This window comes from Ruegeria sp. YKSE079 (assembly GCF_059612845.1).
On record NZ_JBXWRJ010000008.1, the window covers coordinates 54,468 to 165,474 of the forward strand.

Sequence of the window (111,007 nt, forward strand, 5' to 3'; positions counted from 1 at the left end):
CGGTTGATGATCACCACCGCCATTTCGGCGGCGGCCAGACCCAGGTGACCATCGACCTGCCACCGGGGAACCACACCCTGCAACTGGTGCTTGGTGACCACTCTCACGTCCCCCACGCAACCCCGATCATGTCCGAGGTCATCACCATCACGGTCGAATAACCGGTAGAATCGCCAGCTTTCCTTGACGCAGGGAATGCCCGGTTCCAAACAACGTATCCGGGCTTTGCCCTGACCTCTCCGGCGCATGGATAAGTGAGGTTCCGCTGTGCCGGGCGGAGCAGTTGTTGAAATTGTCAATCTCGATGTCCGCTTTTTTCAAGTCGTCAACTCATAGGCCCATGACAGTACCAGCTATATGCACCAAAGAGACTAACCACCTTCAAGCATGTTGTGTCGTAGGTAATCGTCTCGATTCTGTCGGGTTTCGTCATGTAACTCCCCAGTCACCAGCCGATAGAACAGCCCCTTCAGTGTGGCATTCAGGGGCCAAATATCACCTATGCTGAAGAACGGTATTGGTTCCGCGCCGTACTTGCTATCAGTGTGAAAGTTGCGCACTCGGTCAGAGTAGTAATCCTCAAAGAATTTTCGCTGGGTGTACGGCACACCATAAATCTCATCCATGTACGCTTGGGCATCATACGAACTAGGGTTTTTGGCCCCCAAGGTTTTCAGTTGCCGCAATATCCTGCTGTAAGCCGCGTCCAATGCAATCGTGCGCGGCGGCAGAGCGTGGAAAATCCGAAACGGGAACGTCGGTCTGCATGAGCCGCAGCAAACTGCGGACAAAGCCCTGCGTTTGGCGAAGGGGTAAGCCGAACACGACGCGCAGGGTCAGGCAGGTCTCAATTGCCAGATCAGAGTAGTGTCGCTGACCACCACGTTTCCCTGACCTTGGCGCGCACCACCCGGATACCGCATCCTCGCTGAACCAGACCGTATCATCACCACGCTGGCGAAGCGCCTCGTTGTACTCAGGCCAATTCGTGACCCGGTACTTGGCCTTCTCAAATTTATCCCGCCGCGACACATTGAATTTGAAAGGCATCCCGCCATCCCGTCGTTAAACCAAGAAACTGGCTACGCTGATGAAACGATCCGTGCAACACAGTCGTTCGCAAGGAAATGCCCGGCCATGTTGCCGATCGCCCGCAGGCCGCGATCTGGCGCGAGGCGATTAACCTGGTCGTCTCGGGCGTTGCCTCGGTCGAGGATGTGGACAAGGCGGTCTGGGCCGGGCCGGGACTAAGATGGGCGGCGATGGGGCCGACCATGCTGTTCAACCTTGGCGCCGGCGAGGGCGGCCTCAGATCGTTCTGCGACCATTTCGCGGACACGTTCAGCGGTTGGTGGGATGATCTGGGCCAGATCTATCTGACGCAGGACGTAGCCCGGCAATTGACCGAAGGTGTCGAAGCCGAAGCCCGGGGCATGACGCCTGCCGAGCTGTCACAACAGCGGGATGCGTTGATCGTCGCCATGCAAAAGGCCATCGCGGGGTTGCGCTGAAAAACCGGCGGCGCTTGCCTGATCGTCACGCAAAGCTCCCCTGACAGAACCAGCCCGGAGACATGGCTCCGCCGTGGCCATAGAACAGCCACAGCCGGTCGCCCTGTTCGGTCACCACCACCCAATAGTCGCGCACGCCGCTACGCCAATCGGGGTCGTCCAGCCACCATTCCGGCGCGATGCGCTCGGGGCCGGTGGCCTGAGCCAGTTGCCAGTCCCGCCCGCGCCAACGAAACCGGTCGGGTATGGTGGGGCCGTCCGGGGCCGTCACCGGTTCGGGGCGCCACATCAGCAGGGGGCGCGGGCGCGGGGGGGAGGGCCAGTCGCGCGCGGGTTCGGACCAGGCCGCAGCAAGGATCTGGGCGGATTTCTCGGGGATGTGGGACGAGGCAGGGTGGCGGCGGGTGATCGTCTCCAGCCCCACCCGCGCGCCCAGCTTGGCCGTAAGGTCATCGACGGCGGTGTTGCCCGCCAGCCGGTCGCGCACGGCGCGGTTGGCCTCGGCATGGCCGGTGACGGTGCGGGCATGGACCGGTTCGGTCTGGACCGCCTCTAGCCGCAGCATGTCGATGCCATACCCCGCGTCGATCCGATCGACCTTCATCTCGAGCAGGGGGCGGATACGGTGCGGGTCGAAACCGGGCCGCGCCAGCCCGATCTCGACGATTTCGGCGGCCTGATCGGTGCGGTGCGCCTCGAGCCGCAGACCACGCAGGCCGCGCCCCTTTTCCTCGAGCCGGGTGCAGAGCACAGGCAGCATCCGGTCGATGGCGGCCATGACATCCTCGTGCAGCCCGATCGGATTGGGCAGGGTCATCCGCACCGCGAAATGATGCGCCGGACGGGCCGGCGAGACCGGTTCGGGCGCGCTGCCCATGGCCTGATCCAGCCGCAACACCAGCCCCCGCCCGAACCGCCGCGCAAGGCTGGCGCGGGGCTGGCCCAGCAGATCGCCGATCCGGCGCAGGCCCAGACGGTTCAGTTGGGCGACGGTCTGATCCTCCAGCCTGAGCGCAGCCACCGGCAACGGGCTGAGCGCACCATAACTTTGCCCCGGCGGCGCGATCCGGGCACCGCCGCTTGACGCCGACACCTGCGGCGCGGCGCCACCGCGGGTCCAGTGCCGCCGTTTTCCGGCGCGGGCGCGGGTGGCGCGGGCCTCCTGGCTGATGGCGTCGCCGTTGCGGTTCGACGCGACCTGCTGCCCCGCATACCGCGCCAGGGCCCAGGCCGCGCCCAGCGTGTCGGCGATACCCGTTTGTACACCCAGACCCATATCGGCGCAGTCGGTTTCGATGACGTCCAGCAGCGCCTGTTCACCTCCGAACAGTTGCGCGCAGCCCGACAGGTCGATGACCAGCCCGTCGGGCGGTTCTTCGGCCACCCAGGGGCTGAACTTTCCCACCCAGCGCCGGAGCGCGGCCAGAAACGCGGCCTCGGCGGGCGCATTGCGGGGGCGGGTGATCAGGGCCGCGCACATGGCATGGGCGTCACGCACCGGCTGTCCCACATGCAGACCGGCGGCCTGCCCTTCGGCATTGAGCGAGGTGATGACCTGCATGTTCGCCTGTTCGGCCACCACGGCCAAGGGGCCGGATTGCAGACCGCGCGCGGCCCGCACCAGCCGTTCCGCCCCAAGGCGGGGGAACCAAAGCGAAAGTATTCGGCGTCTGGACATCCGGGCAACAACAAATGTTCTTTGTTTGTTCTTATTCGGGAATCATCCACCGAGTCGAGAGGGGCCTAGCCGCAGGTCAGCCGCTGAATGATACCGCTGTCATCCACAAAAACATTCAACCGGTCGATGCGGTAATCCTGCGTGGCGATGCTGTCGGGCTCCAGCACCCGCGCCTTGTCCGGCAGGCTGGCCTGAATGCCGGATACCGGTTGCCCTACGGCGCCGGCAAAAGCTTCCCCGTCGCAAAAGGTCAAATCGACCGGGGCCGGTTCTGGTGCAGGGTCGGGGTCACCCGTATCCACGGGCTCGGTTCCTCCGCACGCGGCCAGCAGAGGTAAAACCATGAGAAATCGGTACATTGGCGCTCCTTCACGCGGTGATGTCGGTTCTGTGTGATCTTATTGCAAACCGGCCTGCGATGAAACGAGTGTTGAAGAATCCCTGTAATTGACGCAGGGTCGTGCGAAATTAACAGGGAGAAATTGCATCATGCGTACCCGTGCCGCTGTTGCCCTTCAGGCGGGCAAACCCTTGGAAGTGATGGACGTGAACCTCGAAGGACCCAAAGCGGGCGAGGTACTGGTCGAAATCAAGGCCACCGGCATCTGCCACACCGACGAGTTCACCCTGTCGGGCGCTGACCCCGAAGGCCTGTTCCCGGCCATTCTGGGCCACGAAGGCGCGGGCGTGGTGGTCGAGGTCGGCCCAGGCGTGACCAGCCTGAAGCCGGGCGATCACGTGATCCCGCTTTACACGCCGGAATGTCGCGAGTGCGAATACTGCCTGCATCCCAAAACCAACCTGTGTCAGGCGATCCGGACGACCCAGGGTCAGGGCCTGATGCCCGACGGCACCTCGCGCTTTTCGACGCTGGATGGCGATCCGATCCTGCATTACATGGGCTGCTCGACCTTCTCGAACCACACGGTGCTGCCTGAAATCGCGCTGGCCAAGGTGCGCGAGGACGCGCCGTTCGACAAGATCTGCTATATCGGCTGCGGCGTGACCACCGGCATCGGCGCGGTAATCAACACGGCCAAGGTGGAAATCGGCAGCCGCGCCATCGTGTTCGGTCTGGGCGGGATCGGCCTGAATGTCATTCAGGGCCTGCGTCTGGCCGGAGCAGACCAGATCGTCGGCGTCGACCTGAACCCCGCCAAGGTGGAAATGGCCACCAAATTCGGCATGACCGACTTTGTGAACCCGTCCGAGGTTGAAGGTGATCTGGTGCCCTATCTGGTCAACCTGACCAAGGGCGGTGCGGATTATACGTTCGACGCCACAGGCAACGTTGGTGTGATGCGCGCGGCGCTCGAGTCTGCGCACAAGGGCTGGGGTGAATCGATCATCATCGGCGTGGCGCCTGCGGGGGCCGAAATCTCGACCCGCCCGTTCCAGCTGGTCACCGGTCGTTCGTGGCGCGGCACCGCGTTCGGCGGCGCGCGAGGCCGCACCGACGTGCCCAAGATCGTCGACTGGTACATGGAAGGCAAGATCGAGATCGACCCGATGATTACCCACACCATGGGTCTGGACGACATCAACAAGGGCTTTGATCTGATGCATGCCGGCGAAAGCATCCGGAGTGTCGTGATTTATTGATCCCGCTTCGGGCGGGTGGTGAGGCGGGCGGAAACTTTCGCCCGCCTCTATTAATGGGAAAAATCACTCTTAACTCTAAACCATTGGTTGATCTGGGGAATTGAAGTGATTGAAAAACGAAGTGACCGACTGGCTGTACTGATAGACGCCGACAACATCGCCGCTAAACACGCGCAAGCCATCTTTGACGAGGTCGCTTCCCTCGGCGAAGCCAGCATCCGACGGATTTATGGCGATTTCTCCAACGGATCGCCACAGGGTTGGGACAAGGAAACGCTGGCGCAGCATGCCATCGTTCCACACCAGCAGTTCGCCAATACGACTGGCAAGAATTCCAGCGACATCGCGCTCGTCATCGATGCGATGGACATATTGCACTCTGCCCGATTTGACGGTTTTGTGCTGATCTCTTCCGACAGCGATTTCACTCGCTTGGCGAGCCGCATCCGGGAACAAGGTCTGAGTGTCATCGGAATAGGAATGAGGAAGACGCCCGCAGCATTTGTCGCGGCATGCAAACGCTTCATCTATATCGAGAACCTGGAGCCAAATGTCGCGCCCGAGGCCGCAAACGATAAATCTTTGGCGCAGAAACCGGACTTGAACAAAGCTTATCAACTTATACGAAATGTCGTGCTCAACACGAAGGAGCCGGATGGTTGGGCAAGTCTGAGCTATGTCGGCAGCGAGCTGGGCAAGCGCTATCCCGATTTCGACGCGCGCACCTTTGGTTTCAAAAGATTAAGCGACCTAGTACGCGCAATCGGTCGTTTCCAGGAAACTGGGGACAACGGTGGTTTCAAAATCAAGACGCGCGATGACTGACGCTCTTTGTCCAAGCGCACGCCTCAAGACAGCGTAATCGACAAGATCCCCAGCGCGATCAGGCTGGCCCAGCCGATGCGGTGCAGAAAGCGGGGCTCTTTCAGGATTAAGGCGGCAAGGATCACCGAAACCGGAATCGACGCCTGCCGTACCGCGCTGACCGACGCGGCCTCAGCCCCAAGCTGAAAGGCGGTCAGGATGAACAGGTAGGACAGATAGGACGCGATCCCGGCAAAAATGATACGCCCCGGCGCCAGCGTCCAGCCGCGCACGACCCCCAGAAACGGGGCCGACAGGCGGCGATCTTCCCACGCCCTGATACCGGCAAGCAGTGGCGTCACCAGAACATAGGTATGAAACAGGAAAGGCGCCGGGTCGGCCTGTCGCATTGCATTGGCATCGCTCAACGAATAGGCCGCAGAACCCAACATCGCCATGACCGCCAGCGCGAACGCCTTGTGATCGTGCAGCAAACCGCCCGGCGATTTCTGGATCATCAGGCTGCCCAGCAGAACCAGCGCGATCCCCAGCAGGGTAAGCCACGAGTATTGCTGATCCAGCGCCAGCCAGCTGAAAGCGACAATGGCGATCGGCGAGGACCGGATGATCGGGTAATAGACCGACAGGTTTCCACGCCGCAGGGCCGACAGGGTGCCGTAATAATACAATGTCAGCCCAAGGGCCGAAATCACCACAAAGGGCCAGGTTTCGCGCGGCAGACTCAGGTCTTGCCCGGTTGCAAGCGTATGTACCGCCGCCAGGATCACCCACGTCGACGACACCCCGACATAGCACGACACCGGATGCGCCGCCCCCTTCAGTGTCAGGTCCCGCAGCGGGTGAGTCACCGCCGAGATCAGGACAAGGGCAATCCAGTACAGCTCCATACCTCAGGTCTGGTGCAGGGGGTTGCGCTGCAGGAAAGTGTTGAAATGCACCGTCAACTGGTCATCCCCGATCTGCACCACACCATAGGCCGGAGGCTCGTCACAGAATGCACCGTCGACGCTGGCCGCGTTCAGCGGGATCTGGTGGTTGAGGCTGGGCAAGCTGGTGAATGGGATACCACGCCAGTTCACATAGGTCATGCGATGCACATGGCCAAAAAACACGTGCCGGATGTTGCGCCCGTGCTTAAGGGTTTCGGCAAACGCGTCGGCCTCGACCAGCCGGATTTCGTCCACAAAAGGGATGCCAATGTCGAAGGGCGGGTGATGCAGGAACAGATAGGTGGGTTTGTTCCCCGCTTGGGCAAGTTGCGCCTTCAGCCAGTCCAGACGGTCGGGGCAAAGCTGCCCTTCATGCACGCCCTGCCCGTTCTTGGTGGAGTCGAGGAACAGGAAAACACCCTGGTCTGTCTCGTGCCGGTGCTGGACAAAACCGTTGGCGTCCTTGGGATGGTCGGGGAAAACCGATTGGAACACAGCCCGATCGTCATGATTGCCGATCAGCAGAAAGCAGGGCAGCGGGAAAGCAGCCAAACGCACCTTGAGCGCCTCATAGGCCTCGGCCTCGGCAAATTCGGCCAGGTCGCCCGAAATCACGCAAAAGGCAGCATCGGCGTGCCACTGTTCGATGTCGTTTAGACAGGCGTCCAGCCGTTCGGAAGGCACACCGCCGTTCAACGGGCCGTCCCCGCGAACAAGATGGATGTCCGTGATATGAATGAACTTCATCCGCATATTTCCCTATGATCTGCATACTGGACATTGACGATATCCAACTGTCGCACAAGGCTTGACAACCAGTTCGGTGACCTTCTCGCCTGAACGCGACATGTTTCACGGGTTCGGTTTGGCTTTGACGACCGGCGTCATGTCCGGCGCGACCGAGAGAACACCTGAGGTATCTGGTTCTCGATGATAGAATGGCCGCTCAGACCATTACCTTTTACAGTGAGAATGCTGGAAGCGGAGGTCGAAATCGCGGCGAAGATGCATACGATCTTTCCAAGCCTCCACGGATCAAAAGCTAAACAGGCGGGATTGACCAACTGGTAATGCAGATCAATTGAGGATGGCGACGTATTTCAAGACGCTTTTTTCGCCCCATACCGAGCCATGAAGGTATCGACAGCCTGCAGGGCTACCTCGTCGATCTCTTCCTGCGAAAAACGGCTCTGGATGCCAAAGGCCGCGCGCATCCAAAGCCGGGTTTTGCACAGTTCCGAAAACTGCTCGGCGGCGATCTGGACGTCGTCGATCACCAGTTCTCCCTTGGCGACGGCCTTTTCCAGATATTCGGTCATCTGGCGTTGGCCGTTCTCGGGACCGGCCGCATAGAAAGCCTGTCCAAGCTCGGGGAAACGATCCCGTTCGGCCATGCAGATGCGGAACACCTTCTGCGCGAAATCCGACACCAGAAACCCGGTCAACTGCGTGGCCGCGATAGTCAGGACCTCGCGTGCTGGCTTGGATTCGTCGATCATCGACAGAATGCGTTCGGACATCAGGCGGCACTCGGTCTGCGCCACCTCCATGAACAAAAGCCGCTTGTCGGGGAAATAGCTGTAAAGCGTCGCCTTGGAAACGCCCGCCACGCGCGCAATGTCATCTACGCTGGCGCCTTCGAACCCGTCTGCCATGAAAACCTCGCGCGCGCCTTGCAGGACCTGATCGAATTTTCGACCGGTGCGAAGGATTGCGGCGCTCTGAGTCATGGTGTCTCCTGCGATATTCGGTCTATCAAATGTATAAACCGTTCAGTTCAGTTTCAACGATTCGCCGAAGCAGTTGCATGATCTAGCGCAATTACTATCTTAGAACCGTTCTAATAATGAGGCAGGCAATGCGATTTCTTACTCAGCGCAAACACTTCCGCGACCTGTCCGAGCAAGAGGTCATCGCGCTGGCCATTTCGTCGGAAGAGGACGATGCGCGCATCTATCGATCCTATGCCGAGATGCTGCGCGGCGACTATCCGGCGACCGCCAAGATATTCGACGGGATGGCGGCGGAGGAAGACCAGCACCGTGCCCGCCTGATCGCCTTGCATGAGTCGCGGTTCGGCCCGGTAATCCCGCTGATCCGGCGTGAACACGTGGCGGGATATTATGCGCGCCGCCCCGTCTGGCTGGTAGAGAATTTGGGTATCGACCGTATCCGGACCGAGGCCGAAGCGATGGAGCGTGACGCCGAGCGGTTCTATCTGGCTGCGGCAAAACGCACGTCGGATGCCGCAACCCGCAAGCTGCTGGGCGATCTGGCGGCGGCAGAGGCCGGGCACCAGGCCACCGCGTCGGAACTGGAGCAAACGCATCTGGATGACGAAATCCGCGCAACCGAGGATGCAACTGCGCACCGGCAATTCGTTCTGACCTGGGTGCAGCCGGGTTTGGCCGGGTTGATGGACGGGTCTGTGTCGACGCTGGCCCCCATCTTTGCCACCGCGTTTGCCACGCAGGATACGTGGACCACGTTTCTGGTCGGCGTCGCTGCCTCGGTCGGGGCGGGTATTTCGATGGGCTTTACCGAAGCAGCCTCGGACGATGGGGAATTGTCGGGGCGCGGGTCTCCGGTGAAACGCGGCCTTGCCTCGGGCGTCATGACCACGTTGGGCGGATTAGGTCACGCTCTGCCCTATCTGATTCCCGAATTCTGGACCGCGACAACCATCGCTGTGATTATCGTGTTCTTTGAGCTGTGGGCAATTGCGTGGATTCAGAACAGGTATATGGAAACGCCTTTCTTCCGTGCGGCGTTCCAGGTGGTTCTGGGTGGTGCACTGGTTCTGGCCGCCGGTATCCTGATCGGCAGCGGGTGACGCACGGACTTGTTAATCGGTAAAATCATGTTACCAATTCCACCATGGTCGAGATATTCCTGCGCACATTGCCATTCTTTGCGATCATCGGCCTGGGATACTGGGCCGGGCGCAGCCGTTTCTTTACCGAAGACGCCACGGCCTATCTGACCAAGTTCGTGTTCTATTTCGCCCTGTCGGCGATGCTGTTCCGGTTCTCGGCCACCCTGCCCTTTGCCGAGATTTTCGATGGCCGGCTGATAATTGGCTATCTGATCGGCACCGCCGGCGTTTATGCGCTGGCGACGCTGGTGGCCTATCTGCGCGGGCTTGATGTGCCGACAGCGGCGGTCGAGGCGCAATGCGCCGCCATCGGCAACGTGGGTTTTCTGGGGCTTCCAATGATGGCCCTGTTGTTCACCGAAGCCGCGATCGGGCCGATGATGCTGGTCCTGACAGTCGATCTGGTGGTGTTTTCGTCGCTCATCGTCATCCTGATCAACGGCGGGCGGGACGGGAAACTGACACTGGGTACCCTGCGGCTGATCGGGGTCGGCCTGCTTAAAAACCCGATGATCGTGTCGATCAGCATCGGCCTTCTTTGGTCTGCCATCCGGCTGCCGGTTCCGGCGCCGCTGGAAAACTTCCTGACCATTCTGGGTGGCGCGGCGACGCCCGGCGCGCTGTTCGCCATCGGCGCGTCACTTGCCAGCAAGTCGGCCGAGCGGGTTCAGATCGCGGGCTGGCTCAGTTTCTGTAAACTGGCCGTCCATCCCGCATTGGTCGCGGTTGCGCTGTTGTGGCTGATCCCGGTCGATCCATTCGCCGCCACCGTCGCCATCGCCGCCGCCGCGCTGCCGGTGGCGGGCAATGTCTATATGCTGGCGGCGCATTATGGTGTCGCGCCGCATCGGGCCTCAGCCGCCATCCTGATCTCGACGGTGCTGTCGATCCTGACGGTCCCGGCGGTAATCGCCTGGATCACCTGAGGTCAAAAACGGATCACATAATCCTTGCGGGTGGTTTCGATCACCTCCCACGTACCGCTGAAACCCGGGCGCAGGATGAAGCTGTCGCCGGCTTGCAGCGGGTATTCTGTTCCGTCATCGCCAGTGATGATCGAGCGGCCCTCCAGAATGCGGCAATACTCCCATTCGTCATAGGATATCCGCCATTTGCCGGGCGTTGACTGCCAGATGCCACAGTACAGGCCATCGATTTCTTCCGCGTTCCATGTGGTGAAAACGGGATCGCCAAAGATCACCTTTTCGGGAGCCGGACGTTCGGTTTCCGGTTCCACAGCATCGGTCGTCAGTTTCAGAAAAGTGCTCATGTTCGCGGCCCCTTGCGGTCAACTTGAATTGTTTCACCGTTTTTTTGGCGCATGTCCAGCGCGGCAGCGCTTGCCATGTGGGACAGTTTACCCGGGTTTCTGCCGCAAAAAACGGCAATCCTGCCGCGCACCCGCTGGACCCTACGGCCATCAAAGGGTAGCGATAGGCCAACTGAATAAGGAGCCCGATTATGGAAACCGTTTCCGAGAACAAGGCCTTTGGCGGCGTGCAGGGTGTGTACCGGCATGCAAGCGCCGCGACCAGTTGCGACATGACCTTTGGCTTGTTTCTGCCCGCCGAAGCCAAGGATGGGCCAGTTCCGGTTCTGTGGTATCTGTCGGGCCTGACCTGCACTCACGAAAACGCCATGACAAAGGCGGGCGCGCAAAGCTGGGCCGCCGAACAGGGGATCGCGTTGGTGTTTCCCGACACCTCGCCACGCGGCGAAGGCGTGGCCGATCATGAAGACTACGATCTGGGCCAGGGGGCAGGTTTTTATGTCAACGCCACGCAAAAGCCCTGGGCGCCGCACTTCAATATGTGGAACTATGTGGCCGAGGAACTGCCCGCGCTGCTGACCGAGCATTTCGCCATCGACGGCGATCGGCAGGCAATCACCGGGCATTCGATGGGCGGGCATGGCGCTCTGACCCTGGCGATGAACCTGCCCGGGCGGTTTCGCTCGGTCTCGGCTTTTGCGCCAATCTCGAACCCGACGGGCAGCAACTGGGGCCGCAAGCAACTGAGCGCCTATCTGGGGGATGATGAGGCCGCGTGGGCGAAACACGACTCTAGCCTGTTGATGAAGGAAAAGGGCTTTGACGGGCCGATCCTGATCGACACCGGCACCAGCGACCAGTTCATTGACCTGCTGCGCCCCGAGGCGCTGGCCCATGCCATCGCCGAACGCCGCCAGCAGGCCACCAATCGGTTGCAACCCGGATACGACCATTCCTATTTCTTCGTGTCGACCTTCATGGAAGATCACATCTCGTTTCACGCCGAAGCGCTGTATGAGGAGTGAGCCATGAGCAAGTTCGACTATGATCTGATCATCATCGGCTCTGGCCCCTCGGGGAAATCCGCCGCTATTCAGGCGGGCAAGCTGAAGCGCAAGGTTCTGGTCATCGACCGCAAGGACCGACTGGGCGGGGTATCAGTGCACACCGGAACCATTCCGTCCAAGACCCTGCGCGAAACGGTGCTGAATCTGTCGGGCTGGCGCGAGCGCAGCTTTTACGGGCTGGCCTATCGCGTCAAGGATCAGATCAGCGCCGACGATCTGAAGGGACGTCTGCACAAGACGCTCGATTATCAGGTCGACGTGCTGGAACACCAGTTCAACCGGAACCACGTGGAAACGCTGAACGGACTGGCGAAATTCATCGGCCCGCACGAGATCGAGGTGACTGCGGACACTGGCGAGACGGCCCGGTTGACCGCCGCCAAGTTCCTGATCGCGACCGGAACCAAAACCTATCGGCCCGACTATGTTCCGTTCAACGGCAAGACCGTCGTGGACGGCGATGAATTTCTTGAAATGGATGAGATCCCCCGCTCGCTGGTTGTCATCGGCGCGGGTGTGATCGGGGTGGAATATGCCACCATGTTCTCGGCATTGGATGTCCGGGTGACGCTGATCGAACCGCGCGAGACCTTCCTGGATTTCATCGACCGAACCCTCATTCAGGAGTTCACCCACCAGATCCGCGAAAACGGTGTCGATCTGCGGCTGGGCTCGGCGGTTGAAAAGATCGAGGATGCGGGCACCCATGTCGAGGTCAGTTTGGCCAACGGCCGCCACGTGCGCGCGGAAATGCTGCTGTTTGCCGCCGGGCGCATGGGTGCGACCTCGGCCCTGAACCTCAAGGCTGTGGGGCTGGAAACCGACCACCGCAACCGGTTGGATGTGGACCGCAAGACCTATCAGACCGCCGTGCCGCATATCTATGCCACTGGCGATGTGATCGGGCACCCCTCGCTGGCCTCGACCTCGCTGCAGCAGGGGCGCGTTGCCGCCTGCCACGCGCTGGAGACACCGACCCTGCCAGAAAGCCCCTGGTACCCTTACGGCATTTACTCGGTCCCCGAGATGTCGACCTGCGGCATGTCCGAAGAGGAATTGCAGGAACGCGGTATCCCCTATGAAGTGGGCGTTGCACGGTTCCGAGAAACCTCGCGCGGGCATATCATGGGATTGGAACACGGCATGCTGAAAATGCTGTTTTCGCTCAAGACCCGGCGGGTGCTGGGGGTGCAGATCGTGGGCGAAGGCGCAACCGAGTTGATCCACATCGCTCAAGCGGTGCTGAACCTGAAAGGGACGGTGGATTACTTCGTGCAGAACACCTTTAACTATCCGACACTGGCCGAGGCTTATAAGATCGCCGGTCTCGACGCTTTCAACCGCATGCCAATCCCGGACGAGTTCAAGGTGCGCAAGAAGCCGGTCGCGGTCAAAACCGAAACCGAGGAGGCGGAGAAAAAGGCCAAAAAGGCGTGACGCTTTACGTCGATGCCGACGCCTGCCCTGTCAAGGCCGAGGCCGAGCGGGTCGCGACGCGGCATCGGTTGCCTATGATGCTGGTATCGAATGGCGGGCTGCGCCCATCGCCAAACCCGCTGGTGCAGGTTGTGATCGTGGCCGAAGGCGCGGACGAGGCGGACAAGTGGATCGCCGAGCGCTGCGGCAAGGGGGATGTGGTGGTAACCTCTGACATTCCGTTGGCGGCAAAATGCGTCGAGACGGGGGCGCGGGTTCTGCGCCCCAATGGCGAGGCGTTCACAGCCGCCAATATCGGCCAGCAACTGGCGATGCGCGACCTGATGGCCGATCTGCGCGCCGCCAACCCACTTGGGGCTGGCGGCGGCGGCAAGGCGTTTTCCAAGGCCGACCGGTCTCGGTTTCTGGACGCGCTGGAACGGGAAATCAGGACAGCGCAGCGGAGCTAGGCAACCATTCCACAGACTTAATGTTCGGGGTCATTTGGTGGCACGTCCAACCCGGCCTTTTCCAACCCGCCCATCAGGCGCTCGATAAAGTCACCCGGCATTCCGCGCGCGCGGTAGGGTGCCCGGGGGTCATCCAGGAACTCGGTGTGTTGATCTGTCAGGACAGCCGCCGTCTCTCTGGCTTTTTCGTCTTCTCCGTTCATTGCATAAATGGCCGTCAACGTGGTCAGGCTCATCGGCCCACTTGGCGTTCCCATGCTCAAAAGATGATTGCGAGCCGCTTCGCAATCACCTTGGGCATAGGCATGCAGCACCCAAGCGTTGTCATATCCGGGATGGAGCTTGGGGTTGAGTTCGCGCGCGCGTGAAATCCAATCTTTGCCTGTCTCCCACTCTCCGGAATAGGCCAGAAAGATCCCGAGATCGGCCAAAATCCAGGAATCATTGGGGTTCAGTTCGATGGCCCTGTTTGCATGGTTCATGAAGACGGCTTTGTCATCACCGACCATCTGACTCAAAATCGCCAACGCGTAATAGGCATCGGGGTTGTCGCGGTCTACTTCCAGCGCCCGGTTGGCTGCATCGCGTGCCAGCTGTGCCCAATTCGGAGCGGTATCAAGGGACCGTTTCTTGGATTCCAGATGATTGACAGCCAGTCGCGACCACCCCAAGGAGAACCCGGGCTCTTCTTCGACGGTTCGCAACAAACAGTCACGCGCCTTACGGTGCGCCTCCAGGCTGAATGTCTGGTAGAACCAGAAAGCCAGCAGATAGCATTCATACGCTTTAAGGTTTTCCGGCGCCTTGTCGCGGATCGCCTGCTGGACGCTGGCCTGAAACAGCGGCGCGTCGCTTGAACCGACCTGCGCCGCAACCTTGCTGGCAATCTCGATCTGTATGTCCAGCAGGTCCTGCACACTCAAATCCCGGTCAAACGGACCGGGCGCAGGCAACTGACGACATGTCTTTGCATCTGTAAAAGTTGTGGTGATCCTCAGGTGATCCTTCGACCGGCGAACCGTGCCTCCCAGGATATAGTCGGCACCCAGCTCATCCCGGATCACGTCGCAGCTTGGGTCGTCGCGATATGCGCTGCTCGCTTCTGGCGCAATCACGAACAGGTTCGATGATTTGGACAGCATCGCATTCAGGTCGCGGGTCAGCCCCTGGCCAAAGAAAGCTTCCTCAGGCGCGCCTCCGACATCTTCAAAGGGAAGGATCGCAATCCTGGCGCCGGTGGGCAAACCGGGATTGTCTTCGTCGTCGCGCCCGAACAAGAACACCAACCCAAGCGCTGCGGCGGCCGCTGCGCCCGCAGCGATCCCCAAGCCTTTCCGCGCCCTGCTGAATTTCGCTTTCCTGGCTGCCTCAGGTGGCCACGTCCAGACCTCAACAGGCTGGGAAATCTTCTTCTGCACATGACTGCCAAAATTGCCAAATGTGACATCCACCTTGCCTGCAATCTGCTCTGCGACCGGCTTCGAGATGCAGATGCCACCGGACGGGGCCATAGTTTCGAGCCGGGCGGCAATGTTTACCCCGTCGCCCAAAAGGTTGTCGCCATCCGCCATGGCGTCACCAAGGTGAATGCCCATGCGAAGGCACATTCGCTTTTCTTCGATCAAAGTGTCGTTCCGGTTACCGATTGCGGCCTGTACCCCCACGGCGCAACGAACCGCTTCGACCGGGCTGGCGAATTCGGCAATGACACTGTCGCCAGCGCTTCCGAATATGCGGCCACCATGTCTGGTTACCTGTTCGCCAACAAGGCGCTGGACGGATTTCAAGGCGCTGACCGTACCTTCCTCGTCGCCTCCCATAAGGCGCGAGTATCCAACAACATCCGCGGCCAAGATGGCTGCCAGCCGGCGTTCCAGTCAATCCCCCCTGAAATGAAGCTTGTACTGAAACTACTCCCCCTCAAAACTTGACTGACATAGACGGCAAAGCCGTTGGCAGTTGGCGCTTGCACATCCACTTGCGAATTGGTTCATTCGCCCTGCCCCGTTTCAGACAACCCGACAGGATGAACCCGATGCCCGTAAACGCCGTCATCTTCGACATTGGCAACGTCCTGATCGAGTGGCAGCCCGAGCGATACTATGACCGTGTGATCGGCGAAGACCGGCGCAAGGCGATGTTTGCCGAAGTCGATCTGCATGGCATGAACGATCTGGTCGATCAGGGGCATCATTTTACCGAAACGATCTATGGCTGGGCCGAGAAATACCCCGGCTGGCGCGACGAAATCCGCATGTGGCATGACAAGTGGATTGAACTGGCCGCGCCGGAAATCCCGCATTCGGTCCGGCTGCAACGGGCGCTGCGGGCCAAGGGCGTACCGGTGTTCGCGTTGACCAATTTCGGAGTGCAGAATTTCGACTATTCCTGCACGGTTTATCCTTTTCTCAACGAGTTCGACCGGCACTATGTCTCGGGCCGGATGCAAAGAGTGAAACCGCATGCGCCGATCTATGAAATGGTCGAACGGGACTGCGGTTTGCCGCCCGAAACCCTGCTGTTCGCAGACGACCGCATCGACAATATCGAAACCGCCCGCGCCCGCGGCTGGCAGACGCACCATTTCACCGGCCCGCAGCGATGGGCCGAGCGTCTGGTGGCCGAGGGGCTATTGACCGAAAGCGAGGCCACATGACCATCACACAGATCCCTTTTGCCGAAGGCGAGGCCAATCTCGACTGGTTGGAACTGACCGAAGCCTTGGCCGCCGGCCACAGACTGCCAAAGGCAGAGATTGGCGATACGCTGCTTTATCGTGATCCCGACACCCTATTGTCGCGGGCAGCCTGGATTGACGGGCTGGGCATGGCGGTAAAGACCGCGAACATCTTTCCCCGCAACCCCGACCGTGGGGAGCCGCTGATCAACGGTGCCGTCAATGTCTATAGCGACCATGACGGCTCCCTGTCGGCGCTGGTCGATTTTCATCTGGTCACCAAGTGGAAGACCGCTGGCGACAGCCTGTTGGGGGCGCTGCGTCTGGCCAATCCGGACAGCCGTGAAATCCTGATCGTCGGCGTCGGCGTCGTGGGGCAATCCCTGTGCGAAGCCTTTGGCGCCGCCTATCCAAGGGCCCGGCTGCGGCTGTGGAACCGGACCTTGTCCAAGGCCGAGGAACTGGCGGCATCGCTGGGCGGCGTCGATGTGGCCGCGGATCTGGCCGAAGCGGTGAACCGGGCCGATATCGTGATTTCGGCCACGATGTCCTCGGACCCGGTGATCCAGGGAGAATGGCTGCGCCCCGGGCAGCATCTGAACCTGATCGGCGCCTATCGACCCGACATGCGCGAGGCCGATGACGAGGCTTTGCGACGGTCGCGCATCTTCGTGGACAGCTTTGACACCACGATCGAACATATCGGTGAGATCAGGACACCGCTGGCCGAAGGGGTCATCACGCGTTCGGACCTGTTGGCCGATTTCTATGATCTGGGTGCCTTTTCCTATGAACCGGGCGCAATCTCACTTTTCAAGAACGGCGGCGGCGCGCATCTGGATCTGATGACCAGCAAATACATTCTGGACAAGTGGCCGGGGTGATCAGGCCAACTGCGCCTCGCCGGTCCGGTTTTCGCGGATCGGCAGGTGCACGATGGCGCTGAAGGCGCCGACCCCCACGCCGACCCACCAGACCATGGTGTAGTCGCCATAAAGGTCGTACATCCGCCCACCCAGCCAGACGCCCAGGAACCCGCCAAGCTGGTGGCTGAAGAAGACGATCCCGTAAAGCGTGCCCATATAGCGCAGTCCGTAAAGATGCGCGACCAGCCCCGAGGTCAGCGGCACGGTAGCAAGCCAGAGCGATCCCATAACCACCGAAAAGACGATGACCGATGTCGGGGTGATCGGCAACAGGATGAAGGCTGCGGCCGCGATGGTGCGCCCGGTGTAGATGCCTGCCAACACATATTTTTTGGTGAAATGCTTGCCCGCCCACCCGGCCGCCAGGGTCCCGGCGATATTGGCGAGGCCAACCAGCGAAATGGCGACTGCGCCGAGCGCGGATGTCGTCGTGATCCCCATCGAATGCAGTACGCCGCCCGGTTGGATCGGGCCGCACATCTCGGTCACGAAAGCGGGGAAATGCGCAGTGATGAACGAAAGCTGATAGCCGCAACTGAAGAACCCCAGAAAGATCATCGCATAGGACGGGTCGCGCAGCGCCTTCATCAGGATGTGGCCCATGCTTTCTTCCAGTTCCTGCCTGCCGACCGGGGTCGGCGCACGCATGAAGGGCAGCGTCAGGACAAGCGCCAGGATAAGCGCGGCAAAGATCACAAAGACCTGCTGCCACTGAAAATGACCCAGCAGGAATTCGGCAAAGGGCGCGCCCACCACCTGCCCGGCGCTACCCGCCGCGGTGACGACGGCCAGGGACATCGACCGGTTTGCGTCCGACGACGCCCGCCCGACCACGGCCAGAACCACGCCGAACCCGGTTCCTGCGATGCCGAAACCCACAAGCCAGGCGTAAAGCTGCATCTCGATCGGCGTCACGGACCAGGCCGTCAGGACCATCCCGGCAACATAGGTCAGCGCGCCCATCACGATGGCGCGGCGATCCCCGATCTTCTCGGCAATGGCGCCAAAGATCGGCTGCCCGATGCCCCAGGCGAGGTTCTGGATCGCGATTGCCATGGAAAAGTCGGCGCGCAGCCAGCCGAACTCTGCCGCGATGGGAATCTGGAACACACCGAAAGAGGCACGCACGGCAAAGCTCACCATGATGATGATGCAGCCGACGATCAGGACAGGTGTCAAAAAGCGGGTAGAACGATCCATCAAGAAGTCCCGGTTGGTTGTTCCGGCGACGTTAGCGGGAAAACATGCGGGGTCAATTCAGGATATTTGGCCATGGGGATAAGGGAAATTGATATGACGCAAGGTTTTCCCCGCTTTCCAAGGCGGCAGACGGAAGGTATGCCTCAGGAATGTTTGACGTGATTTCGCTATATTCCGACCGCGTGACCGAAGGCATTTTGCACGCGGACGACGCGCAGGAGGCGGTGCTGCCTGAATTCGAACGCATCCGTTCGGAGCTGGCAAAACCGGTCAAGCGCGGACTGTTTCGCAAACCGCCCCCCCCGCCCAAGGGCTTGTACCTGTGGGGCGGCGTCGGGCGCGGCAAGTCGATGCTGATGGACATGTTTGTCGAAACGTTGGGCGACATCCCGTCGCGGCGGGTGCATTTCCACGCTTTCATGCAGGAAATTCACGCAAAGATGCATGAGGCACGACAACGCGGAGTCGAGGACACGCTGGCGCCGGTGGCGGCCGAGGTGGTGAAATCGGTCAAGGTTCTGGCCTTTGACGAAATGCAGATCACCGACATCACCGACGCGATGATCGTGGGACGCCTGTTCGAGTTCCTGTTCGACGCCGGCGTTGTGGTGGTCACCACCTCGAACCGGGTGCCGGACGATCTGTACAAGGACGGTTTGAACCGGCAATTGTTTCTGCCCTTCATCAAACTGATCAAGGAGCAGCTGGTGGTGTGGGAGATGGTCTCGCCCACCGATTACCGGCAAAATCGGCTGGAGGGAGCGCCTGTCTATTTCACGCCCATCGGCCCCGAGGCGCGGGAAAAAATCCGCGCGGTCTGGCGCGATTTGTCGGGAGGGCCCGCAGAACCACTGGTGCTGCACGTCAAGGGGCGCGAGGTTGTTCTGCCCGCCTTTCGCAACAGCGTGGCGCGGGCGTCGTTCTATGACCTGTGCGGACGGATGCTTGGGCCGGGCGATTACCTGGCGATTGCCGAGGCGGTAAAAGTTCTGGTGCTCGAAGATATCCCTCGCCTGTCGCGCAACAACTTCAACGAGGCGAAACGCTTCGTGACCCTGATCGACGCCTTGTACGAGGCCAAGGTGCGGCTGATCTGTTCGGCGGCGGCGCAACCCGAGATGCTGTATGTCGAGGGCGAAGGCACCTTTGAATTCGAACGCACCGCCTCGCGTCTGCGCGAAATGCAGGCAGAGGGCTGGGGGGCATAAGGGGGCGCGGCCCCCGCCGCCTTTGGCGGCTCCCCCGGAATATTGTCAAAAAGATGAAGCGGTTTAGCCGTTTTCACGCAGGATGTTGCCCGCCAGATAGAGAGAACCGCAAATCAGCACCCGGGCCCGGGAATCTTTGGCTATGATCGCGTTCAGGGCCTCACTCACGCTGACTGCGGTCGCGGCCGCCAGATTGACCGACCCAGCCGCCGCAGCAGTATCTTCAGCACTGAGCGTGTTGGCTTCGCCGGGGATTGAGACGGCTATGAGGCTTTGCGCCTGACCGGCGAGCGGGTGCAGATAGCCGGTAACATCCTTGGTGTTGAGCATGCCGCAAATCAGGTGTGTCGGGCGCGCAGGCAGTTTTGACAGCAGGTCCGCCAGCGCAACACCGGCGGCGGCGTTGTGACCACCGTCGAGCCAAAGCTCGGCTTCGGGCGCGGCCTCGACCAAAGGGCCGGTTTTCAGGCGCTGCATGCGGGCGGGCCAAAAGGCATTTGTCACTGCGGCCTCATAGGCCGCATCGCCCATGTCCAGATGGCGCAGCACGGCAAGCGCCGCGCCGGCGTTCTGAACCTGATGTGCGCCCATCAGGTTCGGCAGCGGCAGGTCGCGCAGGCCGGTTTCATCCTGATAAACCATTCGCCCGTTTTCTTCGTGCACATGCCAGTGCTGGCCATAGGCGATCAGCGGCGCGCCGAGCCGGGCGGCGGTAGCTTCGATCACCTCCATCGCCTCGTCTGGTTGTGGTCCCACGATGCAGGGCACGCCGCGCTTGATGATCCCGGCCTTTTCCGCTGCAATCTTGGCCAGCGTGTTGCCCAGATATTGTTCGTGATCGATCGAGATCGGGGTAATCACGGAAACTGCCGGTTGGTCGATGACATTGGTTGCATCAAGCCGCCCGCCAAGGCCGACCTCGAGCAGCGTGAAATCCGCCCGCGCGCGGGCAAAGGCCAGCAGGGCCGCACAGGTGGTGATTTCGAAATAGGTAATGTTCTCGCCGCCATTGGCGGTATAGCATTCATCCAGAACCGCCGTCAGGTCGGGTTCGGAAATCAGCTCACCAGCAACGCGGATGCGTTCATGAAACCGCGCCAGATGCGGCGAGGTATAGGCATGCACGCTGCGCCCAACAGCTTCCAGCCCGGCGCGGATCATCGCCTGGGTCGATCCCTTGCCGTTGGTTCCGGCGATGTGGATCACCGGCGGCAGCTTGTCTTGCGGATTGTCCAGCGCCGACAACAGCCGCCAGACACGATCCAGCGTCAAATCGATGATCTTGGGATGCAGCGCCATCATCCGGTCCAGGATGAGGTCGGATGTGGGCGCGTTCATTTCTCGGTTTCAGCCTCGGCTGGGGCCGCCTCGGCCTTGGGTTCCTGGACATCCGGCGAGGGCAGATCACCGGCAATCGCGGGCGGCAGATTCAGCAGCATGCGGGTGATGGTGATCAGCTCGTCCCGCATCTCGGTGCGCTTGGTCACCCGATCCAGCATGCCGTGATCCAGCAGGTATTCCGCGCGCTGGAACCCTTCGGGCAGTTTCTCGCGGATGGTCTGTTCGATGACGCGCGGCCCGGCAAAGCAGATCAGCGCGTTGGGTTCCGAAATATGCACATCCCCCAGCATCGCGTAAGAGGCGGTGACGCCACCGGTAGTGGGGTGGGTCAGGACCACGATATAGGGCAGGCCCGCCTCTTTCAGCATCTGCACCGCGACGGTGGTGCGCGGCATCTGCATCAGGCTCAGGATACCTTCCTGCATCCGGGCGCCGCCAGCGGCCGAGAACAGGATCAGCGGGCGCTTGAGTTTCACCGCCTCTTGCGCGGCGGCGATGATGGCGTTGCCCACGAACATGCCCATCGAGCCGCCCATGAAGCTGAAATCCTGTGCGGCGGCGATGATCGGCGTGCGCCCGATCTCGCCGGCGGCGACCAGCATCGCCTCTTTCTCGCCGGTTTTCTTCTGCGCCGCCTTCATGCGGTCGGGGTATTTCTTCTGATCGCGGAAATGCAGCGGATCTGCGGTGGGCGCAGGCACGGCAACCTCGGTAAAGATGCCGCCATCGAACAACGCCCTGAACCGGTCGCGCGGGGTGATCGCCATGTGGTGATCGCAATGGGTACAGACGTTCTGATTATCCGCCAACTCGCGGTGGAACAGCATCGTTCCGCACTCGTCGCATTTCTGCCAGAGATTCTCGGGCACTTCGCGACGCGAGAAAATCGAGTTGATCCGCGGACGGACGTAGTTTGTGATCCAGTTCATGACAGAACCCTGATTGTACTGCGTTCAGGTCACATAAGACCCTGCGTCAGGAAATGCAATCAACGCCTGATGGCAATTCGGGCCGCCAGCCAGGCCGTCAGCATCATTGCGAAATCGACATAAAGCCAGTCACGCAGAAACTCGGTATCCGACATCTCGTAGGGAATCAGGAACAGGGCCAGACCGTCCAGACTGCCCGGCAACGCGACGAAGAGAAGCGCAATCACGTTGTTGAACAGGTGCAGCGCGATTGCCGGTCCCAAGGTGCCGGCCCGCGCCGTCAGGTCGGCCATCAACAGCCCGAACACACCGGACCACAACGCGATCAGAACCGCGTTATCCCCCGCCTGCGCGGGCAGGTAGTGCCCCATCGCAAACAGGACCGACGGCACGACCATCCAGATCAGCGGCGACCGAAAGCGCGCTGCCAGGCTTTGCTGGATGTAGCCGCGGAACAGGATCTCTTCGGCCCCGGTCTGGATCAGGACGGCCAAAAGGGAAAGCGGCAACAAGATCAGCCATTGCGCGAATGGCAGGTTCGGCTCCAGCGGTGTGCCCATGTCATAGGGCGGCAGCACCAGAATGACACCGCCCAGAATCACAAGCACGCGCAGCGCTTGGCGGAATTGGTGGACGGTTTGCCGAAATGGGCCAATGACCGAACCAAGCGAACGGTGTTGCATTTGCCGCACGGCCAGCACGACCCCCAGTATGACGAACCCGAAACTCGCCAGAAGCGTGATCATCGGCCCCGGTGCGGTTCCGGCCAGAAAATCCAGCACCCATTTCTCGGACATTGAGATGCTGACAAGGGCGAACAACGCCGCGTTCAGGGAAAACACTACAACCGCCACCAGCGTCAGGCCCACCAGCACCCGCCAGATCTCGGACCGGGGACGAACCGGCAAGACAAGCTGGTCATGGGCCGAATAGGCCGGACAACCGCCTTCACCGCCCATTTATGGCGTCCATATCTGCGGCAGGAGCGTTGGTGGCGCCGGATTCGGATCCTCCGAACTTCTCGACACGCAACCGGTCGGCCACATTGACAAGGTGCCCGGCCACCGTTTCCAGCAATTGCACCGCCACCGACGAGTCATTTTCTACCACCGCGCGGAACTCCTCGGCTCCGATTCTCAGAAAGCTGCTTTTTTCCTGCGCGATCAGGTCGAATTGACGGGGCAATCCGGTGATGATCGACAGATCGCCGATCAGGCGGCCCGGTTCTACCGTCGAAATCGTGCGGGTCTGACCCTCGTCGTCCTTCCAGCTCAGCAGCGCGCGCCCCTCCAGGCACAGATAGGCAGCATCGGCGGATTGCCCGCTCGAAAAGATCACTTGCCCCGCAGCCGCGTCATACCATTGCGCGGAAAACGCCAGCAGCCGCTGGTTGCGTGCATCGATCTTGGCGAACAGCTCGGTCGAGGCGATGATGTTCAGCTTTCGGCTGAGATCGGCCGCCGCACCTTCGCCCAGTTCAAGCTGCGAGCGTGAAACCCCATCGATGCGACCATCCTGGATTTCGATGAACAGGTCATAAGCCTCGGGATGGGCAAAATGGTCTTCCATGAAGATCATGATCGAATCGGGCAGCAATTCACGCAATTTCTGCCGAGTGCGCAGTCGGCTTTCGGAATCGTGGCTGGCCAGAGCCTTGTCGAGGATCAGGATGTCGGGCCGCTTGATCCCCGCGCGAGAGAATGCCGCGCGTTCCTGGAACACGGTCGGCAGATTGGTGCCCCCCAGACCAGAGGGCAGATCATAGATGATGGCGGCCACGCGGCGGCGCAGCCCGGCCTCGTTCAGGACCTCGGCCACCACATCCTCGATCTCGTCCAGACGAGCGCCGGCCATGATGGACACGCGGCCGTACAGCGCGTTTTCCATGACGGTGAGGCGCGGCACATACTGGTCTGGCGAGACCGGAACAAACAGCCCCTCCATCGCGTTTCGCAGTTTTTCCGCCTGAGTCCGGCGGATCGAGAGGATCTTTTCCTTGTACTTTTCCGGAAAGCTGGGGCCGATCTGTTCGGCCGTCAGCAAGAACGGGACGGTCAACAGCAGGGCGCGCTCGGACTCATCCAGTGCGCGATCCCCACGCGCTGCCCGCCGCCCGGCGATGTCGAGCAGACGGTGATACATTTCGGGTTCCATGCCCAATCGCCGGAACAGCGGGTGATCGGTGTCGTCACGTCCGAACGTCTGCTTGAGGGCCTCGATGACGCCCAGCGCGATATCCCGCGCCTCCTCGGCCAAACCCTGCCCGCTCAGCATTTCGATAAAGCGTTCGTCGCCCGCCAGAAGTTCGGGCGCAATGTTTCGGGTGGGGGCCGCAAAAAGCAGGTTGCCACCCAACGGAACGGCGGGGTTGAACCGCTCGGGATGGAAGCGATGCACCAGATCGGAAAGGCCGCTGGTGGCGATGCGCTCTGCGATCTTCGGGCGCAGATCGACCAACGCCTGCGCCAACTCCGGATGCAAGTCCGGATCCAGGCGCGATCGCAGGGTGCGGCGGAACATGAACTCGTCAATCCCCATCGCCTCGACCAACTGAAACCACCAGTCACGGATCTGCTCGCCATCCTCCAACCCGGCGAGGCCCGGATCGGTCCAGTCCATATCCAGCGGATCGGTGCTGTTTCCAGCGCGTTGCGCCTCGGTCTGGGCTCGGCTGAGTGCACTCGATCCGTCATCCCCCTGATGATGCGGAGATGTCCGCAGCGGCATCAGAAGGTTGTCGCCCAATGTTCCATCAAACAGGTAGGGGCGGGAATGGGCATAACCGACACGGGCCGCAATCACGGCCTGATGCAGATCGTTGAGCTTGTGGCGGGCGACAACAACCTCGCCATGCGAGGGCAGAACCTCGCGGGTCAGAAGATGCGCGATCGCCTGCCGTTCGGAGGCCCGTGACGACTGGATTGCCACACGTGCGCCGGGCGGAATGGTCAGGTTGATGTCTTCGAGGATGATGTTGCCATCCTGATCTTGGACCGTTACCTCCCGCAGTTCGACCGCGCCGCGCAAATGCTGGATTTCCTTTGGGCGACCTTCGAACAAGTGTTCGGGGATCATGTCGCGGGGGGCAAACCGTTCGGTCACGATCTGCCAGCGCAGTGACATGTCCTGCACCTGATTGTAATAGAACAAAAGGTCTTTCCACGGCCCCGACAGATCCTTGTAGGCCGCCAGCGCCGCCACCAGCGCCCCCACGGTGATCTGGCCCTTGATCGCAAGATATCCGCCGACCGAATAGAACAGAAACGGCGTCATCTGCGAGATCAGGTTGTTGAGGAACTTCATGAAGAACTTCTTCTGATAGATCCTGAACCTGATTTCGAACAATCGCCCCAGCCGGTCGGTAAACTGCGCCATCCGGTATCGCCAACCGCCATTGGCGCGCAGGTCGCTGATGCCGGCAGCGCTTTCACCAATTTCGGAACTCAGTCGCCGGACTTCCTGAATCCGGTCCTTGTTAAGCAGGTTGATCTGGCGCTGCAGCATCGGGATCAGCCAGGCCTGCAACGGGATCAACGCCACCGAGGCCAGACCGAACCACACGCTTTGCATGAACAGGAACGTGACGATGGTCAGCATCTGCCCGGCCTGGAACACCGGCTGGGCAACCGCATCGCCCATCAGCCCGCCCATCGGTTCGGCCTCGGATGTGATCATCGACACCAGTTCGCCCTGACTTGTCGTCGCGAAATAGGCCTTGGGAAACCGCATCATCCGCCCGATGAGCGTATATCGCAGACGCCGCAGCATACGTTCGGACAACACACCTTTCATGGTGTTGATGCGCATCTTCATCAGGCCGCTGACCAGAACGGTGGCCAGGAACGCAAAGCACAGAACCAAAAGATACTGCACCTGGGTCAGCGTCACGCCCCAAAGCTCGATCGTGGCGCGGGTCGACCCGATGGCGTCATTGATGATCCGCTTGGGCAATTCCAGCGAGGCATAGAGGAACGGAAAGGACATAACGGTCAGCGCCAGCAGAACAAGCTGCTGCCGTTTGGAATACTTCCAGATGAACGCGAACAAACTGGGTTCCATACCCCGGTCCCTCTGCTGGCTGGAGCAATCCGCGGCGCGCCGCGAAAAACCCACTGCTACCGGGACATTGACGGTAAGCACTGCCCCACTCGATTACAAGAACACGCACGCTTCCCGGAACGGTTCACGCAAGGTTTCAAATTGACGAAATAGCACCCGCCATGCCCGGATCAGAGTACAGAATTTCATTTACCGGTAAATTTTCCGCGCATTGTCTTTATCTTGCCAATGTTCTTTCGCTAAAGAGGAGCCAATCATCCACTCAACGGACAGGCGATGGACAGGTTGCTGGACCGAATTTTGCACAAACAGGCGATGAAACGCTGGCAGGCCGCTGCCAACGGGTCCAAGAGCGCCGATCTGACTGAATTGCGCAGCCAGCGCAACCGCGCCCGAGCCCTGCGCCGCAACCTTGACGAGCTTATCCAGGTCGCGGACGGACGCCTGGCGCGTCCGCGCCTGGGCAGCAATCACTTTCCCCGACCGCACGGCACAGAATGGGCCTGGCGACCCAATCTGTGGCGCGGCCCGATACGCAAACCGGGACTATCCTCGGCGGCAAAACGCGAACAGATCGGTGACGATGTCGCCCTGTTCCACGACTGCCCGCTTTCCGAAATCACCCTTCGCCAGTTGCGCAACACGAATGAAGAGGATTTCGCGCCGTTTGGTGTCTGTCTGGAGGTGTTTGAGTTTCAGGGGTCGTTTCTGGCATTGGCCATCGATCTGCCGCCCGAAGCCATGCAAGGGCTGACGCGCGCTCACATGATCCGCATGGATATGATTGTCGAAGCAGAACGTCCGGTCGGGATAATTGCTCGGCTCAACGTTCAACATGGGCCGAATACCGGGCAGGTGTCTCAAGAGCTGACCACCGAGACGCGCGCAGCAAGCGCCGAATTCGATCTGGCCTATTCCGATATGAACGAAAAACGGGTTGAAAAGATCTGGCTGGACCTGATCATTCAGAATCCGGAATGGAACCAGATCGTTCTGCGCGACCTGACACTGTGCCGCCATCACCGCGCCGATCTGTAGTCGAGGACTGACATGAGCCAGTTGACCCTGACGAAACTACGCCTGGAAAACGGGATCTGGGATGGCCTTGTGACCGGCGCTACCGAACCGCCGCGTCTGGATGTCCGGCATCTTGACCAGCCCGTCGATGGGGTGTCCGTGACACAGGACGGGTCCGGATGGGCGGTTCGAATACCGGTCCCGGCGGCGGCCGTGACCGAAGGCGTGAATTGCATCCTCATCTTTGACACCGAGACCGGCGCCAAACTGGGCGATATCACCCTGATTGCCGGAGAACCGGCAGCAGATGACCTGCGCGCCGAGATCGAGTTGCTAAGGGCGGAACTCGATACGCTCAAACGCGCATTTCGCCGCCATTGCACAGAGGCGTAATCCGTCTTTCGGCAAGTTTGAAACCGCAGGGGCTCGAGGACAATCGAGCCAAAATGCTGGAACACGTGTAAATTCGCAATTCGGAGCAGATTATACGTGCATCCAAATATTCCCCAGAAAATCAAATTTTATGATATAATGTCTGAGTTTTTTCAGCTCAGGCTTAATTATGATCAGCTTAAAGAAGATATTTATTGTCTGGCTCTTCGGAATTCTGCTCTCGGTTTCCCTGCAACCGAGACATGCGTTTGCGCAGGTGCCGCCACACAATCCCGGTGAGATTTGTTTCACGGCCTATTTCTGGTGCTGGGCTGATTATCCCGGCCCGCCAGGAGCTTATTGCGAGTGTTGGTATAACGGCGCCTGGTATCCGGGTTATCTGGGGTGAAATGTCATGGCGAACCAGGATACCCAAAGACCATATGAATCCTCGGAACGTACTGCCGTCCGCGAATTTCTCAGGGATGCAAGGCGGGTTGAAAATTACGCCACCTGCTGCGGATACCTGAATGACGACAAGTTCCTGCTGGCGCTCGAAGCCGCGCACAGGGCCGAAAAAGAAGGTGGGCTGGAAATCGACTCCGAAGCCTACCGGACGCTGCGGTCGGAATTCAACAACGTGATCCGCAGCATCTATCCCGTCACCCTGCTGGACCTGCGGGAATGGAACCCGTTTCAAAGCCGCCAAAGCGCCCGGGATATCCCTTTGCCCTCGCGCATCCTGCATGGAACAAAGAAATGGTTCACCAATCTGACTATCGCGGTGGGCGCATTGGTGCTTTTTGTTCTTACCGGGTTTTACACGGTCTGGGCGCAACGCACCGAATTGCTGATCAGCGAGATTCAGGCCATTGAAAAACAGGATCTGGTGGAACTGGAACGCACCTATCTGGCCTGGCTGATCGGACGTTTGGAGAACAATGGCAGCCATGACAGCCAATGGAATTCAAGCTGGAGCGAGGGGTCGTCTTATTTCGACAAGATCCTCGCCTTCGAGGAAAAGGTCGAAAAGCTGCGGCTGGATGTTCAAAGGGCGGAACAGGAAACCTACCCTCTGCAAAAGACACTCGGCCGGGTCGCTGACTATACCTGTTTTGAACAGGGCGCGGTTTCACCCGGTCCAAGCAACGCGTCTCCGCGTCCGCAAAGAGCGTATCGCGCGCAGTGGCTCAAGATCTTTTGCCCTCAAACCAATACCGCGACGCCATATTTTCAAGGCGGCACGTCGGCACCCGTACAGGTCTCCGCCAACGGAGAAATCGCACCACAGGCCATTCTGGACTACTTCGCGGTCATGAGAGAGACTTTCAGAAGCGTCTCGAACACGGTCGACCTTGGTCAACGCAGCGCGTCCGTATCCCGATCCGCAAAGGCGGTGCAGGCCGAACCTGCCTCGTTCTATGCCGGGTCCGGCATCGATTTCACCGCACCTCTCCGACCGGATCAGTGCGAGGACGAGGTGAAAAAGATACTGGCCAGTATTTCGGGTATGCTGGCAACGCAGGGCGCCGAGTCAAGACGCGTTGCAAGTTCGCTGCAAAATCCCGAGATCCTGTTCGATATCACGTTGCGCACCAAGCTGATCCAGTTCATCCGCTGCGCCCGCAAGCAGGAACCCCTTTCACCGTTCCATTGGCTGGGCTCGGGCAAATCGTTCAAGATCGACAACACGTATCAATTGCAACGGGAATACCGCGTGGTGTCCAAATGGTGGCTGCCGTCGCTATACGGCGCGTTGGGGGCCATGGTTTACACGCTGGGGTTCATGCTCAGCCGCACCAATCCCGATCCCAAGTTCTTCCGCTCGGTCGTGCGCTTGATGATGGGATCGCTTGCCGGTGTTGCCGTGGTCAATTTCTTCACCCCCGAGGTGGCCAACATGATCTATGTGCCGTTCAAATCGATCGGGCTTTTGGCGCTGGCATTCCTTGCCGGGTTTTCGATCGAAGTGGTTCTGGCGCTATTGCGCAGCATCATCAACCGTTGGAGCGAGCGGGTGTCGACCGTTGGCAGCGGGGCGCATTGATCGCAGCAAAAAGGGCCGCTCGATGGCGACCCTTGTCAAGAATAGCCTTTTTATCAGTTCTCGGCACCAAAGGCGGACAGCCCTTTCAGAATGTCTATTGCATAAGCCAATTGATAATCCTGCTCGCGCAGTTCGGCGGTTGCCTCCGCCTTTGCACGATCTTCCTCGATCTGGCGGACTTCGTCCTCGGACAGGCTGTCATTGTTCAGACGTCCGCGCAGGTCAGCCTCGGAGCGGGTGCGCGGTTTCTTGTCTTCCTCTGCCTCTTCCGCAGGCTGGCGGCGTGGCTGTTCGACAACAATATCCGGGCTGACGCCCAGCGCCTGAATCGAGCGACCCGACGGCGTGTAATACCGCGCCGTGGTCAGGCGCATCGCGCCATCGCCACGCAACGGCATCACCGTCTGGACCGAACCCTTGCCAAAGCTCTTGGTGCCCACGACAATCGCCCGACGGTGGTCCTGCAAGGCACCGGCCACGATTTCCGAGGCCGAGGCCGAACCGCCATTGATCAGCACCACGACCGGCTTGCCCAGCGCCAGATCGCCGGCGGTCGCGTTGAACCGCTCGCCATCTTCTGGGTTACGGCCACGGGTCGATACGATCTCGCCTTCTTCCAGGAACGCGTCCGACACCTTGATCGCTTGCGTCAGCAACCCGCCGGGGTTGTTGCGCAGATCCAGCACGACGCCGTTGATCTTGTCGATGCCGCCCGCTTCCTCGATCTGCTTGTCCAGCCCTTCCTTGAGATTCGGATAAGTCTGATCGTTGAAGGTCGTCACCCGCAGCACCACGCTGGTGCCTTCGGTGCGGGCGCGCACGGCGGTCAGCTTGATCGTGTCACGGATGATCGTGACATCGAACGGCTCGGCCTCGCCTTCGCGAACGATGGTGATCACGATTTCGGACCCGACCGGCCCGCGCATCAGGTCAACTGCCTTGTCCAGGGTCAGGCCCAGAACGCTTTCACCGTCGACATGGGTGATGAAATCGCCCGCCTCGACCCCGGCCTCGTCCGCCGGGGTTCCGTCGATCGGCGAGACAACTTTGACAAAGCCCTCTTCCTGGGTGACTTCGATACCCAGACCGCCGAATTCGCCGCGCGTCTGCACCCGCATCTGTTCCGCGTCATCGGGCGACAGATAGCTGGAATGCGGATCCAGCGATGTCAGCATGCCGTCAATGGCCGCTTCGATCAGTTCATTCGCCTCGACCTCTTCCACGTACTGGGCGCGGATGCGTTCGAAAATGTCGCCGAACAGATCAAGTTGCTCGTAAACTGTTGCGTTGTTCTTTGCTTCCTGCGCCAGCAGAGGACCCGCGATCTGCGTTGTCGCGATCACGCCCGCTATAGTTCCGGCCAGACCGGCCATCACGAATTTTTTCATACTCGTCTATCCATCCTTGTCCGTTCGGAACCACGCCTCGGGGTTCACCGGGCTGTTGCCTTCTCTCACCTCTATATAGAGCGTTTCTGGGCGGTCAGTTCCAGTGCCATCACCGCTTGTTGACAAAATAGCGCCGATTTCCGGTGTAGTGCCCGCCATCAATCCGACCGGGCTGCCCGCCGGAACCACCTGACCGGGGGCGCCAAAGACCTCCTGCAACCCGGAGAAAACGAACAGTAAATCCGGCTGTGGCTCAAGAATGACCACGTTTCCCAAGTCCAGCAATGGACCGCGATACCGGATCGTCGCCGCAGTCGGAGAAACCACCAACGCACGTGGCCGTGTTGCAACGATCATACCGTTGCGGGTGATTCCGGCGGCGTCCGCCTCTCCGGCACGTCGCAACACGACACCCTGCACCGGCAATTCCAATTCGCCCTTTTGCGTTGAAATATCGGCGTCGGTCGCCGCGATCTCGCCCGCTGCGATTTCGGACAGGCCGCTGGCAAACCCTTCCAGCGTTTCTGTCGAGGAAATCAGGATCGCAGCCCTGACAGGGTCTTCGGTAAACCGGCGCGGCAGATCGGTTCGGTCCGCCACCGCCTTGCTGAGTTCGGCGCGCGCCTTTTGGACACCGGCCAATCCATCCGCAAGAGTATCCGCTGCATTCTGCTGTAGCTGGCGCAGGGTCTGCACCTCGGTCAGATCCTGTCGCAAGTCTTCTGCTCGCGCATTCAGGGCAGGTGCCACCTCGGCCATCATCATGCCCGACCGGGCCGCACCCAAAGGCCCAACCGGATGCAGCATCAGAACCGGCGGCGGTGTGGTTTCAATGGTTTGCAGCACACCCAGAAGATCCGATATTTCGTCTTCTCGCGACCGCAATTCAGCCGCCAATTGCGCCTCGCGGGTCGCTGCCTTGCGCAGACCGTCGCGCATCGCCGCCAAACCTGCCTCAAACGCCTGAATGGTCGTTGTCAGTGCCCGCACGCGGTCGCGCGCGCTTTCGGCCTCATCAAGAGAGATTGTGGCCTGCTCCAGCATCGCAGCCGCCGTGCGCGCCGCGCTGGCGGCATCGCTTTGGGCATTGGCCGCACCGGACCATATCAAAGCAGCCAAAAGAGCCGCATGGAATTTCATTTCAGCAGGCTCTCGCCCGTCATTTCGGGCGGTTTGGGCAACCCCATCAGGTCAAGGATCGTCGGCGCCAGGTCAGACAAACGCCCTTCGCGCAGGGTTGCCCCGGCTGGCCCACCAACCAAGGCGACCGGGACCGGGTTCAGAGTATGCGCCGTGTGCGGCCCGCCGGTAACCGGATCGGTCATGGTTTCGCAATTGCCGTGATCAGCGGTCACGATCATCGCGCCCCCCGCCTTTTCCAGTGCGGTCACAACCCTGGCCAGACCCTGGTCCACTGCCTCGCAGGCCTTGATCGCGGCTTGCAGATCGCCGGTGTGCCCGACCATGTCCGGGTTGGCATAGTTGGTGACGATCAGGTCATACCCCGCTTCGATCGCCTCGACGAACTTCTCTGTCACCTCGGGCGCGCTCATCTCTGGTTGCAGGTCATATGTCGCGACCTTGGGCGATTGGGGCATATGGCGATCTTCGCCCGCCTCAGGCTCCTCCTTGCCGCCATTGAGGAAGAACGTCACATGCGGGTATTTCTCGGTTTCGGCAAGACGAAACTGACGCAAGCCCTGCTTGGCCACCCATTCCCCCAGCGTGTTGACGATATCGCGTTTTGGGAAAACCGTGGTCATATAGGCGTTGTGACGGTCGGAGTATTCGACCATGCCCAGCAGCGCCGCCAACTTGGGGCGCGGGCCGGTTTCAAACTCGGCAAAGCCCGGCTCGCCAATGGCGCGCAGGATTTCGCGCGCCCTGTCGGCCCTGAAATTAAGGCAGAAAACGGCGTCTCCGTCCTTGATTCCATGGTATCCGGAAAGGACCGTGGGGGCGATGAATTCGTCTGTTTCCGATTGGTTATAGGCGTGATCGATTGCGGAATGGGCGGTGCTGACCGGGCGGCCTTTGCCGTTGACGATGGCCTCGTACGCCTCGGCCACGCGCTCCCAGCGGTTGTCGCGGTCCATGGCGAAATAACGGCCACAGACGGTAACGATGCCAGCCCCCTCGGGCAGGCGCTCTTCCAGCTCGGCGATATAGCCGAAGGCGGATTTCGGGGCCACGTCGCGTCCGTCGGTGATCGCGTGAAGCGCCACCGGAACACCAGCCCGCGTGATCGCCTGCGCGGCAGCGACAATGTGGTTCACATGGCCATGCACCCCGCCGTCCGAGACCAGTCCCATCAAATGCGCAACGCCGCCAGAAGTCTTTGTTTTCGCAATGAAATCACGCAACGTTGCGGTCTCGAAAAACGATCCGTCCTCGATAGCCAGATCAATCTGGCCGAGATCCATCGCCACCACCCGCCCGGCGCCGATATTGGTGTGGCCGACCTCGGAATTGCCCATCTGTCCGGTGGGCAATCCCACATCCGGGCCGTGGGTGATCAGCCGCGCGTGCGGGCCTTGCGACATGATGGCGTCGAAGGTGGGGGTATGCGCCAGAACCGGAGCGTTCGAACGCGCGTCGTCAGACAGACCCCAGCCGTCGAGAATGCACAGGACAACAGGCTTGGGCACGGGCATGGCGGGTCTCCGGAAACTGCTCTTGGCGGTCTTCTATCGTGTGCCCGCCCAAGGGTGAACCTGCTTTTTTGTAGCAGTTTGTACCGTGATTTCAGGGGCCATTGTCCGAAATGTACAATCCACGCGCCTCAGGATTGTTCGTGTCTGGCAAAAGCCTCGGCAAATTCTGGATGCCAGCGCGACAGCGCGGGCCGGTTTTCCAGGATATCCCCCAAGGCCCAGGCGACCCGTTTCCTGTCGCGTTCCGGGGTGACGTCATTGTCGGGGCAGAGGATATAGAAATCCCCCGCCGACATGCGGGCGATCAGGTGATCCACGGTCTGTTCCGAGGTCCAGGCCGCGGCCGGTTTTTCCGGCATGTGGCGGGCGATCATGCCGGTATAGGTGAAACCGGGCACAAAGAGATGCGCCGAGATCGGGGCTTTGGCCTGTCGCAGGTCATGGGCCAGCATCTCGGTCAGAACCTTCACCCCCGCCTTGGAGACATTGTAGGCCGGGTTGCCGGGTGGCGTGGTGATCCCCTGTTTGGAGCCGGTGTTGATCACCACGGCGGGTCGCTCGGCGGCCACCATGCGGGGCAGGAAAGACTGCACGCCGTTGATCACACCGAACAGGTTGACCTCAAGCATCTGCCGCCACGCTTCGGGGTTGGTCCAGCTGGTGCTGGGGCGGGCAATGCCGGCGTTGTTCATCAGCACCGCAACCTCGCCCGCGGCAAAGGCGGCATCGGCCAGCGCCGCGACGGATGTTGCATCGCTGACATCGGTGGGTACGGCCATCACGGTGACGCCGTCGCGGGCCAGCTTGGTGATCCGGGCGGTGGCGGCGTCCAGCGCCTCGCCGGGCAGATCGGCCAGGACCACCCCCAGCCCTGCCTGGGCAAAGCGTTCCGCCGCCGCCAGACCGACACCACTGGCACCGCCGGTCACGACGGCCAGACCGCCCCGTTCGATCGCTTGAGTATACATGTCACGTCCTCCGATTGTCTGGGTCTATCCCCGCATGTTCTGTTTCATGGTGCCGATAAAGGTTTCGTCATCCTGCGCCTTGCGCGCATCCAGCAGCGCCTCGGCATCGGCACCGGCGCGATAGCGCAGGCGGTCGCTGCCGTCGGTCACCGCGTTCCAGATCACCCCGGCCACAACCTCGGGTTCGGAAGGCGACGTCGCATAAAATCCCATCGCGGCCTGCATGCCAGAGATGGTCGGCAAATATTCAGGCATGGTTTCATCCATCACGAATTCGAAAGACCGCCCCCCGAAATCGGTTTTGATCATACCGGGTTCAACGATCTTTACCTTAACGCCAAATGCTTCAAGCTCGTAATGAAGCGCCTCGGACAGGCCCTCTACCGCGAATTTGGTGCCGTGATACAAAGTGCCAAGCGGAAAGGTCATCTGCCCACCGATGGAAGAGATGTTGACGATGGTGCCGGATTTTTCGGTGCGGAAGTGGGGCAGCATTTCCTTGGTTACGGCAATCAGACCGATCACGTTGGTGTCGAACTGCCGCTGGACCTGCGCCATCGAAAACGCCTCGAGCGGGCCATAGGCGCCGTAACCCGCGTTGTTCAACAGCGCGTCGATCCTGCCGAATTTCGCAATCCCCTGTTCAACGGCAGATGCGATCGTGTCGGGTTTGGTGACGTCCAGCGCCGCAACCAGAGCATTCTCAGCCGCTTCGAATTCGCCACCGTCGCCGGGATTGCGCATGGTGGCGATCACGTTCCAACCCTGTGACAGGAAAAGCCGGGCCGTGGCCTTGCCGATGCCCGAAGATGCGCCGGTGATGAGTATGGTCTGTGGCATTGGGACCTCTTTCTGTTGGATGTGATCCATACCTATCAACCGGATCGGGATCGGCCTTGCCCGATCCTCCGAATGATCTGCCTGATCCTCCGAAGCTTTGGGATTTAGTGTTCATTGCCCACGCCATCCGGTCTATGTTTCAAACGCAGGAGGGCTGTTCCGATGATACCCAAAGATCTGGTCAGCGAGGTTTTCAGCTATGTCAGGGCGCGGGATGCGTTGGGATCCGGGTGCGAGACGGGCGTCAAGGGGCTGTACGCCATTGGCAACCTGGAAAAGACCGCCTGTTCGGCGGCGTTTTATGATCCCATCATGTGTCTGGTACTGCAGGGTGCGAAAGAGGCGCATATGGGCGGGCGGGTCGTGCGCTATGGTGCGGGCGACACACTGATCGTCAGCCACGCGGTGCCGGTGGACGCGGCGGTCATTCAGGCCAGCCCCAATGCCCCCTATACCGCGCTTGCCCTGCGGCTGGATCTGGCGCTGGCGCGCAGCCTGTATGACGAGATCGGCGGAGTGGCTGAACCCGAGGGCCACCTGCATTCTCTGGATGCGGCGGCCAGCGATGCGGCCCTGATCGACGCGGTGGCGCGGTTGTTCCGGCTGTCGTGCGACCCGGTGGAGGCCCGCGCGCTTGGCCCTTTGGTGCTGAAGGAGATCCATTTCCGGCTGCTGCGCGCGCGTCACGGCGGCATGTTGCGCCAGCTGCTGCGGCACGAAAGCCCGGCCAGCCGGATTTCCAGAGCCATCGCGCTGATCCGCAGTGATTTCCGCCAGCCGATCCCGGTTGCCGATCTGGCCGCTGAATCGGGGATGAGCGCCTCGGCCTTTCATGAACATTTCAAGGCGGTGACCTCGACAACACCGTTGCAGTACCAGAAAGAGCTGCGCCTGCTGGAGGCGCGACGGCTGTTGATGTCGGGGGGCCATTCGGTTGCATCGACGGCGTTCGAGGTAGGGTATGAAAGCCCCACCCAGTTCAGCCGGGAGTATTCCCGCAAATTCGGTCTGCCGCCGAGCGTCGAAAAATCTGCATCGGCCCTGTTGGCGGGATAGCTCAGGTGCCGCGCTGCGGTGACATCCGGCGCATCATCCAAAAGACATAGGCCGACAGGATCGCCGCCATGAAACACCAGATCGAGGTGAAGGCGTAGGAGGCGAACAGAAAACCGATCGCGACAGAGGCCGCGATCAGCCAGCCGAAGATGCGAAGCTGCCGGTGGCCGGAGCCGATCAGGGGCACGACGATGATGATCGCATAGACGACCCGAACCGCAACCTTGAGCATCTCGGTGGGAAACATGTGAGGGTTTTCGTAGCGGATGGAATGATGCACCAGCACGATTTCAAGCCGTTCCGGATGATAAAGAACCGGCAGGAACAGCAACATCCCCAGAATGAACCCGGCCACGGCGATCCACGAGAACAGCTTTCTCCGCGCCGGGCCCGGTTCGATCAGCGCCGAGGAAAGCGGCACCCAGAACGGCCAGAACCAGTAGGCGAAGAACAGAAAGACCATCTCGGGCCGCAGGGGCAAGGGCGTGGCGCCGTCAAGCGAAAGCCACAGGAACCCTTCGGCCAGCTGCTGGATGCCGAAGAACAGCGGCAAGGTGGCCAGCGCGAGGTAACGCCGCCCGGCCCGGCGCGCGGCGGCGGTGGTGAAATAGCTGCACGATATCAGGGCGGCGCCAGCGACAAAGCTGGCCTGGGCGGAAAAACACATGGTGCGGGAAACTTACTATGTTCGCGCCGATGCGCCACCGGGTGGCATGTGTTTTTGCCGGGCCGTTACTTTTCCGCACGCGCGGCTATGGCCCTGACGACATGGCGCAGGGCCTTGGCCGCGCCCTTGCGGTCGCCCGACCGCCATTTGCCGTCAACGATATCCAGCGCCGCATCAAGCCGCGCCGCTGCCTGCGGGTCCTTTTGCGATCTGGCCGCGACCAACTGCCCGGCACGCGCCCTGAGCCGGGTCCAGCGCGTATCGGCCAGAGGTTCGGATGCGGCGCTTGTCTGGGGCGCTGCAGGCCGGTCCTGCAGCACGACCTTGAGCTTCAGCCCCTGGTCGTGCAGGAACCGCTTGATCCGGCGGGCCAGCCGAGGCGGCGGGCGGTTGTCGCAGCTGAGCGTCATCACCCGACCCCGCGTCGACGCCGTGCCGAAAGCCACTTTCGGGGTCTCGCCCAGTTGCCGTGCCATCCGCCCCATGACATCCGGCGCGCGGTCGCGATGCATGACCAGAACGCTGGCTTCCACCGAGTTGCCCAGGCAAAAGCCATAGCTGACCGGCCTTTGCCGCGACAGCGACACCATGGTTTTGAGGTCTTCGGCATCGGGGGGCGTCGCGCTCATCCCCACCCTCGCGCCCTGATCAGCCGGTGCAGGCCGACCACGGCAACGATCCCCACACCCGAGAACACCAGCAGCGTCGTCCAGTCGAGTTGTCGCATATGCGCGCCCAGCCAGGTCGACAACAGCGTGATCGGTATGATGCCAACGGCGGTTGTCCAGACGAATGTCCAGAGCGGCACGCGGGTCAGACCGGCGGCATAGTTGATCAGGTTGAACGCGACCACCGGCAGGAATCTCAGGACCAGCAGCGTGAAGGCGCCCTGTGTAAGGGTCCAGTCATCCAGCCGCCGCGCCTGCGACTGGCTGAGCCAGCCCCGCACGACATCGCGGCCCAGCCAGCGGGCAAGGCCAAAGGCCACCAGCGCCCCCGGCATGGCGCCGCACCAGATCAGCGCCGCTCCGGTCAGCGTACCGAATATCGCCCCGGCGCAGATGGCCAGGATTTCAGCCGGGAACGGCACGAAACTGTGCAGGATCATCAGCCCGATCACCATCGCGGGCGCCCACATCCCATAGCCGCGCAGATAGGCCGCCATCTGTCCGGGCGTGGCGAAATACTCGCCATAGGCATAGGCCGCCCATGTTCCGGCCACAAGAACGGCCAGCACCCCGGCACAGAGGATCAGGCGGGCGGTTGTGGTCATGGTTGGTCGGGTCCTCGGCCAGTTCGAGATCCAGTATAAGGGACCGCACCGGGAATATCCTATTGATTTCCCTTCGTCCTCGCGAAGGTATGAACGCGGTTTTTGGGCGGCAGGCGCCTTGTGGCGCAACCCGGCAAAGACGCAAGGCCGCGCATATGCTTCTTTCTGGTTGCAAATACCCCAGGGGGTTTGAGGGACAGCGTCCCTCAACGAAAATCCAATAGAGCGCCAAAGGCGCACTATTCGATTGCCCGCACCCATGCCCCGCGCTGGCGGAGTTGCGTCGAGCTGACATGTAGCATCGGCACATCGGCAAAACACCACGCGGGCGCCTCGGAGCGCCCCAGCAGATGGCGGGCCTGCCCGTCGATCCGATGTCGCCCGAACGCGCGTGCCGCCGGCGACATCCGCGCTGCAATGCGATCCCCCGGGCGCGCGACGACACCCACGGGCACGGTTTCCATGATCGACCGCCAGTTGCGCCATTTATGCAGTTGCGCCAGATTGTCGGCCCCCATCAGCCAGACAAACCGCACCCCCGGATAAAGCACCCTGAGCGCCGCCAACGTGTCCGCTGTTGCCCGCGTGCCGATTCTGGCCTCGATATCGGTGATTTCGACGCGCGGATGGCGCATCAGCGCACGCGCCGCCGCCATGCGCTGGTCTAGCGGCGCGGGACCACGTTCCTTGAGCAGGTTTCCCGGCGACACCAGCCACCACACGCGGTCCAGCCCGAACGCCTTCATCGCCTCGCGGGTGATGTGGACATGGCCCTGGTGCGGCGGGTCGAACGAACCGCCCAGCAGGCCGACCACCTGTCCGGGGCGCGCAAAGGGTATGGAGTGCCTCATCATTCTTCGCTGTTGTTCAGAACTGGCGACGCTTGTCAATCGACTGGACTGACGTCGTCGCCCAGCCGGATCAGCCCCGACCGCAGCACTTCGGCACACCAGCCGCCATGCCCGCGCACCGCCGAATAGCCTCCCTTGCCCAGCGCCTCTTCCATCCGGCTGCACGGCGCGCAGATCACGCCGAGGCGCAGAACCGCCTCACCCACCCGCACCTCACGCCCCTTGAGGGCGGACAGGTTTATTCCGGAAACGACAAGGTTGCGCCGCAGGATATCCGGCGCCACTGACCCTTTTCCAAGATACGCCCCAATCGGCGCCAGATGCTCGGCCTGGATCAGCGTCACCGCCCGCTTGCCCGCCCGCGCGCGGTCACCCTGCAACCCTTCCGGGCCGACCTGAACCGCCTCCAGGGCGCGCATCGGGGCGCGCCGCTCGGGCCGCACGCCGATCCAGCGCACCCGTCCGGGCTGTGCCCAACCCGCGATCAGTTCGGCCAATTCAGGCATTACCGCTCTCCTCCCACCGGAATAAAGCTCAGGTCCGGCAGGCGGTCCAGCGGATAGCTGCTGTGCAACCGCCAGATCGTGTCCTGATCCTGCTCCAGCGGCCGCAGCGTGCCGCCGGGAAAGGCCCGGGTCCGCAGCGCCAGCGCGATATCCGACATCACACCCGGATTGTCGCGGAAATAGGAATGCCCATTGCCGCCCGCACCTTCGACCCGGATGAAGTGGATCAGCCCCACCTTTTGCAGCGCCGCAAGCTCGCCCGGCGCGAAATCCGACGCATCCAGTCGACCGAACCGTGCCTCCTGCGTCAGCACCGAGGCATAGGCCAGCGCCTTGTCCCTGGGGTTGATATAGACGTTGACCTGCTCGAAGGCCTCGGAAAACCGCTCGCTGATCAGCCGCTGGCGCACCGTGCCCACATCCAGATCGGGCGCGGCCAAAATCAGGGTTCCGGTCTTCATGGTCAGCTTGGGCTTGTTGCCCCGTCCCCGCTCGCGGATGACCAGTTCGCGCAACGCCGACGTCACCACGTCCGTGCCCCGCGAATGCGCCACGATATCGATCTGGTCGACCTCGGGCACCGAGGCCAGCAGATCCAGCAATTCCTTGAAATGATAGACTGAAAACTCGCTCGATTCGCGGTCTTTGAAATACTTGAACAGGCCCGGGTTTCCGGCAGGCCAGGAAAATGCCAGCGGGATCGACTGCCGCCCGGAATAGTGCCAGATATTGGTCAGCGTCGTCAGCGCGTCGTCGAATTCGTTGTTGAACCCGTGCACGTAGATCAGGATGTTGCCCGTCCCGCTTTGCCGTGTCTGTTCGGCGATGGCGGTGCGGAACTGATCGGCATAAAGCTCATAGGTCCGCCTGGCGCCCGCCTCGGTCTGCAACCGCCCGTCGCGTCGTTCCGATACCAGCGGCGTCTTGGAAAAGCGGATGTGGTCGGCAAATGACGCCACATTCAGCCGGGCCGGGCGCTGCGTGCTGCCCGCCTGGGTCTGCGCCAGCAGCGCGTTCCAGCTGTCGACGCCGCTGAAGGCGACCGTCGCCGTGCCGTATGACATCGAATCCGAACGCTCTGACAGATACACTACCTCGCCATTCTCTTTCAGATCCTGCGACCGGTCGGTGGCATACAGAACCTGCGGCGTCACGCTGCGATAGACGGGCGGAACCCTGTCGGCCTGATAATTGCGACCCTCGGCATAGACATTGGGAACCTTCGCCAACCGATCCGTGCGCGAGGTGCATCCCGCGAGGACCAGACAGGCAAGGCCAAACAGCCCAAGCAATCCGGCAGTTGAACGATTCCGCATGATCCGATGCCTCCTTTGCCCCGAAAGCACTGCAGAAGGCCGAAAAAATCAAATCAAACCTGCGGCATGTCTTCTTCATTTCTAGACGATTGCCCCTCCTCACGCCTTCCGCTATCACACCGCCCAACCCGAATTCCCCTTTCCAGAGGACACGACATGGCCGCCTATCAATATGTCTACCACATGCAGGGTGTCTCCAAGACCTACCCCGGTGGCAAGAAGTGCTTCGAAAACATCCACCTGAGCTTTCTGCCCGGCGTGAAAATCGGCGTTGTCGGCGTCAACGGCGCGGGTAAATCGACGCTGATGAAGATCATGGCCGGTCTCGACACCGACTTCACCGGTGAGGCATGGGCCGCCGAAGGCGCCAAGGTTGGCTATCTTCCGCAGGAGCCGCAGCTGGATGAATCGCTGACCGTGCGCGAAAACGTCATGCTGGGCGTAGCTGAAAAGAAGGCGATCCTCGACCGCTACAACGAACTGGCCATGAACTACTCGGATGAAACCGCCGACGAGATGGCCAAGCTGCAGGACGAAATCGACAGCCAGAATCTGTGGGATCTCGACAGCCAGATCGACGTGTCGATGGAGGCGCTGCGCTGCCCGCCGGACGATGCCAACATCGCCAACCTTTCGGGCGGTGAGAAACGCCGCGTGGCGCTGTGCAAGCTGCTGCTGGAAGCGCCCGACATGCTGCTGCTGGACGAACCAACCAACCACCTGGACGCCGAAACCATCGCCTGGCTGCAACAGCACCTGATCGACTACAAGGGCACCATCCTGATCGTCACCCACGACCGGTATTTCCTGGATGACATCACCGGCTGGATTCTGGAACTCGACCGCGGCCGCGGCATTCCTTACGAGGGCAACTATTCGGCTTGGCTGGAACAAAAGGCCAAGCGGCTGGAACAGGAAGCCCGCGAGGACAAGTCCAAGCAGAAGACCCTGCAGCGCGAGCTGGAGTGGATGCGTCAGGGGCAAAAGGCCCGTCAGGCCAAATCCAAGGCCCGGATCAACGCCTATAACGAGCTGGCCGAACAGTCCGAACGCGAAAAGCTGACCCGCGCCCAGATCGTCATCCCCAACGGCCCCCGCCTTGGCGGCAAGGTGATCGAGGTCAACGGGCTTGCCAAGCACATGGGCGACAAGCAGCTGATCGAAAAGCTGGACTTTGCCCTGCCCCCCGGCGGCATCGTCGGTGTGATCGGCCCCAACGGCGCGGGTAAGTCGACGCTGTTCAAGATGCTCACCGGGCAGGAAAAACCCGACGCCGGCACCATCGAATACGGCGACACGGTGCAGCTGTCCTATGTCGACCAGTCCCGCGACGACCTGAAAGACAACGACACCGTGTGGGAGGCGATCACCGGCGGGGCCGAGATCATCCAGCTGGGCGACGCGCAGGTCAATTCCCGCGCCTATTGCTCGTCCTTCAACTTCAAGGGCGGCGACCAGCAGAAAAAGGTCTCGCTGCTGTCAGGGGGTGAGCGCAACCGCGTCCACATGGCCCGCCTGCTGAAAGAGGGCGGTAACGTCCTGCTGCTGGACGAACCAACGAACGACCTCGACGTCGAAACCCTGCGCGCGCTGGAAGACGCATTGGTCGATTTCGCCGGCTGCGCCGTGGTGATCTCGCACGACCGCTTCTTCCTCGACCGCATCTGCACCCACATCCTGGCCTTCGAGGGCGACGCCCATGTGGAATGGTTCGAGGGCAACTTCGAGGACTACGAAGAGGACAAAAAGCGTCGCCTGGGACCGGACGCGCTGGAGCCCAAGCGGTTGAAGCATAAAAAGTTTGTGCGGTGAGAATTCTTGACGCACAACCCATGGTGGTTTAGGCATTGGGCTAAAGATTGAGTGAGTTCAATGCCTAGTTTCCAACGAATAGAATTTGACAAACCCCAATACAACTATTTTCAGCTAGCTTATTTTGGAAAGCATGCCGATAGGAATCGCGTCGATATGTACGATGCGAGCGCTTCATTCTACGGTTTCTCCCGAACCATTTCGATTCTTGGGCACTATTACTCGACTGGGAAAATCAACGCCCACGCACCCAAGAGCGAAGTTAGAGTTTTTCTAGAAACCTCGGAAGATGGTTCGTTTAAGCAAACCGTTATGGCTGCGGCGGTGGGAGCTGTTGTATCCACCCCGCTGGCGATCTTTATTACCAGAGCAATAGATTCATGGATTCCGTCTCCTGATTCACAGACACAGCAGATAATAGATTTGTTGAGAGAACAAAATGAAATATTGAAGCAGCAAAACTCACTCAGCGCTTCTCCAGACCAAGTTAATAAAAAAATGGAACTGGACACCAAAAATGCAGACGAGTTCATTGAAGCGAACAAGGACCAAATGGATGTTGTAAGGAGCATCACCGCAAATTCTTTTAAGGATATTTTCCGCCCAGTTGGAAGGAGCGCAAATATCGTAGGCATCACCTCTGGTATTTCAAGATTCCCAATTGGAGCAGTCAATCCTCGTGCGTTGTCCCTAATTGAGGCAGACCGACCAGACGAAGAACACCTATTCATAGTCGGCGTTGTAAGCTCATTTAGTCGCAACTCCAAAACTGGAGTTATGTTTGCTCCGGATTTAGGAAGAGGCTTTAGGTTCGAGTATCGAACCAGTGAAAAGCTTCCTCCTGAAGATGATTTTTCTTGGAGCCAGTACTATCAGCGACCAATCCGAGTTTCGGGAAGGTTTGTTCGCTTTTTTGACGGTAAAATAAAGAAGTTCTTAGCCGATTATGTGGAACGGGTAGAGAATTTAACCCACTAGCAAGTGTAGGATGGGGTTTCACCCCATCTTTTGCCCAACATGCACGTTTCGACACACGCGCGATGTATTGTCGAACTTCCAACCTCCCCCCAACACCACCGTCCCGAATGATGGGGTAAAACCCCATCCTACGGCTCCCCGAACAACCCTTCCATGGGCACGACCACCCCATTCCGGATCAACCCGGCCTGCGCGGATATCACGATGGATTGACGAATACGGCCAATCGGTCGGGTGCTCTACCAACCCGTGTTTGACGGGGTTGTACCAACAATAGGCCATGTGGTTGCGGTAATCCTGTTCGTCGCGAATGGTATGTTCCCAAAACCGACGCTGCCAAATAGGCGCTTCGCGTTTGTTGGCCCGTAGGCCGGGCTTCAGCCCGGCATATCTGCCGGATGTCACAACGGGTAGATGCGTGAGTTCGGGTGCCGGGCTGAAGCCCGGCCTACGGTTTGCCTTGTTCACGCGCATGGTGAACCGCGCCTTGATCGCACCCCACCGCGTTGAATAATCCGCATCCCCCGGCGGCAAGGTCCACACCGCGTGCAGATGATCGGGCGGCACGACAAAGGCATCGCACCAGAACGGCCGCTCACACCGGGTCACCAAATAGGCTGCACGCAGATGAGCAATTTCCCGGGTCAACAGGTCCGACGAACGGTCACTCAATGACACGGTAAAGAAATACTTCGCTCCGGGAATACGGACGCGGCGATAGTCGGACATGCCGAAAGATCACCCAAGACCCATTAAAGTTCGGTGAACCGCCCCCTGCTGCCTTAACCCGTATTCCGTCACAAGGAACCGGGTCGGCACGGCCCCGGTGATCCTGGCCAGATCCTGCGTGCTCTGAAAGACGTGGCTGCCCAGTTCCATTTACGACACCGCCGAGCCATCGGCGTCCACGACGCCCGGACCTCAAGACACCCCCGCGAATCACCGCACCATATTTGCGCAACTCCGCCATATCCCTGCCCAAATCTCGGGTTTTCCTGACAGGACACTACTGGGAGTGCTTCGTCATGGCCCTTATCTTTTTCGCCAGCGTCGCCGGGCTTGTCGCCGCCATCGTGCAGGTGTTTGTTTTCGATCTGTCCATCTCGATGGCTGTCGCAACGTATCTGGCCTTTGCTGTCGCCTCGACCCTGATCTTCGGGTTCCGTCACCTGGGGCTTGCGCGGCGGTCGCGCAAGAATGGCGGGGACGAGATTCTGGAAGCCGAAAACCGCGATACGGCGGCGGATCGGCTTGTACGATCCGGACAAACGACCTGAAAAAAAACGATACATTTCGAACAAAACCTTGCCAGTCGCCTTTGGCAATGCCATATCCCCATCGCTATCGTTTTTCTATTTCGACCTACTGTCTCCGACCACCGGCGCTCAGTCTATCGATCCAGACGACGCTGCCAGGCTGCCGCAATTCCGTGGGCAGCAACAATCAGGAGATACCGGAATGCCCGCAGGCACCGTAAAATGGTTCAACACCACCAAAGGCTTTGGCTTCATCGCACCCGAAACAGGCGGCAAGGACGTGTTCGTGCACATCTCTGCTGTCGAGCGTTCGGGCCTGACCGGCCTGGCCGACAACCAGAAAGTCACCTACGAGCTGCGCTCGGGTCGTGACGGCCGCGAAAGCGCGGACAATATCGAACTGGCATAAGCCATTGACTGGGCGGGATTAATTCCCGCCCTACGTCCTTACCCAGCCGACGATCTGCCCTTCGCGCAGCGCCCCGGACTGGCGTTTCCTTTCCTTGCCCTTTTCAAAGGCCACCATGGTCGGAATACCGCGGATGCGATAGCGCCCGCCGGTCGACTGGTATTTCTGCGTGTCCAGCTTGACCAGACGCGCCTGTCCAGCCAGCTTGCCCGCGGCCCTGGAAAACTCCGGCCCCATCATCTTGCACGGCCCGCACCACGGCGCCCAGAAATCAACGACCAGCGGCAGATCGTCGTGTTTCGCCGCCTTTTCGAGAATCGCCGGATCGACGTCCACTGCCGCGCCACTCACCAACCCAGACCCGCATTTCGCGCATTTGGGACCCGCCAAAAGCTTGTCACCAGGTATCCGGTTCAGCTGGCCACAGCTCAAACAGGTCAACGTTGTTTCAGTCATCTCCGGGTCCTTCAATAACCACATTTCCCAGATAGGAACCGGGATGGCCCTGCGCAATCGGCCGCGCTTAACCAAATCTTATGAAGGTCCAGCCAATCATCGAGTCATTTCAAATATCACAAAACTGTCAGGGGGCTTCTGCGCCCGGAAACTATTGCCCAAATTGGTACTGTCATGAGAAAAATCGCCCACCCTCTTTGGCCCGCCCTGTCCAGCCTGACCCTTGCCGGGTTTGCCCATTTGATTTCGCTCCCGCAAGAGCTGGGCGCGCATCCCTGGTGGGCGGACAAGGTGATCTGGATCGGTCTGCCCATCGGTCTTGCGCTGGTCGGGCTGGCCTGGGTTCTGTCCATTCCTCGCAATCTCCAGTTGGTGGGGTTCACGCTGTTTGCCCTGGCCGCGTTTCTGGCGGCACAGGGCGGCAAGACGCAGTTCGCCGCATCCTACGCCGAAGACCTGCTTGCCGGGCAAATCTGGTATTTCGGCTGGGTGATCACCTGTGCTCTGACGACCGCAGCTTCGGCATCACTTTTCTGTTACACACGCAAGGTGGATTGACCGGCACGGACCTCCCGCCGAAACTGGACCTATTGGTTTTGTTGTTGAAAAGGGGATTGAAATGATTTCGCGCCGCGCTTTTCTTGCTGCTGCAACTGCGGCCGGCGTTCTTCCAGGTCAGGCGAATGCCAAGCAAGCCGTCGAATATGACCCGACGCCACAGATCGTCAGGATCAAGAAACAGTTCCTGCCCGGCCAGTTGCTGATCGTTCCGCGTTCCTTTTACCTTTATTTCGTGACCGAGCCCAAAAAGGCGATCCGATACGGTTGTGGCGTGGGCAAAGCCGGGTTGGAGTTCACCGGAACCGCGACCATCGACGTCAAGAAGGAATGGCCCACCTGGCGCCCCACCCAGGAGATGATCGAGCGCGATCCGGTGGCCTATGGCAGATTTGCAGACAACGACTATGTGCAGCCGGGCGGCACCGACAACCCGCTGGGCGCAAGGGCGCTGTACCTGTTCCAGAACGGGCAGGACACATATTTCCGCATTCACGGCACCAACCAGCCCGAAACCATCGGCCACGCCGTTTCCAACGGCTGTATCCGGATGCTGAACGAACATGTCATGGATCTGTATGAAAGGGTGCCTATCGGAACGGTCGTGACCGTTGTCTGATCCCCGCGCGTCGGAGGCGCGAAGGCCATGATCCGAATCTGGAAAATTGCCTGCCTGCTCTGGCCCGGAGCGGTCTTGGCCGCTTCCGCCTATCAGCCGCCTGACTCTGAGGTCGCGATGGTCAAATCCCGGCTCACACCGCTTCAATATCTATCTTTCGCCGCCGGGTTTGAGTATTGCGGATATCTTGGTTGGAACCAGTTCGGGAATTTGACCTTCACCGTCATTACGCGCGGCGACGAAAGCGGTTGCACGCCCGCAATACCCCGCAGCGGTTTCACCCCGATCGCCTCGTTGCACACGCACGGGGCCTATGACGCCTTTACGCCTGCCGAATTCCCGACCGTACTGGATCTCGAGGCGGATCGCGACGAAGGCGTCAACGGTTATGTCGCAACGCCGGGTGGTCGTCTTTGGTTCATCGACAGCAATGCCATGGTCACCTATCAGATCTGCGGCCTGGCCTGTCTGCCACAAGACCCCAATTTCCGCGCCGGTGACGATGGCATCATCCGGCAAAGCTATACCCATGACGAGTTGATGCAACTGGAATACACTCACTGACGCCCGTCACGGGGCGGACCAGTCGACACCCTCCGCCTCTTCGATCTTCAGCCGTCCTTCGGGCCAGGGCCGCGTCAGTTTCCCGGCCTGCGCCTCTGTCCCGCTCAGCCACAGCGGAATATCCCGAACCTCCAGCAACACCCCCATCCGATGGTGGATCGGGCGGACGTCATCGTTCGGCTCACAGGTGACGATCGCAACCTGATCCACCGCCATGCTGGCCGAGGCCTGCCACCGGTCGGTGATCGCGGCGAAAAACAACAGCCCGCCTTTGGCATCCGATATCCGCCACGCGGTCCTGCGCCGCGCCGGCCCTGTCCATTCATACCAGCCGTCGGCGGGAACCGCCGCGCGGCCGACACCGGAAAACGCCGATTTTTCGAACACGGTTTCCGAGCGCGCGTTGATGATCGTTTCCATCACCGGACGCCCGCGCGCATTGACCCGCCCGACCGGGATCACCCCCCAGCGCATTCGTGTCAGCCCGTCGGGGCCGAACACGACGACCGGTTGTCCGGGCTGAATGTTGCGGCGCGGCGGTTCACTGGCCAGGTCCCCGACCGATGTGTCCAGCCGTTGCGCCACCTGATCGGCGGGTGTGGTCAGAAACAGGCGCCCAGGCATGGCAAATCACTCCGCCGCACCGACGCGGTCCACCAGTGCCAGAACATGCGGCCCAAGGTTTTCGACAATGGCCGCCACGCCCCTGGCATTGGGATGGATGCCGTCGGGCTGCATCATCTGTTGGACTGCCGCCGAATCGCCCGATCCCAGCCCCGCAAAGAAATTCCCGGCCAGCAAGGTGTCATGTTGCCGGGCCAGATCGGGATAGATTGCATCGAACGCGGCCTTGTATTCGGGCCCGTAATTGCCCGGTGCTTCCATCCCGATCAGCAACACCTCAACCTCGGCGCTGTTCGCAACCGTCAGGACATGATCCAGATTGGCCCGCGCCTCGGCCGGATCAATCCCGCGCAACAGGTCATTACCCCCCAACACCACGATCATAGCGTCCACATCGGGCGTCAGTGTCCATTCGACCCGCGCCGCCCCACCCGCCGTGGTGTCGCCGGACACGCCGGCGTTGATCAGACGCACATCCGCCCCGTTCCCGGCCAGCCATTCGCGCATCTGCGGCACGAAGCCCTCCTGCTCGATCAGGCCGAAACCCTGCGTCAGGGAATCCCCCAGCGCCGCGATAACCACCTGTTCGGCAGAGGCGGGCGCGCAGATTGCAACCAGCAGGCCAGCGGTTAAACTCTTGCGCATGAACGATTTGGCTCCATATCCAGTCAGGTACCCAACTCACAGGACCCGCCGATGACCGACCCCGTGCTTATTCTCAAAGATGCCTCTTTGTCGCTGGAAAGCAATGCCGGGCGTGTCGATATCCTGCACGACGTTTCGCTGAGTGTTGAGCGCGGCGAAACGCTTGGCCTTGTCGGTCCTTCGGGTTCGGGCAAGTCATCGCTGCTGATGCTGATGGGCGGGCTGGAACAGGCCACGCGCGGGTCGATCACCGCCCTGGGGCAAGACCTGACCCGGCTGGACGAGGACGCGCTTGCCCGTTTCCGCCGCGACAACATGGGGGTGGTGTTCCAGAACTTCCACCTCATCCCCACCATGACCGCGCTGGAAAACGTCGCCACGCCGCTGGAACTGGCAGGCCACCGCGACGCCTTTTCCCGCGCCGAGGCCGAGCTGGACACCGTTGGCCTTTCGCACCGGCTCGACCACTACCCCGCGCAACTGTCGGGCGGCGAGCAACAGCGCGTCGCGCTGGCCCGCGCTTCGGCCCCGCGCCCGCAGATCCTTCTGGCGGACGAGCCCACCGGCAATCTGGACGAGGCCAACGGCCACGCCATCATCGACCTGCTGTTCGGCCTGCGCGACCGGCATGGGGCGACACTGGTGCTGGTGACCCACAGCCACGAACTTGCGCGCCGCTGCGACCGGGTGGTCCGGCTGCGCGATGGCCGCGTCGATACCGAAACCCGCCGCGAGGCCGCCGAATGAGCCTGCGCCAAGCCGCCCGCATCGCCCGGCGCGAACTGCGCGGCGGATTGCAGGGGTTCCGCGTCTTCCTCGCCTGCCTCGCCCTTGGTGTTGCCGCCATCGCCGCCGTCGGTTCCGTGCGCTCTGCCATCGAGGCCGGGCTGGCCCGCGAAGGCGCCGCACTGCTTGGCGGCGATGCCGAGCTTGAATTCACCTATCGGTTCGCCAGTGAAGACGAGCGCGCCTGGATGACCGGCAAGGCCGATACCCTGTCCGAGGTCGTCGATTTCCGCTCGATGGCGGTGGTCGACCGGGCAGAGGAAACCGACCGGGCGCTGACACAGGTCAAGGCCGTCGACGGGGTGTATCCGCTGGTCGGCACTGCCCGCCTGTCCCCCGACATACCCCTGCCGCAGGCGCTGGCGGGCCGCGACGGGCTGCCCGGCGCGGTCATGCAGCGTGTGCTGATCGACCGTCTGGGCCTGCAGCCGGGCGACACTTTCCGGCTTGGCACGCAGGATTTTGTTCTGATGGCCACCCTTGTCCACGAACCCGACGGCGCGGCAGACGGGTTCGCTCTTGGCCCGCGCACCCTGGTGCTGACCGACAGTCTTGCCAATTCGGGCCTGTTGCAGCCGGGTACGCTGTTCTCCACCAAATACCGGCTTGACCTGCCCCCCGGCGCTGACCTTGCCGCGACCGCTCGCGAAGCGAAACGCACATTCCGGAACGCCGGCCTGCGCTGGACCGATGCCCGCAATGGCGCCCCCGGCATTGCCGAGTTCGTGTCGCGCCTCGGCGCATTCCTGATCCTCGTGGGCCTGTCCGGCCTTGCGGTCGGCGGTGTTGGTGTTTCTGCCGCCGTCCGCGCCTATCTGACCGGAAAGACCGGCACCATCGCCACCCTGCGCACTCTGGGGGCGGACCGCACCACCATCTTCCAAACCTATTTCCTGCAGATCGGCGCGCTGTCGATCCTCGGCATCCTGATTGGCCTTCTTCTGGGCGGTCTTGCCCCCGTCCTGCTGGCCCCGCTGCTGCAAGCGCAATTGCCGGTACCGGCGGTGTTTTCGCTCTATCCGGAACCGCTGTTCGAAGCCGCGCTTTATGGCCTCATCACCGCCTTCATCTTCACTCTCTGGCCATTGGCCCGCACCGAAGACATCCGGGCCGCCGCCCTGTTCCGCGACGCCCTGTCGGCATCGCGCGCCCTTCCACGCGTCCGCTACGTGCTGGCGACCGCCCTTGCCCTGGCGCTGCTGGTCGGGCTGGCCGCATCCTTCAACGGCTCGCCCCGCCTCACGCTCTGGACAGCCGCGGGTCTCACCGGTGCCCTGATCCTGCTGGCGGCCTCGGCCTATGGCATCCGCGCCCTCGCCCGCCTCACCCTGCCGGGCGCACGGGGGCGTCCTGCTCTTCGCTGGGCGCTCGCCGCCATTTCCGGCCCACGCGAAGGGGCTGCATCGGTCGTCCTGTCGCTGGGCCTTGGCCTGTCGGTCCTTGCGGCAGTCGGCCAGATCGACGGCAACCTGCGCCGCGCGATCTCGGGCAATCTGCCCGATGTCGCACCCTCCTATTTCTTCGTCGACATCCAGAAAGACCAGATGCCCGGCTTTACCGAACGCCTGTCCAACGATCCGGCGGTCAGCGGCATGGAAAGCGCGCCGATGCTGCGCGGCGTCATCACCCGGATCAACGGAAAACCTGCCCGCGACGTGGCGGGCGATCATTGGGTGCTGAGTGGCGACCGGGGTGTGACCTATTCCGCCGCCCCACCGCCCAAGGCCCGCCTGACCGCCGGGGAATGGTGGCCCGACGACTATTCCGGCCCCCCGCAGATCAGCTTCGCCACCGAAGAAGCGCAGGAAATGGGCCTTTCCCTCGGCGATACGCTCACCATCAACATCCTGGGCCGCGACATCACCGCCGAAATCACCTCGTTCCGCGAGGTTGATTTCTCGACCGCCGGCATGGGGTTCGTGTTGTCGATGAACCCCGCTGCGCTGGCCGCCGCACCGCACAGCTTCATCGCCACGGTCTATGCCGAGGAGCAGGCCGAGGCCGCCATCCTGCGCGACCTCGCCACGCAGTTCCCCAACATCACCGCCATCCGTGTCCGCGACGCCATCGACCGCGTGTCCGAGGTGCTGGGCGGGCTGGCAACCGCCACATCCTATGGCGCGGGTGTGTCGTTGCTGACCGGGTTTCTGGTGCTGATCGGCGCCGCCGCCGCTGGCGAACCCGCCCGCCGGCACGAGGCGGCGATCCTGAAAACGCTCGGCGCCGCGCGCCGCCGTATCCTGCTCAGTTTCGCCCTGCGCGCCGCACTGCTTGGCGCGGCGGCGGGCCTTGTGGCGCTGGCGGCCGGTTTGCTGGGCGGCTGGGCCGTCGCAACCTACGTTTTCGAGCTGAACTTCACGGTAATCTGGCCCTCTGCCGTCACCATCATCGGCACAGGGATAGGCGTCACCCTCGCAGCAGGGCTGATCTTTGCCTGGCAGCCGCTTTCGGCCCGCCCCGCGCAGGTCCTGCGGGCCAATGATTGACCCAAGGCATGCGGTTCAGCCTGCGCTCAGGCGCTTTGCCGCAGACAGGCCACCGGCTGCAGGATTTTCAGCAGGTCCGTGTTGTCACAAACCAGCGCATCCAGCGTGATCTCATCCAGCGAGGCATAAAAGGCCTGCGCCGCATCCCGCAGCGCCAGCCGCAACCGGCAGGCATCTGTCAGTGGACAGGTATTGTCGGCATCGGCAAAACACTCGGCAATCGGCAGGTTGCCTTCGACATCGCGGAATACCTCACCGATCCGGATCTGTTCGGCGGGCCGCCCCAATGACATCCCCCCGTTCCGACCGCGCTGGGTGCTCAGATAACTGAGCTGGCTCAGCTGGTTGATCACCTGGGCCAGATGGTTTTCGGAGATATTGCATACCTCGGCGATCTCGGCTTTCGTGACCAGCCGGTCCTGATGCGCGGCACAATACATCAACAGACGGATGGCGATATTCGTCCTCTTGGTAATGCGCATGTGTTCCTCCTCGAATTTCACGGTGGAACCTTATTGCACGCGTTCCAAAAAAACTGTTTGACATACATCAATTGCTCACATGACAACAAACCCGATGAAAGACCCGTATTTCTTTGGCTATGGCAGCCTCGTCAATCTCGCGACACATGATTTCCCCGATCCGCACCCGGCCACGCTGCGCGGCTGGCGGCGTGCCTGGCGGCACACCGATCTGCGACCGGTGGCCTTTCTCACCGCCATCCCTGCCCCGGACAGCGAAATCGAAGGCATGATCGCCCATGTACCCAAAAACGACTGGGCGGCACTGGACGAACGCGAATGGGCCTATGACCGGGTGCCCGCGACCCGGGCCATCTCGCACCCGCTGAAGGGAGACGTCGAAATCGCCGTCTACGCCGTGCCGGAACACCGCCACACAGCCCCCTCCGACCGCTACCCGATCCTGCTCAGCTATATCGACGTCGTGGTCCAGGGCTATTTGCGCGCCTATGGGCCGGACGGGGCCGACCGGTTCTTCGCCACCACCGACGGGTGGGGCGCACCGATCCTGAATGACCGGGCCGAGCCGCGTTATCCCCGCCATCAGCAACTCCGCCCGGAAGAGACCGAATTCGTCGACGACCGCCTTGGGGCGATCTCGGCAAAAATCGTCCAGACCGCCTGACGAAAAAGGGCGGGTGCCCACGCGCCCCGCCCGTCTTCATCTTTTCACAAATACTCTCGCCGAAGGCACGCGCCCGTACGGGCGCGTTCACTCAACCGCGGGCGCGGATCACCTGCATCAGCGGCAACAGCGCGGCCATCTCCGGCCCCCGCTCCATGCCGGTGACCGCCTTGCGGAGCGGCATGAACAATCCCTTGCCCTTGCGGCCCGTGGCCTCCTTGACGGCCTGGGTCCACGTACCCCAGGTCTCTCCGTCATACGGGCCTTCGGGCAACAGCGCCATCGCCTCGGCGATGAACGCGCGGTCCTCGTCTTCGATCAGCGGCTCGGCGCCGTCGCGGCACAGCTCCCACCAGCCCTGAAGATCGTTCAGCGTTGTGATGTTCTCGCGCGCCATCAACCAGAACGGCTCGGCCAGATCATCCGGAACGCCTGCTGCCGCCACCGCATCGGCCACGTCCGACAGGGGCAGCATCTGAAGGTACTTGGCGGTCAGCGGGAACAGGTCCTGCACGTCGAACTTGGTCGGCGCGGCGCCGAACCGGGTTACGTCGAACCCGTCGATCAGCTCCGCCATGTCGTTTCGCATTTCAACCGGGTCCGAGGACCCCAGCCGCGCCATCAGGCTCAGCAGTGCCATCGGTTGGACGCCCTGCTCGCGCAGGTCGCGCAGCGCCAGCGTCCCCAGACGTTTCGACAGCGCCTCGCCCTGCGGTCCGGTCAGCAACGAATGATGCGCAAAGCTGGGAGGTGTTCCGCCCAGCGCCTCGATGATCTGGATCTGGGTGGCGGTATTGGTCACGTGGTCGGACCCGCGCACCACGTTCGTCACACCCATTTCGGTGTCATCCACCACCGAGGCCAGCGTGTACAGCACCTGCCCGTCCGCCTTGATCAGCACCGGGTCCGAGACCGAGGCGGCGTCGATCGAGATGTCGCCCAGAATGCCGTCGGTCCATTCGATCCGCTGTTGATCCAGCTTGAACCGCCACACCCCGTCACCACGCTCGGCGCGCAGCGCGTCCTTTTCAGCCTCCGACAGCGCCAGCGCGGCGCGGTCATAGACCGGCGGCTTGCCCATGTTGAGCTGTTTCTTGCGCTTGAGGTCCAGCTCGGTCGGGGTCTCGAACGCCTCGTAGAACCGCCCCATCCCGCGCAGCTTGTCGGCGGCCTCGGCATAGCGGTCCAGCCGCGCGGACTGCCGTTCGACGCGGTCCCACTGCAGGCCCAGCCATTCCAGATCCTGCTTGATGGCGTCGACATATTCTTCTTTCGACCGTTCGGGATCGGTGTCGTCGATGCGCAGGATGAAGGTGCCGCCTGCCTTGCGGGCAATCAGGAAATTCATCAATGCGGTGCGCAGGTTGCCGACGTGGATGTAACCGGTGGGCGACGGGGCGAAACGGGTGGTGGTCATGGGTGTCTCCTGTTGCGCGGCTCTTGTCACATGGGCGGCATTTTGTCCAGCGCGGCTGAACGCGCCTTTCGGCGCGCATGCCTCCGGCGGGCGTATTTTTCAAAAGATGAAGCGGGTCAGGTCGGGTCGACCGGCCAATGGGCCGCCAGATCGGTCAACCCCGCCCGGATCAGTTCCGCCAGCACGTCCAGGTCGATATCCGCCAGCTTGTTGACATACAGGCAGGACTTGCCGGTCTTGTGTTTGCCCAGCCGGGCAAGGATCTCGCCGAAATCCGCATATCCCGGCATGATATAGATCGAAAGGGCGGATTTGCGCGGCGAAAACCCGGTGGCCAGATAGTCGCCCTCGCGGCCGCTCTTGTAGACATAATGATACCGGCCATACCCCACGATCGACGGCCCCCACATCACCGGCGCAAAACCGGTGACCCGGCGAAACAACCGGTCCAGTTGTCGCGCATCCCTGGCACGGTCGACGGGATCCACCGACGCCAGAAACGCCTCGACCGCCTGTCCGGTAGGAACGGTTTTGTTATTTGCCTTCGCCATGTCCCGTTTCTACAGCTTTCTCTGACGCCGCACATCCCCTCTGCGCGCGCGCACACTGCCTTATCCGGCAGCCGCGCTAATGTCGTTTGTCAAAATACCTGTTGGAGGCTGATCCATGACCGTGAAACTGACCCGCCGTTCCGCCTTGGGCGCCGCTGCCGCTCTGCCTCTGGCCGCAGCCGCAAGGCCCGCATTGGCCGCTGAAACTGGCGCTTCCGAACCGCCTATCGCCCGGTCCTTCAAGCTGGGCGGGTTTTCGGTCAGCACCCTTCTCGATGGCAGCTTTCCCCGCGACGGCGCCAAGGACGTCTTTGGCGCCAATGTCAGCGACGAGGAATTCGCCCGCGTCTCGGCGGAAAACTTCATTCCCGCAGATGCGGCGCAGTTCTTTTTCACCCCCACCCTGATCGACACCGGATCCGAGCGGGTTCTGTTCGATACCGGCCTGGGCCAGGGCGGCATTCAAAAGGCGCTTGCCGCCGCCGGGACAAGCCCCGACGCCATCGACGTGGTCGTCATCACCCACATGCATCCCGATCACATCGGCGGCCTGATGACGGATGGCGCACCGACCTTTGCCAATGCCCGCTATGTCACCGCCGCAAAGGAATACGACTTCTGGAGCGGGTTGGAAGAAGGCAACCCGGTCCGCGATCTGGTTGCCGGAAATGTCACCCCACTGGCTGAAAAGATGACCTTTGTCGAAGATGGCGGCGAGGTTGTTTCAGGCGTCACCGCAGTGGCCGCATTCGGCCATACCCCCGGACACACCGTTTACCACATCGAAAGCGGCGACCAGCGTCTGGTGCTGACGGCCGATCTGGCCAATCACTATGTGTGGTCCTTTGCACATCCCGAATGGGAACTCAGCTTTGACGTCGACAAGGCAGCCGCCACGGCCTCGCGCCGAAAGGTTCTGGGCATGCTGGCGGCGGACCGTGTCCCGATGATCGGCTATCACATGCCCTTCCCGGCGGCCGGTTTCGTCGAACCGCGCGGCGACGGGTTCCGGTTTGTCCCGGTCAGCTATCAGATGATGGGCTGAGACAGGTCAATACCCCGGGTCGGGACGCACCCTTGAGCCGTCGGTAAACCGTGACAGGCGGAACGCGGAGGGATCGACGCAAGGCGTATCGGCGGTCACAAGATCGGCCGTCAGTCGCCCCGCGCCCGGCCCGATGCCGAACCCATGCCCGGAAAAGCCGGTGGCGATGAACATCCCCGGCAGACTGTCAACCTGCGAGATCACCGGAATGGCGTCGGGCGTGACATCCATGTATCCCGCCCAGCTTTGCACGATTTCGGCCGAACAAAGCGCCGGAAACGCCCGGCACGCCCTGGCCCAGGCCTTGCGCACGACCCGCCATGTTGGTTCAGGGTCCAGGATGCGACAATGTTCGAACGGGGTCACATCGGTGGGCAGCCAGGACCGGTTCTGCTGCGCCTCTTCGGCCCAATACCGCGACAACCTGAACTGCAGCGAACTCCAGTCCTGCACAAGCGCGGGCAGATAGCGGTATCCAAGCCGGAAACTGTCCGGCACTATATCGACGATGTTGTCGTGGCCGGATGCGATCGAATACCCGCCATCAGCCCGTTTGCGCATGGCAAAATCGTTGGACCAGAGCGCTGCCTCCGGCAATCCTTCGACCGGAGAGGTTCGCATGGCGGTGTTCAGCACCTTGAGCTGCGGCAGGAAAATATCCGCATTCCCGGCAAACAGCCGTGACCATGCCCCGCCCGCCAGCACGACCTGGCTGCAGGCCACGCGCCCGCGTTCGGTGATGACCCCGGCAACGCGTCCCGCCTCGACATCGACCGAACGAACGGCGCAATTCGCCATTACTGCCGCGCCCCGATCCCGCGCGCCTTCGGCAATCGCCGGCGCGGCCAGTTGCGGTTCGGCACGGCCGTCCTGCGGCATGTGCAGGCCCGCGTTGACCTCTCCGTCATGCCCCGGCAACAACGCGGCCAGCTCGGCCCCGCTCACCAGCCGCGCGCCGGTTTGCAACCCTTCGACATGCGAAAGCCAGCACGCCTGACGTTCGTGACCGCGCCGCCCCGAGTCGGCAAAGAGGATCCCGGCCTGCCTGTACCCGGTGGGGCGGCCAAGTCGTTCGTCCAGCCCCTGCCAGATCCTGCGCGCCTCCTGCATCAGGGGAATCTCGCGCGGGTCGCGCATCCCCAACCGCACCCAGCCCCAGTTGCGAGAGCTTTGCTCGGCCCCGATCTGCCCCTTTTCGCACAGCAGAACCGATATGCCTCGTTCCGCGAGCTCCAGCGCGGTCGACGTACCGATTATGCCGCCACCTATGACGACAACATCAACCTTTTTTGGAAGGGCCAGGTCGGACTCGAATGAAGTAGGCTTGGGACCGGGCATCAATGGCTCAAATACAGTTGCATCTGTCCCATTGATGTCGCGCTTTGGCGATCGAAGAAAGCGAAATTGACCCGAACGGATTGCTCACTCTGAAACTGTGGCAACCCGGTCATTCAATTGGTCGCAAGGCGTTTCTTGGGTGCGATCTGCGCCCGGCACAGACGTCACCGAACGCAGATAACCTCGACTTCTCGCGCAAAGTTTTTTGAGCTTGGTCCCGATCCGTTGGCAGTTGGATCAGATCGACGCAATCAGCTCAGACCGCCGTCAACAGGGCGTGAATTGCCCCGATAAACGCAGCCACAGCCAGTGAACTGGCCAAAAGGATGCAAAAAATTTCCAAAGCGTTGAGTTTCATGGCAGCCCCAAGGCAACTGGTTTCTGCGCATGCACATAACGGTTTCGTGACTGAAAAAAAGGGGGTCTCTCAGCCCCGCGGATTTTGCGGCGCAAACCTGCCAGTGACGTTGGCATTCCTTTGCCTAATGGCGCCCAAAGACTCTTTTCGGTCACAGGCGCGCATAGCAATCCCGTTGACCTGTGTCTTTGGGGCACCACTCACATGTCACCCCAAAGACGTGCCGATTCCCCCTCGGCTTTAAAGCCCACTACTTGCACTCACGGGGTCGTGGCATCACTCCTCGACCCGCCATTCTTCACCCAACCACAGCGGGCGCCCCCTCTTGCGCGGCTTGTTGTGCGGGTCCCCCAAAACATTGGCAATCGCTTTGTCGATGCCAATTTCGTCGAACTTGCACCCAAAAGAACGCATCAATTTCCATTCCGGCAAGGAATGGAGAGGCTTGTCATAACCATTTAACATCACACCACCAAACACTGGTCCCAAAACACTCGATACCTTCCGGATTTGATCCCGGAATCCAAAAACTCTTCATGCTCTCAGGAATTGAGAAAGGTGGCTAACCCACTCACAATATGTCAATTCCGCCCCAGTTGAGGCCAAATTGAACCTTAATTGTGTCACAAATGTGGCAATTCTAGTACATTTTGGAAACAGTTTGTCCCCGAAGAAAAAACAACCGCGCGGTGGCGATTGTCTTTTCAGTCTACCCGGCACCGCAAAGGCAGCGCCTTTTCACTTCAAATGTCACGGATCGCGGCGAGTTCCCTTGAGCCGCTCAAAGGGGTCGCTGCGCATTTTCTCGGGCAGGTCGTCGGCGGGTTCGAAATCCGGCAGGTACAGCCCCTCGGTCCAGCGCGCGGGCAGAACATCAACGATCCGGCCCGCGAATTTCGACACCCGGATCAATCGTTGCCTGATTCGGCCCGCCAGGTCGGGGCGCCTGAGTTCCAGCCAATCCATCCCGTGCCCTGCCAACTCGACCACCCGTTCATGTCCCAAAGTCCAGTAAGACACCAGAACCACGACCAGAAACAGGGCAACAAGCAACGGCAACAGCAATGGTTGCCACAGCATGATCAGCGCGACCGTCGCGATGAACACATGCAGCCAGGTCGGCTCATACCGGTTTTCCCGCACGGGAATCGGTCCGATGAAACCGCCCTTCTTCCTGGCCGGTTTCTCGGTTGCAGGCTCCTTCCGGGGCCGCACGGGCTCGGGCGCCGTGATCCAGCCGCTCCGCTCTTCGACCGGTTCAAGCGACTTGCCGCTCAGGATGGCGTTGATCGCTGCATCCGTTCTTTTTTCGTCCAAACTCCGCTTCGCGCCCCGCATCGAGGCCAGCCTCGGCGCGGTATGAATCGGTTTGTCAAATTCTTCCAACATTGACCCCTCGCATTCCCCCAAATGCTCGGCCAAATCACCGCTACTTCACTGAAGGTGGAAACAATACTCCTGAAATCCGTGAATTGAATCACCCCTCTTGCGGCAATCCTGCCTGCAACCCGACATTTTCGCCGCATAGATGGCAAAATTAAGGCAAAAGAGGGGCCGAATATCGGCTTCAGCTCGGATCGCGCCAGCGATTGACGATGGGATAGCGCCGGTCCAGCCAGAACGACCGCTGGGTCAGGCGCGCGCCGGGGGCGGACTGAAAGCGTTTGTATTCACTGATATACAGCAGATGCTCGACCCGCTTGGCCACGTCGCGCTCAAACCCGGCAGCGACGCAATCGGCAATCGAGCCGTCCTGATCCACAAGAATGTCCAGAATCCCATCCAGCACCGGATAATCCGGCAGGCTGTCGCTGTCTTTCTGGTCTTCGCGCAGTTCCGCACTCGGCGGCTTGTCGATGACCGAAGGCCGGATCACCTCGCCCCCGGGCCCCATCATCCAGTCGCGGTGATTGGCATTGCGCCAACGGCAGGTCTCGAACACCCGCGTCTTGTAAAGGTCCTTGATCGGGTTGTAGCCCCCGTTCATGTCGCCATAGATCGTGGCATAGCCCACCGCGATCTCGGATTTGTTGCCAGTGGTCAACAGCATCTCGCCAAACTTGTTCGATATCGCCATCAACAACAGCCCGCGCAGGCGCGACTGGATGTTTTCCTCGGTGATGTCCGGCTGCAGCCCCTCGAACACCGGCGCCAGCGTGCGTGTTACCGCCGCCCGGCTTTCCGAAATCGGAACATGATCGTACCGGACGCCCAGCGCCTTCGCCACCGCCTCGGCATCCTCCAGAGACCCGGGGCTGGTATATTCCGACGGCAGCATGACACAACGCACGTTCCCGGCCCCCAGCGCATCCACCGCGATGGCCGCGACCAGCGCCGAATCCACACCGCCCGACAGGCCCAGAACCGCCTTCTTGAACCCGGTCTTGGCCATGTAGTCGCGCAACGACTGCACCATGGTGCGGTAATCCTGCTCCCATTCGTCGGGCTGCGGCGCGATCTCGCCGGGGACGATACGCCAGCCATCGTCGCCACGCTGCAGATCAAGATGGGTCACCGCCTCGTCAAACACCGGCATCCGCAACGCCAGTTCACCGCCGGGGTTCAGCGCAAAGGTGCCCCCGTCGAACACCTGGTCATCTTGCCCGCCAACCATGTTGAGATAGATCAACGGCAAACCGGTTTCGACAACCCGCGCCACCATCTGATTGATGCGAAGTTCGGTCTTGTTGCGGAAATAGGGCGACCCGTTCGGGATCAACAGGAACTCCGCCCCGGTTTCCGCCAGTGTTTCCGCCACATCCTCGTGCCAGGCATCTTCGCAGATCGGGCTGCCGACACGCGTGTTGCCCACCGAATACGGCCCCCCCAAAGGTCCGGCGTCATAAATGCGCACCTCGTCGAAAACGGTCTCGTTTGGCAGGTGATGCTTCAGCGCCCGGCTGGCAATCTTGCCGCCCTTCAGAATCAGATAGGCGTTATACAGCTTGCCTTCCTCAACCCAAGGCCCGCCGATGGCAAGTGCCGGGCCGTCGGCGCATTCCTCGGCCAGGGTCTCGATCATCGCGATCGCGGTGTCATGGAACGCAGGCTTCATCACCAGATCCTGCGTGTTGTATCCGGAAATGAACATCTCGGGCAGGGCTACCAGATCGGCCCCCGCCGCGCGCCCAAGCTCCCAGGCCTGCAAGGCCTTGTCGGCATTGCCTGACAGGTCGCCCACCACCGGGTTGAGCTGCGCCAGAGTGATACGGAAACGGTCGGCCATGACGCCCCCCTGCTCTCATCCATTCAAAGCCATTTACCAGATCGCGCCCCGAGGAAAAGGCCAATGGAGCAAAAGACATTGCCCCGCCCTCCCCGGTATCCTAAGTTTCGGCCTACCGAGCAGCGTATTTTTGATGCAATCAAGGCAAACAGGGGCAGCGATGGTCTCGATCCGCAAAACTATGGCAACGGCGGCATTCGCCGCGCTGGCCGGAACCGCCTGGGCCCAAGATGATCAGATCCTGACCACCGAAGACGAAGTCGGCGGCGTCTATGAGGGCACCTTCAAAGGTGGATTGCAGCACGGCATTGGCACCTATCGCCTGCCCAACGGCTACGAATATACCGGCCAGTGGATCGAGGGCGAGATCGAAGGCAAGGGCACCGCGCGCTTTCCCGACGGCTCTGTCTATGAGGGCGAGTTTGCCAAGGGCAAACCGCACGGGCAGGGCAAGATCGTCTATGCCGACGGCGGCACCTATGAAGGTGAATGGAAGGACGGCGTTTTTGACGGCGCTGGCCTTGCGGTCTTCACCAGCGGCAGCCAGTACAAAGGCGAATTCAGGAATGGCCTGCACCATGGCAAGGGAACGCTGCGTGTCGCCGACAACTACGTCTACGAAGGCGACTGGGTCGATGGCCAGCAGGACGGCAAGGGCAAGTTCACCTATGCCGACGGCTCTGTCTACGAGGGCGACGTGCGCGGCGGCGTCCGGAATGGTACCGGCACGGTCCAGTTTTCCGACGGCGTGTCCTATACCGGCGACTGGTCCAATGGCCAGATGAGCGGGGCCGGAACGCTGTCCTATCCCAACGGCGACGTCTACGAAGGCGCGTTCCGCGACGGCCGCCGCGAAGGCAAGGGCAAGACCATCGGCGCGGATGGCGACGTCTACGAGGGCGACTTTCTGGACGATCAGCGCCACGGGCAGGGCACCTTCGTCGGGACCGACGGCTTCCGCTATACCGGCGACTGGACCAATGGCCAGATCGAAGGCAACGGCCGCATGACCTATCCCGACGGCTCGATCTATGTCGGTGCCTTCCAGGCCGATCTGGCCGAAGGCAAGGGCAAGATCACCTATCCCGACGGGTCCAGCTATGACGGCGACTGGATCGCCGGCGTGATCGAGGGCGACGGCACCACGGTCTATGCCAACGGCATCGTCTACAAGGGCCAGTTCCGCAACGCCCGCAATCACGGCAAGGGCGTGATGACATACCCCGACGGCTATCGCTATGACGGCGACTGGGCCAACGGGCTGCGCCACGGCGAAGGCAAGGCCACCTATCCCGACGGATCGGTTTATACCGGCCAATACGCCAACGGCCAGCGCCACGGTCAGGGCGAGATCGTGATGACGGACGGGTTCCGGTATTCCGGCCAGTGGACCGAAGGCAAGATCACCGGCATCGGCACCGCCACCTATGCCAATGGCGACGTCTACGAGGGCAGCTTCCTGAACGGCAAACGCCAGGGCGAAGGCCGGATGCGTTATTCCGACGGTCAGGAAGAAACCGGCACATGGGAAAACGGCGCGCTGGTCCAGAACGACGAAACCGCTCAACCGGCACCCGCCGACGGCACGACGCAAAGCGACTGACCCGCTTCGCCGCTTCTTTCTGGTCGCAAATACCACAGGGAGTTTGAGGGACAGTGTCGCTCAACGAAAATCCAATAGAGCGCGCCGCAGGCGCTCGATTTTCCCACCGTCTCTGCAATCGGTACATTTCGGACAACCCGTGGTCTGAACCATGTACATTTCGGTCATTTTGCCGCTTCCCATTCCCGCACGGGGCTGTATAAACTCCGCCTCATGATCAACCGCGCAGATATCTCCTCCACCGACGTCACCACCCGTGGCGCGATTCTGCGTGGCCTACTGATCCTAATCCGCCTCTGAGCGTGCCACCCGGCGCGCCCGCTCAGAGGAGGACGCCCGCGCGCCAAATGGCTTTAGGACAGACAAGAAAGACACCGACATGACCAACGTGACCGACCAAGACCGCGTCTTGATCTTCGACACCACGCTCCGCGACGGCGAACAAAGCCCCGGCGCCACCATGACCCATGACGAAAAGCTCGAAATCGCCGAATTGCTCGACGAAATGGGCGTGGACATCATCGAAGCCGGGTTTCCCATCGCCTCCGAAGGCGACTTCAAGGCGGTCTCCGAAATCGCCCAGCGCTCGAAAAACAGCCGCATTTGCGGTCTGGCCCGCGCCAATTTCGCCGACATCGACCGCTGCTGGGAGGCGGTGAAACACGCGGAAAAGAACCGCATCCACACCTTTATCGGCACCTCACCGCTGCACCGCGCCATCCCGAACCTGACCCAGGACGAGATGGCCGAAAAGATCCACGAGACCGTCAGCCACGCCCGCAATCTGTGTGAAAACGTGCAATGGTCGCCGATGGACGCAACCCGGACCGAGTGGGACTATCTCTGCCGCGTGATCGAGATTGCGATCAAGGCAGGAGCCACCACAATCAACATTCCCGATACGGTCGGCTATACCGCGCCGATGGAAAGCGCCGATCTGATCAAGCGCCTGATCGAAACCGTCCCCGGTGCAGATGAGGTGGTCTTCGCCACCCATTGCCACAACGATCTGGGCATGGCGACCGCGAATGCCCTGGCTGCCGTTGCAGGCGGCGCGCGCCAGATCGAATGCACTATCAATGGCTTGGGCGAACGCGCCGGAAACACAGCACTCGAAGAGGTGGTGATGGCGCTGAAGACCCGCAACGACATCATGCCCTGGCACACCGGGATCGACACCACCAAGATCATGCATATCTCGCGCCGCGTCGCGACGGTGTCGGGCTTCCCAGTGCAATTCAACAAGGCGATTGTCGGCAAGAATGCCTTTGCCCATGAAAGCGGTATCCATCAGGACGGCATGCTCAAGAACCGCGAAAACTTCGAGATCATGCGCCCCGAGGATATCGGCCTCTCCGGAACGTCCTTGCCGCTCGGCAAACACTCGGGCCGCGCCGCTCTGAAGGACAAGCTGAACAATCTTGGCTACGAGGTTGGGGATAATCAGCTCAAGGACATCTTCGTTCGGTTCAAGGAATTGGCGGACCGCAAGAAAGAGGTATTTGACGATGACCTCATCGCGCTCATGCATTCGGGCGGCGATGCCAGGGATCATCTGCAACTGGTGTCGATGAAGGTCGTCTGCGGCACCGGCGGCCCTGCGGAATCCACCATCGAAATGGAAATCGACGGCAGGGATGTCAGCGCCACCGAACATGGCGACGGGCCTGTTGACGCATCGTTCAAGGCGATCCGCGCGCTTTACCCCAACAAGGCGCACCTGCAGCTTTATCAGGTGCACGCGGTGACCGAAGGAACGGATGCGCAGGCCACCGTTTCCGTGCGCCTGGAAGAGGATGGCATGATCGCTACCGGCCAGTCGGCCAACACCGATACGGTGGTTGCTTCGGCCAAGGCCTATATCAACGCTCTAAACCGCCTGATCGTGCGCCGGGAAAAGGCGGGGCCGGGCGCAGATACGCGCGAGATCAGCTACAAGGACCTGACCTGATCAATTATGATCAAGAGCGGGCCTTGATCGGGTCCGCTCGCCATTTTCTCGGGGCAACTCAGGATAGTCCGGCGTTTTCCAGACCCTGTTGGAAATGTTTTATGTCTTCGTCGCGCGTATAATGTAGCGTCGCCAACAATTCGCTGATCTTGAAATCGGGGTTGGCCGCCCGAACGGCGTCGGCATGCCGTTTCGCCTCGGTCTCATTCCCCAACCATGCATGGCATGCAGCGACAAACGCGTTTTGCGTTATGTCCAGATCGGTCAGGTGCTGGAAATCGTCAATCGCTTGTTCATAGTGACGGCCGCAGAAATGCGCCTTGCCAAGGTGGCTCCAGAACCGGGGTGGGTGATGCGGGTTCAAGCGCATTGCCTTTTCGATCCATTCGGCCCCTTCGTCGGGCTTGCCCATCCATGTCAGCAATTCGCCCATCTGCACGACGACCAGATCGTAATTCGGATTGAGTGACAGCGCGCGTTCCTGATGATAGCGGGCCTTGCCGAGGTTATTGCGCACAATCTCCAAGGCCGCCATCAGACGGTGAACATCCGGGTCGTTGTCGTCGAGCGAAGCGGCTTTTTTGATCGAGCCTTCGGCATCGGCCAGGGCCGCAACCGTGTCCGGATCCCAGCCATAGCCCCAGGCCTGCCCCCGGATACAGCCTCGCCACGCGTGGGCATGAGCATAATCGGGGTCCAGCTCAATGGCCCGATCCACCAGCTTGACCGCCTCGGCATTGTCTGTGGGCGTGCTGCGGTGGTGCAGTACCTTGGCCGCCAGAACACACTCATATGCGGCAAGGCTCGACGGTTTTTTCCGCGCCAGTTCATCCGTTTTCGACGCCTCAATCCGTCCGGGGAGGGTTGCGACAACGGCCGCGGTAATCTCGTCCTGCAGGGTAAAGATATCATCCAGCTCACGGTCGTATTTTTCGGCCCAGATATGCGCATCGTTCACGCTGTCGATCAACTGGACGGTGATTCTGACCCGGTTTCCGGCCTTTCGCACGCTGCCTTCGACAATGTACTGGGCCCCAAGTTTCCCGGCCACCTCGCGAATATTGACCGACTGCCCCTTGTAGACGAAAACCGAGTTTCGCGAGATGACAAACAGCTCGCGTCGGCGGCTGAGCTCGGTCAACAGATCCTCGGTCAGGCCATCGACAAAGAACTCCTGCTCGGTATCGCCGCTCATATTGGCAAAAGGCAGGACCGCGATTGTGGGTTTCACAACGCGGGTGTCTTCGTCTTTCGAAGTGTCTTTGGAAGCCGAGCTTGCCTTGGGCTTGTCCAGTTCTACGCGATAGGCGTGCACCGCGTGCGAAATATTCTTGAGCGCGAGCTCTCCCAAATCTTCGAAACCCAGCTCCATTTGCTGACGAACCTGATCGTGTACGGCGCCCGAAATCACGACGTCGCCCACCCCTGCCGCCTGTTCCAGCCGCGCGGCGACGTTGACGCCACTGCCAAAGATGTCGTTTTCTTCGAATATGATATCACCCAGATTGATGCCGATCCGAAACTGGATGCGCTGACTTTCGGGAACATCGATATTGCGGCGAAGCATCCGGCTCTGGACTTCGACGGCACAAGCAACGGCATCAAGCGCACTGGCGAATTCCACCAGCATTCCGTCCCCCGTCGTCTTGATGATCTTACCGCGATTCTTGGTGATTGCCGGATCGATCAGTTCGATGCGATGTGTCCTGAGCCGGGCGAGCGTTCCCGCCTCATCGGCTTCCATCAATCGGCTGTACCCAACCATGTCTGCGGCCAATACGGCAGCCAGTCTTCGATCCATCGCGCCCCTCCGTCAGGGCATTCTAGGCTCGGTGCGGGTAGATATCCAAGGGTTTTGATGGAGCGCAACCTATGCAGGATCATTCCGGACGCCACATCCGTGATGGCGGTTGCCTCAGAGGCGTCCAAAGATCCGGTCAAGCCGTGCAATTTCATCCTCAAGACCAAAGGGAGCATTCACAAAAAACATGCCCGAGCCGATCATCCTGTGCCCCTCGCGCACAGGCGGAAACCGCACTTCGTGGCGCAGCGTTTTGGGCAGGCTCTGCCCTTCCAGTGCCTGCAACATGGCCTTGTGGCGAGCATCAATCAGGATCGGATACCACAGCGCGATGACGCCGACGTTCCAGGCCCGGTGCATTTTCGCGACAAGGCCGGGCAGGCGGTCATACTCGGACTTTACCTCATAGCTTGGATCAATCAACATCATCCCGCGCCGGGGCGAGGGCGGCAGCAACGATTGCGCCAGTTCGAACCCGTCCTGCCTGTAAACCCTGGCGGCGAAGGGTTTCATCGTTGCAACCAAAGCGGCGTGTTCCTGCGGGTGCAGTTCTGCAAAATGCAAACTATCTTGCGACCGCAACAGGCTTGCCGCGATCAGCGGAGATCCCGGATAGGTCGTCTCGCCATATCGCGACTGCACCGTTTCAAGCGCCCGAGTCAGGGGGTGGCCCGCATCAAACCATGCCTCGCGCCGGGCGCGTTCGATCCCCGCCGCCGCCTCGCCCGTGCGTTTGGCCTCAGCCCCGTCCAGCTGGTACCGGCCGCGCCCCGCGTGGGTTTCGACATAGCTCAGCGGTTTGTCCTTGCGGGTCAGATATTCCAGCGCCGAGGCCAGCAACGCATGCTTTTGCACATCCGCCAGATTTCCTGCGTGGTAAATGTGTTGATACGACAGCATGGTTGCTTCTAAAGTCCTTCCGAAAGAGGCGAAAAGGCGCTGATTTGATTGGAATCAGCCCTTTTACCGGGCGGCTTCGCGCCCTATAAGTCATCCGTCCCCGACCCGTCGAGTCGTGGGAACAAGAATAATTTTGGCAAGCAGGACCACATACATGGGGATCTTTGGTAATCTGGGCGGCCTGTTCTCGTCGGACATGGCTATCGACCTTGGGACCGCGAACACGCTGGTTTACGTCAAGGGCCGCGGCATTATCCTGAGCGAACCTTCCGTGGTCGCCTATCACGTCAAGGATGGCGTCAAAAAGGTGCTTGCCGTGGGCGAAGATGCCAAGCTGATGCTTGGTCGCACGCCCGGCTCCATCGAGGCGATCCGCCCGATGCGCGAAGGGGTGATCGCGGATTTCGACACGGCCGAAGAGATGATCAAGCATTTCATCCGCAAGGTGCACAAGCGTTCAACCTTTTCGAAGCCCAAGGTCATCGTCTGCGTTCCGCACGGTGCCACCCCTGTCGAAAAACGCGCAATCCGCCAATCCGTTCTGAGCGCCGGCGCGCGCCGCGCGGGCCTGATTGCCGAACCCATTGCAGCGGCCATCGGGGCGGGTATGCCGATTACGGATCCGACCGGCAACATGGTCGTGGATATCGGCGGCGGCACGACCGAAGTGGCCGTGCTCAGCCTAGGCGATATCGTCTATGCCCGATCGATCCGCGTTGGTGGCGACAGGATGGACGAGGCAATCATCAACTATCTGCGCCGCCAACAGAACCTTTTGGTGGGCGAATCCACCGCCGAGCGGATCAAGACCACAATCGGTACCGCGCGCATGCCCGATGACGGGCGTGGCCAATCAATGCAGATCAGGGGTCGCGACCTGCTGAACGGCGTTCCGAAAGAGATCGAGATCAGCCAGGCGCAGGTGGCAGAAGCGCTGTCGGAGCCGGTGCAGCAGATCTGCGAGGCTGTGATGACCGCGTTGGAAACCACCCCGCCGGATCTGGCCGCCGACATCGTTGACCGTGGCGTGATGCTGACCGGTGGTGGTGCCCTGTTGGGCGATTTGGATCTGGCGCTGCGCGAACAGACCGGGTTGGCCGTTTCCATCGCGGATGAAAGCCTGAACTGCGTTGCGCTCGGCACCGGAAAAGCCCTGGAATATGAAAAACAACTGCGCCACGCGATTGACTACGACAGCTGAGGCGCGCACCCTCTGACCCAAGTGTCAACGCAACGGCGCGACATGCACCCGAGGGAGTCCCGTGGCAAAGGACCGATCACAGCGTGACGACTTTACCGCCCCCCTGCGCCGCCTGCTTTTGGGGGTTTTGTTGCTGTGCCTTTTCGGCATCTTTCTGGTCTGGCGGATAGACAGCCCCCGGGTCGAAAGGTTCCGCGCGCACGTCGTAGACGAGGTTGTCCCCTCCATGGAGTGGGCGATGGTGCCGGTAACCGGTGCCATCAACCTTTTCCGGGATTTCCAGAGTTATCAGCGGCTGAGTGAACAGAACCGCGAATTGCGCAGCGAATTGCGGCAGATGCGGGCGTGGAAAGAAGCCGCGTTGCAGCTGGAACAGGAAAATGCGCGCCTGCTCGATCTCAACAACGTACGCCTCGATCCACGCCTGACTTATATCACCGGCGTCGTGATGGCAGACAGCGGTTCTCCTTTCCGGCAATCGGTTCTGCTGAATGTGGGGGCGAGGGATGGCATCGTCGACGGCTGGGCTGCGATGGACGGGATCGGGCTTGTCGGGAGGATATCCGGCGTCGGCGCCGATACCGCGCGGGTGATCCTGTTGACGGATGCCGCCAGCTCGATACCTGCCACAATCCAGCCATCGGGCCAGACGGCTTTGGTGGCCGGGGACAACACCGCCGCCCCCGCAATCGATTTTCTGGAAAACCGAGAACTGGTGCGCCCCGGAGACCGCGTAGTTTCGTCGGGGGATGGTGGCGTCTTTCCCGCTGGTTTGCTGATCGGACAGGTCGCCCAAGACCCCGGAGGTCGCCTGCGGGTCAGGCTGTCTGCGGATTTCGAGCGTCTCGAGTTTCTGCGCGTGCTGCGTTATCATCCGGCCCAGCCGATCTCCGATCCCGGTGGCATCGTGACGCCGGACCGCCCTGCGGCTGCGTTGCAACCAGAGGAGGCCGCGGATGGATAGGCTGTCACCCTCTTATCCGTGGATGATGCGTGCGCTCTATGCCGGGGTGGCCTTGGTCATCTTGTTCTTTCATCTGCTGCCGTTGAACACTTTGCCCTCCAGATGGGCCCCGCCCGATCTGCTGCTCGCCATGACCTTTGCCTGGACATTGCGGCGTCCTGACTATGTTCCGATACTACTCGTCGCCTTTGTAATGCTTATGGCAGATCTTTTATTGCAGCGCCCGCCAGGCCTGCTGTCTGCTCTGACTGTCGGAGCCTGTGCTTATCTGAGGACGATTTCCGCCACGACCCGGGATGCAGGTATTGTCGGCGAATGGATAACCGTGGCCACTGTTCTCACCGCGATAACACTTGGTAATCGCCTCATCCTCGGCCTGACCTCGGTCGAACTGGTTTCGATCTGGCTGGTTACCTTGCAACTTGTTCTGACCATTGCCGCATATCCGCTTGTTGTCTGGGTCAGTCAATCGGTCCTTGGCATAAGGCGGCTGACTTCCGCCGAGACGGAAGCATTGGGAGGTCGCGCATGAAACGCAATCCCAAAGAGCTTGGCCGTATCCACCGCCGATTTTCACGGCGCGCACTGGTCCTTGGCGGGATGCAAGCGGCATTCATCGGCGGGCTGACCATGCGGATGAGACACTTGCAGGTCGAGCAGGCCGACCAGTTCCGTCTTCTGGCCGAGGAAAACCGGATCAACATTCGCCTGATCCCACCGAACCGAGGAGAGATTTTCGACCGCAACGGCAAGATTATCGGTCAGAACTCTCCTTCATATCGAATCGTCATCGTGCGCGAAGACGCCGGAGACGTCGAACAGGTCATTGCCAACCTCTCCAAGCTTATCCCGCTCAGCGAGGAAGAACTGGAACGTGCCCGCGCCGAGATGCGCCGCTCGGCACCTTTCCTGCCAGTGACACTTGCCGATCACGTGACGTGGGAAGATATCTCGAAGGTCGCCATCAACGCGCCCGCCCTGCCCGGCATAACGCCCGAGGTCGGTCTGGCCCGCGCCTATCCCCGCTATGAGGATTTCGCGCATGTTGTAGGCTATGTCGGCCCGGTCAGCGACTATGATCTCAGCCAGATGTCCGATCCGGAACCGGTGCTGCGCATCCCGCGTTTCCAGATCGGCAAGGTGGGCCTGGAGGCCAAGAAAGAAGACATCCTGCGCGGCAAGGCCGGGGCGAAGCGGGTCGAGGTCAACGCAACGGGCCGTATCATGCGCGAGCTTGACCGGCGCGAAGGTCAGGCCGGGGCCGACCTGCAACTTTCGATCGACGCGGACCTGCAACAATACGCACAGGCACGGTTGGCAGGCGAAAGCGCGGCTGCCGTTGTCATTGACTGCGAAACCGGCGATTTGCGAGCCATCGCTTCGGCTCCGAGCTTTGATCCGAACCTGTTCGTCAGCGGAATATCTGTTGCGGACTACCGGGCGCTGACCGAGAACAAATACCGCCCGCTGGCGAACAAGAGCGTTCAGGGCACTTATCCGCCCGGTTCGACCTTCAAGATGATCACGGCGATGGCCGCGCTTGAAGCGGGGATTATCGGTTCCGAGGACACGGTCTATTGTCCCGGTTTCCACAAGGTCGGCAGTCGGCGCTTCCACTGCTGGAAGCGCGGCGGGCATGGGCACATGAACCTGCTCAACTCGCTCAAGCAAAGCTGCGACGTTTATTACTATGACGTCGCACTGAAGGTCGGTATCGACCGGATATCGGAGATGGCCAACAAATTCGGCTTGGGCATCAGGCACGACATTCCAATGTCCGCAGTTGCCGAAGGGCTTGCCCCGAACCAGGAATGGAAATCCCGCGTTCACGGTCAGGAATGGCTGATTGGCGATACGGCGAACTCATCGATCGGCCAAGGCTTCATGCTGGCCTCGCCGCTGCAGTTGGCGGTGATGTCCGCGCGCATCGCCACTGGTCGCGCGGTCACGCCCCGACTCGTCAAGTCCATTGACGGAATGGAACAGCCCTCGGGGGCGGGTGAGGCGCTGGACATCAACCAGAACAACCTTCTTCAGTTGCGCCGGGCTATGTTTGCCGTCTCGAACGACCGGCGCGGTACGGCCTATCGCAGCCGCATCATCGAAGACGCCTTTCGGATGGCGGGCAAGACCGGCACCAGTCAGGTACGCAACATCACCGCTGCCGAACGGGCCGCCGGGGTGATCCGGAACGAGGACCTTCCTTGGGAACGCCGAGACCACGCGCTTTTTGTCTGCTTTGCCCCATTCGAAAATCCCAAGTACGCGGTTTCGGTCGTGGTCGAACATGGCGGTGGCGGATCTAAGGCCGCTGCCCCGGTTGCGCGGGACATCATGCTACAAGCGCTGTACGAGGGAACTCCGCCGCTCGAAGCTTATCCGGTCGCTGATCGCGAACAAATAAAGGAACAGCAGGCAAGGATCGAAAGCGATCAGCGACCTAAGGCACGTCCAGACGAGAAAGATCGTGCATGAGCTATCTTGAGCATTCCGTCAAATCCACGCCCACCGGGTTTCGCAAGTTTCTGTATTTGAACTGGCCGCTTACCCTGTTGTTGGCCAGCGTGGCCAGTGTCGGGTTTCTGATGCTTTACTCGGTGGCGGGCGGTTCATTCACCCCCTGGGCCAAACCCCAAATCGAGCGCTTTGGGCTTGGGTTGGTGGTCATGTTCGTGGTGGCCATGGTCCCAATCTGGTTCTGGCGCAACATGTCAGTTCTGGCTTATCTGGTCTCAATCACACTTTTGGTTCTGGTCGAGATCATGGGCACGGTCGGCATGGGCGCACAGCGCTGGATCGATCTTGGGTTCATGCGGCTGCAACCGTCGGAATTGATGAAGATTACCTTGGTTATGGTTCTTGCGGCCTATTACGATTGGCTGCCCGAGCACAAGACATCACGCCCGCTTTGGGTACTTCTGCCGGTACTTCTGATCCTCTTGCCGACTGCTCTGGTTCTCAAACAACCCGATCTTGGCACGTCGATCCTGCTGCTTGCGGCGGGGGGCGGCCTGATGTTTCTGGCCGGGGTCCACTGGGCCTATTTTGTTGCAGTCATCGCGGCGGGCGTCGGATTGATTTCCACAGTATTCAAAAGTCGGGATACCGACTGGCAACTGCTCAAGGACTATCAGTTCCGCCGCATCGACACCTTTCTGGACCCCTCGACCGATCCCTTGGGTGCCGGATATCACATCACCCAGTCCAAGATCGCATTGGGGTCAGGCGGCTGGAACGGGCGCGGTTTCATGCAGGGTACCCAGTCGCGGCTGAATTTTCTGCCCGAAAAGCACACCGACTTCATCTTCACCACCCTGGCCGAAGAATTCGGGTTCGTGGGCGGCTTTTCGCTTCTGTCCCTTTATACGCTGATACTGGTGTTCTGCCTGGCCACGGCGCTGAAAACAAAAGACCGTTTCTCGTCACTGGTCACGCTCGGAATCTCGCTCAACTTCTTTCTGTTCTTCGCGGTCAACATGTCCATGGTGATGGGCCTGGCCCCCGTCGTTGGCGTCCCGCTGCCGATGGTCAGCTATGGCGGGTCGGCGATGTTGGTTCTGATGGCAGCCTTTGGCATCGTGCAAAGCGCTCACATCCACAATCCCCGATAACCGCCGAAAGCTGTGACTTTGACAATCAATGTGCTTTTCTCCGCCCGCCCTGCCCTTTGGCCAATCTACGAGCCACTGCTGCTTCGGAATCTAAGCGATGCCGGGCTGGATTTCACTCTAAACACACAATTCGACCCTGCCGAAGTCGACTATGTTGTGTATGCCCCCAATGGAGGTTTGCAGGATTTCACCCCGATGACACGCCTCAAGGCGGTTCTGAGCTTATGGGCAGGTGTCGAGACTATCGTGGGAAACAAAACCCTGACGGTGCCGTTGGTGCGGATGGTCGATCATGGCTTGACGCAGGGGATGACAGAATGGGTTGTCGGCCACGTCTTACGGTATCACCTTGGCATGGATGCCCACATTCATGGCCTGAACGGGGACTGGCTGCAGAAGGTTCCGCCACTGGCACAGGATCGTACCGTCTGTATTCTTGGCCTTGGCGCCTTGGGCGAGGCCGCGGCACGAGCGCTGGTGGCCTTGAATTTCGACGTCACCGGTTGGTCTCGTACACTCAAGGAGTTCCCTGGAATCCGTTGTTTCAGCGGAACGGAAGGATTGCATCAGGCGCTTTCGACCGCCGAGATAGCCGTTCTGCTTATGCCGGACACGCCCGCGACGGAAAACACCCTGAATGCGGAAACACTGGCGCTGATGCCCAAGGGCGCCCGGATCATCAATCCCGGCCGCGGCCCGTTGATTGACGACAATGCATTGCTGGCAGCGCTGGACACGGACCAAATCGGTCATGCCACACTTGATGTTTTCCGAACCGAGCCACTGCCCAAGGACCATCCCTATTGGTCACATTCCAAAGTCACAGTAACGCCGCATATCGCCTCGGAAACCCGCCCGGCGACAGCCGCTCAGGTGATCGTCGACAACATCCGTCGCAGCGAATCCGGCGAACCGTTGCTGCATCTGGTGGATCGCGAGGCGGGATACTGACCTCCCGCCCTTTTCTTTTCGTGCAAAACACGGTCGCCAGAGGCGAAATCTGCGCGTTCAGGCAGCGATCAATCCACGCCCCTTGAGCAGGGCATCGACACCCGGCATGCGGCCACGGAACGCCAGATACAACTCTTCTGCCTCTTTCGACCCACCAGTCGACAGAATGTTGTCTTCCAGTGCCTTTGCCTGCTCCCGGTCAAATGCGCCGCCCGCTTCTTCGAAAGCTGAGAATGCGTCCGCATCCATTACCTCGGACCACATGTAGCTGTAATACCCCGAGCTGTATCCGTCCCCTGCAAAGACATGGGCAAAATGCGGCGTGGCGTGGCGCATGCCGATTGCATGAGGCATCCCGAGTTCCGCCAGAACCTCGGCTTGTTTCGCCATCGGGTCGGCTGGGGCCACGCCGTCGTGAAAGGCCAGATCGACAAGCGCAGATGCCACATATTCGACCGTCTGAAAGCCCTGATCAAAATTCGCGGCTTCCAGGACCTTTTTCAGCATCTCGGGCGGCATCGGTTCACCGGTTTCGGCATGGGTCGCGAATTCAGACAGAACTTCGGGCACTTCCAGCCAGTGCTCATAAAGCTGGCTGGGCAATTCCACGAAATCCCGCGCGACCGACGTTCCCGAAATGCTCTCATAGGTCACATTCGACAAGATCTGGTGCAAGGCATGGCCGAATTCGTGAAACAGCGTGCGTGCATCGTCATAGGACAAGAGGGCCGGATCGCCTTTGGCGAAGTTGCAGACATTGATGACCACAGGCGCTTGCGTTTTGGGGAATATCGCCTGTTGCCGCATCGCGCTACACCACGCGCCCGACCGTTTCGAGCCCCGCGCGAAATAATCCCCGATGAACACCGCGATGTGTTGCCCGCCCCGCGTCACTTCCCATGCGCGGCAATCGGGATGATAGAGTGGGACGTCCAGCGGGCGAAATTCCAGACCGAACAGGCGGTTCGCGCAAGCAAACGCGGCCTCGATCATCCGATCGAGTTGCAGATATGGCTTGAGCGCGGCCTCATCCAGATCATGTTCGGCCTTGCGCCGCTTTTCCGCGTAATAGCGCCAGTCCCACGGCTCTAGCTCTCCATTGATTCCGTCGGCCTGCATCATGTCGGTCAACACCTTGGTATCCGCCTCGGCCCGCGCCTTGGCCGGCTCCCAAACCTGCATCAGCAAGTCACGCACACGCTCGGGTGTGCGGGCCATCTCGGTTTCCAGCTTGTAGGCCGCGAAGTTGTCATATCCGAGCAACCGGGCGCGTTCTTCGCGCAGCTTTAGGATCTCGGTCGCAAGAGCCCGGTTGTCGGTTTCCCCGCCATTGGCCCCGCGAGCGACCCAAGCGCGATAAGCCCTCTCGCGCAGATCGCGGCGCGGTGTGAACTGCAGGAAGGGCGCGATCAGAGACCGCGACAAAGTGACGACCGGTCCTTCCACGTTTTTTTCCTTGCCCGCCTCACGTGCAGCACTGACGACAAATTTCGGCAATCCTTCGAGATCGTTTTCGGAAAGCGGCATGAACCAGTCGCGCTCATCCGCCAGAAGGTTTTGGGTAAAGGCCGTACCAAGTTCGGCAAGCCGGGACTTGATTGCCTTCATCCGAACGTCATCCGCACCTTCCAACGCGGCCCCTGCCCGGATAAAGCCGCGATGGGTCAGCATCAGAACCCGCTGTTGTTCGTCGGTCAGGTTCAACTCGTCCCGCTGATCCCATACGGCGGCCACACGACGAAACAACGTCTTGTTTGACGAAATCTCGGAAAAATGCGCAGCCAGCCTGGGTGAAAAGGCCCGCTGCAACTCTTCGCGTTTCGGGTTGCTGTCCGCCCCGGCAACGGTGAAAAACACGCCGAGCACCTTGTCGACAAGATCCCCAGCCGCCTCTAGCGCCTCGACCGTGTTGGTAAAACTCGGCGCTTCTGGGTCGGAGGCAATTGCTCCGATCTCGGCCTTGTGGGCGGCCAGAGCCTGCTCAAGCGCGGGTTCGAAATCGTCATCTTTGATGTCGTCAAAGGGGGCGATTTCGAATGGGGTCTGCCAGTCGGCAAGGATCGGGTTGGTCATGAATGTCTCCTTTGCTGGTCAAGCTAGGTTCGCGCGTCGGATTGGTCCAGAGGTGCGACACTCAAAACAGCACGCATTGTCATATGTCCGGTTGCGATACAGCTGCAACAAAAGCAGGTTGATCCAAACGGGAGATACGACATGACCAGAACCGACCGACACCGCGGCCCCATGACTACTGCCATTCACGCTGGCGAAAGGCCGGACGCGGCCACAGGCGCTTCGGCCCCGGCACTGCACATGAGCTCGACCTTCGTGACCGATCAGGTGGCGGGGTTCTCGGCTCATGATCTGGAAGAAGGAACCGGGGGATATCTGTATTCCCGCTGGAACAACCCCACTGTCGCAATGCTGGAAGCCAAGATTGCCGCCATGCAAGGAACCGAGTCCTGCCTGTGTCTGGCATCGGGCATGGCCGCCGCATCGGCCATTTTCTTCACGTTCCTCTCGGCAGGGGACCATATTGTCATCTCGGATGTCTCTTATGCCGGAGTAGCGGAACTGGCACGCGACACACTGCCCCGGATGGGAATCGAGGTGACGGCAGTGAACATGTCCGATCTGGAAGCCGTCGCAGCAGCTATCCGTCCAGACACGAAACTGATCCACACTGAAACCCCGGTCAATCCGATCGGGCGGCTGACCGATCTGGCGGCCGTTTCGCAACTCGCCAAGGGAGCAAATGCATTGCTGAGCTGCGACGCTACATTTGCTTCACCCTTGGGCATGGATGCGGCAGGACTGGGCGTCGATCTGGTGATGCACTCGATCACGAAATATATAGGCGGACATGGCGACGCAGTCGGTGGCGCGGTGGCCGGGTCTGCCGATCTGATCGGACGCATGCGCGCCGAGGCAGCCATTCACCATGGCAGCGTATTGTCGCCCTTCAACGCATGGCTGATCGCACGAGGGGCGGCAACCCTTCCACTGCGAATGAAGGCGCACCAAATGGGCGCACAGGCTGTTGCGGAATGGCTGGATACCGATCCGCGCGTGACCAAAGTGATCTACCCCGGCCTTCCGTCGCACCCGCAGGCGGAACTGGCCGCACGACAGATGCGCAACATGTCAGGCATGATCTCGTTCCAGGTTGGGGATGCCGCCACTGGGCGGCGCATGGCACAACAGATGATCGACCGGTTGGAAGTGATCCATTATGCGGTATCTCTGGGCCATCACCGGTCGCTGATTTTCTGGATGGAAACAGCAGGTCTGATGGAGACATCATTCCGTCTTGAGGGCGCGCAATTGGAGGCCTATAGCGCCTATGCCGGCGACGGAGTCTTTCGCCTGTCGGTGGGATTGGAAGATACCGAGGATCTGATTGCGGACCTTGATCGCGCACTGGGGTAGGATAAGGGTTCGCCCGTCAGTCGCTTGACCCGCAAACCGGACAATCGGCGCGCTTGCCAAGCGTGATCTTGCGGGATTCGCCGTAAAGCGCGTCATAGATCAGCATCTCGCCGATCAAGGGGGCACCTGCCCCGGTGATCAGTTTGACTGCTTCCACCGCCATCATTGACCCGACAACCCCCGGTAACGGCCCGATTACACCGGCTTCGGAACACGACGGAGCAAGGCCGGCAGCCGGAGCTGCGGGGAAGATGCACTGATAGCAAGGACCGTTTTTCGCGGGGTGGAATACGCTAAGTTGCCCCTCCCACTGTGCCAGCGCCCCCGAGATCAGAGGCTTGCCCAGCGCCACTGCGGTGCGATTGGCCAGATATCGGGTGTCAAAATTGTCGGTGCCATCGAGGATAAGATCATAGTCGCCAAACAGCTCCTGCGCGATCTCTTCGGTCAGGCGGCGATGATAGGGGCGCACAACGACATTGGGATTTTGCGCCTCCATCGCGGATTGTGCGGAAAACACCTTGGGCGTTCCGATATCGGCGTCCCTGTGGATCACCTGGCGTTGCAGGTTGGCATTCTCGACCACATCGTCATCGATCACGCCTATGGTTCCCACCCCGGCAGCCGCAAGGTATTGCAACGCGGGTGCGCCCAGCCCCCCGGCACCAATCACAAGAACTTTGGCGTGTTTCAGTTTTTTCTGCCCGGGTCCGCCAAGTTCGCGCAAAACAATGTGGCGGGCATAGCGCTCCAGTTCACTGTCGGAAAACTTGCCCTGTGGCACCGGTGTCTCCTCTGAGGGGTTCGCAGCAGCCCTCCTGTGCAATACCGAAAGAAGGCGGGCATAGACAAGCGCCAGAACAACCATCCCACCCAGAATGAGCCAAAGCGCCGGCGACTTTCCTGTCGCTTCGCGCAAACCATGGCCGTCCGGCAAAAGGAATTGTATCAGCAAAACGCCGGTGAACAGGATGCCAACCGGGATCAGCCGCGCCGTGCGTGACACCCCCATAGCGAAACCAAGCCCCCACAACGCGGCGGCAACAACCAGAACCAAAAGCATCAGCCGCGCCCCGTCGACCCAAAGCCGCCTGCACCGCGCGTGGTATCCGACAGCGCCTCGGCCAACTCAAAACGCGCCTGCAGCACCGGGGCCACCACCAGTTGCGCGATCCTGTCGCCATGGGCGATCTCGAACCGTTCCTGCCCGGCGTTCAGAACGATTACGCCAAGTGGCCCGCGATAGTCGCTGTCGATAGTACCCGGCGTATTGGGCAGGGTGATCCCATGCTTGAGTGCCAGCCCCGATCGTGGCCGCACCTGCACCTCGAATCCTTCGGGTATCTCGATCCTCAAACCCGTCGGCACCAACGCACGCTGCCCCGGCTCCAGCGTGATGACGCCCCGGTCGGGCAGATTGGCGCGGACATCGGCACCCGCGGCGCCCACTGTTTCGTATGACGGCAACGCCACATCGGGATCAGCGCCTTCGTCCCGGATCACACGGATTGCCACCATTTCCACGCCCCTCGCTATTTCGCTTCAAATTGGTCACTCAAGGCAAACTCACTCGGTCAGTGCCGCCGCTATCCGTTGAGCCAGTTGTACCGCAACCGCGTCCTTGCCCATCCGTGGCCATTCCTCGGCCCCTGCGTCCGTGATCAGAACAACAGCGTTTTCGGTTCCCCCCATGATCCCGGTTGCGGGGCTGACATCGTTTGCCACGATCCAGTCGCACCCCTTGCGAGCCCGTTTGGCGGTTGCGTGCTCGATCACATTATCGGTTTCCGCAGCAAATCCCACAACCAGTCCGGGTCTGCCCGTCTGCATCTGCGATACGCGTTTGAGGATGTCGGGATTCTCGGCAAAGTCCAGAACCGGTAATCCATCGCGGCTTTTCTTCAACTTGCGGTCCGAGGCGCTTGCCATCCTCCAATCCGCCACTGCCGCAGCAAAAACTCCGGCATCAACTGGCAAGGCTGCGTCCACCGCCTCCGACATCTCCTGCGCCGTCTGAACCCGTATCACCTGAACCCCAGCGGGCGGCGGAACCTCGGCAGGACCAGTCACGAAAACCACCTCGGCCCCCAAAGCCGCCAGCGCCCGTGCGACGGCTGTTCCCTGCGCCCCAGAAGATCGGTTGGCGATGTATCGAACGGGGTCGATCGGTTCGTGCGTCGGCCCGGACGTCACCAGTATCCGCTTGCCCATTAGAGGGCCGTTGCCCAGCGCCTGATCGATTGCGGACACGATCTCCATCGGCTCCGCCATGCGACCCGGCCCGTATTCGCCGCAGGCCATGTCGCCTTCGTTCGGACCGACGAAACTGATCCCGTCCGCAGCGAGGAGCGACCGGTTGCGTTGTGTCGCGGGATGGCCCCACATACGCACGTTCATCGCGGGAGCCAACAAGACCGGCGTGTCTGTCGCCATCAGAAGGGTCGAGGCCAGATCGTTCGCCAGACCCGCCGCCATCTTGGCCATCAAATCTGCAGTCACTGGAGCAACAACCACCAAATCGGCTGAGCGGGACAGCTGAATATGGCCCATCTCGGCCTCATCCGTCAGATCGAACAAATCGCCATAGACTTTCTCGCCAGCCAAAGCCGAAACCGACAACGGGGTTACGAATTCTTCACCGGCCTTTGTAAGCACCGGTGTCACTGACGCACCTCGCTCACGAAGACGCCGGATCAGGTCGAGCGACTTATAGGCAGCAATCCCGCCCCCGATGATCAGCAAGATACGTTTCGACGCCAGCATTCCCAGCCTCTCTCACAATCCGGACGGCCCTGACATTAGGCAAGAGCCTTGGCATGTGCCAGCGGATAATCAGTGCAAGCCTAGTCCTCTTTCCGGAAAACCTCGCAAGGGTCGTCACGCTTTGCCGCCGGGCTGTCGATCACTGCATCAAACGTGCCGCCTATCACCCCGTCTTCGGATTGTCCCAACGCAAACACGCGCAGTCCCGGCTCCATCCTGCTCAGAAATATGGGAATTCCCTGATCTTTGCGGGCGTGCCCGTTGCCGGTGATGACGGCAACCGGACCTCCGGTTTCCTCGATTGCCCTCAAGATCGCCCTCGTCAGAACTGCATCTCGCAGGCGCTGAATTGCAACAAGGTTTGGCAGCATCTCGGGCGGCATCGCATCGCAATGGACCGCCTGCTGATCGGCTTCGCGGGCCGCTTGTTCATCGGCTGGCAAAGGTATCGTCAAACCATATCGTGCGGCGTCCGCGCCCATGGCCGCCACCACGCCACTTTCCATCGCAGCCTGAGCGGCCTGTCGCGGAACCAGTCCGCCATAGACCGGCGCCCCCGCCGAAGCCTTGAACACGGGGAGGTACATTGACAGCGGCGGCCAGCCGAGTTCAGCCCATTTCAGCGTTGTCGCCAACCGCTCAGGGTCAGACACCGCCTGTGCCGTGACCCGCCCCGCGCCTTCTTCGGTCAGCATTTCCCAGACTACCGCCTTGGGTTTGATCGCCGCGACGGCTTCGGCTTGACGCAGATGATGGTGCCGGTTGTCGTGGGTTTCGCCAAGCAGAACAACGTCGGCCTGCTGCATCTGTTCCAGCACGTCCGCCGGAATTGAATCAGACGCCAAAGCCGCCCCAAACGGAGCGGTCAGAAATGCCACACAGGCACCAATCAGAATCGAAATATGTCTCATGCGAGGAAGTGTTGCACCTCGCGCGATTGCGCTTCAAGGCACTTGCGCATCTTGGCAAAGGCTGCGGCTTCCAATTGTCGCACGCGCTCTTTGGACAAGTTCAATTCCTGCCCAAGACTTTCAAGCGTGCGCGCCGGTTCGCGCAACTTGCGTTCGCGCACTATGAACCGCTCGCGCTCGTTCAGATCCTGCATCGCAGTTACAAGCCATTCACGCAATTGTCGGGTATCGTGTCTGTTTTCAACCGCTTCCGCCGCCTGTTCGCGTTCATCTTCCAGCGTGTCTATCCACTCGCGCCCCTCGTCTTCAGCGGACTGCACGGCGTTCAGAGAGAAATCCGAACCCGACAGCCGCCCCTCCATCATCTCGACATCGCGAAGGGGAACGCCGATCTCGGCCGCGATCAACTGATGCAACTGGTGTTTGTCCAGCGCAACACCATCGTTCACCGCTTCCCGTTCCAGCCGCGCCTGAACCCGCCGCATGTTGAAGAACAGGGATTTTTGTGACGAAGTAGACCCGGTACGCACCATCGACCAGTTGCGCATGACATAGTCCTGAATGCTGGCTTTGATCCACCAGACCGCATAGGTGGAAAAGCGTACGCCACGGTCAGGATCGAATTTGTCGGCGGCCTTCATCAGACCAAGCCCGGCCTCCTGGATCAGGTCATTCATCGGCGCGCCATAACGTTTGAACTTTGCAGCCATCGAAATGGCCAACCGCATGTAGGCATTGATCAAGCGGTGCAGCGCCTCAACATCCCGTTCGTCGCGCCAAGCATAAGCCAGACGCAGTTCCGTTTCGGCGTCCAGAAGTTCCGCCTTCATGGCCTGTCTGGAAATCGACAGTTCTTGCGGGTTGTCCAGTGCCATGCATCTCTCCCAATTTGCAGGCTCGGGGTTGGTCTTGTCATGCTTTGATACGGTCGATACGCAGGACAAAACCAAGTGGATCACTAGAAAGGTAATAAAAGTGCATCCCAGTTTAACCTTAATTCTTGGAGGCGCAGCTTCGGGGAAATCAGCATTTTCCGAGCAACTCGTTGTTTCAACTAAGAAAACTCGCGTTTATTTCGCCACATCACAAGTGTTTGATGAAGAGATGCGCCTAAAAATTGAGCAACATATTGCACAACGCGGCGATGGCTGGACCACAATCGAATCTCCCTTGGATCTGGAACCCCACCTTTCCAAGCTGACTTCAGATCAGGTCTGCCTGATTGACTGCGCGACCATGTGGCTCACAAACCACCTGCTTGCCGAAAACGATCTGGAACAGGCAACGGCGAACCTTCAGGTCGCTTTGCGAAACTGTGCTGCACAGGTAGTCATCGTCAGCAATGAAGTCGGTCAAGGCATCGTGCCCGACAACGCGCTGGCGCGGCGGTTCCGGGAAGCGCAAGGGCGGCTCAACATCGCCTTGGCCGCGCAGGCCGATCTGGTGGTTCAGGTCACCGCAGGATTACCTACGGTCTTGAAAGGGCGATTGCCGTGACCCGGTTGCACCTCGTTCGCCACGGCCCGACCCACGCCAAAACAATGGTCGGCTGGTCCGACCTTCCCGCCGACTTGAGTGATCACGCGGCAATTGCGCGTCTGGCCGCGCATCTTCCCCAAGACGCCCTGGTGATTTCCTCCGACTTATCCCGCGCTGCTGATACCGCGAGCGCCATTCAGGGCCCACGACGACGGTTACCGCATCATGCCGGTCTTCGGGAGATCAATTTCGGTACCTGGGAGTTGCGATCACATACCGAGATCGAAGCCGAAGACCCCCATCTGGCCCGCGCGTATTGGGACTTTCCGGGCGATGTTCGCCCTCCGCAGGGAGAAAGCTGGAACGAGGTACGTGCGCGGGTGGACAATACCATCGATGCGTTGATTTCAACCCATCGGGCGCGCGATCTGATCATCGTGGCCCATTTTGGCGTCATACTCAGTCAGGTGCAGCGCGCATTGGAGATCAATGCAGAAGAGGCTTTTGGCCACCGGATCGACAACCTGTCCGTCACAGAGATCATCAGGTTGGACACCGGATGGTCGGTAGGGCGGATCAATCACCTGCCGTGATGACGCCACTCACAAATGATCGTTTTCTGATCGTTGAAACCACGAATAACGTCAACGCATGACATATGATCTTTTCATCGGTGACCGGCTGTTTTCCAGTTGGTCCCTTCGCGGATGGTTGATGCTTGAGAAATTCGGTATCCCCTATCGCTCGCACATTGTTGGCCTTTATTCCGGCACTATGGCCGCGGATATGCAGCCGCTGGCCCCTGCCCGACTTGTCCCGGCTCTTCGATTGCCGGATGGAACGATAGTAGGGGAAAGCCTGGCCATAGCAGAGACACTGGCCGAAAATCATCCGGATGCGGGCCTTTGGCCAGATGATCCGGCTGCGCGCGCCACGGCCCGGTGGCTTTGCGCTGAAATGGCAGCCGGATTTCATACGCTGCGAAGTGAATGCCCAATGCAGCTGAAGCATTGCTTCAAGGGCTTCGTGCCGTCGTCTGGAACCTTAGCGGACGTGGATCGCGTTCAGACACTTTGGGCGCATGCCCGTTCGGTATCTGGCTGCGATTCCGGCCCCTTGTTCGGCAACTATTCGTTGGCGGATGTATTCTATACTCCGGTAGCCGCGCGCATCATTGGATATGGCCTGCCGGTTTCGGCTGGCAATCGTGAGTATTGCCTCGAACTGCTCAAGGATATCTCTTTGCGGCAATGGCGCGCGATGGGGCTTACGGTTCGATATGAGCCATTTCCCTATTCCAAGGATCTGCCGACCGAATCATGGCCCGTTGGGGGTGAATTGCAGGCCAACACCGTTGAAACCGGCCCCCCGATCAACTCGGTTTGCCCTTATTCCGGCAAACCTGTGACGCATTTCCTTGAGCTGGAAGGGAAGCGATGGGGCTTTTGCAATCGCTTTTGCCGCGACAAAACCGTCGCCGATCCACACGCCTGGCCCAAATTCGTGGACATGGTCGGTCGTCAGTCATGGTAGGAATTAACCATTCGTAAACTCAAATGACGCTAGCAATCTCCTGTTAACCATGAGCAGGGGAAATATGGTCGCCCGCGCCCACACCGTTGCGTTTCAAGGCGTCGAGGCCCGCCCGGTCGAGGTGCAATGTGCCGTCACGCCGGGTCTGCCCGCGTTTTCCATCGTCGGGCTGCCGGACAAAGCGGTCTCCGAAGCCCGTGACCGGGTGCGCAGCGCGCTTAGTTCGATGGCCATTGCGTTGCCGTCCAAGCGGGTGACGATCAACCTGTCACCCGCCGACCTGCCCAAGGAAGGCAGCCATTTCGACCTGCCAATCGCCATGGCGCTTTTGGCCGCGCTGGAAATCATCCCACACGATGCGGTCGAGGGCGCGGTGGCGTTGGGTGAGTTGTCGCTGGACGGCGCACTGATGCCGGTCGTCGGAGCCCTGCCCGCCGCCATGACTGCCGCCGAACATGACCGCATTCTGCTTTGCCCCCGCGCCTCCAGCGCCGAGGCAGCCTGGGTTGGGGCCACGCAGGTGATTGGGGCAGATACCTTGGGCGCGGTCGTCCGGCACTTTTCCGGCCAGTCACCCTTGCCCGAGGCCCAACCGGGAGAGGTTGACTTGTCTCCCTGTCCCCGCGACCTGCGCGACGTGAAAGGACAGGAACGGGCTAAACGTGCGCTTGAGATCGCCGCCGCCGGGCGGCACCATCTGATCATGATCGGCACGCCCGGCTCGGGAAAATCCATGCTTGCCGCACGCATTCCTGGCATACTACCGCCATTGACCGCCGCCGAGGCGCTGGAAACCTCGATGATCCAGTCGTTGTGCGGACTACTGGATGAGGGTGGGATCAGCCGGACCCGCCCCTTTCGGGAACCGCACCATACCGCTTCGATGGCCGCCATCGTTGGTGGTGGCAAAGGGGCGAAACCGGGCGAGATTTCGCTGGCCCATAACGGCGTTCTGTTCATGGATGAGTTTCCAGAGTTTCCGCGCACCGTTCTGGAGACCCTGCGCCAGCCAATCGAAACCGGCGAGGTCATGGTTGCACGTGCCAATGCGCACGTGAAGTATCCCTGTCGTTTCATGCTGGTGGCCGCCGCGAACCCATGCAAGTGCGGGTATCTGACCGATCCCGGTCGGGCCTGTGTCCGTGCGCCTAATTGCGGCGACGATTATCTGGGGCGCATCTCCGGCCCACTGATGGACCGCTTTGATTTGAGGATGGAAGTGCCACCGGTCGGGTTCACGGATCTCGATCTGCCGCCTTCGGGTGACAGTTCCGCTACCGTGGCCATTCGGGTCGCGGCCGCGCGCGAGGTGCAGGCTCAGCGCTTTCGCGACCATCCACGGATCAGGCAGAACGCCGATGTCGAAGGCAAGACTCTGGAACAGATCGCTACGCCCGATACCGAAGGCAAGGAACTGCTGTTGAAAGCGGCCGACCGCTTCGGCCTGTCGGCGCGCGCATATCACCGCATCCTACGTGTTGCGCGCACCATTGCCGATCTGGAAGGCACAGAGGATGTGCGCCGCCCCCATGTGGCCGAGGCGCTGAGTTTTCGGATCAGCGCCAAGGTAACTGCCTAGATTTTTGCCTCTATCGCCAGCCAGATCTTCTCGGCGATGTTGACGCCGTTGAAACGCTCCAACTCCTGAATTCCGGTGGGAGAGGTCACGTTGATCTCGGTCAGATATTCGCCGATCACGTCGATTCCTACGAAAACCTGGCCCTTTTCTTTCAGCAAAGGCCCGATAGCCGCGCAGATTTCCAGGTCACGTTCTGAAAGGCCGATTTTTTCCGGGCGACCGCCCACATGCATGTTCGACCGGGTCTCGCCTTCGGCGGGAACACGGTTGATTGCGCCAACTGCCTCGCCATCGACCAGAATCACCCGCTTGTCTCCATTGCGGACATCCGGCAGGAATTTCTGCACGATCAATGGCTCGCGCGAGAATCCGGTGAACAGTTCATGCAGCGAAGAGAGGTTGCGGTCATTCTCATCCAACCGGAACACGCCTGCACCGCCGTTACCATAAAGCGGTTTCAGGATGATGTCGCCATGCTTGGCCTTGAACGCCTTGATTGTCTGCAGGTCGCGCGCAATCGTTGTGGGTGGCGTCAGGTTAGGAAAATCCAGAACCAGAAGCTTTTCGGGATAGTTCCGAACCCAGAACGGATCGTTCACCACCAGCGTTTTCCCCTTGAGCCGGTCCAACAAATGCGTCGACGTGATGTAATGCATGTCGAATGGCGGATCCTGTCGCAGCCAGACCACGTCATAGTCGCCCAGATCGACCTCACGCTCGGGTCCCAACACCGCCGGATTTCCGGCAACACGCTGTATCGTCATGTCATGACCACGTGCGGTGATCCGACCTTCCTGATAGGCAAGATGGTCAGGCCCATAGAAAAACAGATCATGCCCGCGTGCCTGTGCCTCTTCAGCCAGACGGAACGAACTGTCCGCATTTATGTTCACGGCCCCGATCGGGTCCATCTGAAAGGCGATTTTCATGACGCGTCCCTCATTTCCACGCCAGATACATGGCGCAGCATGCAGGGGGGTGCAATGGCGTTCAGATCAAACCAAACGCGTTTTCGAGAATTTGAAAGCGCCCCGCCACATCGACAAGGGCCACGTCGAATCGCGCATTGGTCAACTGTCCGTCTGGTTCGCGTGCCAAAAACTCTTCGGCTGACGCGGCAATCCGCGCCATCTGCCGACGACCCAGGGATTCGGCGGCGCGATCGAAACTGTCGCTTTTTTTGACTTCGATGAAAACGATTCCATCGCCGTTCCGAGCGATCAGGTCTATTTCACCCCCGGCTCCGCGCCAGCGTCGTTGCAGAATTGTGAACCCACGCTTCTGATAGTCCGACGCGATGCGATCTTCGGCGGCCAGCCCGGAGTGATAGGCTATCGACCCACGCACCGATTTGTTCCGCATTTCACCCTTTTCCCAGTTTCAACGCCTTTTGGTACAGAGGACGCCGTGGCAGGTCGTACATCCTTGCAACCAGATCCGCCGCGTCCCGAACTGAATGCGTTTCTAATGCAGTCCTCAATGCCTCTTCTACGTCCAACTCGCTAATGCTTTGTGAACGCGGCCGGTCGACCAGCACCACGATCTCTCCCTTGACCGACGCCCCTTTGTAAGCGTCCGCAAGTTCGATCAGTGGTCCGCGCCGGATCTCCTCGAATTTCTTGGTCAACTCCCGACACACAGCCGCAGGGCGGTCGCCGCCCAACGTCTCGGACATATCCGTCAAACTTGCCGCAATCCGTTTGGGAGATTCGTAGAACACAAGCGTTCCGGGAACATCGCGCAGGGCCTCAAGTCGCGCCTGCCGCGCGCCCGATGCATTGGGCAAGAAACCTGCGAAAAAGAAGGCGTCGGTCGGCAGCCCTGCGAGTGTTAGCGCAGTCAACACCGCAGACGGACCGGGCGCGCATGTGACGGTGTGACCGGCCTCGGTGGCCTGACGCCCCAGATCGTACCCCGGATCGGCGATCAAGGGCATGCCTGCCTCGGAGGCATAGGCGACCGATGAACCTTGGGACAGTGCCTCCAGCAATTTTTCGCGTGCTGCCGCTCCACTGTGGTCGTGATAAGCCAGTATCCGCCGCCCGTCCAACGGAACCCCGTGAATTTCCATCAGGCGGCGTAGGCTGCGAGTATCCTCTGCCGCGATCACGTCCGCCGATGCCAGAACGTCCAGCGCCCGAAGCGTGATGTCTCGGGCCGTGCCGATCGGCGTTGCGATAAAGTACAGTCCGGGCGTCAATCTGGTCTTTTGGAAATTCAACTCTGGACCCCCTCTGCGTGACGTTTATTATCGCGGATCAACACAAGGCGGCATCTCAGACCGCCAGATCAGGGAGTTTTGATTTAGATGTTCAGCCTTTGCAAGCCTGCCCGCAAACTGGCCTTGTCCGCAATGGCCCTCGCCGCGGCCGGATTCCTGTCGGCCTGTGACCCGGTCGCCACCGGCGGCGGCCCGTCGATCAACACTTCGAAACCTGTGCCGGTCGCGCTGCTGGTGCCGCGTGGTTCGCCGCAATCGGGCGACGCGGTTCTGGCGCAAAGCCTTGAAAACTCGGCGCGGCTGGCAATCGCGGATTTGCAGAATGTCCAGATCGACCTGCGCGTTTACGACACTGCGGGCAACGCCACCACGGCAGCCGCTGTGGCGCAGCAAGCGGTGGATGACGGGGCCAAGATCATCCTCGGCCCGGTTTATGCCCAAGCTGCAAACGCGGCGGGGCTGGCCGTTTTGAACGACAATGTTAATGTGCTGTCGTTTTCGAACAACACCAACATCGCCGGCGGCAATGTCTTTGTTCTTGGTCCGACCTTTGACAACACCGCCAACCGCCTGACCACTTATGCGGCACGTCAAGGCAAGACCAACATGGTCGTCGTCTACAGCAATGACGAGGCGGGGCAGGTCGGCAAGGCCGCCATAGACCGCGCGATCAGCCGCACCAGTGTGCGCAAAGCGGGCGATATCAGTTATGAACGCTCGCAACAGGGAGTCATCAACTCGGTCCCGACAATCAAGTCGACTGTGGATGCCTCTGGCGCGGATTCGATTTTCCTGACCGCAACTACGGCTGGTGCCTTGCCGCTGTATAGCCAATTGCTGCCCGAAGCAGGCGTTTCACCGGCAACCACTCAATTCATCGGTCTGACGCGCTGGGATATACCGGCGCAGACACTGGAACTGCCGGGTGTTCAGGGGGGCTGGTTCGCCCTGCCCGACCCTGCCAAGGCACAGGCGTTCAACTCGCGCTATCAAGCAACTTATGGCGGCGCCCCGCACCCTATTGGCGGGCTTGCCTATGACGGCATCGCGGCAATCGGCGCACTGGTCAGTGCTGGCAAATCGGATGCATTGACAGGGGCCGCGCTGACGCAAGGCGCGGGCTTTCAAGGTGTGGGCGGTATTTTCCGCTTGCGCCCCGACGGAACTAATGAACGCGGACTGGCCGTTGCCACGATCCAGAACAAACAGGTGGTTGTGATTGACCCTGCCCCAACAAGCTTCTCTGGCGCCGGCTTCTGATCCGGCCACCTATCCCAGACCCGGTGACGAGCTGATCTGCGCGCCCGAAGCAATTTTCGACCACAGTGCGGTGCGCACCCGCATCGCGGAATTGCGTGAGACGTGCAGCGACAACGCGACCTTGCGAACAGAGGTCGTGAAAATCCTGCGCGGGGTTCAGAAATCCGGCCGCGCCGCGATTGCCGAGGCCTTTTCCGCGCAACCCTTTGCTGCGCGACCGCTCACTCGGGCGTACACCTATCTGACGGACGGACTGGTCCACACGGCCTTGCACGTCGCCGGTGAAATCCTGCACCCGCTGGCCAATCCGACGCGCGGCGAACGCATCGCGGTTCTGGCCGTCGGTGGTTATGGCCGTGGCGAGATGGCACCCTTTTCAGACGTCGATCTGCTGTTCCTGACACCGTACAAAATCACGGCCTGGGCCGAAAGCGTGATCGAATCCATGCTATACATGCTATGGGATTTACGGCTGAAGGTCGGACATTCTTCGCGGACGATCAAGGATTGCCTGCGACTTGGCACCGACGATTTCACCATCCGCACGGCAATGCTGGAGCATCGGTTTCTGGTTGGGGACCAGGCGTTGGCGAAAGAGCTGAACAAACGCCTTCACGCCGACCTGTTCAAAGGATCAGAAGGCGAGTTTATCGAAGCCAAACTGAACGAGCGTGACGAGCGCCACCACAAACAGGGTGAGCGTTACATGGTCGAACCCAACGTCAAGGAAGGCAAAGGCGGCCTGCGTGACCTGCAATCGCTCTATTGGATCGCCAAGTATGTCTATGATGTTCAAGATGTGGCGGAACTGGTACCGCTGGGCCTGTTCACCAAGGACGAATTCAACACGTTTGTGCAGGCCGAAGAGTTTCTTTGGGCCGTCCGCTCACATCTGCATCTGGTCACCGGACGGGCCACCGAACAGCTGACCTTTGATATGCAGGTCGAGGTGGCGGAACGCATGGGATACAAGGACCGGGCCGGTCGGCGCGGTGTTGAGATTTTCATGCAGAAGTACTTCCGCGAGGCGACACGCGTTGGCGAACTGACCCGAATCTTCCTGACCAAGCTGGAAGCGGCGCACATGAAAAGTGCCCCCTTGCTGCAACGCATTTTCCGCCGCCGCCGCAGGCTGAAAGCAGGCTACAAGGTGGTGCATGGGCGGCTGGCCGTTGTCGATCCCAAGAAATTTCTGGCCGACAAGATGAACCTTCTGCGCCTCTTCGAGGAAGGCTTGCGGACGGGTATGCTGATCCACCCCGATGCGATGCGGCTGGTGACAGCAAACCTTGACCTGATTGACGAAGACATGCGCAACGACAAGGATGCGCAACGCATTTTCCTTGATCTGATGCTCAAACATGGCAATCCCGAACGTGCCCTCAGGCGCATGAACGAACTGGGGGTGCTCACGGCCTTTCTGCCGGAATTCGAGCCCATTGTCGCTATGATGCAGTTCAACATGTATCACAGCTATACGGTGGACGAGCATACGATCCAGACCATCGTCAACCTTGCCCAGATCGAGCGCGGAGAGTTGATCGAGGAATTGCCGCTCGCCTCATCCATCCTCAAACGCGGGGTCAACCGCAAGGTTCTGTATGTCGCCTTGCTGCTGCACGATATCGCCAAGGGGCGGCCTGAAGATCATTCGATCCTGGGCGCCAAGATCGCCCGCAAGGTAGCACCGCGGCTGGGGCTTAACAAATCCGACAGTGAAACTGTCGAATGGTTGGTGCGGTATCACCTGCTGATGTCCGACATGGCACAAAAGCGCGACATTTCCGACCCGCGTACCGTCCGGGATTTTGCCAAGGCAGTGCAGACCGTCAAGCGGCTGGACTTGCTGACGGTTCTGACCGTCTGCGATATTCGCGGTGTCGGGCCGACCACCTGGAACAACTGGAAAGCCACGCTGCTCAGGGCGCTCCACAAGGAAACCAAACGGGCATTGGAAACCGGGATGGAGGATCTCAACCGTGCCAATCGGGGCGCGGAGGCCAAGAAGGCTCTGCGCGAGGCGCTGGAGGAGTGGTCCAAGGTTGATCTCAAAACCGAGACCGGGCGCCACTATGACCCCTATTGGCAGGGTCTGAACTTGTCGACCCACATCGAATTCGCAGACATGCTGCGGGTTCTGGACGAAAGCGGCGATGAAGGCGCGATGGAAATCCGGCTGCAACCAGACGAGGATCGCGACGCCACCCGTGCCTGTTTCGCGATGGGCGATCATCCTGGCATTTTTGCCCGCATTGCCGGTGCACTTGCCTTGGCCGGCGCCAATGTGGTCGATGCCCGAAGCTATACCACCAAGGACGGCTATGTGACCGATGCCTTCTGGATACAGGATGCAGAAGGCCATCCGTTCGAAGCCTCGCGCCTTCCTCGCCTCACCCAGATGATCCACAAGACGCTGAAAGGCGAAGTGGTGGCTCGGGATGCCTTTAAGTCGCGTGATAAGATCAAGAAGCGCGAAAAAGCGTTCAATGTGCCCACACACATCACTTTCGACAATGATGGGTCAGAAATTTACACGATCATCGAAGTGGACACACGCGACCGGCCCGGGCTGCTTTATGATCTGGCGCGCACTCTGGCTGCCGCGAATGTCTATATAGCAAATGCAGTCATTGCCACATATGGGGAACAGGTGGTCGACACGTTCTATGTCAAGGACATGTTTGGTCTGAAGTACTACTCGGACAGCAAGCAGCGTGGACTTGAATCCAAGCTGCGCAAGGCGATCACCGAAGGCGCTGAGCGGGCCGCGTCATGAAGCCCATCAGACTGCTTTCGGGGCTGTTCACGGTCGGGTTCTGGACCCTCGCCAGTCGAATTTTGGGGTTTCTCAGGGAAATTCTGTTGGCCGCCTATATTGGCCCCGGCCCGGTGATGGACGCCTTTGTCGCCGCGTTCCGCCTACCCAACATGTTCCGCCGTTTTTTCGCCGAAGGCGCGTTCAATGCAGCTTTCGTGCCTATGTTCTCGAAGCGGTTGGAAGGTGGCGAAGACGCCGAAAGTTTTGCACGGGCCGCGTTCAACCTGCTGGGCGCGGCGGTTCTGGCGCTGGTTGGGCTGGCGATGATTTTCATGCCGGCTCTGGTCTGGGTCACGGCCGAAGGTTTCTATGGAGACGAACGTTTCGAGCTGGCCGTCGGCTATGGATATGTCGTCTTTCCCTATATCCTGTTCATGTCGCTGGCAGCGCTGTTTTCCGGAGTGCTGAACGCCACCGGTCGGTTTGCCGCTGCCGCCGCAGCCCCCGTCCTGCTGAACATCTTTGCCTGTGCGGCAATGATTTTGGGCGCCGTTCTTGGTGGCGATGTCATCAACTGGTTGATCTGGGTGATCCCTCTTGCGGGTATCGCGCAATTGACACTTGTCTGGGTTGCGACAGAGCGCGCGGGAATCAGCATCCGACCCGGCCTGCCCCGCCTTTCCCCCGAGATGCGCCATATGGTGCGCATTGCACTGCCCGCTGCGTTGGCGATGGGCGTAACCCAGGTGAACCTTGTTGTCGGGCAACTGGTGGCGTCAAAAACCGAAAAGGCGGTGAGCTGGCTATTTGCGGCCGATCGTTTGTACCAACTCCCGCTCGGGGTCGTGGGCATTGCTGTCGGGATCGTGTTGCTTCCCGATCTGTCACGCCGATTGAGGGCCGGGGACGATATCGGAGCACGCGATGCGTTTTCGCGTGCTGGGGAGTTTTCAATGCTCCTGACACTTCCCTCCACCGTTGCATTGGTGGTCATTCCGCTGCCTCTCGTCTCGGTCCTGTTCCAACGCGGCCATTTCAGTGCCGAAGACAGCGCCGCCACCGCCCTCGCCGTTGCCATCTACGGATTAGGTTTGCCAGCCTTCATGCTGCAGAAACTGCTGCAACCGCTCTTCTTCGCCCGCGAAGACACCAAATCGCCTTTTCGTTATGCGGTCGTCGCGATGGTGATCAACGCCACGCTCGCGTTTGGCCTCTACCCGGTCATCGGTTGGATCGCCCCGGCGATTGCGACCTCGGTTGCCGGCTGGGTCATGGTTCTACAACTTTCCTTGGGTGCACGCCGCATGGGTGAGGTCGCGCGGTTCGACGACCGGTTCCGCAAGCGCGCCTGGCGGATTGCCGCAGCATCCGCGATTATGGGTTTTGTACTGATTGCCATCGTATCGCTGTTCGACTGGATTTTTGCCGTGCCAAGCTGGAGATACATGGCTTTGCTAGGTTTAATTGCCATCGCCGCAGTCGTCTATTTCGGTTCGGGCCAGGCACTCGGCGCCTTCCGTATGTCCGAATTCAAACGGGCGATGCGCAGGTCATGAGCAAGCTCGACCTTCCCGCAGGCACCGTTGTGTTCCGCCCAGGTCAAGAGTGTCCAGGATTTGTTCGGCTGGCCCAAGGTACGATCCGGGTAACACTGACGGCCCCGAATGGTCGCGAAGTTGTCCTTTATCGTGTGAATCCCGGTGATGTCTGCCTGCAAACCTTCGCCTGCCTCACCGAGGGCCGCAGTTATTCTGCCGAAGGAGTGGCCGAAACGGCGGTCAAAGGCGAAATCATCCCTCATGCGGCCTTTCGTTCGGCCATGGCCTCGGATGAAGGTTTTCGAACCGAGGTCCTGACTGCCGTCGCCCGCCGTTTTGCCGATTTCGAACAGCTTGTCGAAGAGGTCGCCCTGACCGGTTTTGACGCCCGGCTCGCCCGCGTCCTGTTGCGGCTTGCAAAAGAAGGGGTGGTACAGGCCACGCATGAGGCGCTGGCCACCGAAACCGCCTCGGGTCGGGCCTTTGTCAGCCGCCGTCTAGCGGAATTTGCCCGCCTCGGTCTGGTCGAATTGGCACGCGGGAAGGTCACAATACTGGACACAGCCGGATTGGAGCGACTTACCGCCGAAGAACGGTGACACTGTCACCGACCAGGTTCCGAAATGGGATCATAACGGACCCATCAACTACATCTGATTTCGGAGAATCATCATGATCCGCAACGAAGGAACCTTTGATCGCGCCGCCCGTGTTCTGCTGGGCCTCGTCCTTCTGTCACTCACCGTCATCGGCCCGCAAAGCATGTGGGGTCTGATCGGGATCATCCCATTGGTGACAGGTGTATTCGGGTATTGCCCGCTGTATCACATCTTGGGTCTCAACACCTGTCCCATGAAGAAATAAGATCTTTGCGCCGGGTCAGTCCCGGCGCAAACGACTGACAATCCGCGCCCATCCACCCGGTGCCAGAAAGAACGACAAACCGAATCCTGTGGCAAACCCACCCAGATCGGCGACCCAGTCCCCGGTGCCGCCAAAGAGCAGGCCGAACAGCAGTTGCAACCCCATCAGCACCGCAATAAGGCTGAAGGCGCGCGCCTGATTAGCGCCCACCAACGACAGCTTGCGCCACAAAAGCCAGGTGAATGCCCCGATCAAGCCGTAGACGGCGGGAAACCCACCGATCAATGGGTAGCGCGGATCGAGGAATATGGCATAGGCCAGCGCACCTCCGATGCCCGAAAGAACAAAGATCAGGATCATCGCCACGCTGCCGAATACCTCACCGACCATCTTGCCCATTGCCAGGACGAAGACACACACAAATACCGCCTGTGTGAAACTGCCATGGACAAAGGGGTAAGTGACAAATCGGATCACATGCTCGATCGGCCAGCGCCCAGTCTCGACCATCCAATCAAAGATATCGGCGGAGAATGCATAGGACTGAATCGCCGCCAATCGCCAGCCAACCGCTTCTGGCCCGCCGACCAGCCCGCGCGCACCAACCGTAAAACTCAGTTCGACCCCCATGATGAACAGAACCAGCGCCACCACCACGGGCGGCAACGGGTTTACTGCTGGGGTGTAATGGTCACTGCTCATGGGCTGGCCTTTCGCGGCTGTTGACGTCCCTTGACCTCATGGGTAAGCGACGGAAGCCGATTTTTCCAGACGGGAGTTCTCTTCCATGACCAAGACAAAGTTCACGCCGCGGGTGTTTTCCGGCATCCAGCCCTCGGGCGGGCTGACGCTTGGCAATTACCTTGGCGCGATGAAACGCTTTGTGGACATGCAGGGGCCAGAGTTCGAAACCATCTATTGCATGGTCGACCTGCACGCGATCACCGTCTGGCAGGACCCCGCAGCGCTTGCACACAACACGCGTGAACTGTGTGCAGGGTTCATCGCCGCGGGCATCGATCCTGAACAATCCATCCTGTTCAATCAAAGCCAGGTACCCGAGCATGCCCAATTGGCGTGGATTTTCAATTGCGTCGCCCGAATGGGCTGGATGCAACGGATGACACAATGGAAGGACAAGGCTGGCAAGAACCAGCAGAACGCCTCGCTGGGTCTCTTTGCCTATCCTTCGCTGATGGCCGCCGACATCCTGATCTATCATGCCACCCATGTGCCGGTGGGTGAGGATCAGAAACAGCATCTGGAACTGACCCGCGACATCGCAATCAAGTTCAACAACGACTATGGCACCGATTTCTTTCCCGTCACCGAACCAGTGATCGAGGGCGCCGCGACCCGCGTCATGAGTCTGCGTGACGGGTCCAAGAAGATGTCAAAGTCTGACCCCTCTGACATGAGCCGGATCAACATGACTGATGACGCCGACGCCATCGCCAGGAAGATCCGCAAAGCCAAAACCGATCCCGATGCTCTGCCGTCCGAAGCAAAGGGGCTGGAAGAGCGGCCAGAGGCGCGAAATCTGGTCAACATTTTTGCCGCGCTTGCCGATCAAAGCATTGATCAGGTTCTGACCGAGGTAGGCGGCAAACAGTTTGGCGAATTCAAACCGATGCTGGCTGATCTGGCAGTTGCCAAGCTTGCCCCCATTTCGGGCGAAATGGCCCGGTTGATGGACGATCAGGCCGAGATTGACCGGATTCTCGCACGTGGAGCAGAGCGAGCTCGCGAAATTTCCGTGCCAATTCTGCGAAAGACCTATGAAATTGTCGGGATGGTCGGCGCTACGTAACGAAGACGCCATGCGAACCGCCCCGCTTCAGTCTTTTGCGCGGTGGCGGGCGCGGGTTGACCAGACCCGCAGATCCGAGAACGTCTTGACCGTCGCGGCAAGAACCAACGCGCTCAGCACGGCCTTGGACAGCGTCTCCATCGTTCCCTGGATCATCAGGGCGTGAACAATGCCGCCGACGACAATCACCGCCGCACAGGCAGTGTGGCCGCGTCTCCAGTTACGCCATTTCAGGCGCCGACGGAGTGCTGGCAGAAGCACCGAAGCGAACACGGCCCACATCGCGATGACACCCCAGAACGAGAACGGCGTCGGTGACACGAACAGCAGTGCGTCGACTACATCCGGCGGGCTGGTGATCCAGAGACCGACAACATGAACCACCACCGCGGCGGCCAGACAGATGCCAACCCCGCGATGCACGCGTCGGCTGCGGTAAGTGGAGAGCCCTGGCAATAACCCGCCTGCCAGAAGGGGCTGTACAAGCAAAAGACTCATCGCAACAACGCCAGCAAACCCTGCCATGATGTAAACCGGATTGCGCCAGGCCAGCAGCGGGCTCATCGCTGCGGCGGCGACCGGCACGATGAGTACAATCGCGAGCGCACTCCAGATCAGGATCACGCGCAATCGACCTGCCCCAGTGAACGCCACCGCGATCAGACAGGCCGAAGCACGAAATGCGCAATAAGGCTGGTGTCGTTTGCGCTGCGCATGATGGGGCGCAGGAATACCGTGTCGAATTCGCCGCTGTCATAAGCGAGATGGCCATGCGGCTGACCGAAGGCGGGGACGATCTGCGGCATTTCCAACTGGAAAACCCCACGTTCGTCAGTGAGCGTGGCTCCGTGACTGTGCGGTTCACGCTCGTGCCCTTCGGTCGTATGCGCCCAGATCTGGATTCTTTGCCCGGCGAGCGGCGCACCATCCCCGGCGCGTCGCACCGTCCCTGTCATCCAGAACCCGCCGCCCCCGATCCTTTCCACGATCGGAGCTCCCGGCAGATAATTGTTGGCCCCACCTCGCATCGAGGGCGTAGGCGCAAGATCTTGGGCGCGGGCAGGAACCAGATGGCCCGACACACCGGTCGCCACAAGGGCGCCGCCCGTGACAAGAAGGGAACGGCGGGTGAAGAAAGAAGTCTGCATGTGTTGGTCTCCTGTCCAACGGACAGACACACGGTCAGCCTGATGGGACCGGTCGCATCCGTACTTCCTCCAATCATAACATACCTGAAGTGTTTCCGGGAACAGGACACGGAGAGACATGGCAAAGCACAATCAACGTTTCGTGAGCGTACTCTGCCATTTTTTTATCGAGTGACCCAGCGCGTCTCAGGCCGCCTTCTGGTGCAGGATCTCGTGGACGATGGCTTCGGCCACATCATTGGGGCTAACCGATTGATTGACCGCACGAGTCAAAATCCGGTCCATCGTCCGATCCAGCGCTTCCAGCTTGCCTGCGACCCAATCCGTTCGATTGGCAATCTGCAGGATTTCCGTCGCCACGTTGATGATTCCACCACCGTTGGTCACAAAATCGGGCGCGTAGAGAATGCCGCGGTCATGCAGGCGCTGCGCATCGGCTTCGGTTGCCAACTGGTTGTTGGCCCCACCTGCCACCGCGCCAACCTTGAGCAGCGGAATACTGGCATCGTTCAGGATTGCCCCGATAGCGCAGGGGGCGAAAATGTCGGCCTCTGCCTCATAGACCGCGTCTGGCTTTACCGGTTGGGCCGCGAACTCTTCGGCCACGCGCGCCACCTGTTGCGCATCAATATCGGTAACGATCAACCCGGCGCCAGCGTCGGTCAGCAGCTTGCACAGATGGTGACCTACATGTCCCAGCCCCTGTACCGAAACCGTCTTGCCAGTCAAATCAGACGATCCGAACCGGTGCCGGGCTGTCGTCCGGATCGCGTTGAAAATCCCGCGCGCGGTGATCGGAGAAGGATCGCCGCTGGCAAACTCGCCATCGGCGAGCCCTGCAACAAAGCGCGTTTCGGTCCCGATCATCGCCATGTCGGCGGGTGTCATGCCCATATCCTCGGCGGTCCAATAGCAGCCCTCAAGGCTTTGCACCGCGCGGCCAAAAGCCTGCATCAGTTCGGGTGTCTTGTCTATGGTGGGGTCGCCGAGGATGACGGCCTTGCCCCCGCCCAGGGGAAGATCGGCCGCGGCATTCTTGAACGTCATACCGCGCGACAGGCGCAAGGCATCATTCAGCGCCTCTGTCGGATGGCCGTAGGGGCGCATTCTCACGCCACCCGCAGCGGGACCAAGTTGCGTGGAGTGTATTGCAATGAATCCTTTGAGGCCAACTTCCGTGTCTTCAAATTGGATGACCTGCTCATGATCAGGCACATCAACCGCAACAATCTTCATTTGTCGTCTCCAATGATCTTATCGAGTCATCGCACGGAGTTTGGAGCGATTTTCACCAAGATTGCCTGTCGACAAACGCTGTGTTAGCGATTTCACCTACAGAGTAAATAATTTTTGGGTGGATTCACTAAATGGACGAGATAGATCGCAGAATCGTACGCGCCTTGCAGCGCGACGGACGAATAACCGTCACCGAGCTTGCGGAGACCATCGGACTGTCAGCAACGCCCTGCGCAAGGCGACTGGAACGACTTCAGAAGGACAAAGTCATCACCGGTTATGCCGCCCAGGTCGATCCGGCAAAACTCGGGCTGGGGGTGTCGATATTCGTTTCGGTTGAGCTGGACAAACAGGACAGGGCGGCCATCGATGCGTTCGAACGCGCGATCCGGCGCTGCGAAGAGGTGATGGAATGTTACCTCATGACCGGGTCGCGAGATATCCTGCTGCGGGTGGTCGCCGCCGATCTGTCGGCCTTCGACGCTTTTCTTGAAAATCGCTTGATGCAGATTCCGGGCATCAGAAATTTACGGTCAAATTTCGCGTTGCGAACCATGGTCAAACGTGAGGTTCTGCCCATGGTGATCTGAAAAAGGTCTGGACCCCTGACCCACTCCGCCCTACCTTTCGCGCAAACGAGGGAGTGAGAGATGGCCGCCGGCACCAATATCCGCACATATTTCAATGGCACCTGGCATGACGGAAACACTCCGATCATGCATGCAGCCGATCACGGGGCCTGGCTGGGCTCTTCAGTATTCGACGGGGCGCGGTATTTCGATGGGTTGGCTCCTGATCTGGATGCCCATTGTGCCCGCACCAATCGCTCGGCCGAGGCGCTGATGCTCACGCCCTCGGTAAGTGTCGAGGACATGGTTCAAATCATCCGTGAGGGACTAAAACCCTATGGCCCCGACAAGGCGGTCTATATCCGGCCTATGTATTGGGCGATTGATGGTGATACCTCGACCATTGCCCCCAAAGAGGACAGCACTGCTTTTGCCGTGTGCCTCGAAGAAATCCCCATGGCGCCTGCAACGGCTGCGGCGACACTGACGAAGACCCGTTTCCGCCGCCCGGTATTGGAGGATGCCGTTGTCAACGCCAAGGCCGGGTGCCTTTATCCCAACAACGCCCGCATGGTTCGCGAGGCGCGGTCAAAAGGGTTTTCCAACGCTTTAGTGGCTGATGCAATGGGCAACGTGGCCGAAACGGCAACGGCAAACATCTTCATGGTCAAGGATGGCGAGGTGTTTACTCCCATCGCCAACGGCACTTTTCTGGCTGGGATCACTCGTGCGCGACATATGAAAAACCTTCGCGCCGATGGGGTGACAGTGCATGAAAAGGTTCTGACTTTTGCCGATTTCCACGAGGCGGACGAAGTGTTCATGTCCGGCAACATGAACAAGGTCACGCCGGTCACTGCACTGGACGAAACACAATTCCAAGTTGGACCTATCGCCCGTCGAACACGCGAGTTGTATTGGGACTGGGCCGCGTCAAACGGGTGATTGCTTGAACGCTGTCAGTTGCCACTTGCTCTTTGCTGCGGCATGATCGCCGCAAACTGAAAGGTAATACATGCGTAAGTTCCTTGTCGTCCTGGATGACAGTCGCGAATGTCTGAACGCCATGCGCTTTGCCGCAATGCGTGCGGCGCACACCGGTGGTGGCGTGACAATTCTGTCGGTCATACCGCCAGACGAATTCAACCACTGGATCGGTGTAGGTGAGGTGATGCGCGAAGAAGCGCGCGAGCGTATCCATGCGCATTTCGAAGTGTTCGCCAAATGGATGCGGGACAAGCAGGGGATTGAACCGGAACTGGCAATCCGCGAAGGCGAGGCGGTGCCGGAAATCATTGAACATGTACAGACTGATCCGGAAATCGGCGTTCTGGTTCTGGGTGCCGGGACCGACAAGAAAGGCCCCGGTCCACTGGTCACGCAACTGACCCGTAATTCTGGAAGCCTGCCAATCCCAATCACCATCGTTCCGGGCGATCTGAGCAAGGAGAAGCTCGAAGAAATCACCTGAGGCAAGCGGATGAAGAGGCGCATTCAATTCTGGTTCGAGTTCGCCTCGACATACTCCTATCTCAGCGCCATGCGAATCGTAGAGGCGGCGGCCAAGCACGACGTAGCAGTGGATTGGCAGCCGTTTCTTTTGGGTCCGATTTTTGCCGAACAGGGATGGGACAATTCGCCCTTCAACCTGTATCCCGCCAAAGGCCGCTATATGTGGCGGGATCTGGAGCGCCTGAGCGCGACGCGCGAGTTACCATTTGTGCGACCTGATCCCTTCCCGCAAAATGGGCTGGCTGCTGCTCGCATCGCATTGGCAGCCCGGGAATTGGGCAAGGCAGGTCCGTTTGTTCGGGCCGTATTCGACGCCGAGTTCGGAATTGGGCAGGATATCTCAAAACCTTCTGTTCTGACCGCTTGCCTTGCTGCGGCGGATTTGCCGGACACCCTGCTGGAGCGGAGCACGTCACCCGAGATTAAGTCGACTTTGTTTGAACAGGTCGCCAAGGCCAAAACGCTTGGCATCTTCGGTGCACCCAGCTTTATAGTCGAGGATGAGCTATATTGGGGTGATGATCGGCTGGATCAGGCGCTTGCACATGCCGCCACCTTTTAGAATCGTTCCAAATATTGACTTCCCTTGGTTCTGCCCGCATATCAATGCCAAGCGAAACGGAGTGCTGCCATGTTCATCCAGACCGAATCGACCCCGAATCCGGCGACCCTGAAATTCCTGCCCGGCCAGACGGTTCTGGAAGCGGGAACTGCCGATTTTCCTACAGCTGACGCAGCATTGAAATCCCCGCTTGCGGCGCGGATATTCTCGGTGAATGGCGTCACCGGCGTGTTTTTCGGCAACGATTTCGTAACCGTCACCAAGGCAGACGGGATTGAATGGGATCACATCAAACCCGCGATACTGGGCGCGGTGATGGAACACTATCAATCAGGTCAGCCGGTGATGGGCGCCGATGCCTCTACCGCCTCGGGCCATGCCGATCACGATGGCGAAGATGCCGAGGTCGTCAACCAAATCAAGGAATTGCTGGACAGCCGAGTTCGACCTGCCGTTGCGCAAGATGGTGGGGACATAACATTCCACGGGTTCGATCGGGGCGTTGTCTATCTGCACATGCAAGGCGCCTGTGCGGGATGCCCGTCGTCCACCTTGACACTGAAGATGGGAATCGAAAACCTGTTGCGCCACTACATTCCCGAAGTGACCGAGGTTCGGCCTGTTGCCGTCTGATCGCCTGATCCTCGGTTTTGACACATCGGCCGCGCATTGCGCGGCCGCTTTGTTGCAGGGATCAAACATCATCGCTTCTACTGCCGAGGCCATGACGCGCGGCCAAGCCGAACGGCTGATGCCGCTACTGGAGGAGCTTCTCTGGCAAAATAACGCGAAATGGCGCGATCTGACGGCCATTGGCGTGGGCATCGGGCCCGGAAATTTCACGGGTATTCGAATATCGGTATCCGCCGCACGCGGCCTTTCGCTGGGGTTGGGCATACCCGCAGTTGGCGTTTCAGGCTTCGAATCTCATGCGTCCAGCGCGCCCGAAGGGCATCTGGTAGCCATCCCGGCCCCGCGTGATCAGGTCTATCTACATCCCACAGGCTCTCACCCGGCATTGATGCCGCGTGACGACGCTATTTCGTACGGCCCATTATTTTCCGAGGTTTCTCCTGCCATCGTCGCCGAAGGCATCGCCCGCATCGCGGCCACCCGATGGGAAAGCAGCACACTACCACCCGCACCGCTGTACATTCGACCGGCCGACGCGGCGCCGTCCAGCGATGTGCCACCGATTTTGCTGGACGGATGACACCCGAGCAGATGGCCGCGACTCACGCGGCGGCGTTCACACAATCCCGACCGTGGAGTGCAGGGGAATTCGCAAGTCTACTTACCAATCCCTTCACGCATACCATTGGTGACAAACGGTGTTTCGCATTGTATCAGGTAATCGCAGGCGAGGCCGAACTGCTGACCATTGCGACCCACCCGGAACACCAACGTCAACATCTAGCCTTGGCCTGCATGAAGCATTGGCACAAGCAAGCGGCAATTCTGGGAGCAACTCGCGCCTTTCTGGATGTTGCCGCTGACAACACTCCGGCCATTGCACTCTACAACCTCTGCGGTTATTCCATCTGCGGCATGCGTCGGGGGTACTACCGACGCGAAAACAGCGAGAACGCCGACGCGATGCTGATGCAGCGTGACCTGCCCTAGCGGCAAGGGGGTGATTTCAGACCATATGGTCAAAAATCAGTGAAAAAGCGGTTGACCAGCGCCGCTGCAAACGGCCTTAATTGCCAGCACCACAGCAGTTCTGCTCGCTTTGTGCGAGGCTTCGGGAAATTCCCAACCTCGGACCGATAACAAAACAACGGGAGTAACATATGACCCTCATGAAATCCTTGATGGGTGCAGCGGCCGCCGTCGCCATGACCGCAGGCGCCGCGCTCGCCGAACCGGCCCTGATTTTCGATCTGGGCGGAAAATTCGACAAATCGTTCAACGAGGCCGCGTTCAACGGTGCCCAGCGTTGGGCCGAGGAAACCGGCGGTAGTTTCCGCGAGATTGAGCTTCAGTCCGAAGCCCAGCGCGAACAAGCCCTGCGCCGCTTTGCCGAAGCGGGTGCCAACCCGGTAATCACAATGGGTTTTGCAATGGCCGATCCGCTGGCAGCCGTGGCGCCCGACTATCCCGACACTAAGTTTGTCGCTGTCGACGTGAACTGGCTGGATGCGCCGAATATCCGTCAGGTAAGTTTTGCCGAGCACGAAGGATCGTATCTGGTCGGGATGATGGCGGCCATGGCCTCGAAGTCGGGAACCGTCGGGTTCGTGGGTGGCATGGACATCCCGCTGATCCGTCACTTTGGCTGCGGCTATGCGCAGGGCGCCAAGGCCGTAAATCCCGACATCAAGATCGTGGCGAACATGACAGGCACCACTCCGGCGGCATGGAACGACCCGGTCAAAGGCTCTGAACTGACCAAGGCGCAGATCAGCCAGGGGGCCGACGTGATCTACGCGGCCGCTGGCGGTACTGGCGTTGGCGTTCTGCAAACCGCCGCCGACGAAGGTATCCTGTCGATCGGCGTGGACAGCAACCAGAACCACCTGCACCCGGGCAAGGTGCTTACCTCGATGCTCAAGCGCGTTGACGTCGCCGTTTATGACGCGATGAAAGCCGGTGCCGACGTTGAAACCGGTGTTTTCACCATGGGTCTGGCCGACGAGGGTGTTGGATACGCGATGGATGACAACAATGCTCCGCTCGTTTCCGGCGAGATGAAAGCCGCGGTTGACAAAGCTCGTCAGGATATCATCGACGGAAACGTGAGCGTGGTCAGCTATTACGAAAACGACAGCTGCCCTGCATTGAGCTTCTGATCCAAGGCAGGGCAGCCCCTTTGCCCTGCTCCCAAATTCCCGTTTGTCAGCCCAGGCTGGCAAACGGCCCTTTTGGCCATGAGGACAAGATATGACCGCCCCCGCAATCGAGCTCAAAGGGATATCCAAGGCCTTTGGGCCGGTCCAGGCGAACAAGGACATTTCCATTAGCGTCACCCCCGGAACGATCCACGGGATCATCGGAGAAAACGGCGCAGGCAAGTCCACGCTGATGAGTATTCTTTACGGCTTCTACAAAGCCGACAAAGGCGAGATCTGGATCAACGGACGAAAAACCGAGATCCCCGACAGCCAGGCCGCCATCGCCGCGGGCATCGGGATGGTGTTCCAGCATTTCAAACTGGTCGAGAACTTTACCGTTCTGGAGAACATCGTTTTGGGCGCCGAAGATGGCGGGCTTTTGGCCCCTTCTCTGGCCAAGGCGCGAAAAGAGCTGAAAGCGCTTGAGGAAGAGTACGATTTGTTCGTCGACCCCGACAAACGCATCGACGAGATCGGCGTTGGCATGCAACAGCGGGTGGAAATCCTCAAAGCGCTCTATCGCAAGGCGGAAATCCTGATTCTAGACGAACCCACAGGCGTTTTGACTCCGGCCGAGGCTGATCAACTGTTCCGCATTCTCCACCGCCTTCGGGAAGAAGGAAAAACCATTATCCTGATCACCCACAAGCTGCGTGAAATCATGGAGGCGACCGATACCGTCTCGGTGATGCGCCGGGGCGAGATGACGGCCACCGTCAAAACATCGGAAACCAACCCTGAACACCTGGCCGAGCTGATGGTTGGCCGCAAAGTTTTGTTGCGCGTAGACAAGGCACCGGCGCAGCCCGGCAAACCGATCCTGGAAATCCAAAACCTGCGCGTCACCGACGAAACTGGTGTCGAGCGCGTGAAGGGTATCGATCTGACCGTCCGCGCCGGAGAAATCCTTGGCATCGCGGGCGTTGCCGGAAATGGCCAGTCCGAGTTACTGGAGGTGCTGGGCGGTATGCGCCCCGCCACCGGCACGATCCGCCTAAATGGCCAACCACTGACGCTGTCTGGCCATGGGGCCGATGGGCAAGCACGTCGCGCCCAGGGTGTCGCGCATGTCCCCGAAGACCGCCAGCGCGAAGGGTTGATCATGGATTTTCACGCCTGGGAAAACGTGGCCTTCGGGTATCACCGCGACCCGGCCTATCAGCGTGGCATTTTCATGGACAACGCCGCTCTGCGCGCCGATACCGAGCGCAAGATCGAGAAATTCGACGTTCGTCCCGCTGACGGTTGGCTTGCAGCCAAAAATTTTTCAGGCGGGAACCAGCAGAAAATCGTCGTGGCGCGCGAGATCGAGCGCAATCCCGAATTGCTGCTGGTCGGGCAACCGACGCGTGGGGTCGATATCGGGGCCATCGAGTTCATCCACAAACAGATCGTCGCCCTGCGCGACCAGGGCAAAGCCATCTTGCTGGTCTCTGTCGAACTGGAGGAGATCTTCTCGCTTTCCGACCGTATCGCGGTGATGTTTGACGGGCACATCATGGGCGAACGCCTGCCACAGGAAACGGATGAAAAAGAACTTGGCCTTTTGATGGCCGGTGTCGCCGGGGAGGCCGCTTAAGATGGAAAAGATGCCCAAATGGGCCGATGTGGTCCTGATCCCTCTGATCAGCCTGATCCTTGCCGCGATCCTTTCGGCCCTTGTCATCCTCGGCATCGGCGAAGACCCTGTTGCGGCGGTCAAGCTGATGGTTTCCGGCGCGCTCGGGTCAACCTATGGCTGGGGCTATACGCTCTACTATGCCACCAACTTCATCTTCACCGGCCTTGCGGTTGCCGTGGCCTTTCACGCGAGGATGTTCAACATCGGCGGCGAGGGGCAAGCGATGCTGGGCGGTCTGGGCGTGGCCCTTGTGTGTCTTTATGTACCTTGGCCGCACTGGTCCGTCGCATTGCTCGCCGCCTGCGCCGCTTCGATGATCTTTGGCGCCGCATGGGCCGCGATCCCGGCCTATCTGCAGGCAAAGCGGGGCAGCCACATCGTGATCACAACGATCATGTTCAACTTCATCGCCGCGGCCTTCCTGAATTACATGCTGGTCAATGTGATGCGACCCGAAGGGTCGATGGACCCGGCGACAAAACGGTTCCCCGAGGCGGTCCACTTACCGACCCTGCATGAACTGCTGGCCCCGATCGGCATCAACTTTTCCAAGGCCGCGCCTGCGAATATCTCCCTGATCGTCGCAGTTATCGCCTGCGTCGTGGTCTGGGCGCTGATCTGGCGTACCCGGCTGGGTTATGAAATCCGGGCCTATGGCCACTCGGAGACTGGCGCGCTCTATGCCGGAATTTCACCGGTACGGATCACAATCGTTTCAATGCTGATTTCAGGTGCCCTGGCCGGACTTATGGCGACCAACAACGTGATGGGTGAGGCCGAGCGTCTGGTGCTCAATTCAACAGAAGGCGCGGGTTTCATCGGTATCGCCGTGGCGCTGATGGGCCGCTCGCACCCCTTTGGTGTGTTCCTGGCTGCGATCCTGTTCGGGTTTCTCTATCAGGGCGGCGCGGAGTTGGCGCTATGGACATCGATCCCCCGCGAATTGATCGTCGTCATTCAGGCGTTGGTAATCCTGTTTACAGGCGCGCTGGACAACATGGTTCGCGCACCGCTTGAAAAACTGTTCCTCGGATTGCGGAAAGGATCGGCCTGATGGATTTCTTGACGATCATCCAGATACTCGATTCGACGGTTCGACTGTCCACTCCGCTGCTGCTGGCCTGCCTGGCAGGCCTCTATTCAGAACGCGCCGGCATCTTTGACATCGGTCTTGAAGGCAAGATGCTGATGTCTGCTTTTTTCTCGGCCGCCGTGGCTGCGGTTTCTGGCTCGGTCTGGCTGGGATTGCTGGCGGGTATTGCATCTTCCATGGTACTGGCCGGACTGCACGGTTTGGCCTCGATCACGTTCCGGGGCAATCAGCTGATTTCTGGTGTGGCGATCAATTTTCTGGCCGCAGGCATGACTGTTCTGGTGGCGCAGGACTGGTTCCAACAGGGCGGGCGCACGCCCTCTCTGTTCGGCGGTGGACGGTTTGAACCCATCAACTGGCCCTTTGCCGAAGCCATCGCCAATGTGCCGGTTGTCGGACCGATCTATGCCGAGCTCCTCTCAGGCCATTCCATTCTGGTCTATGTCGCTTTCCTGGCCGTACCTGCGACCTGGTGGATTCTCTTCCGGACACGCTTCGGCCTGCGACTGCGCGCGGTGGGCGAAAACCCGGCGGCGGTTGATACCGCCGGCGTATCGGTCGTCGGCCTGCGCTACGCCGCGGTGGCAATCTGTGGTGTGCTCTGCGGTATTGCCGGGGCCTATCTGGCGACTGCGCTGCAGGCCGGGTTCGTCAAGGATATGACCGCCGGGCGGGGCTTTATCGCACTCGCCGCGCTGATCTTTGCCAAGTGGCGGCCCTGGCATGCAATGTGGGCCTGCCTGCTGTTCGGCCTGTTACAGGCCATCGCCTTGCGCTTTCAGAATATCGACCTTGGCGGGATCGTGATCCCGGTGCAGGTCATGGACGCCCTGCCCTACATCCTGACTGTCGTGATTCTTGCAGGCTTCGTCGGCAAGGCCATTCCGCCGCGCGCAGGTGGCGAACCCTATGTAAAGGAACGCTGATAAGGCCAGTTCGGGATCGTAAATCAGTCCTGATCGCTGCGCGGCAGCATGGGCAGTTGATTTTGCCAACGGTTGCGGTTCTAAGAGGGTATGCAGATATACCTTCCTATCGCCGAAGTTTCCGTCAACGCGTTCCTCCTGCTGGGGCTGGGGGGAATGGTTGGCGTTTTGTCCGGCATGTTCGGTGTTGGCGGCGGCTTTTTGATGACGCCGCTGTTGTTCTTCATCGGCATCCCGCCTGCGGTTGCGGTCGCCACAGAGGCGAACCAGATCGTCGCCTCATCCTTCTCGGGTGTGCTGGCGCATTTCCGACGAAAAACCGTCGATCTCAAGATGGGTACGGTTCTTCTGATAGGGGGGTTGACCGGCGCTGCCTTGGGCGTGGTGGTGTTCAACTACCTCAAAAGCCTCGGTCAGGTCGATCTGCTCGTCAAGCTCTGTTACGTGGTGTTCCTTGGCATCATCGGCGGGCTGATGTTCATCGAAAGCCTGAACGCTATTCGGAAATCCCGCAAATCCGGCGGCACTCCGGCAAAGCGGCGTCAGCGCGGCTGGATCCACGCGATGCCGCTCAAGATGCGCTTTCGCACCTCGGGTCTCTATATCTCCGTGATACCACCTCTGATCGTCGGCCTGTTTGTCGGCGTGCTGTCGGCCATCATGGGCGTTGGTGGTGGCTTCATCATGGTTCCCGCCATGATCTATCTGCTGGGTATGCCGACCAAGGTCGTGGTTGGCACCTCGCTATTCCAGATCATATTCGTGACCGCCTTTACAACCATGTTGCACGCAACCACGAACTATACCGTGGATGTCGTTCTGGCCGTTCTGTTGTTGGTCGGCGGTGTCATCGGCGCCCAGTTCGGGACCGTAATCGGTGCGCGCATGAAAGCCGAGCAATTGCGAATTCTTCTGGCTTTGATGGTTCTTGCTGTCTGCGGCAAGCTGGCGCTTGATCTGTTGTTGCAGCCCACCGAATTGTACTCGCTCGGCGCAAGCGGGGGTCACTGACATGTTGCGCCTGTTCATTGCCTTGTTTTTATTAGCCATACCCGCCTCCGCAGCGCAGGAAACCGTTGTTCTGGGGCTTAGTCAGGATCGTGTGGCCATCACGGCTGACTTCAATGGCTCCGAAATTCTGATCTTTGGTGCCGTGAAGCGAGAGACACCAATTCCTGCCGGTGCGCCACTTCAGGTCATCGTGGCGGTCTCTGGCCCCTCCGAACCAGTGCTGGTACGACGGAAAGAGAAGAAGTTCGGCATCTGGGTCAACGTCGACAGCGTTCTGGTCGATTCCGCACCCAGTTTTTATGCAGTAGCGACCAGCGCACCAATCGACGAGGTGATCACAGATACCGAGGATCTGCGCTACCGCATCTCAATCGAACGCGCCATTCGCTCGGTCGGCGCGGCAATGCACATCCGTGGGGCACAGTCCTTTGCCGATGCCGTGGTCCGCATTCGCGAGCATGCGCATCTCTATTCGATACGCGAAAACACGGTGGCCGTGGACGAGCAGACCTTGTTCAGAACGTCCATCGACATGCCCGCCGACTTGACCGAAGGGGACTATGTGGCGCGCATTTTCCTGACTCGTGAGGGCGAGGTGATTTCGGAATTTGAAACCACCATTGACGTGCGCAAGGTAGGGCTGGAACGCATCCTGTATACCATGTCCCGCGAACAACCAATTTTCTATGGCCTGATGTCCCTGGCAATTGCCATTGCAGCCGGTTGGGGAGCCTCGACCGCGTTCCGGTTGCTACGCAATAACTAACCCCGACCGATATAAGGCATGGTCGTGGCCATGACGGTCATGAACTGAACATTCGCCTCGGGCGGCAGGCTGGCCATGTGCAGAACCGAACGCGCGGCATCCTCGACCGCCATCGTGGGATCTGGCTCTCGCCCGTCGGCCTGGGCGGCCTCCACCAACCCTTGTACAATTGGCGTGCGTGCATTGCCGATATCGATCTGACCGCAGGCGATACCGAACGGCCTTCCGTCCAGTGACAGGCTCCGGGTCAGCCCGGTAATGGCGTGTTTGGTGGCCGTGTAATGCACCGAATTCGGGCGGGGTACATGCGCGGCAATGGAGCCGTTGTTGATGATCCGCCCCCCTTGCGGAGACTGTTTGCGCATCGCGGCAAACGCTTCGCGGGCGCACAGAAACATGCCGTTCAGGTTCACATTGACCGAATTGTACCAGTCCTGAAGCGCAATTTGCTCAATTGTACCGCCCCTTGCAAAGATCCCGGCATTGTTGAACAGGACGTCCAGCCGCCCAACCCGGTCGACAAACCTGCGAAACGCGGCCACCACGGCGTGTGGGTCGGTCACATCCGCGACCAATGGCAAGGCGTTGGGCTGCCCCTCAGCCAATTCGTTCAGAACGTCGCCACGTCGCGCCAGCAGTCCGACATGCCAGCCTTCGGCCAGAAACAACTCTGCCGTTGCCCGGCCAATGCCCGAGCTGGCGCCGGTCACGATGATCGTTTTCATGTCTCTTCTGCCTCCAATGTCAGTTCCGGCGTAGCGATCAGACGCAGGTCATCCACCCGTAGCGGATGGGTCGGTTTTGACAGCCTGTTGCGCACCACCCAAATCAGCCGCTCTTGCGCGCGGGTGATCGCCACATAGGCCAGCCGCTTCCACAAGGGCTGGCCCGCTTCGGTGCGCCCCATGCGTGCCGCGGCATAAATGTCGGGGGCAAAGACCTGAACCGTTTCCCATTGCGAGCCTTGTGCCTTGTGAATCGTCACCGCCGCGCCATGCAGAAACGTCGCCCCCATACGGGCGGCATAGGGGATGAACGGTTCCTCTTCGTCCGGTTTTTCGATCTTGACGATCGAAGCGGCGCTGACCTGCGGGTCTTCGGCCCCGATCACGTGCAATCGTGAAAAACCTGCCTTGCGCCCCGGCCCCAGATAGATCACCTGAGCCCCCTTGATCAGCCCGCGCGCCTCAAGATCGAGGCGCTTCTTGCGGTGTTTCAAGGGCAGCTCGATCCCGTCGCAGATCAGTGGTTCACCTTCCAAAAGTTCGGTCTCGGGTGCACCGTGAACATGGCGAAAGGCATTGATCAGCCGAATGCGCGTTGCATTGCGCCAGACCAGAACCGGGCTGCGCGCCATAAGATCGACCTCGACCCGCTGGCCCCACACCAC

The 111,007-nt window shown here is 60.3% G+C and carries 112 protein-coding genes and 1 pseudogene (2 of these 113 only partly in view); 59 read left to right on the forward strand and 54 right to left on the reverse strand.

Features of this window, described 5'->3' with window-relative positions:
- Window positions 1-161, forward strand: partial view of a DUF4399 domain-containing protein gene (locus AC2FMY_RS09120; RefSeq protein ID WP_496807273.1) — the final stretch only. Its footprint begins 280 nt before the window's first position; only the last 161 of its 441 coding nucleotides appear in the window; the start codon falls outside the window, past its left edge; it ends in the stop codon at window positions 159-161.
- Between the two features lie 210 nt (window positions 162-371).
- On the opposite strand, the gene AC2FMY_RS09125 is transcribed toward AC2FMY_RS09120, so the two are convergent.
- On the reverse strand, window positions 372-626 hold the full coding sequence (locus tag AC2FMY_RS09125; protein WP_496807274.1) for a hypothetical protein: 255 nt from the start codon (window positions 624-626) through the stop codon (window positions 372-374).
- 86 nt (window positions 627-712) lie between these two features.
- Window positions 713-1,050 (reverse strand): annotated as a pseudogene (locus AC2FMY_RS09130) (transposase); the annotation flags it as partial.
- A 77-nt stretch (window positions 1,051-1,127) separates the two neighbouring features.
- Here AC2FMY_RS09130 and AC2FMY_RS09135 point away from each other — a divergent pair.
- On the forward strand, window positions 1,128-1,511 hold the full coding sequence (locus tag AC2FMY_RS09135; protein WP_496807275.1) for a 3-hydroxyacyl-CoA dehydrogenase family protein: 384 nt from the start codon (window positions 1,128-1,130) through the stop codon (window positions 1,509-1,511).
- A gap of 25 nt (window positions 1,512-1,536) precedes the next feature.
- On the opposite strand, the gene AC2FMY_RS09140 is transcribed toward AC2FMY_RS09135, so the two are convergent.
- Together AC2FMY_RS09140 and AC2FMY_RS09145 are read right to left on the reverse strand one after the other, a co-directional pair.
- Window positions 1,537-3,189: a Y-family DNA polymerase gene (locus AC2FMY_RS09140; RefSeq protein WP_496807276.1), complete on the reverse strand. Its 1,653-nt coding sequence runs from the start codon at window positions 3,187-3,189 to the stop codon at window positions 1,537-1,539.
- A 65-nt stretch (window positions 3,190-3,254) separates the two neighbouring features.
- Complete coding sequence (locus AC2FMY_RS09145; RefSeq protein ID WP_496807277.1) at window positions 3,255-3,548, reverse strand: I78 family peptidase inhibitor; 294 nt, start codon at window positions 3,546-3,548, stop codon at window positions 3,255-3,257.
- 130 nt (window positions 3,549-3,678) lie between these two features.
- Here AC2FMY_RS09145 and AC2FMY_RS09150 point away from each other — a divergent pair, with 130 nt between their 5' ends.
- Together AC2FMY_RS09150 and AC2FMY_RS09155 are read left to right on the forward strand one after the other, a co-directional pair.
- Complete coding sequence (locus AC2FMY_RS09150) at window positions 3,679-4,791, forward strand: S-(hydroxymethyl)glutathione dehydrogenase/class III alcohol dehydrogenase (RefSeq protein WP_480748472.1); 1,113 nt, start codon at window positions 3,679-3,681, stop codon at window positions 4,789-4,791.
- 87 nt (window positions 4,792-4,878) lie between these two features.
- Entirely contained in the window at window positions 4,879-5,616 is a 738-nt protein-coding gene (locus tag AC2FMY_RS09155; RefSeq protein WP_496807278.1) for an NYN domain-containing protein, read from the forward strand.
- Window positions 5,617-5,639: 23 nt separating this feature from the next.
- Here AC2FMY_RS09155 and AC2FMY_RS09160 read toward each other — a convergent pair whose 3' ends face one another.
- The 3 genes from AC2FMY_RS09160 to AC2FMY_RS09170 form a co-directional block, all read right to left on the reverse strand.
- The gene (locus AC2FMY_RS09160) at window positions 5,640-6,503 is read right to left on the reverse strand and encodes an EamA family transporter (RefSeq protein WP_496744307.1); all 864 of its coding nucleotides are present in this window, start codon (window positions 6,501-6,503) and stop codon (window positions 5,640-5,642) included.
- Between the two features lie 3 nt (window positions 6,504-6,506).
- A complete protein-coding gene (locus AC2FMY_RS09165; RefSeq protein WP_496744305.1) occupies window positions 6,507-7,292 on the reverse strand; it encodes a phosphodiesterase in 786 nt (261 codons plus the stop codon).
- A 353-nt stretch (window positions 7,293-7,645) separates the two neighbouring features.
- Entirely contained in the window at window positions 7,646-8,275 is a 630-nt protein-coding gene (locus tag AC2FMY_RS09170; RefSeq protein WP_480748469.1) for a TetR/AcrR family transcriptional regulator, read from the reverse strand.
- A 128-nt stretch (window positions 8,276-8,403) separates the two neighbouring features.
- Here AC2FMY_RS09170 and mbfA point away from each other — a divergent pair, with 128 nt between their 5' ends.
- Window positions 8,404-9,378 carry an iron exporter MbfA gene (mbfA, locus tag AC2FMY_RS09175; RefSeq protein WP_480748468.1) on the forward strand — a complete coding sequence of 325 codons (975 nt, stop codon included), beginning with the start codon at window positions 8,404-8,406 and terminating at the stop codon, window positions 9,376-9,378.
- 44 nt (window positions 9,379-9,422) lie between these two features.
- Window positions 9,423-10,346, forward strand: coding sequence for an AEC family transporter (locus AC2FMY_RS09180; protein ID WP_480748467.1), 924 nt, complete (start codon window positions 9,423-9,425; stop codon window positions 10,344-10,346).
- 2 nt (window positions 10,347-10,348) lie between these two features.
- Here the strand turns inward: AC2FMY_RS09180 and AC2FMY_RS09185 are convergent, their stop codons facing one another.
- Window positions 10,349-10,690 (reverse strand): cupin domain-containing protein, encoded by a 342-nt coding sequence (locus AC2FMY_RS09185; RefSeq protein ID WP_496744302.1) that lies wholly within the window; start codon window positions 10,688-10,690, stop codon window positions 10,349-10,351.
- Window positions 10,691-10,881: 191 nt separating this feature from the next.
- Between AC2FMY_RS09185 and fghA the strand changes: the two genes are divergently transcribed.
- The 3 genes from fghA to AC2FMY_RS09200 are packed head-to-tail and all read left to right on the forward strand — an operon-like array spanning window position 10,882 to window position 13,643.
- Window positions 10,882-11,715 (forward strand): S-formylglutathione hydrolase, encoded by an 834-nt coding sequence (gene fghA, locus AC2FMY_RS09190; RefSeq protein ID WP_496807279.1) that lies wholly within the window; start codon window positions 10,882-10,884, stop codon window positions 11,713-11,715.
- Between the two features lie 3 nt (window positions 11,716-11,718).
- A complete protein-coding gene (gene sthA, locus AC2FMY_RS09195) occupies window positions 11,719-13,194 on the forward strand; it encodes a Si-specific NAD(P)(+) transhydrogenase (protein WP_496807280.1) in 1,476 nt (491 codons plus the stop codon).
- Window positions 13,191-13,643: a YaiI/YqxD family protein gene (locus tag AC2FMY_RS09200; RefSeq protein ID WP_480748463.1), complete on the forward strand. Its 453-nt coding sequence runs from the start codon at window positions 13,191-13,193 to the stop codon at window positions 13,641-13,643. Before sthA ends, AC2FMY_RS09200 begins: the two co-directional genes overlap by 4 nt.
- Before the next feature lie 17 nt (window positions 13,644-13,660).
- Here AC2FMY_RS09200 and AC2FMY_RS09205 read toward each other — a convergent pair whose 3' ends face one another.
- Window positions 13,661-15,463 carry an adenylate/guanylate cyclase domain-containing protein gene (locus tag AC2FMY_RS09205; RefSeq protein ID WP_496807281.1) on the reverse strand — a complete coding sequence of 601 codons (1,803 nt, stop codon included), beginning with the start codon at window positions 15,461-15,463 and terminating at the stop codon, window positions 13,661-13,663.
- Window positions 15,464-15,678: 215 nt separating this feature from the next.
- Between AC2FMY_RS09205 and AC2FMY_RS09210 the strand changes: the two genes are divergently transcribed.
- On the forward strand, window positions 15,679-16,299 hold the full coding sequence (locus AC2FMY_RS09210) for an HAD family hydrolase (protein ID WP_496744294.1): 621 nt from the start codon (window positions 15,679-15,681) through the stop codon (window positions 16,297-16,299).
- On the forward strand, window positions 16,296-17,204 hold the full coding sequence (locus AC2FMY_RS09215) for an ornithine cyclodeaminase family protein (RefSeq protein WP_480748460.1): 909 nt from the start codon (window positions 16,296-16,298) through the stop codon (window positions 17,202-17,204). Before AC2FMY_RS09210 ends, AC2FMY_RS09215 begins: the two co-directional genes overlap by 4 nt.
- Here the strand turns inward: AC2FMY_RS09215 and AC2FMY_RS09220 are convergent, their stop codons facing one another.
- Window positions 17,205-18,446, reverse strand: a complete 1,242-nt coding sequence (locus AC2FMY_RS09220) for an MFS transporter (protein WP_496807282.1) — start codon at window positions 18,444-18,446, stop codon at window positions 17,205-17,207. It abuts the gene before it with no gap.
- A gap of 149 nt (window positions 18,447-18,595) precedes the next feature.
- Here AC2FMY_RS09220 and zapE point away from each other — a divergent pair, with 149 nt between their 5' ends.
- Window positions 18,596-19,654: a cell division protein ZapE gene (gene zapE, locus AC2FMY_RS09225; protein ID WP_480748458.1), complete on the forward strand. Its 1,059-nt coding sequence runs from the start codon at window positions 18,596-18,598 to the stop codon at window positions 19,652-19,654.
- Window positions 19,655-19,717: 63 nt separating this feature from the next.
- On the opposite strand, the gene AC2FMY_RS09230 is transcribed toward zapE, so the two are convergent.
- The 4 genes from AC2FMY_RS09230 to AC2FMY_RS09245 are packed head-to-tail and all read right to left on the reverse strand — an operon-like array spanning window position 19,718 to window position 25,983.
- Window positions 19,718-20,992, reverse strand: a complete 1,275-nt coding sequence (locus tag AC2FMY_RS09230; protein ID WP_496807283.1) for a bifunctional folylpolyglutamate synthase/dihydrofolate synthase — start codon at window positions 20,990-20,992, stop codon at window positions 19,718-19,720.
- The gene (accD, locus tag AC2FMY_RS09235) at window positions 20,989-21,924 is read right to left on the reverse strand and encodes an acetyl-CoA carboxylase, carboxyltransferase subunit beta (protein ID WP_496807284.1); all 936 of its coding nucleotides are present in this window, start codon (window positions 21,922-21,924) and stop codon (window positions 20,989-20,991) included. Before accD ends, AC2FMY_RS09230 begins: the two co-directional genes overlap by 4 nt.
- 59 nt (window positions 21,925-21,983) lie before the next feature.
- Window positions 21,984-22,883: a CPBP family intramembrane glutamic endopeptidase gene (locus tag AC2FMY_RS09240; RefSeq protein WP_480748455.1), complete on the reverse strand. Its 900-nt coding sequence runs from the start codon at window positions 22,881-22,883 to the stop codon at window positions 21,984-21,986.
- Window positions 22,873-25,983 carry an ABC transporter transmembrane domain-containing protein gene (locus AC2FMY_RS09245; protein WP_496744287.1) on the reverse strand — a complete coding sequence of 1,037 codons (3,111 nt, stop codon included), beginning with the start codon at window positions 25,981-25,983 and terminating at the stop codon, window positions 22,873-22,875. Before AC2FMY_RS09245 ends, AC2FMY_RS09240 begins: the two co-directional genes overlap by 11 nt.
- 276 nt (window positions 25,984-26,259) lie before the next feature.
- On the opposite strand from AC2FMY_RS09245, the gene AC2FMY_RS09250 reads away from it, so the two are divergent.
- The 3 genes from AC2FMY_RS09250 to AC2FMY_RS09260 all read left to right on the forward strand — a co-directional run bounded on the left by AC2FMY_RS09250 (window position 26,260) and on the right by AC2FMY_RS09260 (window position 29,419).
- Complete coding sequence (locus AC2FMY_RS09250) at window positions 26,260-27,021, forward strand: DUF6478 family protein (protein ID WP_480748453.1); 762 nt, start codon at window positions 26,260-26,262, stop codon at window positions 27,019-27,021.
- A 12-nt stretch (window positions 27,022-27,033) separates the two neighbouring features.
- Complete coding sequence (locus tag AC2FMY_RS09255; RefSeq protein ID WP_480748452.1) at window positions 27,034-27,393, forward strand: hypothetical protein; 360 nt, start codon at window positions 27,034-27,036, stop codon at window positions 27,391-27,393.
- A gap of 394 nt (window positions 27,394-27,787) precedes the next feature.
- The gene (locus AC2FMY_RS09260) at window positions 27,788-29,419 is read left to right on the forward strand and encodes a hypothetical protein (RefSeq protein ID WP_496807285.1); all 1,632 of its coding nucleotides are present in this window, start codon (window positions 27,788-27,790) and stop codon (window positions 29,417-29,419) included.
- A 53-nt stretch (window positions 29,420-29,472) separates the two neighbouring features.
- Here AC2FMY_RS09260 and AC2FMY_RS09265 read toward each other — a convergent pair whose 3' ends face one another.
- The 5 genes from AC2FMY_RS09265 to AC2FMY_RS09285 form a co-directional block, all read right to left on the reverse strand.
- Window positions 29,473-30,807 (reverse strand): S41 family peptidase, encoded by a 1,335-nt coding sequence (locus tag AC2FMY_RS09265; protein WP_496807286.1) that lies wholly within the window; start codon window positions 30,805-30,807, stop codon window positions 29,473-29,475.
- A gap of 6 nt (window positions 30,808-30,813) precedes the next feature.
- Entirely contained in the window at window positions 30,814-31,947 is a 1,134-nt protein-coding gene (locus tag AC2FMY_RS09270) for a murein hydrolase activator EnvC family protein (protein WP_480748449.1), read from the reverse strand.
- The gene (gene gpmI, locus AC2FMY_RS09275; protein ID WP_496807287.1) at window positions 31,944-33,461 is read right to left on the reverse strand and encodes a 2,3-bisphosphoglycerate-independent phosphoglycerate mutase; all 1,518 of its coding nucleotides are present in this window, start codon (window positions 33,459-33,461) and stop codon (window positions 31,944-31,946) included. Before gpmI ends, AC2FMY_RS09270 begins: the two co-directional genes overlap by 4 nt.
- A 128-nt stretch (window positions 33,462-33,589) precedes the next feature.
- Window positions 33,590-34,429, reverse strand: a complete 840-nt coding sequence (locus AC2FMY_RS09280; protein ID WP_496807288.1) for an SDR family NAD(P)-dependent oxidoreductase — start codon at window positions 34,427-34,429, stop codon at window positions 33,590-33,592.
- A 24-nt stretch (window positions 34,430-34,453) separates the two neighbouring features.
- Window positions 34,454-35,269: an SDR family oxidoreductase gene (locus tag AC2FMY_RS09285; RefSeq protein WP_496807289.1), complete on the reverse strand. Its 816-nt coding sequence runs from the start codon at window positions 35,267-35,269 to the stop codon at window positions 34,454-34,456.
- A 162-nt stretch (window positions 35,270-35,431) separates the two neighbouring features.
- Here AC2FMY_RS09285 and AC2FMY_RS09290 point away from each other — a divergent pair, with 162 nt between their 5' ends.
- A complete protein-coding gene (locus AC2FMY_RS09290; protein ID WP_496807290.1) occupies window positions 35,432-36,325 on the forward strand; it encodes an AraC family transcriptional regulator in 894 nt (297 codons plus the stop codon).
- 1 nt (window position 36,326) lies between these two features.
- On the opposite strand, the gene AC2FMY_RS09295 is transcribed toward AC2FMY_RS09290, so the two are convergent.
- The 6 genes from AC2FMY_RS09295 to AC2FMY_RS09320 form a co-directional block, all read right to left on the reverse strand.
- Window positions 36,327-36,992, reverse strand: a complete 666-nt coding sequence (locus tag AC2FMY_RS09295; RefSeq protein WP_496807291.1) for a DUF6629 family protein — start codon at window positions 36,990-36,992, stop codon at window positions 36,327-36,329.
- A 65-nt stretch (window positions 36,993-37,057) separates the two neighbouring features.
- Window positions 37,058-37,621 carry a hypothetical protein gene (locus AC2FMY_RS09300; RefSeq protein WP_496807292.1) on the reverse strand — a complete coding sequence of 188 codons (564 nt, stop codon included), beginning with the start codon at window positions 37,619-37,621 and terminating at the stop codon, window positions 37,058-37,060.
- Window positions 37,618-38,265, reverse strand: coding sequence for a TVP38/TMEM64 family protein (locus AC2FMY_RS09305; RefSeq protein ID WP_480748442.1), 648 nt, complete (start codon window positions 38,263-38,265; stop codon window positions 37,618-37,620). The genes AC2FMY_RS09300 and AC2FMY_RS09305 overlap by 4 nt, the downstream gene beginning before the upstream one ends.
- A 239-nt stretch (window positions 38,266-38,504) precedes the next feature.
- Window positions 38,505-39,116 carry a nicotinate-nucleotide adenylyltransferase gene (locus AC2FMY_RS09310; protein WP_496807293.1) on the reverse strand — a complete coding sequence of 204 codons (612 nt, stop codon included), beginning with the start codon at window positions 39,114-39,116 and terminating at the stop codon, window positions 38,505-38,507.
- A gap of 35 nt (window positions 39,117-39,151) precedes the next feature.
- Window positions 39,152-39,622, reverse strand: a complete 471-nt coding sequence (locus AC2FMY_RS09315; RefSeq protein ID WP_496807294.1) for an MOSC domain-containing protein — start codon at window positions 39,620-39,622, stop codon at window positions 39,152-39,154.
- Window positions 39,622-40,938, reverse strand: coding sequence for an alpha/beta hydrolase (locus tag AC2FMY_RS09320; protein ID WP_496744267.1), 1,317 nt, complete (start codon window positions 40,936-40,938; stop codon window positions 39,622-39,624). The genes AC2FMY_RS09315 and AC2FMY_RS09320 overlap by 1 nt, the downstream gene beginning before the upstream one ends.
- A 156-nt stretch (window positions 40,939-41,094) precedes the next feature.
- Between AC2FMY_RS09320 and ettA the strand changes: the two genes are divergently transcribed.
- Window positions 41,095-42,750, forward strand: coding sequence for an energy-dependent translational throttle protein EttA (gene ettA, locus AC2FMY_RS09325; RefSeq protein ID WP_496807295.1), 1,656 nt, complete (start codon window positions 41,095-41,097; stop codon window positions 42,748-42,750).
- 60 nt (window positions 42,751-42,810) lie between these two features.
- Complete coding sequence (locus tag AC2FMY_RS09330) at window positions 42,811-43,728, forward strand: DUF7946 domain-containing protein (protein ID WP_496807296.1); 918 nt, start codon at window positions 42,811-42,813, stop codon at window positions 43,726-43,728.
- Between the two features lie 18 nt (window positions 43,729-43,746).
- Here the strand turns inward: AC2FMY_RS09330 and AC2FMY_RS09335 are convergent, their stop codons facing one another.
- Both AC2FMY_RS09335 and AC2FMY_RS09340 read right to left on the reverse strand, forming a co-directional pair.
- Window positions 43,747-44,457: an REP-associated tyrosine transposase gene (locus AC2FMY_RS09335; RefSeq protein WP_496807297.1), complete on the reverse strand. Its 711-nt coding sequence runs from the start codon at window positions 44,455-44,457 to the stop codon at window positions 43,747-43,749.
- A 9-nt stretch (window positions 44,458-44,466) separates the two neighbouring features.
- Window positions 44,467-44,607: a hypothetical protein gene (locus tag AC2FMY_RS09340; RefSeq protein ID WP_480751818.1), complete on the reverse strand. Its 141-nt coding sequence runs from the start codon at window positions 44,605-44,607 to the stop codon at window positions 44,467-44,469.
- 146 nt (window positions 44,608-44,753) lie between these two features.
- On the opposite strand from AC2FMY_RS09340, the gene AC2FMY_RS09345 reads away from it, so the two are divergent.
- On the forward strand, window positions 44,754-45,005 hold the full coding sequence (locus AC2FMY_RS09345) for a hypothetical protein (RefSeq protein WP_496807298.1): 252 nt from the start codon (window positions 44,754-44,756) through the stop codon (window positions 45,003-45,005).
- Window positions 45,006-45,186: 181 nt separating this feature from the next.
- Window positions 45,187-45,393: a cold-shock protein gene (locus AC2FMY_RS09350; RefSeq protein ID WP_480751815.1), complete on the forward strand. Its 207-nt coding sequence runs from the start codon at window positions 45,187-45,189 to the stop codon at window positions 45,391-45,393.
- 30 nt (window positions 45,394-45,423) lie between these two features.
- Here the strand turns inward: AC2FMY_RS09350 and AC2FMY_RS09355 are convergent, their stop codons facing one another.
- Complete coding sequence (locus tag AC2FMY_RS09355) at window positions 45,424-45,849, reverse strand: thioredoxin domain-containing protein (RefSeq protein WP_480751814.1); 426 nt, start codon at window positions 45,847-45,849, stop codon at window positions 45,424-45,426.
- A gap of 174 nt (window positions 45,850-46,023) precedes the next feature.
- Between AC2FMY_RS09355 and AC2FMY_RS09360 the strand changes: the two genes are divergently transcribed.
- From AC2FMY_RS09360 to AC2FMY_RS09370, 3 genes are all read left to right on the forward strand, one after another.
- Complete coding sequence (locus tag AC2FMY_RS09360) at window positions 46,024-46,407, forward strand: hypothetical protein (RefSeq protein WP_496807299.1); 384 nt, start codon at window positions 46,024-46,026, stop codon at window positions 46,405-46,407.
- Between the two features lie 61 nt (window positions 46,408-46,468).
- Window positions 46,469-47,026: a L,D-transpeptidase gene (locus AC2FMY_RS09365; protein ID WP_480751811.1), complete on the forward strand. Its 558-nt coding sequence runs from the start codon at window positions 46,469-46,471 to the stop codon at window positions 47,024-47,026.
- A gap of 27 nt (window positions 47,027-47,053) precedes the next feature.
- Window positions 47,054-47,590, forward strand: a complete 537-nt coding sequence (locus tag AC2FMY_RS09370) for a DUF4329 domain-containing protein (RefSeq protein ID WP_480751809.1) — start codon at window positions 47,054-47,056, stop codon at window positions 47,588-47,590.
- Between the two features lie 6 nt (window positions 47,591-47,596).
- Here the strand turns inward: AC2FMY_RS09370 and AC2FMY_RS09375 are convergent, their stop codons facing one another.
- Complete coding sequence (locus tag AC2FMY_RS09375) at window positions 47,597-48,214, reverse strand: SOS response-associated peptidase (protein ID WP_496807300.1); 618 nt, start codon at window positions 48,212-48,214, stop codon at window positions 47,597-47,599.
- Window positions 48,215-48,220: 6 nt separating this feature from the next.
- A complete protein-coding gene (locus tag AC2FMY_RS09380) occupies window positions 48,221-48,859 on the reverse strand; it encodes an arylesterase (protein ID WP_496807301.1) in 639 nt (212 codons plus the stop codon).
- 51 nt (window positions 48,860-48,910) lie between these two features.
- Here AC2FMY_RS09380 and AC2FMY_RS09385 point away from each other — a divergent pair, with 51 nt between their 5' ends.
- Window positions 48,911-49,606, forward strand: a complete 696-nt coding sequence (locus tag AC2FMY_RS09385; RefSeq protein WP_496744249.1) for an ABC transporter ATP-binding protein — start codon at window positions 48,911-48,913, stop codon at window positions 49,604-49,606.
- Window positions 49,603-52,131, forward strand: a complete 2,529-nt coding sequence (locus AC2FMY_RS09390; RefSeq protein WP_496807302.1) for an ABC transporter permease — start codon at window positions 49,603-49,605, stop codon at window positions 52,129-52,131. Before AC2FMY_RS09385 ends, AC2FMY_RS09390 begins: the two co-directional genes overlap by 4 nt.
- Before the next feature lie 26 nt (window positions 52,132-52,157).
- On the opposite strand, the gene AC2FMY_RS09395 is transcribed toward AC2FMY_RS09390, so the two are convergent.
- On the reverse strand, window positions 52,158-52,613 hold the full coding sequence (locus AC2FMY_RS09395) for an RrF2 family transcriptional regulator (protein ID WP_480751803.1): 456 nt from the start codon (window positions 52,611-52,613) through the stop codon (window positions 52,158-52,160).
- A gap of 94 nt (window positions 52,614-52,707) precedes the next feature.
- Here AC2FMY_RS09395 and AC2FMY_RS09400 point away from each other — a divergent pair, with 94 nt between their 5' ends.
- Window positions 52,708-53,277 (forward strand): gamma-glutamylcyclotransferase family protein, encoded by a 570-nt coding sequence (locus AC2FMY_RS09400; RefSeq protein ID WP_496744246.1) that lies wholly within the window; start codon window positions 52,708-52,710, stop codon window positions 53,275-53,277.
- A 91-nt stretch (window positions 53,278-53,368) separates the two neighbouring features.
- Here the strand turns inward: AC2FMY_RS09400 and gltX are convergent, their stop codons facing one another.
- Window positions 53,369-54,694, reverse strand: coding sequence for a glutamate--tRNA ligase (gene gltX / locus AC2FMY_RS09405; RefSeq protein WP_496744244.1), 1,326 nt, complete (start codon window positions 54,692-54,694; stop codon window positions 53,369-53,371).
- A gap of 116 nt (window positions 54,695-54,810) precedes the next feature.
- The gene (locus AC2FMY_RS09410) at window positions 54,811-55,245 is read right to left on the reverse strand and encodes a DUF1801 domain-containing protein (protein WP_496807303.1); all 435 of its coding nucleotides are present in this window, start codon (window positions 55,243-55,245) and stop codon (window positions 54,811-54,813) included.
- A gap of 115 nt (window positions 55,246-55,360) precedes the next feature.
- Here AC2FMY_RS09410 and AC2FMY_RS09415 point away from each other — a divergent pair, with 115 nt between their 5' ends.
- Complete coding sequence (locus tag AC2FMY_RS09415) at window positions 55,361-56,290, forward strand: MBL fold metallo-hydrolase (RefSeq protein ID WP_496807304.1); 930 nt, start codon at window positions 55,361-55,363, stop codon at window positions 56,288-56,290.
- 6 nt (window positions 56,291-56,296) lie between these two features.
- Here AC2FMY_RS09415 and AC2FMY_RS09420 read toward each other — a convergent pair whose 3' ends face one another.
- The 4 genes from AC2FMY_RS09420 to AC2FMY_RS09435 all read right to left on the reverse strand — a co-directional run bounded on the left by AC2FMY_RS09420 (window position 56,297) and on the right by AC2FMY_RS09435 (window position 61,212).
- Entirely contained in the window at window positions 56,297-57,628 is a 1,332-nt protein-coding gene (locus AC2FMY_RS09420) for an NAD(P)/FAD-dependent oxidoreductase (RefSeq protein WP_496807305.1), read from the reverse strand.
- A 634-nt stretch (window positions 57,629-58,262) separates the two neighbouring features.
- Complete coding sequence (locus tag AC2FMY_RS09425) at window positions 58,263-58,466, reverse strand: hypothetical protein (protein ID WP_496807306.1); 204 nt, start codon at window positions 58,464-58,466, stop codon at window positions 58,263-58,265.
- A 270-nt stretch (window positions 58,467-58,736) separates the two neighbouring features.
- The gene (locus tag AC2FMY_RS09430) at window positions 58,737-59,375 is read right to left on the reverse strand and encodes a hypothetical protein (RefSeq protein ID WP_496807307.1); all 639 of its coding nucleotides are present in this window, start codon (window positions 59,373-59,375) and stop codon (window positions 58,737-58,739) included.
- Window positions 59,376-59,553: 178 nt separating this feature from the next.
- On the reverse strand, window positions 59,554-61,212 hold the full coding sequence (locus tag AC2FMY_RS09435; RefSeq protein ID WP_480751794.1) for an NAD+ synthase: 1,659 nt from the start codon (window positions 61,210-61,212) through the stop codon (window positions 59,554-59,556).
- A 160-nt stretch (window positions 61,213-61,372) separates the two neighbouring features.
- Here AC2FMY_RS09435 and AC2FMY_RS09440 point away from each other — a divergent pair, with 160 nt between their 5' ends.
- Window positions 61,373-62,815: an MORN repeat-containing protein gene (locus tag AC2FMY_RS09440; RefSeq protein ID WP_496748576.1), complete on the forward strand. Its 1,443-nt coding sequence runs from the start codon at window positions 61,373-61,375 to the stop codon at window positions 62,813-62,815.
- A 379-nt stretch (window positions 62,816-63,194) separates the two neighbouring features.
- Complete coding sequence (locus tag AC2FMY_RS09445) at window positions 63,195-64,766, forward strand: 2-isopropylmalate synthase (RefSeq protein ID WP_496807308.1); 1,572 nt, start codon at window positions 63,195-63,197, stop codon at window positions 64,764-64,766.
- Between the two features lie 58 nt (window positions 64,767-64,824).
- Here the strand turns inward: AC2FMY_RS09445 and AC2FMY_RS09450 are convergent, their stop codons facing one another.
- On the reverse strand, window positions 64,825-66,567 hold the full coding sequence (locus AC2FMY_RS09450; protein WP_480751791.1) for an adenylate/guanylate cyclase domain-containing protein: 1,743 nt from the start codon (window positions 66,565-66,567) through the stop codon (window positions 64,825-64,827).
- Window positions 66,568-66,681: 114 nt separating this feature from the next.
- Window positions 66,682-67,467 carry a 23S rRNA (adenine(2030)-N(6))-methyltransferase RlmJ gene (locus AC2FMY_RS09455; RefSeq protein ID WP_480751790.1) on the reverse strand — a complete coding sequence of 262 codons (786 nt, stop codon included), beginning with the start codon at window positions 67,465-67,467 and terminating at the stop codon, window positions 66,682-66,684.
- A 154-nt stretch (window positions 67,468-67,621) separates the two neighbouring features.
- On the opposite strand from AC2FMY_RS09455, the gene AC2FMY_RS09460 reads away from it, so the two are divergent.
- The 6 genes from AC2FMY_RS09460 to AC2FMY_RS09485 all read left to right on the forward strand — a co-directional run bounded on the left by AC2FMY_RS09460 (window position 67,622) and on the right by AC2FMY_RS09485 (window position 74,194).
- On the forward strand, window positions 67,622-68,668 hold the full coding sequence (locus AC2FMY_RS09460) for a rod shape-determining protein (protein WP_480751789.1): 1,047 nt from the start codon (window positions 67,622-67,624) through the stop codon (window positions 68,666-68,668).
- A 61-nt stretch (window positions 68,669-68,729) separates the two neighbouring features.
- Window positions 68,730-69,632 (forward strand): rod shape-determining protein MreC, encoded by a 903-nt coding sequence (gene mreC / locus AC2FMY_RS09465; protein ID WP_480751787.1) that lies wholly within the window; start codon window positions 68,730-68,732, stop codon window positions 69,630-69,632.
- Window positions 69,625-70,164, forward strand: a complete 540-nt coding sequence (locus AC2FMY_RS09470; protein WP_496807309.1) for a rod shape-determining protein MreD — start codon at window positions 69,625-69,627, stop codon at window positions 70,162-70,164. The genes mreC and AC2FMY_RS09470 overlap by 8 nt, the downstream gene beginning before the upstream one ends.
- On the forward strand, window positions 70,161-72,107 hold the full coding sequence (gene mrdA / locus AC2FMY_RS09475; RefSeq protein ID WP_480751785.1) for a penicillin-binding protein 2: 1,947 nt from the start codon (window positions 70,161-70,163) through the stop codon (window positions 72,105-72,107). The genes AC2FMY_RS09470 and mrdA overlap by 4 nt, the downstream gene beginning before the upstream one ends.
- On the forward strand, window positions 72,104-73,243 hold the full coding sequence (gene rodA / locus AC2FMY_RS09480; protein ID WP_480751784.1) for a rod shape-determining protein RodA: 1,140 nt from the start codon (window positions 72,104-72,106) through the stop codon (window positions 73,241-73,243). Before mrdA ends, rodA begins: the two co-directional genes overlap by 4 nt.
- Window positions 73,244-73,261: 18 nt before the next feature.
- A complete protein-coding gene (locus AC2FMY_RS09485) occupies window positions 73,262-74,194 on the forward strand; it encodes a 2-hydroxyacid dehydrogenase (protein WP_480751782.1) in 933 nt (310 codons plus the stop codon).
- Between the two features lie 57 nt (window positions 74,195-74,251).
- Here AC2FMY_RS09485 and AC2FMY_RS09490 read toward each other — a convergent pair whose 3' ends face one another.
- Window positions 74,252-76,267, reverse strand: a complete 2,016-nt coding sequence (locus tag AC2FMY_RS09490; RefSeq protein WP_496747985.1) for a M3 family metallopeptidase — start codon at window positions 76,265-76,267, stop codon at window positions 74,252-74,254.
- Between the two features lie 141 nt (window positions 76,268-76,408).
- On the opposite strand from AC2FMY_RS09490, the gene AC2FMY_RS09495 reads away from it, so the two are divergent.
- Window positions 76,409-77,623 (forward strand): trans-sulfuration enzyme family protein, encoded by a 1,215-nt coding sequence (locus tag AC2FMY_RS09495; RefSeq protein ID WP_496747987.1) that lies wholly within the window; start codon window positions 76,409-76,411, stop codon window positions 77,621-77,623.
- Window positions 77,624-77,639: 16 nt separating this feature from the next.
- Here AC2FMY_RS09495 and AC2FMY_RS09500 read toward each other — a convergent pair whose 3' ends face one another.
- From AC2FMY_RS09500 to AC2FMY_RS09520, 5 genes are all read right to left on the reverse strand, one after another.
- Entirely contained in the window at window positions 77,640-78,686 is a 1,047-nt protein-coding gene (locus AC2FMY_RS09500; protein WP_480751778.1) for a HesA/MoeB/ThiF family protein, read from the reverse strand.
- Window positions 78,686-79,141: a dUTP diphosphatase gene (gene dut / locus AC2FMY_RS09505; RefSeq protein ID WP_480751776.1), complete on the reverse strand. Its 456-nt coding sequence runs from the start codon at window positions 79,139-79,141 to the stop codon at window positions 78,686-78,688. The genes AC2FMY_RS09500 and dut overlap by 1 nt, the downstream gene beginning before the upstream one ends.
- 48 nt (window positions 79,142-79,189) lie before the next feature.
- The gene (gene coaBC, locus AC2FMY_RS09510) at window positions 79,190-80,386 is read right to left on the reverse strand and encodes a bifunctional phosphopantothenoylcysteine decarboxylase/phosphopantothenate--cysteine ligase CoaBC (RefSeq protein ID WP_480751774.1); all 1,197 of its coding nucleotides are present in this window, start codon (window positions 80,384-80,386) and stop codon (window positions 79,190-79,192) included.
- Window positions 80,387-80,466: 80 nt separating this feature from the next.
- Complete coding sequence (locus AC2FMY_RS09515) at window positions 80,467-81,297, reverse strand: ChaN family lipoprotein (RefSeq protein ID WP_496807310.1); 831 nt, start codon at window positions 81,295-81,297, stop codon at window positions 80,467-80,469.
- Window positions 81,294-82,172, reverse strand: coding sequence for an RNA polymerase factor sigma-32 (locus tag AC2FMY_RS09520; RefSeq protein ID WP_496747990.1), 879 nt, complete (start codon window positions 82,170-82,172; stop codon window positions 81,294-81,296). Before AC2FMY_RS09520 ends, AC2FMY_RS09515 begins: the two co-directional genes overlap by 4 nt.
- Before the next feature lie 100 nt (window positions 82,173-82,272).
- Between AC2FMY_RS09520 and cobU the strand changes: the two genes are divergently transcribed.
- From cobU to AC2FMY_RS09540, 4 genes are all read left to right on the forward strand, one after another.
- Window positions 82,273-82,794 carry a bifunctional adenosylcobinamide kinase/adenosylcobinamide-phosphate guanylyltransferase gene (gene cobU, locus AC2FMY_RS09525; RefSeq protein WP_496747995.1) on the forward strand — a complete coding sequence of 174 codons (522 nt, stop codon included), beginning with the start codon at window positions 82,273-82,275 and terminating at the stop codon, window positions 82,792-82,794.
- Window positions 82,791-83,369 carry a histidine phosphatase family protein gene (locus AC2FMY_RS09530; protein WP_480751770.1) on the forward strand — a complete coding sequence of 193 codons (579 nt, stop codon included), beginning with the start codon at window positions 82,791-82,793 and terminating at the stop codon, window positions 83,367-83,369. The genes cobU and AC2FMY_RS09530 overlap by 4 nt, the downstream gene beginning before the upstream one ends.
- Before the next feature lie 58 nt (window positions 83,370-83,427).
- On the forward strand, window positions 83,428-84,309 hold the full coding sequence (locus tag AC2FMY_RS09535; protein WP_496807311.1) for a glutathione S-transferase N-terminal domain-containing protein: 882 nt from the start codon (window positions 83,428-83,430) through the stop codon (window positions 84,307-84,309).
- A 64-nt stretch (window positions 84,310-84,373) separates the two neighbouring features.
- Window positions 84,374-85,888: a YifB family Mg chelatase-like AAA ATPase gene (locus AC2FMY_RS09540; protein ID WP_496807322.1), complete on the forward strand. Its 1,515-nt coding sequence runs from the start codon at window positions 84,374-84,376 to the stop codon at window positions 85,886-85,888.
- Here the strand turns inward: AC2FMY_RS09540 and gshB are convergent.
- The 3 genes from gshB to rsmI all read right to left on the reverse strand — a co-directional run bounded on the left by gshB (window position 85,885) and on the right by rsmI (window position 88,109).
- Complete coding sequence (gshB, locus tag AC2FMY_RS09545) at window positions 85,885-86,817, reverse strand: glutathione synthase (protein WP_480751764.1); 933 nt, start codon at window positions 86,815-86,817, stop codon at window positions 85,885-85,887. The genes AC2FMY_RS09540 and gshB overlap by 4 nt on opposite strands.
- 61 nt (window positions 86,818-86,878) lie before the next feature.
- On the reverse strand, window positions 86,879-87,250 hold the full coding sequence (locus tag AC2FMY_RS09550; protein WP_496807312.1) for a YraN family protein: 372 nt from the start codon (window positions 87,248-87,250) through the stop codon (window positions 86,879-86,881).
- Between the two features lies 1 nt (window position 87,251).
- Window positions 87,252-88,109 (reverse strand): 16S rRNA (cytidine(1402)-2'-O)-methyltransferase, encoded by an 858-nt coding sequence (gene rsmI, locus AC2FMY_RS09555; protein ID WP_496807313.1) that lies wholly within the window; start codon window positions 88,107-88,109, stop codon window positions 87,252-87,254.
- An 87-nt stretch (window positions 88,110-88,196) separates the two neighbouring features.
- Between rsmI and AC2FMY_RS09560 the strand changes: the two genes are divergently transcribed.
- From AC2FMY_RS09560 to AC2FMY_RS09580, 5 genes are all read left to right on the forward strand, one after another.
- Window positions 88,197-89,369 (forward strand): penicillin-binding protein activator, encoded by a 1,173-nt coding sequence (locus AC2FMY_RS09560; protein WP_496807314.1) that lies wholly within the window; start codon window positions 88,197-88,199, stop codon window positions 89,367-89,369.
- Window positions 89,329-92,145 (forward strand): [protein-PII] uridylyltransferase, encoded by a 2,817-nt coding sequence (locus AC2FMY_RS09565; RefSeq protein WP_496748456.1) that lies wholly within the window; start codon window positions 89,329-89,331, stop codon window positions 92,143-92,145. The genes AC2FMY_RS09560 and AC2FMY_RS09565 overlap by 41 nt, the downstream gene beginning before the upstream one ends.
- Window positions 92,142-93,683, forward strand: coding sequence for a murein biosynthesis integral membrane protein MurJ (murJ, locus tag AC2FMY_RS09570; RefSeq protein ID WP_496748457.1), 1,542 nt, complete (start codon window positions 92,142-92,144; stop codon window positions 93,681-93,683). Before AC2FMY_RS09565 ends, murJ begins: the two co-directional genes overlap by 4 nt.
- Window positions 93,680-94,264, forward strand: coding sequence for a Crp/Fnr family transcriptional regulator (locus AC2FMY_RS09575; protein ID WP_496748458.1), 585 nt, complete (start codon window positions 93,680-93,682; stop codon window positions 94,262-94,264). The genes murJ and AC2FMY_RS09575 overlap by 4 nt, the downstream gene beginning before the upstream one ends.
- Before the next feature lie 73 nt (window positions 94,265-94,337).
- Window positions 94,338-94,529, forward strand: coding sequence for a YgaP family membrane protein (locus AC2FMY_RS09580; protein WP_480751753.1), 192 nt, complete (start codon window positions 94,338-94,340; stop codon window positions 94,527-94,529).
- A 15-nt stretch (window positions 94,530-94,544) separates the two neighbouring features.
- Here the strand turns inward: AC2FMY_RS09580 and AC2FMY_RS09585 are convergent, their stop codons facing one another.
- Complete coding sequence (locus tag AC2FMY_RS09585) at window positions 94,545-95,231, reverse strand: rhomboid family intramembrane serine protease (RefSeq protein ID WP_496748459.1); 687 nt, start codon at window positions 95,229-95,231, stop codon at window positions 94,545-94,547.
- A gap of 85 nt (window positions 95,232-95,316) precedes the next feature.
- On the opposite strand from AC2FMY_RS09585, the gene trpS reads away from it, so the two are divergent.
- Window positions 95,317-96,339 carry a tryptophan--tRNA ligase gene (gene trpS / locus AC2FMY_RS09590; RefSeq protein ID WP_480751749.1) on the forward strand — a complete coding sequence of 341 codons (1,023 nt, stop codon included), beginning with the start codon at window positions 95,317-95,319 and terminating at the stop codon, window positions 96,337-96,339.
- Between the two features lie 27 nt (window positions 96,340-96,366).
- On the opposite strand, the gene AC2FMY_RS09595 is transcribed toward trpS, so the two are convergent.
- The 3 genes from AC2FMY_RS09595 to AC2FMY_RS09605 form a co-directional block, all read right to left on the reverse strand.
- Window positions 96,367-96,969, reverse strand: coding sequence for a ferric reductase-like transmembrane domain-containing protein (locus AC2FMY_RS09595; RefSeq protein WP_496747406.1), 603 nt, complete (start codon window positions 96,967-96,969; stop codon window positions 96,367-96,369).
- A 29-nt stretch (window positions 96,970-96,998) separates the two neighbouring features.
- Entirely contained in the window at window positions 96,999-97,487 is a 489-nt protein-coding gene (locus tag AC2FMY_RS09600; protein WP_480751746.1) for a peptidase associated/transthyretin-like domain-containing protein, read from the reverse strand.
- A 186-nt stretch (window positions 97,488-97,673) separates the two neighbouring features.
- On the reverse strand, window positions 97,674-98,723 hold the full coding sequence (locus AC2FMY_RS09605; RefSeq protein WP_496747407.1) for a Glu/Leu/Phe/Val family dehydrogenase: 1,050 nt from the start codon (window positions 98,721-98,723) through the stop codon (window positions 97,674-97,676).
- A gap of 131 nt (window positions 98,724-98,854) precedes the next feature.
- On the opposite strand from AC2FMY_RS09605, the gene AC2FMY_RS09610 reads away from it, so the two are divergent.
- The 13 genes from AC2FMY_RS09610 (at window position 98,855) to AC2FMY_RS09670 (ending at window position 109,617) form a co-directional block, all read left to right on the forward strand.
- Complete coding sequence (locus tag AC2FMY_RS09610) at window positions 98,855-99,313, forward strand: Lrp/AsnC family transcriptional regulator (protein ID WP_480751742.1); 459 nt, start codon at window positions 98,855-98,857, stop codon at window positions 99,311-99,313.
- A 60-nt stretch (window positions 99,314-99,373) separates the two neighbouring features.
- Window positions 99,374-100,237, forward strand: coding sequence for a branched-chain amino acid aminotransferase (locus tag AC2FMY_RS09615; RefSeq protein ID WP_496747409.1), 864 nt, complete (start codon window positions 99,374-99,376; stop codon window positions 100,235-100,237).
- Between the two features lie 70 nt (window positions 100,238-100,307).
- On the forward strand, window positions 100,308-100,763 hold the full coding sequence (locus AC2FMY_RS09620) for a universal stress protein (RefSeq protein WP_480751739.1): 456 nt from the start codon (window positions 100,308-100,310) through the stop codon (window positions 100,761-100,763).
- Between the two features lie 9 nt (window positions 100,764-100,772).
- Window positions 100,773-101,366 (forward strand): 2-hydroxychromene-2-carboxylate isomerase, encoded by a 594-nt coding sequence (locus tag AC2FMY_RS09625; RefSeq protein WP_496747411.1) that lies wholly within the window; start codon window positions 100,773-100,775, stop codon window positions 101,364-101,366.
- 69 nt (window positions 101,367-101,435) lie between these two features.
- The gene (locus AC2FMY_RS09630) at window positions 101,436-101,999 is read left to right on the forward strand and encodes a NifU family protein (RefSeq protein WP_480751736.1); all 564 of its coding nucleotides are present in this window, start codon (window positions 101,436-101,438) and stop codon (window positions 101,997-101,999) included.
- Window positions 101,989-102,579 (forward strand): tRNA (adenosine(37)-N6)-threonylcarbamoyltransferase complex dimerization subunit type 1 TsaB, encoded by a 591-nt coding sequence (gene tsaB, locus AC2FMY_RS09635; RefSeq protein WP_496747414.1) that lies wholly within the window; start codon window positions 101,989-101,991, stop codon window positions 102,577-102,579. Before AC2FMY_RS09630 ends, tsaB begins: the two co-directional genes overlap by 11 nt.
- 128 nt (window positions 102,580-102,707) lie before the next feature.
- A complete protein-coding gene (locus AC2FMY_RS09640) occupies window positions 102,708-102,989 on the forward strand; it encodes a GNAT family N-acetyltransferase (RefSeq protein WP_496747416.1) in 282 nt (93 codons plus the stop codon).
- Window positions 102,990-103,159: 170 nt separating this feature from the next.
- Entirely contained in the window at window positions 103,160-104,158 is a 999-nt protein-coding gene (locus AC2FMY_RS09645) for a BMP family lipoprotein (protein WP_480751732.1), read from the forward strand.
- 91 nt (window positions 104,159-104,249) lie between these two features.
- Window positions 104,250-105,779, forward strand: coding sequence for an ABC transporter ATP-binding protein (locus tag AC2FMY_RS09650; protein ID WP_496747418.1), 1,530 nt, complete (start codon window positions 104,250-104,252; stop codon window positions 105,777-105,779).
- 1 nt (window position 105,780) lies between these two features.
- Window positions 105,781-106,875 carry an ABC transporter permease gene (locus AC2FMY_RS09655; protein ID WP_496747420.1) on the forward strand — a complete coding sequence of 365 codons (1,095 nt, stop codon included), beginning with the start codon at window positions 105,781-105,783 and terminating at the stop codon, window positions 106,873-106,875.
- Window positions 106,875-107,840 (forward strand): ABC transporter permease, encoded by a 966-nt coding sequence (locus tag AC2FMY_RS09660; protein ID WP_496747422.1) that lies wholly within the window; start codon window positions 106,875-106,877, stop codon window positions 107,838-107,840. Before AC2FMY_RS09655 ends, AC2FMY_RS09660 begins: the two co-directional genes overlap by 1 nt.
- A gap of 90 nt (window positions 107,841-107,930) precedes the next feature.
- On the forward strand, window positions 107,931-108,851 hold the full coding sequence (locus AC2FMY_RS09665; RefSeq protein ID WP_480751726.1) for a sulfite exporter TauE/SafE family protein: 921 nt from the start codon (window positions 107,931-107,933) through the stop codon (window positions 108,849-108,851).
- 1 nt (window position 108,852) lies between these two features.
- Window positions 108,853-109,617, forward strand: coding sequence for a TIGR02186 family protein (locus AC2FMY_RS09670; protein ID WP_496747424.1), 765 nt, complete (start codon window positions 108,853-108,855; stop codon window positions 109,615-109,617).
- Here AC2FMY_RS09670 and AC2FMY_RS09675 read toward each other — a convergent pair.
- Both AC2FMY_RS09675 and AC2FMY_RS09680 read right to left on the reverse strand, forming a co-directional pair.
- Window positions 109,614-110,342: an SDR family oxidoreductase gene (locus tag AC2FMY_RS09675; protein WP_496747426.1), complete on the reverse strand. Its 729-nt coding sequence runs from the start codon at window positions 110,340-110,342 to the stop codon at window positions 109,614-109,616. The genes AC2FMY_RS09670 and AC2FMY_RS09675 overlap by 4 nt on opposite strands.
- Window positions 110,339-111,007, reverse strand: partial view of an ATP-dependent DNA helicase gene (locus AC2FMY_RS09680; protein ID WP_480751721.1) — the end only. 864 nt of this gene lie beyond the right edge of the window; only the last 669 of its 1,533 coding nucleotides appear in the window; the start codon falls outside the window, past its right edge; the stop codon is at window positions 110,339-110,341. The genes AC2FMY_RS09675 and AC2FMY_RS09680 overlap by 4 nt, the downstream gene beginning before the upstream one ends.

Excerpts from the sequence above, each read along its gene's own strand:
- AC2FMY_RS09125 (WP_496807274.1), bottom strand. The coding sequence starts at position 626 with ATGGATGAGATTTATGGTGTGCCGTACACCCAGCGAAAATTCTTTGAG.
- AC2FMY_RS09135 (WP_496807275.1), top strand. The coding sequence starts at position 1,128 with ATGCCCGGCCATGTTGCCGATCGCCCGCAGGCCGCGATCTGGCGCGAG.
- AC2FMY_RS09140 (WP_496807276.1), bottom strand. The coding sequence starts at position 3,189 with ATGTCCAGACGCCGAATACTTTCGCTTTGGTTCCCCCGCCTTGGGGCG.
- AC2FMY_RS09145 (WP_496807277.1), bottom strand. The coding sequence starts at position 3,548 with ATGTACCGATTTCTCATGGTTTTACCTCTGCTGGCCGCGTGCGGAGGA.
- AC2FMY_RS09150 (WP_480748472.1), top strand. The coding sequence starts at position 3,679 with ATGCGTACCCGTGCCGCTGTTGCCCTTCAGGCGGGCAAACCCTTGGAA.
- AC2FMY_RS09160 (WP_496744307.1), bottom strand. The coding sequence starts at position 6,503 with ATGGAGCTGTACTGGATTGCCCTTGTCCTGATCTCGGCGGTGACTCAC.
- AC2FMY_RS09165 (WP_496744305.1), bottom strand. The coding sequence starts at position 7,292 with ATGAAGTTCATTCATATCACGGACATCCATCTTGTTCGCGGGGACGGC.
- AC2FMY_RS09170 (WP_480748469.1), bottom strand. The coding sequence starts at position 8,275 with ATGACTCAGAGCGCCGCAATCCTTCGCACCGGTCGAAAATTCGATCAG.
- mbfA (WP_480748468.1), top strand. The coding sequence starts at position 8,404 with ATGCGATTTCTTACTCAGCGCAAACACTTCCGCGACCTGTCCGAGCAA.
- AC2FMY_RS09180 (WP_480748467.1), top strand. The coding sequence starts at position 9,423 with ATGGTCGAGATATTCCTGCGCACATTGCCATTCTTTGCGATCATCGGC.
- AC2FMY_RS09185 (WP_496744302.1), bottom strand. The coding sequence starts at position 10,690 with ATGAGCACTTTTCTGAAACTGACGACCGATGCTGTGGAACCGGAAACC.
- fghA (WP_496807279.1), top strand. The coding sequence starts at position 10,882 with ATGGAAACCGTTTCCGAGAACAAGGCCTTTGGCGGCGTGCAGGGTGTG.
- sthA (WP_496807280.1), top strand. The coding sequence starts at position 11,719 with ATGAGCAAGTTCGACTATGATCTGATCATCATCGGCTCTGGCCCCTCG.
- AC2FMY_RS09205 (WP_496807281.1), bottom strand. The coding sequence starts at position 15,463 with ATGGGAGGCGACGAGGAAGGTACGGTCAGCGCCTTGAAATCCGTCCAG.
- AC2FMY_RS09210 (WP_496744294.1), top strand. The coding sequence starts at position 15,679 with ATGCCCGTAAACGCCGTCATCTTCGACATTGGCAACGTCCTGATCGAG.
- AC2FMY_RS09215 (WP_480748460.1), top strand. The coding sequence starts at position 16,296 with ATGACCATCACACAGATCCCTTTTGCCGAAGGCGAGGCCAATCTCGAC.
- AC2FMY_RS09220 (WP_496807282.1), bottom strand. The coding sequence starts at position 18,446 with ATGGATCGTTCTACCCGCTTTTTGACACCTGTCCTGATCGTCGGCTGC.
- zapE (WP_480748458.1), top strand. The coding sequence starts at position 18,596 with ATGTTTGACGTGATTTCGCTATATTCCGACCGCGTGACCGAAGGCATT.
- AC2FMY_RS09230 (WP_496807283.1), bottom strand. The coding sequence starts at position 20,992 with ATGAACGCGCCCACATCCGACCTCATCCTGGACCGGATGATGGCGCTG.
- accD (WP_496807284.1), bottom strand. The coding sequence starts at position 21,924 with ATGAACTGGATCACAAACTACGTCCGTCCGCGGATCAACTCGATTTTC.
- AC2FMY_RS09240 (WP_480748455.1), bottom strand. The coding sequence starts at position 22,883 with ATGGGCGGTGAAGGCGGTTGTCCGGCCTATTCGGCCCATGACCAGCTT.
- AC2FMY_RS09245 (WP_496744287.1), bottom strand. The coding sequence starts at position 25,983 with ATGGAACCCAGTTTGTTCGCGTTCATCTGGAAGTATTCCAAACGGCAG.
- AC2FMY_RS09250 (WP_480748453.1), top strand. The coding sequence starts at position 26,260 with ATGGACAGGTTGCTGGACCGAATTTTGCACAAACAGGCGATGAAACGC.
- AC2FMY_RS09255 (WP_480748452.1), top strand. The coding sequence starts at position 27,034 with ATGAGCCAGTTGACCCTGACGAAACTACGCCTGGAAAACGGGATCTGG.
- AC2FMY_RS09260 (WP_496807285.1), top strand. The coding sequence starts at position 27,788 with ATGGCGAACCAGGATACCCAAAGACCATATGAATCCTCGGAACGTACT.
- AC2FMY_RS09265 (WP_496807286.1), bottom strand. The coding sequence starts at position 30,807 with ATGAAAAAATTCGTGATGGCCGGTCTGGCCGGAACTATAGCGGGCGTG.
- AC2FMY_RS09270 (WP_480748449.1), bottom strand. The coding sequence starts at position 31,947 with ATGAAATTCCATGCGGCTCTTTTGGCTGCTTTGATATGGTCCGGTGCG.
- gpmI (WP_496807287.1), bottom strand. The coding sequence starts at position 33,461 with ATGCCCGTGCCCAAGCCTGTTGTCCTGTGCATTCTCGACGGCTGGGGT.
- AC2FMY_RS09280 (WP_496807288.1), bottom strand. The coding sequence starts at position 34,429 with ATGTATACTCAAGCGATCGAACGGGGCGGTCTGGCCGTCGTGACCGGC.
- AC2FMY_RS09285 (WP_496807289.1), bottom strand. The coding sequence starts at position 35,269 with ATGCCACAGACCATACTCATCACCGGCGCATCTTCGGGCATCGGCAAG.
- AC2FMY_RS09290 (WP_496807290.1), top strand. The coding sequence starts at position 35,432 with ATGATACCCAAAGATCTGGTCAGCGAGGTTTTCAGCTATGTCAGGGCG.
- AC2FMY_RS09295 (WP_496807291.1), bottom strand. The coding sequence starts at position 36,992 with ATGTGTTTTTCCGCCCAGGCCAGCTTTGTCGCTGGCGCCGCCCTGATA.
- AC2FMY_RS09300 (WP_496807292.1), bottom strand. The coding sequence starts at position 37,621 with ATGAGCGCGACGCCCCCCGATGCCGAAGACCTCAAAACCATGGTGTCG.
- AC2FMY_RS09305 (WP_480748442.1), bottom strand. The coding sequence starts at position 38,265 with ATGACCACAACCGCCCGCCTGATCCTCTGTGCCGGGGTGCTGGCCGTT.
- AC2FMY_RS09310 (WP_496807293.1), bottom strand. The coding sequence starts at position 39,116 with ATGAGGCACTCCATACCCTTTGCGCGCCCCGGACAGGTGGTCGGCCTG.
- AC2FMY_RS09315 (WP_496807294.1), bottom strand. The coding sequence starts at position 39,622 with ATGCCTGAATTGGCCGAACTGATCGCGGGTTGGGCACAGCCCGGACGG.
- AC2FMY_RS09320 (WP_496744267.1), bottom strand. The coding sequence starts at position 40,938 with ATGCGGAATCGTTCAACTGCCGGATTGCTTGGGCTGTTTGGCCTTGCC.
- ettA (WP_496807295.1), top strand. The coding sequence starts at position 41,095 with ATGGCCGCCTATCAATATGTCTACCACATGCAGGGTGTCTCCAAGACC.
- AC2FMY_RS09330 (WP_496807296.1), top strand. The coding sequence starts at position 42,811 with ATGCCTAGTTTCCAACGAATAGAATTTGACAAACCCCAATACAACTAT.
- AC2FMY_RS09335 (WP_496807297.1), bottom strand. The coding sequence starts at position 44,457 with ATGTCCGACTATCGCCGCGTCCGTATTCCCGGAGCGAAGTATTTCTTT.
- AC2FMY_RS09340 (WP_480751818.1), bottom strand. The coding sequence starts at position 44,607 with ATGGAACTGGGCAGCCACGTCTTTCAGAGCACGCAGGATCTGGCCAGG.
- AC2FMY_RS09345 (WP_496807298.1), top strand. The coding sequence starts at position 44,754 with ATGGCCCTTATCTTTTTCGCCAGCGTCGCCGGGCTTGTCGCCGCCATC.
- AC2FMY_RS09350 (WP_480751815.1), top strand. The coding sequence starts at position 45,187 with ATGCCCGCAGGCACCGTAAAATGGTTCAACACCACCAAAGGCTTTGGC.
- AC2FMY_RS09355 (WP_480751814.1), bottom strand. The coding sequence starts at position 45,849 with ATGACTGAAACAACGTTGACCTGTTTGAGCTGTGGCCAGCTGAACCGG.
- AC2FMY_RS09360 (WP_496807299.1), top strand. The coding sequence starts at position 46,024 with ATGAGAAAAATCGCCCACCCTCTTTGGCCCGCCCTGTCCAGCCTGACC.
- AC2FMY_RS09365 (WP_480751811.1), top strand. The coding sequence starts at position 46,469 with ATGATTTCGCGCCGCGCTTTTCTTGCTGCTGCAACTGCGGCCGGCGTT.
- AC2FMY_RS09370 (WP_480751809.1), top strand. The coding sequence starts at position 47,054 with ATGATCCGAATCTGGAAAATTGCCTGCCTGCTCTGGCCCGGAGCGGTC.
- AC2FMY_RS09375 (WP_496807300.1), bottom strand. The coding sequence starts at position 48,214 with ATGCCTGGGCGCCTGTTTCTGACCACACCCGCCGATCAGGTGGCGCAA.
- AC2FMY_RS09380 (WP_496807301.1), bottom strand. The coding sequence starts at position 48,859 with ATGCGCAAGAGTTTAACCGCTGGCCTGCTGGTTGCAATCTGCGCGCCC.
- AC2FMY_RS09385 (WP_496744249.1), top strand. The coding sequence starts at position 48,911 with ATGACCGACCCCGTGCTTATTCTCAAAGATGCCTCTTTGTCGCTGGAA.
- AC2FMY_RS09390 (WP_496807302.1), top strand. The coding sequence starts at position 49,603 with ATGAGCCTGCGCCAAGCCGCCCGCATCGCCCGGCGCGAACTGCGCGGC.
- AC2FMY_RS09395 (WP_480751803.1), bottom strand. The coding sequence starts at position 52,613 with ATGCGCATTACCAAGAGGACGAATATCGCCATCCGTCTGTTGATGTAT.
- AC2FMY_RS09400 (WP_496744246.1), top strand. The coding sequence starts at position 52,708 with ATGAAAGACCCGTATTTCTTTGGCTATGGCAGCCTCGTCAATCTCGCG.
- gltX (WP_496744244.1), bottom strand. The coding sequence starts at position 54,694 with ATGACCACCACCCGTTTCGCCCCGTCGCCCACCGGTTACATCCACGTC.
- AC2FMY_RS09410 (WP_496807303.1), bottom strand. The coding sequence starts at position 55,245 with ATGGCGAAGGCAAATAACAAAACCGTTCCTACCGGACAGGCGGTCGAG.
- AC2FMY_RS09415 (WP_496807304.1), top strand. The coding sequence starts at position 55,361 with ATGACCGTGAAACTGACCCGCCGTTCCGCCTTGGGCGCCGCTGCCGCT.
- AC2FMY_RS09420 (WP_496807305.1), bottom strand. The coding sequence starts at position 57,628 with ATGCCCGGTCCCAAGCCTACTTCATTCGAGTCCGACCTGGCCCTTCCA.
- AC2FMY_RS09430 (WP_496807307.1), bottom strand. The coding sequence starts at position 59,375 with ATGTTGGAAGAATTTGACAAACCGATTCATACCGCGCCGAGGCTGGCC.
- AC2FMY_RS09435 (WP_480751794.1), bottom strand. The coding sequence starts at position 61,212 with ATGGCCGACCGTTTCCGTATCACTCTGGCGCAGCTCAACCCGGTGGTG.
- AC2FMY_RS09440 (WP_496748576.1), top strand. The coding sequence starts at position 61,373 with ATGGTCTCGATCCGCAAAACTATGGCAACGGCGGCATTCGCCGCGCTG.
- AC2FMY_RS09445 (WP_496807308.1), top strand. The coding sequence starts at position 63,195 with ATGACCAACGTGACCGACCAAGACCGCGTCTTGATCTTCGACACCACG.
- AC2FMY_RS09450 (WP_480751791.1), bottom strand. The coding sequence starts at position 66,567 with ATGGATCGAAGACTGGCTGCCGTATTGGCCGCAGACATGGTTGGGTAC.
- AC2FMY_RS09455 (WP_480751790.1), bottom strand. The coding sequence starts at position 67,467 with ATGCTGTCGTATCAACACATTTACCACGCAGGAAATCTGGCGGATGTG.
- AC2FMY_RS09460 (WP_480751789.1), top strand. The coding sequence starts at position 67,622 with ATGGGGATCTTTGGTAATCTGGGCGGCCTGTTCTCGTCGGACATGGCT.
- AC2FMY_RS09470 (WP_496807309.1), top strand. The coding sequence starts at position 69,625 with ATGGATAGGCTGTCACCCTCTTATCCGTGGATGATGCGTGCGCTCTAT.
- mrdA (WP_480751785.1), top strand. The coding sequence starts at position 70,161 with ATGAAACGCAATCCCAAAGAGCTTGGCCGTATCCACCGCCGATTTTCA.
- rodA (WP_480751784.1), top strand. The coding sequence starts at position 72,104 with ATGAGCTATCTTGAGCATTCCGTCAAATCCACGCCCACCGGGTTTCGC.
- AC2FMY_RS09490 (WP_496747985.1), bottom strand. The coding sequence starts at position 76,267 with ATGACCAACCCGATCCTTGCCGACTGGCAGACCCCATTCGAAATCGCC.
- AC2FMY_RS09495 (WP_496747987.1), top strand. The coding sequence starts at position 76,409 with ATGACCAGAACCGACCGACACCGCGGCCCCATGACTACTGCCATTCAC.
- AC2FMY_RS09500 (WP_480751778.1), bottom strand. The coding sequence starts at position 78,686 with ATGCTTTTGGTTCTGGTTGTTGCCGCCGCGTTGTGGGGGCTTGGTTTC.
- dut (WP_480751776.1), bottom strand. The coding sequence starts at position 79,141 with ATGGTGGCAATCCGTGTGATCCGGGACGAAGGCGCTGATCCCGATGTG.
- coaBC (WP_480751774.1), bottom strand. The coding sequence starts at position 80,386 with ATGCTGGCGTCGAAACGTATCTTGCTGATCATCGGGGGCGGGATTGCT.
- AC2FMY_RS09515 (WP_496807310.1), bottom strand. The coding sequence starts at position 81,297 with ATGAGACATATTTCGATTCTGATTGGTGCCTGTGTGGCATTTCTGACC.
- AC2FMY_RS09520 (WP_496747990.1), bottom strand. The coding sequence starts at position 82,172 with ATGGCACTGGACAACCCGCAAGAACTGTCGATTTCCAGACAGGCCATG.
- AC2FMY_RS09535 (WP_496807311.1), top strand. The coding sequence starts at position 83,428 with ATGACATATGATCTTTTCATCGGTGACCGGCTGTTTTCCAGTTGGTCC.
- AC2FMY_RS09540 (WP_496807322.1), top strand. The coding sequence starts at position 84,374 with ATGGTCGCCCGCGCCCACACCGTTGCGTTTCAAGGCGTCGAGGCCCGC.
- gshB (WP_480751764.1), bottom strand. The coding sequence starts at position 86,817 with ATGAAAATCGCCTTTCAGATGGACCCGATCGGGGCCGTGAACATAAAT.
- AC2FMY_RS09550 (WP_496807312.1), bottom strand. The coding sequence starts at position 87,250 with ATGCGGAACAAATCGGTGCGTGGGTCGATAGCCTATCACTCCGGGCTG.
- AC2FMY_RS09560 (WP_496807314.1), top strand. The coding sequence starts at position 88,197 with ATGTTCAGCCTTTGCAAGCCTGCCCGCAAACTGGCCTTGTCCGCAATG.
- murJ (WP_496748457.1), top strand. The coding sequence starts at position 92,142 with ATGAAGCCCATCAGACTGCTTTCGGGGCTGTTCACGGTCGGGTTCTGG.
- AC2FMY_RS09575 (WP_496748458.1), top strand. The coding sequence starts at position 93,680 with ATGAGCAAGCTCGACCTTCCCGCAGGCACCGTTGTGTTCCGCCCAGGT.
- AC2FMY_RS09580 (WP_480751753.1), top strand. The coding sequence starts at position 94,338 with ATGATCCGCAACGAAGGAACCTTTGATCGCGCCGCCCGTGTTCTGCTG.
- AC2FMY_RS09585 (WP_496748459.1), bottom strand. The coding sequence starts at position 95,231 with ATGAGCAGTGACCATTACACCCCAGCAGTAAACCCGTTGCCGCCCGTG.
- trpS (WP_480751749.1), top strand. The coding sequence starts at position 95,317 with ATGACCAAGACAAAGTTCACGCCGCGGGTGTTTTCCGGCATCCAGCCC.
- AC2FMY_RS09600 (WP_480751746.1), bottom strand. The coding sequence starts at position 97,487 with ATGCAGACTTCTTTCTTCACCCGCCGTTCCCTTCTTGTCACGGGCGGC.
- AC2FMY_RS09605 (WP_496747407.1), bottom strand. The coding sequence starts at position 98,723 with ATGAAGATTGTTGCGGTTGATGTGCCTGATCATGAGCAGGTCATCCAA.
- AC2FMY_RS09610 (WP_480751742.1), top strand. The coding sequence starts at position 98,855 with ATGGACGAGATAGATCGCAGAATCGTACGCGCCTTGCAGCGCGACGGA.
- AC2FMY_RS09615 (WP_496747409.1), top strand. The coding sequence starts at position 99,374 with ATGGCCGCCGGCACCAATATCCGCACATATTTCAATGGCACCTGGCAT.
- AC2FMY_RS09620 (WP_480751739.1), top strand. The coding sequence starts at position 100,308 with ATGCGTAAGTTCCTTGTCGTCCTGGATGACAGTCGCGAATGTCTGAAC.
- AC2FMY_RS09625 (WP_496747411.1), top strand. The coding sequence starts at position 100,773 with ATGAAGAGGCGCATTCAATTCTGGTTCGAGTTCGCCTCGACATACTCC.
- AC2FMY_RS09630 (WP_480751736.1), top strand. The coding sequence starts at position 101,436 with ATGTTCATCCAGACCGAATCGACCCCGAATCCGGCGACCCTGAAATTC.
- AC2FMY_RS09645 (WP_480751732.1), top strand. The coding sequence starts at position 103,160 with ATGACCCTCATGAAATCCTTGATGGGTGCAGCGGCCGCCGTCGCCATG.
- AC2FMY_RS09650 (WP_496747418.1), top strand. The coding sequence starts at position 104,250 with ATGACCGCCCCCGCAATCGAGCTCAAAGGGATATCCAAGGCCTTTGGG.
- AC2FMY_RS09655 (WP_496747420.1), top strand. The coding sequence starts at position 105,781 with ATGGAAAAGATGCCCAAATGGGCCGATGTGGTCCTGATCCCTCTGATC.
- AC2FMY_RS09660 (WP_496747422.1), top strand. The coding sequence starts at position 106,875 with ATGGATTTCTTGACGATCATCCAGATACTCGATTCGACGGTTCGACTG.
- AC2FMY_RS09665 (WP_480751726.1), top strand. The coding sequence starts at position 107,931 with ATGCAGATATACCTTCCTATCGCCGAAGTTTCCGTCAACGCGTTCCTC.
- AC2FMY_RS09670 (WP_496747424.1), top strand. The coding sequence starts at position 108,853 with ATGTTGCGCCTGTTCATTGCCTTGTTTTTATTAGCCATACCCGCCTCC.
- AC2FMY_RS09675 (WP_496747426.1), bottom strand. The coding sequence starts at position 110,342 with ATGAAAACGATCATCGTGACCGGCGCCAGCTCGGGCATTGGCCGGGCA.